80 protein-coding genes and 1 tRNA gene (1 of these 81 cut by a window edge) are annotated in these 85,000 nt (G+C 36.2%); 75 read left to right on the top strand and 6 right to left on the bottom strand.

What is annotated here, in order from left to right; genetic code table 11:
* Nucleotides 1-169 precede the first annotated feature (169 nt).
* Nucleotides 170-242: transfer RNA gene (locus ACSSV9_RS06440), tRNA-Met, on the bottom strand.
* 176 nt (nt 243-418) lie between these two features.
* On the opposite strand from ACSSV9_RS06440, the gene recN reads away from it, so the two are divergent.
* The 47 genes from recN to ACSSV9_RS06675 all read left to right on the top strand — a co-directional run bounded on the left by recN (nt 419) and on the right by ACSSV9_RS06675 (nt 51,892).
* Complete coding sequence (gene recN, locus ACSSV9_RS06445; RefSeq protein WP_437346425.1) at nt 419-2,125, top strand: DNA repair protein RecN; 1,707 nt, start codon at nt 419-421, stop codon at nt 2,123-2,125.
* A gap of 66 nt (nt 2,126-2,191) precedes the next feature.
* Nucleotides 2,192-3,259 carry a DUF6588 family protein gene (locus ACSSV9_RS06450; RefSeq protein WP_437346426.1) on the top strand — a complete coding sequence of 356 codons (1,068 nt, stop codon included), beginning with the start codon at nt 2,192-2,194 and terminating at the stop codon, nt 3,257-3,259.
* A 13-nt stretch (nt 3,260-3,272) separates the two neighbouring features.
* Nucleotides 3,273-4,406, top strand: coding sequence for a radical SAM family heme chaperone HemW (hemW, locus tag ACSSV9_RS06455; RefSeq protein WP_437346427.1), 1,134 nt, complete (start codon nt 3,273-3,275; stop codon nt 4,404-4,406).
* Between the two features lie 84 nt (nt 4,407-4,490).
* Nucleotides 4,491-4,955 carry a ribosome maturation factor RimP gene (gene rimP / locus ACSSV9_RS06460; RefSeq protein ID WP_437346428.1) on the top strand — a complete coding sequence of 155 codons (465 nt, stop codon included), beginning with the start codon at nt 4,491-4,493 and terminating at the stop codon, nt 4,953-4,955.
* A gap of 16 nt (nt 4,956-4,971) precedes the next feature.
* A complete protein-coding gene (nusA, locus tag ACSSV9_RS06465; protein ID WP_437346429.1) occupies nt 4,972-6,219 on the top strand; it encodes a transcription termination factor NusA in 1,248 nt (415 codons plus the stop codon).
* Nucleotides 6,220-6,236: 17 nt separating this feature from the next.
* Nucleotides 6,237-8,885 carry a translation initiation factor IF-2 gene (infB, locus tag ACSSV9_RS06470; protein WP_437346430.1) on the top strand — a complete coding sequence of 883 codons (2,649 nt, stop codon included), beginning with the start codon at nt 6,237-6,239 and terminating at the stop codon, nt 8,883-8,885.
* Nucleotide 8,886: 1 nt separating this feature from the next.
* Nucleotides 8,887-9,246, top strand: a complete 360-nt coding sequence (rbfA, locus tag ACSSV9_RS06475; RefSeq protein ID WP_437346431.1) for a 30S ribosome-binding factor RbfA — start codon at nt 8,887-8,889, stop codon at nt 9,244-9,246.
* The gene (gene truB / locus ACSSV9_RS06480) at nt 9,218-9,940 is read left to right on the top strand and encodes a tRNA pseudouridine(55) synthase TruB (RefSeq protein ID WP_437346432.1); all 723 of its coding nucleotides are present in this window, start codon (nt 9,218-9,220) and stop codon (nt 9,938-9,940) included. Before rbfA ends, truB begins: the two co-directional genes overlap by 29 nt.
* Nucleotides 9,927-10,892 (top strand): bifunctional riboflavin kinase/FAD synthetase, encoded by a 966-nt coding sequence (locus ACSSV9_RS06485; RefSeq protein ID WP_437346433.1) that lies wholly within the window; start codon nt 9,927-9,929, stop codon nt 10,890-10,892. Before truB ends, ACSSV9_RS06485 begins: the two co-directional genes overlap by 14 nt.
* 92 nt (nt 10,893-10,984) lie before the next feature.
* Nucleotides 10,985-11,254, top strand: coding sequence for a 30S ribosomal protein S15 (rpsO, locus tag ACSSV9_RS06490; protein WP_437346434.1), 270 nt, complete (start codon nt 10,985-10,987; stop codon nt 11,252-11,254).
* Nucleotides 11,255-11,264: 10 nt separating this feature from the next.
* On the top strand, nt 11,265-13,385 hold the full coding sequence (pnp, locus tag ACSSV9_RS06495; protein ID WP_437346435.1) for a polyribonucleotide nucleotidyltransferase: 2,121 nt from the start codon (nt 11,265-11,267) through the stop codon (nt 13,383-13,385).
* A gap of 54 nt (nt 13,386-13,439) precedes the next feature.
* Nucleotides 13,440-14,507 (top strand): tRNA dihydrouridine synthase, encoded by a 1,068-nt coding sequence (locus tag ACSSV9_RS06500; RefSeq protein ID WP_437346436.1) that lies wholly within the window; start codon nt 13,440-13,442, stop codon nt 14,505-14,507.
* A gap of 21 nt (nt 14,508-14,528) precedes the next feature.
* Nucleotides 14,529-16,082 carry an Rne/Rng family ribonuclease gene (locus ACSSV9_RS06505; RefSeq protein ID WP_437346437.1) on the top strand — a complete coding sequence of 518 codons (1,554 nt, stop codon included), beginning with the start codon at nt 14,529-14,531 and terminating at the stop codon, nt 16,080-16,082.
* Between the two features lie 43 nt (nt 16,083-16,125).
* Nucleotides 16,126-16,773: a fructose-6-phosphate aldolase gene (fsa, locus tag ACSSV9_RS06510; RefSeq protein ID WP_437346438.1), complete on the top strand. Its 648-nt coding sequence runs from the start codon at nt 16,126-16,128 to the stop codon at nt 16,771-16,773.
* A gap of 1 nt (nt 16,774) precedes the next feature.
* Nucleotides 16,775-17,857 (top strand): glycine cleavage system aminomethyltransferase GcvT, encoded by a 1,083-nt coding sequence (gene gcvT, locus ACSSV9_RS06515; RefSeq protein WP_437346439.1) that lies wholly within the window; start codon nt 16,775-16,777, stop codon nt 17,855-17,857.
* 1 nt (nt 17,858) lies between these two features.
* On the top strand, nt 17,859-18,578 hold the full coding sequence (locus ACSSV9_RS06520; RefSeq protein ID WP_437346440.1) for a 2-phosphosulfolactate phosphatase: 720 nt from the start codon (nt 17,859-17,861) through the stop codon (nt 18,576-18,578).
* Between the two features lie 23 nt (nt 18,579-18,601).
* On the top strand, nt 18,602-21,055 hold the full coding sequence (locus tag ACSSV9_RS06525; protein ID WP_437346441.1) for an FtsK/SpoIIIE family DNA translocase: 2,454 nt from the start codon (nt 18,602-18,604) through the stop codon (nt 21,053-21,055).
* Nucleotides 21,055-21,630: a LolA family protein gene (locus ACSSV9_RS06530; protein WP_437346442.1), complete on the top strand. Its 576-nt coding sequence runs from the start codon at nt 21,055-21,057 to the stop codon at nt 21,628-21,630. The genes ACSSV9_RS06525 and ACSSV9_RS06530 overlap by 1 nt, the downstream gene beginning before the upstream one ends.
* On the top strand, nt 21,617-22,672 hold the full coding sequence (locus ACSSV9_RS06535; protein ID WP_437346443.1) for a lysylphosphatidylglycerol synthase transmembrane domain-containing protein: 1,056 nt from the start codon (nt 21,617-21,619) through the stop codon (nt 22,670-22,672). The genes ACSSV9_RS06530 and ACSSV9_RS06535 overlap by 14 nt, the downstream gene beginning before the upstream one ends.
* Complete coding sequence (locus ACSSV9_RS06540; protein WP_437346444.1) at nt 22,665-23,312, top strand: hypothetical protein; 648 nt, start codon at nt 22,665-22,667, stop codon at nt 23,310-23,312. The genes ACSSV9_RS06535 and ACSSV9_RS06540 overlap by 8 nt, the downstream gene beginning before the upstream one ends.
* Before the next feature lie 8 nt (nt 23,313-23,320).
* The gene (gene uppP / locus ACSSV9_RS06545; protein WP_437346445.1) at nt 23,321-24,187 is read left to right on the top strand and encodes an undecaprenyl-diphosphatase UppP; all 867 of its coding nucleotides are present in this window, start codon (nt 23,321-23,323) and stop codon (nt 24,185-24,187) included.
* Between the two features lies 1 nt (nt 24,188).
* A complete protein-coding gene (locus ACSSV9_RS06550) occupies nt 24,189-24,800 on the top strand; it encodes a peptidylprolyl isomerase (protein ID WP_437346446.1) in 612 nt (203 codons plus the stop codon).
* Nucleotides 24,801-26,270 (top strand): sodium-dependent transporter, encoded by a 1,470-nt coding sequence (locus tag ACSSV9_RS06555; protein WP_437346447.1) that lies wholly within the window; start codon nt 24,801-24,803, stop codon nt 26,268-26,270.
* A 104-nt stretch (nt 26,271-26,374) separates the two neighbouring features.
* Nucleotides 26,375-27,385, top strand: a complete 1,011-nt coding sequence (holA, locus tag ACSSV9_RS06560) for a DNA polymerase III subunit delta (protein ID WP_437346448.1) — start codon at nt 26,375-26,377, stop codon at nt 27,383-27,385.
* Nucleotides 27,386-27,478: 93 nt separating this feature from the next.
* Nucleotides 27,479-28,069: a sigma-70 family RNA polymerase sigma factor gene (locus tag ACSSV9_RS06565; RefSeq protein ID WP_437346449.1), complete on the top strand. Its 591-nt coding sequence runs from the start codon at nt 27,479-27,481 to the stop codon at nt 28,067-28,069.
* Nucleotides 28,070-28,072: 3 nt separating this feature from the next.
* Nucleotides 28,073-28,726 (top strand): hypothetical protein, encoded by a 654-nt coding sequence (locus tag ACSSV9_RS06570; protein ID WP_437346450.1) that lies wholly within the window; start codon nt 28,073-28,075, stop codon nt 28,724-28,726.
* 67 nt (nt 28,727-28,793) lie between these two features.
* Nucleotides 28,794-29,000, top strand: a complete 207-nt coding sequence (gene rpmE / locus ACSSV9_RS06575; protein WP_437346451.1) for a 50S ribosomal protein L31 — start codon at nt 28,794-28,796, stop codon at nt 28,998-29,000.
* Between the two features lie 84 nt (nt 29,001-29,084).
* The gene (gene rsmB / locus ACSSV9_RS06580; protein ID WP_437346452.1) at nt 29,085-30,458 is read left to right on the top strand and encodes a 16S rRNA (cytosine(967)-C(5))-methyltransferase RsmB; all 1,374 of its coding nucleotides are present in this window, start codon (nt 29,085-29,087) and stop codon (nt 30,456-30,458) included.
* Nucleotides 30,459-30,467: 9 nt separating this feature from the next.
* The gene (locus tag ACSSV9_RS06585) at nt 30,468-31,316 is read left to right on the top strand and encodes a helix-turn-helix domain-containing protein (protein WP_437346453.1); all 849 of its coding nucleotides are present in this window, start codon (nt 30,468-30,470) and stop codon (nt 31,314-31,316) included.
* Nucleotides 31,288-33,297 carry an NAD-dependent DNA ligase LigA gene (gene ligA, locus ACSSV9_RS06590; protein ID WP_437346454.1) on the top strand — a complete coding sequence of 670 codons (2,010 nt, stop codon included), beginning with the start codon at nt 31,288-31,290 and terminating at the stop codon, nt 33,295-33,297. Before ACSSV9_RS06585 ends, ligA begins: the two co-directional genes overlap by 29 nt.
* A 5-nt stretch (nt 33,298-33,302) precedes the next feature.
* Nucleotides 33,303-33,827, top strand: a complete 525-nt coding sequence (locus tag ACSSV9_RS06595) for a hypothetical protein (protein ID WP_437346455.1) — start codon at nt 33,303-33,305, stop codon at nt 33,825-33,827.
* Nucleotides 33,828-33,891: 64 nt separating this feature from the next.
* Entirely contained in the window at nt 33,892-34,251 is a 360-nt protein-coding gene (locus ACSSV9_RS06600) for an STAS domain-containing protein (RefSeq protein ID WP_437346456.1), read from the top strand.
* A 95-nt stretch (nt 34,252-34,346) separates the two neighbouring features.
* Nucleotides 34,347-35,189: a Cof-type HAD-IIB family hydrolase gene (locus ACSSV9_RS06605; RefSeq protein WP_437346457.1), complete on the top strand. Its 843-nt coding sequence runs from the start codon at nt 34,347-34,349 to the stop codon at nt 35,187-35,189.
* Nucleotides 35,190-35,192: 3 nt separating this feature from the next.
* Complete coding sequence (locus tag ACSSV9_RS06610) at nt 35,193-37,376, top strand: HD family phosphohydrolase (RefSeq protein ID WP_437346458.1); 2,184 nt, start codon at nt 35,193-35,195, stop codon at nt 37,374-37,376.
* 3 nt (nt 37,377-37,379) lie between these two features.
* Nucleotides 37,380-38,270 carry a site-specific tyrosine recombinase XerD gene (gene xerD / locus ACSSV9_RS06615; protein ID WP_437346459.1) on the top strand — a complete coding sequence of 297 codons (891 nt, stop codon included), beginning with the start codon at nt 37,380-37,382 and terminating at the stop codon, nt 38,268-38,270.
* A gap of 3 nt (nt 38,271-38,273) precedes the next feature.
* Nucleotides 38,274-39,485, top strand: a complete 1,212-nt coding sequence (locus tag ACSSV9_RS06620) for a hypothetical protein (protein ID WP_437346460.1) — start codon at nt 38,274-38,276, stop codon at nt 39,483-39,485.
* Nucleotides 39,482-41,347, top strand: coding sequence for an ABC transporter ATP-binding protein (locus ACSSV9_RS06625; protein ID WP_437346461.1), 1,866 nt, complete (start codon nt 39,482-39,484; stop codon nt 41,345-41,347). Before ACSSV9_RS06620 ends, ACSSV9_RS06625 begins: the two co-directional genes overlap by 4 nt.
* A gap of 2 nt (nt 41,348-41,349) precedes the next feature.
* On the top strand, nt 41,350-42,105 hold the full coding sequence (locus tag ACSSV9_RS06630) for a glycosyltransferase family 2 protein (protein WP_437346462.1): 756 nt from the start codon (nt 41,350-41,352) through the stop codon (nt 42,103-42,105).
* The gene (locus ACSSV9_RS06635; protein WP_437346463.1) at nt 42,102-42,992 is read left to right on the top strand and encodes an NAD(+)/NADH kinase; all 891 of its coding nucleotides are present in this window, start codon (nt 42,102-42,104) and stop codon (nt 42,990-42,992) included. The genes ACSSV9_RS06630 and ACSSV9_RS06635 overlap by 4 nt, the downstream gene beginning before the upstream one ends.
* The gene (locus ACSSV9_RS06640) at nt 42,989-43,486 is read left to right on the top strand and encodes a thioredoxin domain-containing protein (RefSeq protein WP_437346464.1); all 498 of its coding nucleotides are present in this window, start codon (nt 42,989-42,991) and stop codon (nt 43,484-43,486) included. Before ACSSV9_RS06635 ends, ACSSV9_RS06640 begins: the two co-directional genes overlap by 4 nt.
* Before the next feature lie 808 nt (nt 43,487-44,294).
* The gene (locus tag ACSSV9_RS06645; protein WP_437346465.1) at nt 44,295-44,720 is read left to right on the top strand and encodes an RrF2 family transcriptional regulator; all 426 of its coding nucleotides are present in this window, start codon (nt 44,295-44,297) and stop codon (nt 44,718-44,720) included.
* Nucleotides 44,721-44,751: 31 nt separating this feature from the next.
* The gene (locus tag ACSSV9_RS06650) at nt 44,752-46,134 is read left to right on the top strand and encodes a cytochrome ubiquinol oxidase subunit I (RefSeq protein WP_437346466.1); all 1,383 of its coding nucleotides are present in this window, start codon (nt 44,752-44,754) and stop codon (nt 46,132-46,134) included.
* Nucleotides 46,135-46,143: 9 nt separating this feature from the next.
* Complete coding sequence (cydB, locus tag ACSSV9_RS06655; RefSeq protein ID WP_437346467.1) at nt 46,144-47,157, top strand: cytochrome d ubiquinol oxidase subunit II; 1,014 nt, start codon at nt 46,144-46,146, stop codon at nt 47,155-47,157.
* 233 nt (nt 47,158-47,390) lie between these two features.
* The gene (locus tag ACSSV9_RS06660; RefSeq protein WP_437346468.1) at nt 47,391-47,549 is read left to right on the top strand and encodes a hypothetical protein; all 159 of its coding nucleotides are present in this window, start codon (nt 47,391-47,393) and stop codon (nt 47,547-47,549) included.
* Between the two features lie 373 nt (nt 47,550-47,922).
* Complete coding sequence (cydD, locus tag ACSSV9_RS06665; protein ID WP_437346469.1) at nt 47,923-49,659, top strand: thiol reductant ABC exporter subunit CydD; 1,737 nt, start codon at nt 47,923-47,925, stop codon at nt 49,657-49,659.
* The gene (gene cydC / locus ACSSV9_RS06670; protein WP_437346470.1) at nt 49,656-51,410 is read left to right on the top strand and encodes a thiol reductant ABC exporter subunit CydC; all 1,755 of its coding nucleotides are present in this window, start codon (nt 49,656-49,658) and stop codon (nt 51,408-51,410) included. Before cydD ends, cydC begins: the two co-directional genes overlap by 4 nt.
* Before the next feature lie 53 nt (nt 51,411-51,463).
* Nucleotides 51,464-51,892, top strand: coding sequence for a NifB/NifX family molybdenum-iron cluster-binding protein (locus ACSSV9_RS06675; protein WP_437346471.1), 429 nt, complete (start codon nt 51,464-51,466; stop codon nt 51,890-51,892).
* 624 nt (nt 51,893-52,516) lie between these two features.
* Here the strand turns inward: ACSSV9_RS06675 and ACSSV9_RS06680 are convergent.
* Both ACSSV9_RS06680 and ACSSV9_RS06685 read right to left on the bottom strand, forming a co-directional pair.
* Nucleotides 52,517-54,250 carry a sigma-54 interaction domain-containing protein gene (locus tag ACSSV9_RS06680; protein WP_437346472.1) on the bottom strand — a complete coding sequence of 578 codons (1,734 nt, stop codon included), beginning with the start codon at nt 54,248-54,250 and terminating at the stop codon, nt 52,517-52,519.
* Between the two features lie 1,418 nt (nt 54,251-55,668).
* Nucleotides 55,669-56,043, bottom strand: a complete 375-nt coding sequence (locus ACSSV9_RS06685; protein WP_437346473.1) for a DUF6249 domain-containing protein — start codon at nt 56,041-56,043, stop codon at nt 55,669-55,671.
* A gap of 111 nt (nt 56,044-56,154) precedes the next feature.
* On the opposite strand from ACSSV9_RS06685, the gene ACSSV9_RS06690 reads away from it, so the two are divergent.
* The 22 genes from ACSSV9_RS06690 to ACSSV9_RS06795 all read left to right on the top strand — a co-directional run bounded on the left by ACSSV9_RS06690 (nt 56,155) and on the right by ACSSV9_RS06795 (nt 75,183).
* Nucleotides 56,155-56,736, top strand: a complete 582-nt coding sequence (locus tag ACSSV9_RS06690) for an RNA polymerase sigma factor (RefSeq protein ID WP_437346474.1) — start codon at nt 56,155-56,157, stop codon at nt 56,734-56,736.
* Nucleotides 56,733-57,233, top strand: a complete 501-nt coding sequence (locus ACSSV9_RS06695) for an anti-sigma factor family protein (RefSeq protein ID WP_437346475.1) — start codon at nt 56,733-56,735, stop codon at nt 57,231-57,233. The genes ACSSV9_RS06690 and ACSSV9_RS06695 overlap by 4 nt, the downstream gene beginning before the upstream one ends.
* Before the next feature lie 170 nt (nt 57,234-57,403).
* Nucleotides 57,404-58,315, top strand: a complete 912-nt coding sequence (era, locus tag ACSSV9_RS06700) for a GTPase Era (RefSeq protein ID WP_437346476.1) — start codon at nt 57,404-57,406, stop codon at nt 58,313-58,315.
* A complete protein-coding gene (locus ACSSV9_RS06705; RefSeq protein WP_437346477.1) occupies nt 58,305-59,234 on the top strand; it encodes a DMT family transporter in 930 nt (309 codons plus the stop codon). The genes era and ACSSV9_RS06705 overlap by 11 nt, the downstream gene beginning before the upstream one ends.
* Before the next feature lie 10 nt (nt 59,235-59,244).
* Nucleotides 59,245-59,517: an acylphosphatase gene (locus tag ACSSV9_RS06710; protein WP_437346478.1), complete on the top strand. Its 273-nt coding sequence runs from the start codon at nt 59,245-59,247 to the stop codon at nt 59,515-59,517.
* Entirely contained in the window at nt 59,517-60,005 is a 489-nt protein-coding gene (ispF, locus tag ACSSV9_RS06715) for a 2-C-methyl-D-erythritol 2,4-cyclodiphosphate synthase (RefSeq protein WP_437346479.1), read from the top strand. The genes ACSSV9_RS06710 and ispF overlap by 1 nt, the downstream gene beginning before the upstream one ends.
* Nucleotides 60,005-60,610, top strand: a complete 606-nt coding sequence (locus tag ACSSV9_RS06720) for a DedA family protein (protein ID WP_437346480.1) — start codon at nt 60,005-60,007, stop codon at nt 60,608-60,610. Before ispF ends, ACSSV9_RS06720 begins: the two co-directional genes overlap by 1 nt.
* 20 nt (nt 60,611-60,630) lie before the next feature.
* Nucleotides 60,631-62,271 carry an apolipoprotein N-acyltransferase gene (gene lnt, locus ACSSV9_RS06725; RefSeq protein WP_437346481.1) on the top strand — a complete coding sequence of 547 codons (1,641 nt, stop codon included), beginning with the start codon at nt 60,631-60,633 and terminating at the stop codon, nt 62,269-62,271.
* Nucleotides 62,255-63,286 (top strand): threonine aldolase family protein, encoded by a 1,032-nt coding sequence (locus ACSSV9_RS06730; RefSeq protein WP_437346482.1) that lies wholly within the window; start codon nt 62,255-62,257, stop codon nt 63,284-63,286. Before lnt ends, ACSSV9_RS06730 begins: the two co-directional genes overlap by 17 nt.
* Before the next feature lie 39 nt (nt 63,287-63,325).
* Nucleotides 63,326-64,018, top strand: coding sequence for a ribonuclease H-like domain-containing protein (locus ACSSV9_RS06735; RefSeq protein ID WP_437346483.1), 693 nt, complete (start codon nt 63,326-63,328; stop codon nt 64,016-64,018).
* Nucleotides 64,008-64,592: a hypothetical protein gene (locus ACSSV9_RS06740; protein WP_437346484.1), complete on the top strand. Its 585-nt coding sequence runs from the start codon at nt 64,008-64,010 to the stop codon at nt 64,590-64,592. The genes ACSSV9_RS06735 and ACSSV9_RS06740 overlap by 11 nt, the downstream gene beginning before the upstream one ends.
* 69 nt (nt 64,593-64,661) lie before the next feature.
* A complete protein-coding gene (locus tag ACSSV9_RS06745) occupies nt 64,662-65,228 on the top strand; it encodes a hypothetical protein (protein ID WP_437346485.1) in 567 nt (188 codons plus the stop codon).
* Nucleotides 65,229-65,275: 47 nt separating this feature from the next.
* Nucleotides 65,276-65,881 (top strand): NTP transferase domain-containing protein, encoded by a 606-nt coding sequence (locus tag ACSSV9_RS06750; protein ID WP_437346486.1) that lies wholly within the window; start codon nt 65,276-65,278, stop codon nt 65,879-65,881.
* Nucleotides 65,882-65,897: 16 nt separating this feature from the next.
* Complete coding sequence (locus ACSSV9_RS06755) at nt 65,898-66,281, top strand: QcrA and Rieske domain-containing protein (RefSeq protein ID WP_437346487.1); 384 nt, start codon at nt 65,898-65,900, stop codon at nt 66,279-66,281.
* Complete coding sequence (locus ACSSV9_RS06760; protein WP_437346488.1) at nt 66,274-68,958, top strand: hypothetical protein; 2,685 nt, start codon at nt 66,274-66,276, stop codon at nt 68,956-68,958. Before ACSSV9_RS06755 ends, ACSSV9_RS06760 begins: the two co-directional genes overlap by 8 nt.
* A 230-nt stretch (nt 68,959-69,188) precedes the next feature.
* Nucleotides 69,189-69,629, top strand: coding sequence for a MerR family transcriptional regulator (locus ACSSV9_RS06765; protein ID WP_437346489.1), 441 nt, complete (start codon nt 69,189-69,191; stop codon nt 69,627-69,629).
* A 3-nt stretch (nt 69,630-69,632) separates the two neighbouring features.
* On the top strand, nt 69,633-71,831 hold the full coding sequence (locus tag ACSSV9_RS06770; protein WP_437346490.1) for a molybdopterin-containing oxidoreductase family protein: 2,199 nt from the start codon (nt 69,633-69,635) through the stop codon (nt 71,829-71,831).
* A gap of 1 nt (nt 71,832) precedes the next feature.
* Nucleotides 71,833-72,372, top strand: coding sequence for a 4Fe-4S dicluster domain-containing protein (locus tag ACSSV9_RS06775; RefSeq protein ID WP_437346491.1), 540 nt, complete (start codon nt 71,833-71,835; stop codon nt 72,370-72,372).
* Between the two features lie 7 nt (nt 72,373-72,379).
* A complete protein-coding gene (nrfD, locus tag ACSSV9_RS06780; protein WP_437346492.1) occupies nt 72,380-73,327 on the top strand; it encodes an NrfD/PsrC family molybdoenzyme membrane anchor subunit in 948 nt (315 codons plus the stop codon).
* Nucleotides 73,328-73,349: 22 nt separating this feature from the next.
* Complete coding sequence (locus ACSSV9_RS06785; protein WP_437346493.1) at nt 73,350-73,922, top strand: YeeE/YedE thiosulfate transporter family protein; 573 nt, start codon at nt 73,350-73,352, stop codon at nt 73,920-73,922.
* Nucleotides 73,919-74,521 carry a YeeE/YedE thiosulfate transporter family protein gene (locus ACSSV9_RS06790; RefSeq protein ID WP_437346494.1) on the top strand — a complete coding sequence of 201 codons (603 nt, stop codon included), beginning with the start codon at nt 73,919-73,921 and terminating at the stop codon, nt 74,519-74,521. Before ACSSV9_RS06785 ends, ACSSV9_RS06790 begins: the two co-directional genes overlap by 4 nt.
* A complete protein-coding gene (locus tag ACSSV9_RS06795; protein ID WP_437346495.1) occupies nt 74,518-75,183 on the top strand; it encodes a rhodanese-like domain-containing protein in 666 nt (221 codons plus the stop codon). The genes ACSSV9_RS06790 and ACSSV9_RS06795 overlap by 4 nt, the downstream gene beginning before the upstream one ends.
* Before the next feature lie 48 nt (nt 75,184-75,231).
* Here the strand turns inward: ACSSV9_RS06795 and ACSSV9_RS06800 are convergent, their stop codons facing one another.
* Complete coding sequence (locus ACSSV9_RS06800; protein ID WP_437346496.1) at nt 75,232-76,509, bottom strand: DNA recombination protein RmuC; 1,278 nt, start codon at nt 76,507-76,509, stop codon at nt 75,232-75,234.
* Nucleotides 76,510-76,621: 112 nt separating this feature from the next.
* Here ACSSV9_RS06800 and ACSSV9_RS06805 point away from each other — a divergent pair, with 112 nt between their 5' ends.
* The 6 genes from ACSSV9_RS06805 to ACSSV9_RS06830 all read left to right on the top strand — a co-directional run bounded on the left by ACSSV9_RS06805 (nt 76,622) and on the right by ACSSV9_RS06830 (nt 83,788).
* Nucleotides 76,622-79,090: a penicillin acylase family protein gene (locus tag ACSSV9_RS06805; protein WP_437346497.1), complete on the top strand. Its 2,469-nt coding sequence runs from the start codon at nt 76,622-76,624 to the stop codon at nt 79,088-79,090.
* Nucleotides 79,091-79,147: 57 nt separating this feature from the next.
* Complete coding sequence (locus ACSSV9_RS06810) at nt 79,148-80,101, top strand: methylenetetrahydrofolate reductase (RefSeq protein ID WP_437346498.1); 954 nt, start codon at nt 79,148-79,150, stop codon at nt 80,099-80,101.
* A 1-nt stretch (nt 80,102) separates the two neighbouring features.
* Nucleotides 80,103-81,107: a Gfo/Idh/MocA family protein gene (locus tag ACSSV9_RS06815; RefSeq protein WP_437346499.1), complete on the top strand. Its 1,005-nt coding sequence runs from the start codon at nt 80,103-80,105 to the stop codon at nt 81,105-81,107.
* Nucleotides 81,108-81,208: 101 nt separating this feature from the next.
* Nucleotides 81,209-82,213: a D-alanine--D-alanine ligase family protein gene (locus ACSSV9_RS06820; protein WP_437346500.1), complete on the top strand. Its 1,005-nt coding sequence runs from the start codon at nt 81,209-81,211 to the stop codon at nt 82,211-82,213.
* Nucleotides 82,210-82,503 carry an FtsB family cell division protein gene (locus ACSSV9_RS06825; protein WP_437346501.1) on the top strand — a complete coding sequence of 98 codons (294 nt, stop codon included), beginning with the start codon at nt 82,210-82,212 and terminating at the stop codon, nt 82,501-82,503. The genes ACSSV9_RS06820 and ACSSV9_RS06825 overlap by 4 nt, the downstream gene beginning before the upstream one ends.
* Nucleotides 82,493-83,788 carry a replication-associated recombination protein A gene (locus ACSSV9_RS06830; RefSeq protein ID WP_437346502.1) on the top strand — a complete coding sequence of 432 codons (1,296 nt, stop codon included), beginning with the start codon at nt 82,493-82,495 and terminating at the stop codon, nt 83,786-83,788. The genes ACSSV9_RS06825 and ACSSV9_RS06830 overlap by 11 nt, the downstream gene beginning before the upstream one ends.
* Here the strand turns inward: ACSSV9_RS06830 and dprA are convergent.
* Nucleotides 83,785-84,906 carry a DNA-processing protein DprA gene (gene dprA, locus ACSSV9_RS06835; protein ID WP_437346503.1) on the bottom strand — a complete coding sequence of 374 codons (1,122 nt, stop codon included), beginning with the start codon at nt 84,904-84,906 and terminating at the stop codon, nt 83,785-83,787. The two genes, ACSSV9_RS06830 and dprA, sit on opposite strands and share 4 nt — an antisense overlap.
* 20 nt (nt 84,907-84,926) lie before the next feature.
* A protein-coding gene (locus ACSSV9_RS06840) for a EutN/CcmL family microcompartment protein (RefSeq protein ID WP_437346504.1) crosses the window boundary here: on the bottom strand, nt 84,927-85,000 show its final stretch. It continues 202 nt past the right edge of the window; the window shows 74 of its 276 coding nt (coding positions 203-276); its start codon lies beyond the right edge, outside the window — the gene reads right to left on this strand; the stop codon is at nt 84,927-84,929.

Here is an 85,000-nt window from a genome sequence, read left to right on the forward strand (position 1 = left end):
ACCTTCGTACAAAAAAAATTAAAAAAGAAAAAGCCTCAGTATTTACCGAGGCTTATTTTTGTTTGTAGCGGGGACAGTCCGTTAGCCAACGGATTGAACCTGCAACCTTCGTACAAAAAAAATTAAAAAAGAAAAAGCCTCAGTATTTACCGAGGCTTATTTTTGTTTGTAGCGGGGACAGGACTTGAACCTGCAACCTTCGGGTTATGAGCCCGACGAGCTACCAATTGCTCCACCCCGCGATGTAATCTTAGTATCGCTTCAAATTTTGGGCTTCTAATATAAGGAACTGCCAAATCGTTGTCAACTTCATCGGAAAAAAATAATCATTTTAGTCCTTTATTTCTTTAAAAACCTTGATACTTTTATTTATTGTAATAATTTTGGGTTGAAGTTTTGTTAAACAATAGAACAAGTTATGTTAAAGAGCCTTTACATAAAAGATTATGCACTTATTGAAGAGATTGAAATTGAATTTCACGGCGGTTTAAATATCATCACGGGTGAAACAGGTGCCGGCAAATCGATTCTTATTGATGCAATGGGTCTGCTCTTAGGTGACAGAGCCTCTTCGGAAGTCGTCCGAAAAGGTGCAATTAAATCAATTGTGGAAGGAATATTCGATGTCAAAGGGCATCAAAAAGTAATCAACCTGCTCTCTGAAAATGACATCGAAATTTATGACGATCTGATTGTTCGAAGAGAAATTTCTGTAAAGGGTACGAATAGATGTTTCTTAAATGATTCACCGGTATCGCTATCTCTAATTAAAGATATCGGAAATTACCTTGTCGATTTACACGGACAACACGAGCACCAGTCACTTCTCAGAATTTCAACTCACATTGAGTTGATCGACGAGTTTGCTAACAATGAATCCATGCTAAATAAATACAAACAAAATTTAACTCTACTCAAGAATGAAATTGCTAAATATGAAGAGCTCGTTTCGAAAGAAGATGCACTAAAAGAAAAATATGAACTCTATAGTTTCCAGTTAAAGGAGATAAATGAAGTAGATCCTCAACCGGGTGAAGAGGAAACTCTGGAAAAAGAATTGAATCTACTCGAAAACAGTGAACAATTAATTGAGCTTTCCGAAGAAATTTATCATCTCCTCTATGAAGAGGAAAATTCGGTTCACGACCGTATCAATTACATTAAAAACCGAATTGCTGAATTGACAAAAATTGATTCTTCCGTAAGCGATAAACTAAACGAAATTGAGTCAGCTTCCATTATTATTGCAGAAGTTTCGAACTTCTTTAGAAGCTACAAAGATAAAATTGATATAGATCCTGAACGGCTTGAAAATATACGGCAGCGCCTGAGCGCTTTTAAGTTATTGAAAAAAAAGTACGGCGGTTCTATTCATTCAGTTTTAGAATACAGAGACAAAATTGCAGCTGAAATTGAGACTACAGAAAATTTTTCTACCTGGAAAGAAGAGCTTCTGAAAAAAATTGAATCCCTCAGAAAAGAATGCGGCTTGTTGGCAATTACTTTATCGGAAGCTCGTAAAAAAGTTATTCCAAAGATTAAAAAGGAAATCGAACAAACTCTCAAAAATTTGGGCATTCCGAACAGCAATTTCCAGGTAAGGATCGAAAAAGAAAGGCTTGAAAATAATGATAACTACTTATTAATTGACCAAGAAAGAACTGGCTATAACGAAAGAGGCATCGATAAAATCGAATTTTATATTTCAACCAATTTGGGTGAGGACCCCAAACCCTTAACGAAAGTTGCATCGGGAGGTGAAATTTCTAGGATCATGCTTGCTCTTAAATCGATACTTGCTAAATCTGAACGACTTCCAATTCTAATATTTGATGAAATCGATACGGGCATCAGTGGTTCGGTTGCTCAAAAAGTAGGCTTTGCTCTGAAAGAACTTGCCTCTTCACACCAGATAATTGCCATAACTCACCTGCCCCAGATTGCAGGTCTGGCTGATTATCACTACGCTGTCGAAAAGAAAAAATCAAATGGTAGAATTATCAGTACAATTAGAATACTGAACGACGATGAAAAACTTAGAGAAGTAGCCAAATTAATCAGTGGTGAAGAAATTACCGAAGCTGCGCTTGACGGAGCTAGGGAGCTGATGAAAATTAAAAGTTGATTTGACTCACAGCAGTAAAAAACAAGTTTTGGTTAAATTGAATTATCAATTAAGAGGAGAAAATCAATGCGTCTCAATAAAAAATTTTTCGTATTTGTATGGTCGTTAATTTTGTTGTCGGTCCAGATTAAAGCGCAGTCTCTCTCAGAAACTCTTTCGAATTTATCGTCGACTGTTGGCGAAGCTTATGTGGCGCCTGTAATATCGGCATTCGGTTCTAATTTAAATTCTGGATGGATATCAGATATTCCCGAAGCTAAAATTCTTGGTTTTAGTCTTAATTTAAAAGTGGTGGGAATGGGCTCTTTGTTTTCTGACGATGTAAAACGATTCTCTGCAACTGGTGATTTTTATTTTAATGATGAACAAACAGAACAAATTCTTGCCAATTCTGGGATTGGACCATCTAATCCCGATTATGAAAATTTGAAGCAGGAAATTATGGGTAGAAAGTTCAATGTTAAATTCTCAGGTCCAACAATTGTCGGAAGTAAGGACGAATTCCTGAAAGTTAAATTTGAAGGTGGCAATTTTTACAACGGTCATTATAATCTCAAGCCGTATGAAATTGTCCTCGAAGAAGTAAAAGGATTCCTCGATGAATTACCGGCGTTTCCAACTGCAGCTGTTCAATTGAATGTTGGAACCATACTCGGTACTAATTTATCCGTAAGATATTTGCCTGCTGTTGATATTAAGGATCTAGGTAAATTTACATTCTGGGGATTGGGTGCAGTTCACAATCTAAATGTATTTTTCAACAATCCTTTGCCACTGGATTTATCCGTTGCTGCTTTTTATCAGCAATTGAAAGTAGGCGACATATTTGAAACTAAAGCAACACAGTTTGGAGTTTTTGCCAGTAAAAAATTCGGAATGTTAGTTTCGATTACACCTTTTGCAGGCTTGACGCTCGAATCTTCTAAAACGACGGTAAATTACGACTATCAATCGAATCAAACTGTCAATAGTGTTCCCGTGCCTCCTACAAAAGTTTCGTTCGAACTTGAAGGCGAAAATTCGAGTGCAATGACGGTTGGCTTTAATCTGAGCCTGATTATTTTTGACATTGTTGCCGATTATAAACTTGCTAAAACTAACACGGCAACACTGGGACTGGTAATCGGATTTTAAGAGATAATTTATTGTGGATAAATTAGCAATTTACATTCATATCCCTTTTTGCGACCATAAATGTATTTATTGCGATTTTTATTCAATTACGAATTATAAAAACAAAGAGACTTATTTAAAATGCTTAAAAAAAGAAGTTCTGCATTACGCAAATTTGTATTCTAACGAATACGAAGTTAATTCGATCTATTTCGGCGGGGGAACGCCTTCATTCGTCTCCCCCGAATATATTTCTGCAATACTCGACCAAATCAAAAATTCTTTCCAGATTTTGAACAATGTGGAAATTACGCTTGAAACAAACCCCGGTACAGTCGATTATGAAAAACTCGGTAAATTTCTTGATATCGGTATTAATCGTTTGAGTATTGGTATCCAATCGTTCGATGAAGACGATCTGAAGTTTTTAACCCGTATTCACGATTCCGAAACTGCAAGAGACTGTGTGTTGGCAGCCTCAAAAGCAGGCTTTGAAAATATTAGTATCGATTTGATTTTTAATCTTCCTGGACAGACAAAAGAAAAATGGCTGAAAAATCTGAAGCAGGCCATTGAACTACCGATCAATCATATTTCTGCTTATAGTCTTATTCTGGAAAAAGGAACTATCTTAAATAAAATGGTGCTCGATGGAAAAATAATACTTCAAGATGAGGATTACGACGCCGAACTGTACGAAACCACAATTGATTTTCTCAATTCGAAAGGTTTTCTCCAATACGAAGTATCCAACTTTGCTAAGCCAGGTTACGAATCGAGTCATAATAAGGCTTACTGGCATTATGACGATTATCTTGGTTTCGGAACCTCTTCGCATTCGTTCATAAAAAATAAAAGATGGTGGAATTATGCAAGTCTCGAATTTTATAACCGAGCCGTCAACGAAAAGGGACACGCCGTTGCAGGCAGCGAAGTTTTAACTCCGAGTATGATGCTCGAAGAATTTGTAATGCTGGCGCTCAGAAGTGACGGTATTGACATTGCAGCATTAAAAAATCGTTTCGGTAAGAAATGGCTTGATGATAATCAGCCAATTCTTGATAACCTTAAATCAAACGGCTTGCTGAATATTGAAAACGGATTAATCCGTCTTACGAAAAAAGGTTATCTACTCTGCGACGAGATTCTGTTAAATTTCAGTTACTAATTCAGAATTTGCTTATTGCATTAAATATTCATAGATTTGCGTACTCTCATTCGCCCCTTAGTGGGCGATTTTTATTTGTGTGTTATGGAAAAAGATATATTAAAACAGAAAATTGATAATATTGTCTCTCAAAAAGGTTTTTTCCTAATAGAATTAATATTGCGAGGAGATAAGAAACAAAGGATAATTGAAATCTTTATCGACGGAAAGGAGCCTGTAACTGCTTCCATTTGCGCTGAACTAAGTAGAGCTATTAAAGACAAGATCGAAGAAGAGAAATTGATTGATTCGAATTATCGTTTAGATGTTTCTTCTCCGGGAATTGAGCGTCCCCTTAAATTTCTTGAACAGTTTTATAAGCATATCAACAGAAATTTTGAAGTGCATTTTCAAGCAGGAGACGAAAAACTTAAGATTAATGGTAAGTTAATTCGGATTGACGACGACAAATTGACTTTTGAAGTTAAGTCGAAATCCGCAAAAGAAACTGATGAATACGTAATAAATTTTAAAGATATAAATAAAGCAAAAGTATTAATTAGCTTTTGATTTGGAGGAATATTAAATGAACCCAGAAATAGTCGAATCGTTTGCCCAAATGGTGCGGGAAAAAAGTCTCGATAAAGATGTTCTCGCAGGCATAATGGAAGAAATATTCGGTCTTCTCGTTAAAAAGAAATTCGGTAATGATGCCAGATACGATGTCGTGGTCAATATGGACAAAGGCGATATTGAAATTTTTCTGGAGCGTACAATCGTCGAAAAAGTTGAAAACCCTTCTACTGAAATCAGTATAGACGAAGTTAATGAGCGAGGTAACGAGGAGCAACTCGAAATAGGCGACGACTACGTCGAAAAAATAGAATTGTCCCAGTTCGGAAGGCGACTTATCAATCTTGCTCGTCAGAATCTCAATCAAAAGATCAGAGAAATTGAAAAAGATATTGTTTATAATGAATACAAAGAAATGATCGGTGAAATTGTTGTGGGGGATATTTATCAGGTTAGAAGAAATGACGTGCTTGTTAATCATAACAAGAACGAGTTGATACTTCCGAGGAGTGAACAAATTCCGCGAGAGAAATATAAAAAAGGCGAAACAATTCGCGCCGTTGTTAAAGAGGTCAAAAAGAATCAAAACGGCCCGGTCATTATCATATCTCGAGCTGATAATATGTTCCTGCGACGTTTATTTGAAATAGAGATACCTGAAATTTACGACGGTGTTATCGAAATTAAAGGTATTGCAAGAGAACCCGGCGAAAGAGCTAAAGTTGCCGTCGAATCGCAGGATTCCCGCATCGACGCCGTGGGCGCTTGCGTGGGTATGAAGGGAGTTCGCATTCATGCCATCGTGCGCGAATTGAATAATGAAAATATCGACGTAATAAACTATTCTGACGACCCCGTGGTATTTATTCAAAGATGTCTTGCCCCAGCTAAATTACGTCAGATTGAAATTGATGAGGAAAATAAAAAATGTACTGTAACAGCTGATGCCGACCAGATCTCTTTAATTGTCGGTAGAAACGGTGTTAATATTCGCCTCGCGATGAAACTAACGGGCTACGATATTGAAGTTCTCCGTCAGGAAAAACAACTCGACGAATACGAAGAAGATATTGAACTCCCAGAACTCAGAGAAGAACTCGGCAGCGACATTGTCGATATTCTTATCAGTAATCGCTTTGAAACTGCAGTCGAAGTTCTTAAAGCTGGCGTCGATAAACTAAAAAATATTGAAGGTATCGGCGAGGAAAAAGCAAAAGAGATAATCCAAATTCTCGAAAATCAATTTGAAGAAGAAGAATAAAAAATTTAGGTACTCAAATGCCGGAAGTAAAAAATAAAAAATTAAGGATCTACAAGTTCGCTTCTGAATATAATTTGCCCACAGACCAGATCATTGAATTTCTTCAGAAGAAGGGATACGATGTAAAAAACCATATGTCGATTCTAAGCGATGAAATGGAAAGCGACATACGCGACCATTTCAAAAAAGATATCGAAAAAGCAGAACAACATTATAAAAAGATATCGGAATTCCAGAAAAAACGAGGCGGTGGCGAAGAGCCTAAGGCTGAAGAGAAAACTGAGGCAGCCATAAAAGAAAAACCAAAAGCAGTCGAAGAGCCTACAAAAGAAGATATTCATGAAACAGTTCATATTGAAGAAATTCCGGAACCTCAGGCTAAAGAATCCGCTATTGCAGAAGAAGTGGCACTATCTGAACCAGTTGAAACTATAACTGAAGAAGAAACCCCGGCTGAAGGCGATAAATTTAAAACTCCGGCAGAAAGAGAACTAGAAAACAGAAATAAAGGCTTGAAGATAGTTGGTAAGATTGAACTTGAAAAGGAACAGAAAAAGAAAAAAGAGGAAAAATCAGAAGCCGAAAAACCGATAGAACCTCAGGTGGTTCTCGAAGATAAAAAGCCAAAGTTAGAGGAAGAAAAATCAGAAGAACCTGTTAAAAAGAAGAAGAAGAAAAAATTAAAAGCTAAGGGTAAAGGAAAAGAAGACAAAGTTGAAGAAGCAGTTTCCAAGAAAAAAAGAAAGCTTAAAAAATTCCAGGTAGACAAAAAAGAAGTTGAAGAAGCAATTAAGCGTACACTGATGAGTATGGACGATTCGTCCATTTCTGAACGCGCCTCGCTCAGAAAAAAGAAAAAGAAAGAAAAACAAGAACAACTTGAAAAAATCATAGAGCAAAAACAACAGGAAAAGAAGAAACTTAAAGTTGTTGAATATATCGCCGTTGGCGAACTTGCGAATTTAATGGGTGTTTCTGTTAACGAAGTAATACAAAAGTGTATCAGCCTTGGGCTGATGGTTTCGATTAATCAGCGACTTGATATCGAGACAATCGAATTGATTGCTTCCGATTTCGGATTCGAAGTGGAACTCGAAGAAGAATATTTGAGCGAGTTGGTCGAAGAAGAAGACGAACCAGAAGATTTCTTGAAGCCGCGTCCTCCAGTTGTTACTATAATGGGTCACGTTGATCATGGTAAGACATCGCTGCTCGATTTCATCAGAAGAACTAATGTGGTAGCAGGCGAAGCTGGCGGTATTACGCAACACATCGGTGCTTACAAAGTGGTCCTCGAAGACGGAAAAGAAATTACATTTCTCGATACTCCCGGTCACGAAGCATTTACTGCCATGCGCGCTAGAGGAGCTCAGGTTACCGATATCGTAGTTTTAGTTGTGGCAGCCGACGATGCTGTGATGCCCCAAACAGTTGAAGCAATTAATCATGCTCTGGCGGCTAATGTTTCGATAGTCGTGGCGATAAATAAAATTGATAAACCAAATGCCAATGCTGAAAAAATTAAACAGCAGCTGGCAGAACGAAACATTCTGGTAGAAGATTGGGGCGGTAAATATCAATGCGTGGAAATTTCAGCTAAAACAGGAAAAAACGTCGACTTATTACTCGAAAAAATATTGCTCGAAGCTGAAATGCTCGATTTAAAAGCTAATCCTGACAAACCAGCACGCGGTGCAGTAATCGAATCGCAGCTCGATAAAGGAAGAGGAATCACTGCAACAATCCTTGTTCAAAAAGGTACACTTAAAATAGGCGACCCCTTCATAGCAGGAACGGCTTATGGAAGAGTTCGTGCAATGTTCGACGAAAGAGGGAACAAAGTTAAAGAAGCTCTCCCTTCAACGCCCGTGCTTGTCCTCGGTTTCGAATCGACGCCGCAAGCGGGTGATACTTTCGTCGTGGTTGAATCGGAAAGAGAAGCGCGCGAAATTAGCATTAAAAGAATGCAAATTAAACGCGAACAAGAACACAGACAGGTACGACATATTACGCTTGAAGAAATTGCAAATCAGATATCTTCTGGCGGCTTAAAAGAGTTACCAATAATCGTCAAAGGCGACGTCGATGGTTCTGTGGAAGCCCTTTCGGATGCCCTTATGAAACTGTCGAATAATGAAGTCTCTGTAAGGGTTATTCACAAGGGTGTTGGAGCAATCTCGGAAGGAGATGTCTTATTGGCAGCAGCATCGGGTGCTATTATAATTGGTTTCCATGTGCGTCCGAATAATAATGCACGAAAATTAGCTGAATCCGAAAAAGTCGATATCAGACTCTATAATATCATCTACGATGCAATCAATGCTGTTAAATCAGCACTCGAAGGACTTCTTTCACCGGTTGTTTCTGAGGAATTGGTCGGTACCGCAGAAGTGCGTCAGATATTCAAAGTGCCTAAAGTCGGTACGGTTGCCGGTTGTTATGTGACGGATGGTAAAATTACCCGAAACGGAAAGGTAAGGCTTTACAGGGACGGTATAGTTATTTATGAAGGCCAACTCGAATCCCTCAAGCGTTTCAAAGATGATGTTAGAGAAGTTGAAAAAGGATTCGAGTGCGGTCTCAATATTGCAAACTTCAACGATATAAAAGTAGGCGATGTAATTGAAGTATATAAAATTGTCGAAACAAAGAAAACGTTGAATTGAGATGAGTTCATTCAGGATCGATAAAGTAGCCAGTATGATCAAGGAGGAACTGAGTCTTATCTTTTTACATAAGATTCAGGATCCGAGTCTCAGCTTGATAACCATTACAAGTGTAAAATTGAGTCCCGATCTCAAATTGTCGAAAGTCTATTTGTCAGTATACGAAAAAGAGAAACGAGAGGAAGTTCTTACTAAAGTGAATGAATTGAAAAGCTGGATTCGTACGCAACTGGCAGGTAGAATCAGAGTTCGATTTGTGCCCGAACTCGAGTTCTTTATCGACGATACACTCGATTATGTTGAAAAAATTGAGACGATATTAAAGAAGATTCATGAAAGTGATAACAAGGAAAATGTTTAATGATTATATTCCAGATTTTCTGAACGGGGAGGCTCTTCTTATCGATAAACCGATTCGCAAAACTTCTTTCGATATAGTTCATCGAGTTCGTAAAGCAGTAAATATTAAAAAAGTCGGACACGCCGGTACTCTCGACCCTCTGGCGACAGGCTTGCTGATTATTTGTACCGGCAGATTTACGAAAAAAATTCCCGAGTTTTCGAATTTAAATAAAGTTTATACAGGAATTATATCACTCGGCAAAACAACTCCGTCGTACGACCTCGAAACAGAATTCGACTCAGTCAAAGAGATTTCCGATATTGACGAGACGATTATTTATAAAACTGCCAAAGACTTTATTGGAAAATCTTTTCAACTGCCTCCGATGTACTCGGCAGTAAAAAAAAACGGACGTGCTTTATACAAATATGCGCGTAAAGGCATTGAAGTAGAACGTAAAGAAAGAGAAATAGAAGTTTTCCGGTTTGATATCAAAAAAATCGATATGCCCGATATCCATTTCGAAATTGAAGTTACACCCGGTACATATATTCGCGTAATTGCACACGAGTTTGGACAGAAAATTGGATGCGGAGCTTATCTTAAATCTTTGAGAAGAACAACAATCGGTCCTTATTCGGTCGAGGACGCTTTCGGGATCGAAGAATTTGAAAATTTCGTAACGAATTTAGCAGATAATGAACATATATAAAGAATCATTCTCGTTTGAAAAGGATAGAAAAACCGTAGTTACCGTAGGTAGTTTCGACGGCCTCCATCTGGGGCACTATAAAATATTGTCCCGATTGTTCGATATATCGGAACAGTGCAGTTGTGAATCGGTCCTTTTTACATTTGAACCACATCCGCGTCTTGTTATTTCAAAAGATTACGAAATTAAATTGCTTACAACATTGAATGAGAAAATTGATATTTTGAATAAAACAAAACTCGATAACCTTGTAATCCAGAAATTCAGCCGTGAATTTTCAGAAATGACGTCAGAAGAATTTATATATCAAATTCTTGTAAATCAGTTGAATCTATCGCATATTGTGATTGGACACGACCACAAATTTGGCAGGGATCGAATGGGTGATGCCGAAAAATTGAGACAGCTCGGCAAGCAATACGGCTTTGAAGTAACTGCCGTTGAAGCCGAAAAATGTAATGGCGAAGTTGTAAGCAGCACTAAAATAAGAAATGCCCTTGCCGAAGGAAATATTGATAAGGCTAATTTATTCCTCGGAAGAAATTACTCGTTTGAAGGAATCGTCGTTAAAGGCGCCCAAAGAGGAAGAAGATTGGGGTTCCCTACTGCAAACATTAAGCTCGACAATAACTATAAAGCGCTTCCTGCCAATGGAGTTTATGCGGTCAACGCTTTTCTAAATGGTAATTCTTTGATGGGAATTATGAATATCGGTTTAAGACCGACTTTCAATGAGAAACCAGAAATTACAATTGAAGTTCATTTGATAAACAAAGATTTCAGTAAATACGAAAAAAATATCTATGGAGAAAGACTCAAAGTGGAAGTGATTAAAAGAATAAGAAAAGAAATCAAATTCGACAGTGTGGATATGTTGATCAAACAAATAGAAGACGACAAAAAAACAGCGCTCCAAATATTAAGCAAATTTGAGGATAAATCGATAAATTAAACCTTATAATTTATTTATTTTATTGAAAATAACTAATTAATTCTGGTTGCGACTGGAATTACATTGTAAAACAAATTAAAAGGAGTAACAAAATGTCAATTTCAAACGAAAGGAAGCAGGAGCTAATTAAGAAATATGGTATGAACGAAAAAGACAGTGGCAGAACTGAAGTTCAGATCGCTATCTTAACAGAAAGAATCAATAATCTTACAGCCCACTTCGACCAACATAAAAAGGATCACGCTTCACGCAGAGGTCTAATGCAAATTGTAGGTAAAAGAAGAAGATTGCTCGATTATTTGATGAAAAAAGATATTGAAAGATATCGCGCAATAATTAAAGAGTTAAACATTAGAAAGTAGGAAAACAAAAATGGTTTTTACTAAAGAAGTTCAAATAGGTAAACATAAATTAAAATTTGAAACGGGAAAATTAGCCAAGCAGTCAAACGGCGCAGTAATGGTAAGTTATGGCGATACAATGGTATTGGTTACGGCTGTGGCGGGGGACTTGCGTGACGATGTCGATTTTTTCCCACTGAGTGTTGAATATCGCGAAAAATCGTTCGCTGCAGGTAAAATTCCCGGAGGCTTCATTAAACGCGAAGGCCGCCCAAGCGACAAAGAAATTCTCAGCGCACGATTAATTGATCGTCCGATAAGACCTCTTTTCCCGAAAAATTATTATAACGATACGCAGGTGGCTGCTTTTGTTTATTCATTCGACAATGAAAACGACCCCGATGTAATTGCTGCCTGTGGTGCCTCGGCTGCATTAGTCATTTCAGATATCCCTTTCCTTGAGCCTATTGGAGAGGTTAGAGTCGGCAGGATTAATGGTCAGTTCGTAATCAATCCATCCCTTCAGGAGATAGAAGAGAGCGATATCGAACTCGTGGTAGCTGGAACAGAATCGTCGATTATGATGGTTGAAGGCGAAGCAAAAGAAGTAAGCGAAGAAGATATGCTCAATGCATTGAAATTCGCTCATCAGGAAATCAAAAAGATTGTGGCAGTTCAAAATGAGCTACGTGAACTCTGTGGCAAACCCAAAATGGAAGTGCCTGAAGTTGAACTGGATCAAAATCTTGTAGACGAAGTCAATCGTCTGGCATACGATAATATGAAAACAATTGTGGCGTCTGTTCTTACGAAAGAAGAGCGCTCGCAAAAGAATAAAGAACTTGCAGAAGAAGTTATTAAACAACTCAGCGAAAAATTCCCCGAGCAGGAGAAAGCAATTAAAACAATCCTGCACGATATGGAAAAAGAATTGATGCGTCAGAGGATCCTTCAGGAAGGATTACGCCTCGATGGCAGGAAAACTACTGAAATTCGTCCAATTTCGATTGAAGTTGGGCTGCTGCCACGTCCACACGGTTCGGCACTTTTTACACGCGGCGAAACACAAAGTCTAACGACATTAACGCTCGGTACCAAACAAGACGAGCAAATAATTGATGGACTAATGACAGAATTCAGAAAGCGTTTTATACTACACTATAATTTCCCTCCCTTCAGCGTAGGTGAAGTTGGCAAGTATTCTGGAGTTGGCAGACGTGAAATTGGTCATGGTAATCTTGCAGAAAGAGCTCTGAAAAATCTAATTCCACCGGAAGACCAATTTCCATATATGATTAGACTTAATTCCGACATACTGGAATCGAACGGATCGTCTTCAATGGCTACGGTTTGTGCCGGTTCATTAGCTTTGATGGACGGAGGTGTGCCGATTAAAAAAGCAGTAGCCGGCATTGCTATGGGATTGATTAAAGAAGGTGACAGGTATGCAATTCTTTCAGATATTTTAGGCAACGAGGATCATCTGGGTGATATGGACTTCAAAGTGGCTGGAACAAAAGACGGCATCACAGCATTCCAGATGGATATTAAAATTCAGGGTATTTCGTATGAAATAATGGAAAAAGCTCTTGCTCAGGCAAAGGAAGGAAGAATCTATATCCTGGAGAAGATGAACGAAGTTATTGCAGAACCCCGTAGTACCATTTCCCCGTATGCACCTACACTTTTGACGACAAAGATACCGACCGACAAAATCGGCTCGGTTATTGGACCCGGAGGAAAAGTTATTCAGAAAATACAAAAGGACTATAATGTGGAAATTGCCATCGAAGAAGATGGAACTGTCAATATTTCGGGAAATGATTCAAAACTGGCTAAAGAAGCGCGTGAATATATAAAATGGCTCACGGCAGACCCAGAAGTTGGTAAGAATTATAACGGAAAAGTAGTTCGACTTGCCGACTTTGGTGCTTTCGTCGAAATATTGCCTGGTGTACAGGGATTATTGCATATATCTCAAATTGACAATAAGAGGATCGACAAAGTAAGTGACGTTCTAAAAGAAGGAGATATTGTTAGAGTAAAACTGCTGAGTATTGAAGGAAATAAATATTCTCTTTCGAGAAAAGCATTGTTAAAAGAAAAAGATGAAGAGGAAACTACAGACACTTCGGGATCCTCCGAAAAGTAATATTACGCCGGTGATAAACCGGCGTCGTTTTTTTAAATAAATATGAGTGATTAAATGGAAATCGGTAATCTCGATCTGGGAAATCGACTTTTTTTGGCTCCAATGGCAGAGATTACCGACTCACCGTTCAGAAGAATAGCCAGAAAACACGGCGCGGGAATTGTATTTACGCAGATGGTCAGTGCACTGGGTGTTGTCGAAGGCGACTTCAATACTCTGAGATATCTGGCATTTGACAGGGCAGAAAAACCAATTGGTGTTCAAATTCTGGGCAACGATCCTTCAATTGTTGGCGAGGCGGTCAAAGAAATTGTCCGTTATAAACCCGATATTATTGACCTCAACTGTGGTTGTCCTGTCGATAAAGTCACTTCGTGCAATATGGGTGCGCAACTTTTGAAAGATCCAAAAAGAATCGGTAAACTAATCGATTCGATGACTAAAAATTCGAACGGCATACCTGTTTCGGTTAAAATCCGACTCGGTTATGACGACAGGAATATCGATATCCTCGATATTGTTAGGGCAGTCGAAAACAACGGTGCTTCTTATATTACCGTTCATGCAAGAACGAAAAAACAAAGATACGACTCGGAAGTTGATTGGGGATGGATTCGAAAAATTAGAGAATCCACAAACTTGAAAGTAATAGGAAATGGATCTTTGTTCAGTCCAAATGACATAAAAAAAATGATGGAAATTACCGGTTGTTATTCGGCAATGATAGCCCGTGGTGCTCTCGGAAATCCATTTATTTTTGAGAGATATAACAAACTCTCTTCAGAAGGATTTGACCCTGGACATCCGGACATTACAACAGCTGTCAGCGTTTTGAAGGAACATTTAAAATTACTCGAAAATGAGTACGGTCCAGTAAATGCCCTTGACAAAGGGAAGAGGCAAATCCTTTGGTACTTCAGATTTTATCCAGAGCTGGAATTAATTCTCAAAAAAGTATTTAGCGTTTTAATTTATGATGAACTATACGAGGTGGTAGACCAGCACGCAGAGCACATTAAAAAAACGGGCGTAGATAGCTTTATTAATAGTGAAATCGATCATCGATTCAGAAAAAAAGTTTTGTACTGGCTCGAAACAGATGAATTCGAAGCTTTATTGTAACAACTAACAGAGTTTTTATAGATGAAAAAAGAAATTATTATCAGTAGCTCGACCACTCAAAATAGGGTGGCAATTACAGAAGACGGAAACCTTGTCGATTTTTTTGTCGATCATCCTGAAAAACAAAGAATGGTTGGCAATATCTATCTCGGTAAGGTAGCCAGAGTTTTACCCGGAATTCGCGCGGCTTTTATTGATATCGGATTAAAACACGATGCCTTTCTTCATTTTTCGGATATAGGAGAAAGGACAGAGGCTCTTCAAGGAATATTCGAAGACGACGACGAATTGGATGCCGACGAGAATGATAACGGCGAAGAAATTCAAAAACCTGAAAAGAAAGAAAAAACTTTCGTTCGCCTTCATAAAGGTCAGGAAATTTTAGTTCAGATATTGAAAGAACCTGTCAAAGATAAAGGCGTAAGAGTAACATCGTCGATTTCCATACCAGGTAGATTTTGCGTCCTTTTGCCAATGGACGATAAAATTGGCGTCTCTAAAAAAATTACAGATATCAAGGAAAGAAAACGGCTCCGTAGAATTGCACGTGAAATTCTTCCCGACAACTGCGGACTGATCATAAGAACCGCAGCAAAAGATCAGGACGAAGAAGCACTTTCGGCCGACCTGAAATATCTTGTAAAAATATGGAAAGATATCGAGGAAGAAGCAAAAAAACAGAAACCTCCAGCACTACTATATAAAGATTTGAGTACTACAATAAGCGTCATACGCGATCTATTTACCGCTGACGTTTCAAAAGTGTTTGTCGATTCGAAAAAACTATGGAAGGAAATTCGAAATTATGTCCAGTTTGTACAACCCTCGTTGGTTGATAGAATAGAATACTACAAAGGTGAGGAGCCAATATTTTCAACATTCAAAATCGACGAGCAGATAAAACTGCTGATGGGACGCCGTATTCCGCTGCCCAGCGGAGGGCATATCGTAATTGAGCATACTGAAGCAATGACAGTTATCGACGTAAACAGCGGCAGATATGCTGCTAAAAAAGAACAGGAACTCAATTCATTAAAAACTGACCTCGAAGCTGCCAGAGAAATTGTACGTCAGCTTAGACTGCGCGATATCGGAGGACTGATTGTCGTCGATTTTATTGACCTTGAAGATGAAAAAAACAGAAAGAAAATTTACGACGAACTTAAGAAAGAATTCCGCAAAGACCGGGCTAAAACAGCATTGTTACCAATGACTGAATTTGGTTTGGTGCAAATTACCCGCCAGCGCGTGCGCGAAAATATTGTTCAGTCGATGACCGAACCGTGTCCTTATTGTAATGGAACAGGATTATTGACTAAAACTTCGAGCGTTATTCATGAGATCGAAAAATGGTTGCAACGTTATCGACTCGAAGGAAAGAATAAATCTTTAGTTCTTCACGTTCACCCAATAACAGCAGAAAAAATGCGGGAAGGCTTCATTTCGCCTTTGACAAAAATTCAACTAAAATATTTTATCAGGCTTAAGATCAAAGAAGACGAAAAGATGAATCCTCAGATGTTCAAAATTTATTCTAAAAAAACGGGTGAGGATTTAACCGAAGAATTTGCTTAATTTTACGTCAGTAAAATTTTTCATTAAAAAATGAGAGGATGCAATGAAGTTTTTTATCGACTCTGCTAATATCGATCATATAAAGGAGGCCGCTTCCTACGGCTTGCTCGACGGCGTTACAACCAATCCATCGCTTGTTGCTAAAGAAGGAAGGGACTTTATCGAATTGCTAAATGAAATTGTCCAGATTGTAGATGGTCCTATCAGTGCCGAAGTGGTTTCTACAGACTATGAGGGAATTCTTAAAGAAGCTCGACAACTGGCAAAGATACATCATAATATCGTGGTTAAAGTTCCTCTTATCAAAGAAGGAATTAAAGCAGTTAAAACACTTTCCGAAGAAGGAATTAAAACAAATGTGACGCTTTGCTTTTCCCCCACGCAAGCACTTCTTGCTGCAAAAGCCGGCGCTACGTACATAAGCCCTTTTGTAGGAAGACTCGACGATATCAGTCATGTCGGTATGGATTTAATTGAACAGATAATTCAGATCTACAGAAATTATAATTTCAAAACACAGGTGCTGGTTGCGAGTATTCGTCATCCACTCCATGTAGTCGAAGCTGCTATGATGGGTGCAGACGTGGCTACGATGCCTTTCGATGTAATCGAAAAATTATTTAAACATCCTCTGACAGATATTGGTCTTGAAAAATTCTTAAATGACTGGAAAAAGCTAGAGAATAAATAACATGAAATCCACAAAATTCTATTCGATTCATCAAAAACTAAACGCTAAAATTGTCGATTTTGCCGGCTTTAAGATGCCTATTCAATATTCGTCAATTATTGAAGAACATAAAGCTGTAAGAAGCAATGTCGGTGTTTTTGACGTTTCTCATATGGGGGAGATTATAATTAAAGGCGATAATGCGCTTGATTTCGTTCAATTTGTTACAACTAACGACGCATCAGTTCTTACAAACGGACGTGTTCAGTATTCGTTAATGTGTTATGAAGATGGCGGTATAGTTGACGATCTGCTGGTTTATCGTATTAATCAAAATGAATACATGTTTGTGGTTAATGCTGCAAATAAAGATAAAGATTACGATTGGCTATTGAGAAATAATAAATACGATGTCGAAATTATAGATGAAAGCGATGAATACTCGCTAATGGCTGTACAAGGACCAAATTCAAAAACGGTGCTTCAGAAAATTTGTGATCGCGAACTGAATCTCGAATATTATCACTTTTTCAATGCAAAGATTGCTGGAATTGATACTCTAATATCGAGGACTGGATACACAGGCGAACTTGGATATGAAATCTATTTCAAAGGCGACGAAGAAGTAGCATTAAAAATTTGGGATTCAATTTTCGAAGCCGGCAGTGAATTCAATATCAAACCTGTGGGATTGGGTGCGAGAGATACACTGCGTCTTGAAATGGGATATTGTCTTTATGGCAATGATATTGACAGAACCACAAACCCACTTGAAGCGAGTCTTGGATGGGTAGTCAAATTAAAGAAGAATAATTTCATTGGTAGAGAAGCACTTCTTCAAATCAAAGAAAACGGTTTAAAAAGGAAACTGACGCCCATAGTCTCCCAGGAAAAAGCATTTCCACGTCACGGTTATGAAATTACAGCCAATGGAAATATTATCGGTAAAGTAACAAGTGGTACTGTCAGCCCGATAATCGAAAAAGCTATTGCGCTCGGATATGTTGACATCAACTACGCTACTGAAGGTACAAGAGTTAATTTTCTTATAAGAGGTAAAGAAGTACCAGCTATTGTAACTAAATTACCATTTATCAAAAACTGATATGAAAATTAATGTACTTTTTTCGAACTTGTTTTTAGATGAACTCTATTTTACCGGTAAAACAGTTGTGGTCATCGACGTGCTGCGGGCAACCACTGTAATTACAACTGCCCTGGCAAATGGAGCACGAGAAATTATTCCAGTAAGTACACTCGATTTTGCAATGAAAATCTCGGGTGACGCTTTTAGAAGCCAAACACTTCTTTGTGGTGAAAGAAATACCAAAATGGTGGAAGGCTTTAACCTGGGAAATTCGCCGCTTGAATACCGTCCCGAAGTAGTTGCTGGAAAGTCAATTATTTTTTATACTACGAATGGAAGCAAAACTATTGTAAAAGCTAAATTCAGTAAAAACCTGTTTGCATGTTCTTTTAATAATTTGCCTGCAATCGCACGTCATATGCTCCAGCTTAATGAAGATTTCGAAATAGTTTGTGCCGGAACTAACGGGATGTTTAATCTGGAAGATGCGGTTTGCGCCGGCGTCTTAATTAATGAACTTAAAAAACTAACAGAAAATCTCGAACTCTCGGATTCAGCAAGTGCAAGTTTGATTATAAGTAATAGCAATACCAAAAATCTTTTCAATTTCCTTTGTAACACTGAACACGGCAGGCTATTAATAGAAAATGGATTTGAAGACGATATTCTCGAATGTGCAAAAATTGGTTCTACCGATATTATTCCATACTATGTTTCTGGAACGATGAAAAGACTATGAAAACTCCGATAGCTAATTGAAAGATGAGTAAAAAGAAAACAAAAAAAAACAATAACGCCGAGAGAGAATATTTTATTATTACTCCCAGAAAAAAGAAAAAGCTACTGGGGCTAACCCTGATCGTATTTTCACTTTTTTTATTTTTAAGTATTCTGTCATACTCAAGAGCAGACGAAGCTGCTTTTTCATATACCTTCAAAGATCTTTATGAATTGTTAAGCCCAAGCGCAGAGCTAAGCAAGAATATTGCCAATGCTCATAACTGGCTGGGCATTATTGGTGCCTATCTCGCTTATTTCTTTATCCATTCTACTATCGGATATTTCTCGCTGATATTTCCAGTCGTAATTTTCCTCTGGGGCTATACTATCCTGAGTGGAGTAGAAGTTAAACTTTCGATCTATATTACAAATTTTCTTATCGCTACCGGTTTGATTCTTTCAACATTTTTCGGAGTGTTACAATCAGCACCTGAAATTGGTTTATTGCCCGACGTTTACGAACTATCGGGCAATATCGGAAAATTCCTCGGGATGGTTTTGAGCAGACTCATGGGAGGACTCGGAAGCATCATATTTTTATTTACGCTTTTGATTGCTACGCTAATAATTTCATTCGACATAAAACTAAGTACTTTATATAATAAATTGCTCCCGTATTTTGAAGATACAAAGGCTAATCGAGAAAACGATGTGGAAGTTAAAATAAATAAAGAAGTGGATACCAGCGATTCTAAAGAGAGTCCTCTGAAAAAATTATTACGAAAAAAAGAGAAAGAGCCTGAAGAAAAGCATCCTGAAGCAGATGATGAAGGTGTAACTGAAACCCGTATTAAAATTTTAAATAAAGAAAATCTTCCTATCGAAAGTGAATCTGATCAAAAAGCAGAATTGGTCGAGAAGAAAAAATCAAAAGAAGTTAAAGAGATTGAGTCGGAAGAAGCTCCGGATTTTAGTGATGAAGCCGATTTACCTGACCAGTGGGAAGAAAAAATTAATTATATTCCTCCTACACTCGAATTGCTAAAGAAACCGGAAGAAGAAGAGATAAAAGTTCACGAAAGCGAACTTAAACGTAATGCTCAACTTCTGAAAGATAAGCTGGCTCTTTTCGATATTCAAATTGAAGATATTACTGTAACTCCCGGACCTGTGGTTACGCTTTACGAAATTGTTCCCGCTCCTGGAGTTAAGATCAGCAGAATAGTTAGTCTCGAACACGATATTGCACTTGCATTGGCTGCGAGAGGAATTCGAATAATTGCTCCAATTCCAGGAAAGAGTGCTATCGGTGTTGAAATCCCGAATGCCGAAGCTTCGATAGTAAGAGCTTATTCGGTGCTCAGCAAACTAAACAACTCTAAAGCAGAATTGCCATTGGCATTGGGTAAAACTATTTCTGGCGACGTCTTCATATCAGACCTGGCAGCAATGCCTCACCTCCTCATTGCAGGTTCAACTGGTTCTGGAAAGAGCGTCGGCATTAATATGATTATTAATAGTCTTCTTTATTCAAAGCATCCTTCTGATATTAAATTTGTAATTATTGATCCGAAGAAGATAGAACTTTCATTCTACAAAAAATTATCGAAACATTTTCTTGCCGTATCGCCGGATCTAAATGAAGAAATAATTACGAATCCTTCCAATGCATTGCTCGCCTTGAAAGCGGTTGAATTTGAAATGGAAAAAAGATACGACAAACTTGCCAAAGCCGGTGTACGCAACATAATGGACTACAATAAAAAAGTATTGAATCCCCGGACCAAACCTAAAGATACCGAAGAAATGAAGCATCATAAACTTCCCTACATAATTGTCATTATCGATGAGTTAGCCGATCTTATGATAACATCTGGGAAAGAAGTTGAGGAGCCGATTGCGAGACTGGCACAGCTGGCACGGGCGGTGGGAATTCATCTCATCCTCGCGACACAAAGACCTTCAGTTAATGTTATTACCGGCGTAATCAAAGCTAATTTCAGCTCACGTATTGCGTATCAGGTGGCTTCAAAAATCGACTCACGAACAATTCTGGATATGAACGGTGCCGAACAATTATTGGGAAGAGGCGACATGCTCTTTTTGCCGACGGGTATGCCAAAACCAATAAGAATTCAAAATGCTTTCATATCGACAGAGGAAGTCGAAAAAGTAGTTAATCATATCTATATGCAGAAGGGCTATTCGAAAAGATACTTGTTGCCCTCGTTGCAGGAAAAACAAAAATCTGAAATGTACGACTCACTTTCTGATCTCGATCCGATGTTTGAAGAAGCGGCACGTGTAGTTGTGCGACATCAGCAGGGTTCAGTGTCGTTACTGCAAAGAAGATTAAAATTAGGCTACTCTCGCGCCGCCAGAATTATCGACCAGCTGGAACAAGTTGGCATTGTCGGTCCATCTGAAGGAAGTAAAGCCCGTGAGGTTATTGTCGAAAGTGAAGAACAACTTGAAACTATTCTAAGGTCACTCTAATGCTGCGCTCCGTTTTATTGCTCATACTTGTTTCGTTATTCGTTCAATCCGACCCCTTGTTAAAAAAATTACAGGAAAAATTTGATTCAATTGATAGTTTTACTGCGAACTTTCAATTTAGCTCACCTACCACTAATATTAACGGGAAAATTTACTACAAGAAACACAATAAATTTGTTATCGATTCAGACACACGTAAAATTATTTCAGATGCCAGATCACTCTGGAATTACGATATTAAAGGCAAAAGAGTAATTATCAGCGACATAAAAAGTGAGCCGTCGTCTTTTTCAATTGAAAAATATTTATTCGATTTGCCACAGAATTGTAAAGTGAGTAGCTTCAAAGATAAGTCGGGCAAAAGTTATCTCGTTTTAATACCAAAAATTGAAGAAGATTTCAAGAAAATTACAATCGAAACTTCGAATGATTTTTTTAAAAAAATCGAACTAACCGACATCAATGGAGAGACTCATATTATCGAGTTTAATAATATAAAGACCGACGTCAATATAAAAGAAGAAATCTTTACATTTGTGCCTCCAAAAGGGATACGGATTATTGATCTTCGATAAAAAAAATAGCAAATACAGCGGTTACGTAATATCTGCCGTTTTAACGGTTGCATTTCTCTATTTTGCATTTCGGGGAATCGATCTTCGGAAAGCATTTGGTTTAATAGCGGATACATCTTATTTCTGGCTTGCCATTTATATTTTGATTTTTGTGTTGTCTCATTATGTTCGGGCATTGAGATGGAAAATTATGATTCAACCCATAAAACATAATGCTTCTTCATTGAATATTTTTGGTGCTGTTATGGTGGGGTACGGAGTTAATTGCGTTTTGCCGCGATTGGGTGAACTCTATAGAGGATTATTCCTCGGGAAGTGGGAAAAAATATCGCGTAGTACGATGCTTGGATCTATTGTCGTCGAACGCGTTATCGATATTGCCGCATTTGGCATTGCTTCAATATTGAGTGTCTATTTTTATTCCGGCGATTTGTATACAAAAATACCTTGGCTAAGGCCGGCACTCAGTATCGGTTTCGTTTTTATTGTTGTTGCAGTATTACTGCTCTATGCACTTGTTAAATTCCAGTCTAGTTTTTCCGACAAATTATTCAAATTTCTCGACAGGATGAGCCCTGAATTTAAGCATAAAATCGACGAAGGCTTCCAGACGCTTATTGAAGGTTTTGCTACAATCAAAGGTAAAAAAAACATTATAAAAATAATCGGTTTTACTGTATTGATGTTTTATCTCTATGCTCTCAATACTCTGGTTGGTTTCTATATGCTGGGAATGGAATCCTACAGTATTGTCGATTTTAAAATGGCCTGGGTGTTTATGGCAATAAGCGCTTTCGGTACCTTGGTACCCACGCCTGGTGGCACTGGCTCTTACCACATGGTTTCCATTTTCGTTCTAACACAATTGTATAATTTCGATTTTGAAATAAGTGCTGCTTATGCTATTCTTACCCACTTTATACAGTACGTTGTGTTTATAGGCGGAACGGCTTTAATATTATTCTTGATAAATCAATTAAGAAAGCAAAGAGGGGAACCTAAAGAAAATTTTGTATCAGTTTTCAAAAGCAATCATGAATAAGTATAATCTGTTTTTAATTTTTATGATAGTTTCTGCAATTACTCTCAATGCACAATGGGATTTAGGCATTTCGATGGGAGTGGATTTTAAATCGGCTCCGGATTACAGAGACTACGTCAATGCAGTTTATGGCCCTTACGGGAAAAAATTATCCACATTTTCTTCCGCTGCTAACTTTTCAATTGAATTGGATTACGCTGGCTTGAAAGATTTTCAACCCGGGATTGAATACAGTTTGTTAATCGATTCATATACCGTCACACTGCTTGGTGGTGCAAACGAGCTATCGTACATGATACATCGCCCTTCCTTGCTGGGTTTTTATAAAATTGAAGGAGAGGGTTATAAATTTAAATTTGGTTTAGGGGGAGGAGTAAGATTCATAGAATTTACAGAAAAAATTATTACAGAAACCAGATATAATTCAAGCGGGTACGGTATCATAATTAAAACCGAAGGCGTTACAAAAATCGATAGAAATTTTTACGTATCCGTTGGTATCGACTTGAGATACGATTCATTTAATGAATTGTACAACGAGGAACTTGATAAAAAAATTATCAACTTTGCTACTGGCGATGCTGTGAATTTAAATTCTATTTCCGGAGGAATTAAATTGGGTATAGTTTATTCATTTTAAGGAGTTTTATGAACATTATAGAATCGATTTTATTGGGAATAATTCAAGGCTTATCCGAGTATTTGCCAATAAGCAGTACCGGACATTTAACTGTTGCTGGCAAATTAATGAATCTCATTTCGCTGGAAAATCCCGAGCGCTGGACTGCTTTTATTGCAGTAATTCAACTGGGCACTTTGCTGGCAGTTCTGGTTTATTTTTATAATGATATTAAGTTGATTGCCGTTGATTTTACGAAAGAAAATATTGCTGCATTCTTTAATAAAAAATCGAAAGTTAATTTAACTACTCAATCTCAAAATTCTCTGATGGGTTGGTACCTTATCCTGGCTACTGTTCCCGTTGCAGTTGTCGGATTATTATTCAAAGATTTTATTGAAGGAGTCTTTACAAAGAATCTTTATGTTATCGCTACTAACCTTATTGTGCTGGCAGTTATCCTTTTCATAGCTGATAAAACTGGTAAATACAAACGAGGTATGAAAGATTTAAAATGGTACGATGCGTTGATAATTGGATTGGCTCAGACAATTGCATTAATACCAGGTTCTTCGCGATCGGGCACTACAATAACTGCCGGACTTTTTCTTGGATTGGAAAGAGAAACAGCAGCTCGATTCTCATTCTTAATGAGCATCCCGGCTGTTTTAGCTAGTGGTCTTTATGAATTATATTCAGCGCTTGAGTACATCGATATGCGACAAATAATTAACATGGGTGTGGCAACTCTTTCCTCTGCAGTCGTGGGATATCTTTCAATCGAATTTTTGCTCCGCTATCTTAAAAAGAAAACCACACTCTTGTTTGTAGTCTATCGTATCTGCGCTGGAATAATAATTTTATTGTTATTGCAGCTTCAACTTATTAACGGGTGATATGAAAAAGACAGAAACCATCTTCTTAGTTTTATTTATAGTATTAATATTTATCGGATGCAGATCGCAAGAAAAATCAGATTTTGCCCAACCGGATAAAATTGATAGTCTTTTGACTCTAAATAATAATGAAAAATTGTATGCAATACTCGATACCGATTTCGGAATAATCGAAATAGAATTGTTCCCTTTTGCAGCACCCAGAACTGTTCGAAATTTTGTTAGCCTCTCCGAAGAGGGATATTATAACGGTGTGATTTTTCATCGCGTTATTAAAGGATTTATGATACAAACAGGTGATTCCACAGGAACCGGGATGGGAGGTAAAAGTATTTACGGAGAAGCATTTGAAGATGAATTCTCAGCGGATTTGAAGCACGATTCGCCTGGTACTGTTTCTATGGCTAATTCAGGTCCAAATACAAACAAAAGCCAGTTTTTTATAACTGTAGCAGCAACGCCATGGCTCAATTTAAAGCATACCGTTTTTGGGAAGGTTCGTAAAGGTCAGGATATTGTTGAAAAAATCAGCCTGGTACCTACAAATGAAAACGACAGACCCGTAATACCGGTGTCGATAAAAAACGTTACCGTCGAAAAAAGAAAGTATTAGATGAGTCAGAAAGAGTTTTTCTCTTCAAGGTGGGGTTTAATAATTTCTACGCTTGGAATTGCAGTTGGTACGGGAAACATCTGGCGATTCCCGCGAATAGTAGCCACAAACGGTGGTGGTTCATTTTTAATACCGTGGCTTATATTTTTATTCTTATGGTCTTTACCTCTTATAATATCTGAATTTGCATTTGGCAAAACTGCCAGAAAATCTCCTTTCTTTGCATTTCGGTACTTCGCAGGAGAAAAGAGCGGCTGGATGGGTGCCTTCGTTGCATTTGTATCAACTGCCATAATGTTCTATTATTCGGTAGTTACAGGCTGGGCTTTATATTATCTTTATTCCTCTTTAACCGGAGCGCTTTTTATTACTACTGACCACATGAATTACTGGAATAATTTTAGCTCTGGAATTCTACCTTTATTGTTTCATTTCATCGCTATTTTGCTTAGCTCCGCTATAATTTATAGAGGGATAACAGCAGGAATTGAAAAGGTAAACAGAGTACTTGTAACCTCGCTTGTGGTGGTGCTTTTCATACTCCTGGTCCGAGCTGTTACATTGCCTGGTGCTATTGAAGGCCTGAAATTCTTTTTCACTCCAGAAAAAAAATATCTATTCGATTACCGTGTCTGGTTAAATGCACTAACTCAAAATGCATGGGATACAGGAGCCGGATGGGGATTAATAATGACTTATGCTATCTACATGAAAAAGAGAGAAGACGTTACGCTTAACGGAGCTCTAATTGGTTTTGGTAATAATTCTATTTCATTATTGTCTGGAATGATTATTTTCTCGACTGTTTTTGCTCTAGGCGGTGATTCCCCGCTTTCGATAATTTCAGAATCTGGACCTGCAAATACCGGACTGACATTTATTTATTTACCATCATTGTTCAGTAAAATGTCCAATTATGTCTGGCTCAATAGAATCTTTGCGATTCTCTTTTTTATGGCTCTCTCTTTTGCAGCATTAACTTCCCTGATTTCTATGGTTGAACTGGCTGCTAAAAGTTTGAGCGATGTGGGAATGGAACGGAAAAAATCGATATTGGCTGCTGGTTCAGCGGGATTTATTTTTGGAATTCCGTCGGCATTAAATGTAGACTTTTTAATCAATCAGGATTGGGTCTGGGGTATTGCTCTTTTGATAAGCGGGGCTTTCATTGCCCTGGCTATAAATAAATACGGCGTAGATAGATTCCGAAGGGGGATACTCAATAACCCCGATAGCGACTTGAAAGTTGGTAGTTGGTTCAACGGATTGATTAAATTTGTTATACCTGCTGAAGTAATTGTTTTAATTTTCTGGTGGTTATTTTCATCAACTTCCTGGGATCCACAATGGTGGCATCCTTTCCATCGAGATAATCTGGGTACCTGTTTATTCCAATGGAGTAGTGTAATAATTTTACTTATTATTTTGAACGGCATATATAACAATTACAAAAAAGCTAAGGATTATTAAATTGTTAACAGTTATCTATGGAGCGTTTATAATTTTACTTTTGTGGGGTGGCTTTTTGTATTTTTTGTGGCAAGCAATTAAAAAAGAAAAAATGAAGAAAAGCAATGGCAATAAAATCGGTTAAATCCGTAAATCAAATAATTCAAGAGATTAAGAAGGGAATTTTTAAGCCAGTTTATTATTTATGCGGCAACGACCAGTATTCGCTCGAGTCGGCTGTCGATTATCTTCAGAAGCAACTGGCGCCACAAATAAATTCTGAATTTGATAAGGAGATAATAGCAGCAGAAAAGGGCGAAGATATAAACAGGATAATTGACCTCGCACTTGCTTTCCCTTTCGGAGGTGGTAAAAAATTACTAATCATAAAAAATTTTGAAAATATTAACAACAAAAAGGAATTAGTTAACTATCTAGATAATCCTCCCGATTTTACAGTATTAGTAATTCTTCAATATGCTGAAAAAACCGAACTCAACAAAGAACCATTTAAATTACTGAATGAGAAAGGCTACTTATACGAAGCAATGGAAGAAAGTGGCGAGGATCTTGTTAACTGGCTAACCAATCGTATGAGAAAATTGAATCTTAATTTTAACGAGGAACAAATACGCATTTTTATCGAAATAGTTGGTGAAAGTAAATCGCTTTTAAATTCTCAGCTCGACAAAATAGCCGATTATCTCATCTCTAAACCGGATGCAGAATTTGAAGACATTAAAAAATTAATTAATCCAACAAGAACTTATACCATTTTCGATTTGCAGGATGCAATTGGTGTGGGTAATATTGCCAGAGCGCTCGAGATTTCTTTCAATCTGCTCGACTCCAATATGGAAATTGCGATGTTGATTAATATGATGTCCAAATATGTACTGACAATTACTCAAACGCTGGAACTTATGCGGATGAACATAAATGACAGGGAAGCCTCTACTAAATTAGGGGTTAGCTGGTTTTACTATATAAATTGTAAAAAGGCGAAATTTCTATTAAATGAAAGTCGCTTGAGAAAAGCGGCAAGAGCTTTGTATGAAGCAGATCTTGCAGTTAAAACTACTCAAACAGAGCCGAAAGATATAGTAACACAACTTCTGGCTAAAATTATCGGTTGAAAAATTTTTACCTATTAACTAATATTATTTCATTATTTTTGAGCCAATTATCTAAATATTGTTTGAAACAAACTCAATAATGGACGAGTATAATTGCCTAACAATCGTATATTAAATGAACTTACTGACGAAGAATTAATTAAACGGTTTCAGGAAACAAATGATCTGGAAGCGTATCAAATTCTCGTTAAACGTTATAAGGACCCTTTAATGAACTTTGTATATCGGTTTGTCGGCGACCGGGATGTATGTAGTGATATAGTCCAGGATACAATGATAAAATTTTATTTAAATAAGGACTCATACAGAGAATTTGCCAAGTTTTCCACGTGGATTTATACGATTGCTGGAAATCTAGCAAAAAATGAACTAAAGAGAAGACGTCGTCGGTCAATTCTCTCGCTTACAAATTCGGATGAAGATAAACAAATCCAGGTAGAAGATAAATCCTTTCACCTCCCAGATCGCATAACCGACAGCAATATCAAGAATGACTATATTCAGAAAGCTTTGATGAAAATTAAACCGGTCTATCGACAAATGGTAATTCTTAGGGATATTCAAGGTCTCAGCTATGAAGAAATTGCTGAGATTACAAATGTTTCTCTGGGAACAGTAAAATCGAGAATTAATCGCGGAAGAAACCAATTACAAAAATTATTAAAAAACATATATAACGAGTAGCCTATGGAAGTAAACCGTTACAATGATGAAGAGCAAAAATATTCAAAACTAATTGAAGACCTCAGACAGCTTCCTCGCATCAAAGCCGATGATAATTTCGAATACGTTCTTATGACACGTATTGAAAACGGTAATTTCGGGAATGCTAACCAAAGCGAGAGAATGCAGTTCGGACTGATCCGTTTCCTTGCTCCTACGGTTGTTGTGGCTACGGTAATAGTGCTATTTGTTCTATTCCTTCCTGGTGAACAAAATTACGAAGATCCATTGATGTCCGAACCACAGGTTATTGTAAGCGAACTTAATCACCAGACCACTCCATCGACTCAAAAAAAGGAAAGTTCTAAAGAGAATATATTGCAATCCCGGGAAGATAATTTTACCGACAAAATCGAGGAGCAAAAGGGTAATGTACGTAATTATCCCATTTTGCCAGGAAAGTCGGTTGCACTGGATGATTATATTGCAGGTAAAAATTATAAACGTTCTTCTTTATTACAGGGAAGCGTTGTGAAAGCTGGTGAGGATATTCCCGAATTCGACGGATTTTTCGTGCGTCGGAATCCTGATCCGGAAATGATTAGAAAATACAGGAAAATGATCGATTCTCTTAAAAAAGCTGCCGATTCGTCTCAATTACAAAAGGAATTGAAATAGGTGAATTTGGTTTTTTCATTTTTCATAGTTAAATTTGTTGCCTAAAATTAAATTAATTGGTTCTGAGATGAAAAAAGGAATACATCCAACGTACAGAAAATGTGAAGTTACCTGTGTCTGTGGTAATTCGTTTATTACGCGCTCAACTGTAAGCAGTATAAAACTCGAAATTTGTTCTGAATGCCATCCATTTTTTACTGGTAAACAGAAAATTGTTGACTCTACAGGACGCGTAGAAAAGTTTAAGAAAAAATACGGCATTAAAGAAGCATAATTTTTTTCTGTATTTAAGTGGGCTGTAGGTTGGCAGCCCTTTTTAATTTTAAAAACCTTCCTGTTACAATTTACCATTAAAACTATGAATGAAACGACCACAATAAATCTAATGGGTTCCAACCTTTACGAAGGTGTAAGAGGAGAAGCTATAAAAATACTCAACCGTGTTGATAGAACCGATGCATACCTGGATAAATTACTCGAGATTGAATTAAAGAATTCCAATCTTAACAGTTTAGACAAAGCGCTTCTCTTCGAAATTGTACATGGTGTGATGAGATGGATGGAGCGACTCGATTGGATTTTAACAGGTTTTTTTAAAGGACAGTTTTCAAAGTGTGTTCCAAATGTAAAAAACGCATTGAGAGTAGCTCTCTATCAGATTCTTTTTCTGGATAAAGTTCCTGATTATGCTGCTGTCAACGAAGCTGTTGAATTCGTAAAAAAATTGCAGGGTCAGAAATATGCCGACCTTACAAACGCACTTTTGAGAAATATAATTAGAAACAAAGAATCCATCAGATATCCAGATCCAGAAGAAGACCTGGTTGCCTATTTAAGTACTTATTATTCCCATCCAACGTGGATGGTTAAAAGGTGGCTGGCACGATATGGCAGGGAAAATACAGAAAAATTGCTCGCTGCCAACAACAACAAACCGGTGCTGGCACTTCGTGTTAATAATCTCGTAACTACTAAAGATGAATTAAAGAAACTTCTAGATGAAGTTGAATTGAAATACACCGATAGCAGATTGTTACCTGAATTTATAAGATTAAATAATCTTGTAAATATTACTGACTGGAAATATTTCAAACTCGGATATTTTTCCGTTCAAGACGAAAGTACAGGACTGCCGGTTAAATTATTAAATCCTGAGCCGGGAATGCGAGTATTGGATTTGTGCGCTGCACCTGGTGGCAAATCTGCCTTTATCGCAGATTTGATGAAAAATGAAGGCGAAATTGTGGCGCTTGACCGTTTTGAAAGCAGATTGAAAATTTTGGAAAAGAATCTTTTAAGACTCAAAGTGACCAACGTTCAAACAAAGGCTATCGACGCGCTTGAATACGAAGACGAACAGCTATTTGACAGAGTGCTAGTCGATGCGCCGTGCTCAGGCCTGGGAACTCTAACCAAAAAACCCGACCTTAAGTGGAAGAAAGATTTGGGAGATATCAGAAAAATTGTTAATATTCAATACAATTTATTGACTAAAGGTGCATCGTTGCTCAAAGCAGGAGGCAGTCTTGTCTATAGCACTTGTACGATCGAACCTGAAGAAAATTATGAACTGATTAAAAAATTCTTAGACAATAATCCCGATTTTCAATTAATACCTGCGGGAGACATAATTGCAGAAGATTATCTAGACGAAAACGGTTGTGTCAGTACATTCCCGCATATTCATGGAGTCGATGGGTCGTTCGCGGCGAAATTAATAAAAATCAAATAGAGATTTAAAATGGCTATAGAAGCCGTCAAAAAATTTGCCGAAGAATTAAAATCCCTTCGTGAAGAAAAAGGATTTACGCTTCAACAAATTTCAAATCATACCCGCATCGATATTAATTTTTTAAAACAAATTGAAGAAGGCAATTTTGATGTCCTCCCTGAAATCTACATAAAAGCTTTTATTAAGGAATATGCCGAATTTATCGGATTGAATCCGGAAGACACTGTAAAAAAATATCAAACGGCAAAAAAAGGTATAAAAGAAGTAGAGGGAGCACTGATTAATTCTGAGGAAGAAAAAAAAGAATTACCCGGTTCCAGTGAACTATTTCCTGAATATAAAACTTCTTCTCCCAATCCATTGAATAAAAAATATGTCTATTTGGTAGCTGCGTTAGTGGCAGTAGTTTTTTTGATTTATTTTTTGTTCCTGCCTGATAAAAAATCCGAGCTCACGGTAATTGAACCGGAAACAACAGCAGAATCGAAAGAGGAACGATTCGAAATCGATTCATCGTCAATTCCAGTTGAAGAACAGTTATCTTCTCTTGCAGACGACAGTCTTCAATTACATTTAGAAACTACGGGTGCTGTCTGGATTAAAGTAGTATGCGATAGTGTGTTAGTAATTGAAAAAATTGTTTCGCCGAATACTGCATTAAATTTCAAAGCTGCTGATAGATTTTATGTGGCTGTGGGTAATGCGGCATATGTAAAAATGAATTTCAACGGCAAACCGATAGAATCTGTCGGAGGATATGCAGAAGTTAGAAATTATTATATTACACCCGATTCTATTCGTTCTTATTTAATTCCTGTAAAAGTGAAAAATGAAAACAAATCCTCAAAAAAGAATTGAAGAATTACGTCGTTTAATTAGGGAGCACGATTATAGATATTACGTGCTGGCTCAACCTGTTATTTCAGATTATGAATACGACAGATTATACAATGAACTTTTAGAACTCGAAAAGGCTTACCCTGAACTCATAACACCCGATTCCCCAACACAAAGAGTCGGTTCAGATATTACCAATAAATTCAACCCGGTTGTTCATCGTATTCCTATGCTTTCTCTTTCGAACACGTATAACGAAGAAGAACTTTATGATTTCAATCGCAGAGTTAAAGAAGGGCTACCCGAAGGTGAAAGTGTTGAATATGTATGCGAATTAAAAATTGATGGTGTATCTGTGTCGATAATTTATGAAAACGGAATTTTGCTACGAGCTGCAACGCGAGGTGACGGTACAACCGGCGAAGAAATTACAAATAATGTTAAGACCATTAGATCGCTTCCTCTTTCAATTAATACTGAAATTGAAGGTTATAAGCTGAATGACGTGGAAATACGTGGCGAAATTTATATGGAACTCCGTGACTTTGAAAAGATTAACTCTGAACGTGAATTAAACGGTGAAAAAACTTTTGCCAATCCACGCAATCTGGTTGCCGGGACAATTAAACTTCTCGATCCCAAAGAAGTTGCCCAAAGACCCCTCAAAATTTTTGTTTATTATCTCTATTCACAAAATGAAGAACTCAAAGAACATTTTCAGAACCTAAAGCTGCTCGAAAAAATGGGATTGCCTGTTAACCCAAATTACAGATTGTGCAGGTCGATAGAGGATGTAATTACGTTTTGCAGAGAATGGGAAGAAAAACGTTATACATTGCCTTATGAAATTGACGGAGCGGTAATAAAAGTAAATTCAATACGACAACAACAAATGCTTGGTAATATTGCCAAATCGCCACGATGGGCTGTCGCATTCAAATTCAAACCACCTCAGGAAAAAACAAAATTAAAAAAAATTGTTTGGCAGGTGGGAAGAACAGGTACACTTACTCCGGTAGCCGAATTGGAACCCGTCTTTCTGGCCGGCTCTACAATTAGCAGAGCAACTCTTCATAACATCGAAGAAATTAGAAGAAAAGATATAAGGGAAGGAGATGCTGTTATAATAGAAAAAGGCGGCGATGTAATTCCGAAAGTTGTCGAAGTCGACTTAAGTCTACGTCCAGAAAATTCAGTTAAAGTAAGTTTGCCAGATAAATGTCCTGTGTGCAATTCAAAACTTTTTAAACCAGAAGGGGAAGTTGCAATCTACTGCGAGAATCCTGCTTGTCCCGCTCAAATTAAAGGACGAATTGCCCATTTTGCTTCACGAGGTGCGATGGATATAAACGGACTGGGCGAATCGTTAATTAGTTTATTTGTCGATCTTGGTTACCTAAAAGATGTAGCAGACATTTATTCCTTAAAGGATAAACGCGACGAACTGATAAAAATTGAAAGATTGGGCGAAAAAAGCGTGGACAATTTACTCAAAGCCATCGAAGAGAGCAAAAAAAGAAACTTCGACAAAGTTCTTTTTGCACTTGGCATTCGTTACGTTGGTGCAGGGGCAGCCCAAAAATTGGCCGAACATTTCGGTACAATTGATGCTTTGATAAATGCCAGCCAAGAGGAGATTGAATCGATAGAAGATATTGGGCCCAGCGTCAGCAATAGCATTAAACGATTCTTTTCCGACTCGAAAAATCTCGATATTCTCGAGCGACTGCGCCGAGCCGGTATTCAATTTAAATTGGAGCAGAAAAAATTATCTAACAAACTCGCAGGAAAATCATTTGTTCTCACGGGTACCCTCTCATCGATGTCCCGCGATAAAGCTAAAGAATTAATCGTTGCCAACGGCGGCAAGGTATTATCGGCAATCAGCAAAAATACCGATTATCTTATAGCAGGAGAAAAAGCGGGTTCAAAGATCGACAAAGCACGCAAGCTCGGAGTTAAAATTATAAACGAAGATGAATTTTTAAATATGCTTAAATAACTTAAATGCTGGAAAAACTAAAATACAACATCGGCAAGTTTTTTCTTAAATTGAAATTCAAGAAAAATCCAAAAGAACAATCAGTATTCAACGGACTAATAAGAAAATCGAAGAAAATATTTATAATAATGCCTGAGAAACTTGCAGGATTCGACGAAGCGCTTGATGTAGTAAGATACTTTACGCTGCACGGGAAAGAAACAACTGTGTTTGTTAACAGGAAACTATCGGAAAAAATATCTGATAACGTTACAAAAATTGAATACGATGATAATGATATTACGAGATTGAATTTGCCATCAAAACAACTGATTGATAAACTTAATAAGATTGTTTGTGATCTTGTAATCGATTTAAATCGACCGGGTAAGCTTTTCTTCGCAGCTGTTTCTAATTCGATAAATAGCAAAATCCGCTTTGCTTCTGACAACGGCGAGTTAATGGAATTTTATAATTTCCACTATTATTCAAGGACAAAAGAACCAGCTGTGTTCTACAGAAGTTTATTAAGTTTTTTTAGTATGTTTTAACATATTTCTTTTTAATAATTGAATGAATTATTAGATTTGTAAAAGAGAAAAAAAAGATATAAGAATGAATGAAAATATTAATTACGAATTAAAAAAAATAGAAGATATAGCTATATTCAAGCTAAACGAAAAACGATTGGACACATCAATTGCTGGTTTTGTTAAAGGTGAATTTACAATTCTGCTACATACAGGTGATATCAATAAACTTATAATCGACCTTTCGGAAGTCGATTACTGCGATAGTTCTGGATTGAGTGCAATATTGCTGGCATATCGAATTCTTCAGGCAAATGGCGGCATACTTAAACTGGCATCCCCCACAAAAAACGTAAAGGCTTTAATTCAAATCTCTCAACTCGACAGAGTACTCTATATCCACGATACAGTCGAAGAAGCTTTGAAAGAACTTCAACAGGACTGATCCGTTCTCGAAAACTCGATCAAATAGAATTCAATAAATTTATTGATATATGTTTATCAAATTCCTATATATAAATATCAAATGTTCCAATTATTATGATTAATCCAGATATCTTAAGAAAAATCAAACTAGTAGTTTTCGATCTTGACGGTACAGTAATCGATAGTAATGATAGATTAAATGAAGATACAATTAAGCTCGTTAAGTTGCTCGAAGAAAAAGGGGTGATGTTTACAATTGCTACAGGGCGTCTGGCAAACACTGTTGTAACGCACATTTTGAATCTCGGTATCAAAATACCGATAATTGCACTGGACGGTACTCATATTGTAAATCCTCTTACAAACGAAATTATATATAAGTCGTGCATTAAAGACAAGCATGTTAAACGTGCGCTTTCGCTTGCGGCAAAATATTCTATGACTCACGTTCTGTGCAGCACCGATGCAGTTTATTACACTACAAGAAACTCTCTTGCAGTAGAATTACTGGAGAAATACGGCGCAATATTTAAGAAAGTTGACGATTATAATGATTATCTTTCGGACGTACTCGAAATAGTTATGATGAACGATTTCAAAGATAACATTGTAAAGATAGCTCATAAGATGAGTTTTCCTTACGTCTACGGTGTTCGTAGCAATTATTATAAATCGCACAACCACGGCGGAATTTACTATCTTGAAATCAGAAATATCGGGTCGAGTAAAGGCAAAGGCTTGCTCAAACTTTGCCGTAAATTAAAAATCAGCATAAAAGAAACGGCTGTAATAGGAGATTGGTACAATGATATTTCTCTGTTTGAAACGAGAGCAGTGAAAATTGCCATGGCAAATGCAATACCAGAATTAAAAAGATTGGCAGATATGGTTACAAAAAGTGACAATAATAATGGGGGTATCAATGAATTCCTTCATCTGCTCTTAAAAGTAAGGTAGTGAATGAATTTCATTAAAAACAGAAATTTTAAAACCGACTTCAAGATTAAGCTTTTAATAGCTTTTGTGATGGTATTGCTTATTGTCTTTATGTTTCCAACAGGGGAAACTATAGAATCGGAAGTTAATGTCGGCTCAATCTGGATTCAGGATGACCTTATCGCATCAAAGACTTTTGAAATTCTTAAAGATCCTGAAACTTACAGAAAAGAAAGGCAGGCTGCCGCATCTAAAGTATTACCAGTTTTCATCAGGGACGATTATGTTATCGAGGCGAGTCTTGACTCTTTAAAAAGGTATAATAAATTTCTTCAGCAAAAATTATCGAGGGAAGAATTTTTCGAACATATTCCTCTTAGCAATTCATCTGCTGAAATCTTTTATCGTTTGAAAAGAAATCCAGCATCATTCAGCAACTTGCAAACCCGATCTTTCAGAAGCCTGCTTAAATTAACAGAAGAGCTAATAATAAGAATTTATAATCGTGGATTAATTGACCAGCAATACAATGATATTAGCAGGGATAGCATAACTGTGCGACAGGGCAGATATGAACGGATATATCCAAAAACATTTTATTTCGACATCTCTTCTGTGAGTGAATTTATCGAAAGTTTTTTAAGGGCAAATGTGGGAAATGACGACAAACTAATTTCGGCTCTCACGGAGTATATACTCTATTTCTTAAAACCGAACATTAATTATAGCTACGACGAGACCCAGTTAGCAATACAGATTGCCATGGATCGCGTGCCAAGAGCTATTGGTATAGTAAATGAAAACGAAAGAATAGTTGCCAAGCACGATCGGATTACTCCTGAAATAAAACAAAAAATCGACTCTTACCGAATTGCTAAAGGTGAAGAGATAACTTTTCCAGGAAAGATTACACAAGGCATCGGAAAATTTTTACACATTGGAATTATATTGCTTCCGTTCATTTTGTATATCTATCTCTTCAGAAAAAAAATTTATAATGATAACGTCAGAATACTTCTAATCTCGATTATATTTCTTTTCATAAGCTTTTTTGCGTATCTGATTTATCAGCTTGATTTACCCGTAGAGGCTGAATTGCTTGTGCCGGTGGCAGTTGCATCGATGTTGTTAACGATAATTTTCGATTCTCGTGTGGGATTTTATGGGACAGTTGTGACTTCATTGATTGTGGCTGGCTTGAGAGGTAACGATTATATTTTTGCTGTGATAAATATAGTAGCAGGAGCCATCGCAGCTTATACAGTCAGGGATATCAAAAATCGAAACCAAATTTTTCGATCGTTCATTTTTATTCTATTCGGCTACTTTCTCAGCATAGTTGCATTCGGTCTCGAAAGGATCGATACTCTAAGTACAATAGGCTCCAGTTTGATTTATGCCGCTTCTAATGCATTGATAAGTCCAGTGTTAACATACGGACTAATAATTTTCATCGAAAAAATATTTTCAATTACAACTGACCTCACACTGCTGGAACTTACAGATTTTAATCATCCATTACTCAAGGAACTTGCCAGAAAAACTCCTGGTACCTTCAATCATTCGATGATAATTGGAACTATGGTTGAATCCGCAGCGGTGGAAATTTCTGCCAATCCAATACTTGCACGAGTGGGCGCTTATTATCACGATATCGGTAAACTAATAGAACCGACGGCATTTGTTGAAAATCAATCTGGTTCTGAAAATATTCACGATAAGTTGAAACCAGAAGAAAGTGTAAAAATTATTGTTGAGCACGTTACAAAAGGAATTGAGCTGGCAAAAGAATATAAGTTGCCTCAGGAAATAATCGATTTCATACCAATGCATCACGGAACAATTGTACTTAAATACTTTTTTGAAAAAGCTAAAGATTTATACGGCGAAGCAAATGTAAACATCGATGAATTTCGATATAAAGGTCCAAAACCAAACACGAAAGAAACTGCATTAGTTATGATTGCTGATGCGTGCGAATCGACAATTCGCGCCATTACTGAACCTACTCCGATTAAAATAGAAAATGTTATCGATAATATTATAGAAGATCGCATTAACGATGGTCAGTTAGATAATTCTTCTTTAACTTTCAGCGACATAAAAAAAATAAAAGAGTCATTTAAAAACATTCTTTTGGGTCAACATCATAAAAGAATCCGATACCCGAATCAGGACGAAATGGAAAACAACAAGAAAGAAGGTTAGAAGATGGAGTCTTTTCTTAAAGAATATCTGACTCTTCTTCTGTACGAAAAAAACCTTTCAGAAAATACCGTCAGTAGTTATCAATCCGATTTGAAAAAATTTTTCGATTTTTTATACAGAGAAAATGTTTCCGACCTCAACGATGTTACTTCTGAAGTTATTTCAAAATATCTTGAAGAAATGAGACAACTCGGGATCGATTCTTCTACTTCGGCAAGATATATGTCCGCATTAAGAGGTTTCTGGAGTTTTCTTGAAAATATGAATTATGTTTCGTCAAACCCTACAGAAAAACTTACAGGGATTCATATATCAAGAAAACTTCCTTCAGTTCTTTCCGTCGAAGAAATTGATCTAATATTACAAAGTGTTGATGTTTCAACGCCTGCAGGTTTACGTGACCGAGCCATTCTCGAATTGTTCTATTCTTCAGGTTTACGAGTATCGGAATTGATAAATTTGAGGATGACCGACCTCCTTTTTGATGATGAAGTGATTAGAGTTCTTGGCAAGGGTTCAAAAGAAAGATTTGTACCTGTAGGCAAAAGCGCAGTTTACTGGATTAACGAATATCTTAAAATGGGCAGACCTTTTTTAAAGAATCAAATTAGATCAGAAAATTTTGTTTTCCTGAGCAGACGCGGAACAAAATTATCGAGAATGTGGATATGGAAAATTTTTGAACGATATTCAAAACAAGCAGGAATAAATAAGGAAATTCATCCTCATACGTTCAGACATACATTTGCCACGCATCTAATTGAAGGAGGTGCCGATTTAAGAGCTGTGCAGGAGATGCTCGGTCATGCCGATATTTCCACAACCCAGATTTATACGCATGTCGATAGGGAATTTGTAAAACAAATGCACAGGGACCACCATCCACGCGGATAATTTATGTATGGAAAGCTAATCAAAATATCACTCTTGATATTTTCAATTATTGCTCTGGCAATAAGTTGCAGTACTGAAAATGAAATCAAAGTTAAAGATGGTTATTCCATTGCGCTGAAAGAATCCCCGGATTCTCTTAAGTTAATTCGATATGCTGAAAAACTCGGTGATTCTGTATTGGCAGATTATGTGGTGAAAAAAAAACTATCAGGCAGTTATCTTTTATTGGTAGGCAATTATCCAACAATATTCGAAGCCGGAGAAGCTGGATTTAACTTGTTCAGAAAGTTAAGGAACTATAACTACAGAATTTATTATAAAAATAGGTTCGTAAAAGATAGTTACCGTACAATATTATTTATCGGGTACTATCAGGGTAGGCAATCACTATACAAATACGATTTGGTAAAAAAGAAATCGACTCCTTACTGGAGTCGTTGGGGCAGAAAGGTTCTTTCTCTCAGTTATTCTGAAGACTGGAATTATGCGTTTATTCTTACCGCATTGAGCTGGGGTAGCAAAGGGGAGTTCCCTTACGTAAGAGATGCCAGGTTATATCACTATAAGAATCAGAGTGATGATCTAAATGAACTTTTTTATTTCGGCAGGGGAATGCAAATTTATTCATACTGGGAAAATAAAGACACATTCAAAGTTAATTTTACAAAACCAGATACTTTGAATGCTCAAATACTCATTCAGACTATCTATTCTTTTGACAAAACAGGTAATTCAGTGAAATTATCAGAAAGAAGATTTAACTTAACGAAGGACGGATTTCCAACGCCTTCGTCTTTAAGGACTGTTTCGATTTCCCCAAAAGTTAGATTCCACTTGAGATGCGTTTATGAGGATAGTACGAGTTTTATTTATCTGAAGAGCATCGATGAGAATAAAGAAATTCTCATTAAAGAATATAAAGGGAAATTGTTCCGAAATGTATGGACCCCAGATGATCGGTATCTCTTCCTGATATTTAAACCAGCTGAAAACAATAAAAAGTCGGAGTTGATTGTTATCGATAACTATGCGATGCGTATACAACAAACTTTTCATGGACCTTCTTTCATGAATTTATTAGTTCGTGGAAACTTATTATTTTTTGATGAAGAAAATAACGGTATATCTGGTGTCGGGATATACGATTATGTAAATGATGAAATATATGACCGCATTACTATTCCTGGTGGATGCGGGCTTAAGTTTATGTTATGAAAACATACTTTAGAATAGTAGGATATCTCAAACCGTACTGGAAACATCTTACGGCTTCGATAATATTTACGATTTTTTCGGCTCTACTGGACGGCGCTTCGATTTATTTGTCGATACCGTTGCTCGATACTCTTTTTCAACAAAAAGGCGTAAGCAATGCTTCATCGTCGTCTGCTTTAAAAAATAGCGGAGTTGATTCCGTTGGCGATATCTCACTTGTGCAGCAACTTAATCGACTTCTGAATGAAATTCAGATGTTTATTTTTACGGGCTCCATCTCGGAAGTATTGATTAAAATTTGTCTGCTTATAATTATAGCTTTCCTTGGAAAAAATTTATTCGGCTATCTCCAGGCTTATTTTCTGGCATTCGTCGAGCAAGGTGTAATTAAAGACTTACGCAATCAGGCTTATCGCCATCTGCATAAATTGCCAATGAGTTATTTCAAGAACGAAAAGACGGGAAACTTGATTTCAAGAATCATGAACGACGTCAACGCTGTCAATTCAAGTATCTCCGCCGTATTTCTGAACCTTATCAGAGAACCGTTAAAGATAATAGTTTTCCTGGGTATTGCTATTGCTATCAGCTGGAAACTAACTCTTTTTTCTCTTGTTGTTCTGCCTTTTTCACTGATTGTAATTAGTTATATCGGATTAATTATTAGAAAACAGAGCGGCTTGCTACAGCAGAAAATTGCAGATCTTACTAATCGTCTTCACGAAACCATTACTGGAATCAAAATTGTAAAAGCTTTTGGTATGGAAGAATATGAAAACAAAAAATTTGAAGACGAAACCGAAAGTTTTTTCAAGCTCTCTTTAAAAATTACACGTATAAGAAATATTTCGAGTCCCACTACAGAATTTCTAAGCGTTATTGTTGGCGTGGTAATTATTTATTTCGGTGCTCAACTGGTACTCGTCGATAAATCAATTACTGCAAGTCAATTTATTGGATTTCTATTTGCCATTTTTCAGCTAATGCCACCGGTCAAAGAACTGAGCAGTGTTAACAATAGAATTCAGGAGTCGAGTGCAGCTGCAGATAGGATTTTCGAGATAATTGATACCGAGCCGTCAATAAAAGACCCGGATAAACCTGTCCCGCTCAATGGATTCAATGATAAACTTGAATTTCGAAATGTATCCTTTCATTATGAAGACTCAAAATCGCTTGTGCTCGATGATATTAGTTTTACAGCTGATAAAGGAAAAATTATAGCAATTGTCGGAAGCAGTGGAGCTGGCAAAACTACACTTGTCGATTTGATTCCCAGATTTTTCGACCCTGTCGAAGGAGCAATATTACTCGACGGTGTTGATATCCGTTCTTTCAGAATTGAAGACCTGAGAAAACTGATGGGGATAGTTACACAGGAAACGGTACTCTTCAACGATACGGTGAGAAACAATATTGCGTATGGATTAACAGACTGCAGCGATCAAAAAATAATTGAAGCCGCTAAAGCAGCCAATGCACATAATTTTATAATGGAATTGCCTCATCAATACGATACGATTATAGGGGAAAAAGGGACAAAACTTTCTGGCGGTCAACGTCAGAGGATATCAATTGCCAGGGCAATCCTCAAAAATCCTCCTATCATGATTCTCGACGAAGCCACTTCATCTCTCGACAATGAATCGGAAGTTCTTGTACAGGAGGCTATTGAAAGATTACTTCAAAGCCGTACCGTATTTGTTATTGCGCATCGTCTCAGCACAATTCGAAATGCCGATAGAATTCTCGTACTCGAACATGGTAAAATTGTTCAGGACGGCAAACATGAAGATTTGATCAAGAACGAAAATGGTATTTATAAAAAATTATATGAACTTCAGTTCAGAGATATTGCCTGATTATGATTAATTTATCAGCCATTATAATTGCCTACAACGAAGAATATAATATTGGCAGATGTTTGAATAGTTTGACCGGTGTTATTGACGACATAGTTGTTCTAATCGATTCAAAAACAACGGACAGAACAGAGGAAATTGTGAAGTCTTTCCCCAATATTAATTATGAAATTGTCGAATGGCTGGGTTACGGACCAACTAAAAATTACGCGCTGTCCAGAGCAAAATTTGATTGGGTTCTCTGGATCGATGCCGATGAAGAGTTGACTCCTGAACTAAAAGAAGAATTAAAAAATTTCAAGACAAGTAATCCTCAATACGATGCGTATTACATTAAAAGAAGAGCTTTCTTTTTAGGAAAGTGGATTAAACATTGCGGCTGGTATCCCGGCTATGTTGTACGCCTTTTTGATAAAAACAAGACGCGTTTCGATACAAAAAATGTTCATGAAGGTTTGCAAATCGAAGGACAAAAAGGTTATCTTAAAAACGATTTGAATCACTACACCGACCCGAATGTCAGGCATTATTTCGATAAATTTAATAATTATACTTCGCTGGCAGCTGAAGAGTTATACAAAAAAGGCAAAAGAGCTGGAATTACGGATCTTTTACTGCGTCCACCATTTCTATTTTTCAAAATGTATATATTTCGTCTTGGATTTCTGGATGGTCTTAATGGTTTGATTCTATCTGTTTTTTCGTCGCTCTATGTATTTACAAAATATGTAAAATTATGGGAAATGAATCGAAAATGAGATTAGGTCTTATCCCGAACATATCAAAAGAGGACATTATTAAAACTATTGATTCGTTAGTTGCTCAAATCCGTGATGCAGGCGTAGAATATGCATTGTCGAATATAATGCTGGGCATGAACGATGAGTTCACAGATTCTATAAAGAATTCGAATTTTCTGCCTCTCGATGAATTAATTAAATTTTCTGATATGATTGTATCGATTGGAGGCGACGGCACAATTTTATCGACCGCTTATTCAATTAGGAATACTGAAACACCAATAATTGGTGTAAACCTTGGTAAGATGGGATTCCTTGCTGAGTTTGACGTCAATTCATTTAAAGAACTATTAAACGATTTGAAAAGAGGAAGTTACCTCGTCGAAAAAAGAATGACTTTGAGAGGCAAAATCCAAGGGTTAGATGAAGAATTATACGCAATTAACGACATTGTAATCGATAAAGGCTCATGGTCAAAATTGATTGAACTTACAATTAAAATTGATGACGATTATGTTTCTACCTTTTCTGCCGATGGTCTTATAGTTGCAACTCCAACCGGCAGTACTGGCTATTCTCTTGCTGCCGGTGGGCCGATTGTAAATCCAAAAGCCAAAGCAATTACATTGAGTCCTATTGCGCCTCATATACTTACAATGCGACCTCTCGTAATATCGGGCGAGCAGAAGATTACAATAGTAGCACGTTCTCTCTATGGAAAAGTAAACATTAACAGTGACGGTCAGCGTACTATTTCACGCAATACACCCGTAACTATTGAAATTACTAAAGGCAAAAATAGCTTTAATCTCGTCCATTCGAATAAATCTAACTATTTTGAGATTCTCAGGGATAAACTTTTCTGGGGACTCGATATCAGAAACATTAATATGGGATCAAAATGAAAGTTCTTCTATTTCTTTTGCTCCTTGCGAATGTTTTCTATTCACAGGAAAAATGTAACTTTACTTTCGACGAAAAATCCGGCAAGAAAATATTGATAGGAGAAATTAAAAGAGAAGAATTTAACGACACAGTTTATTCGGTATGGTTTAGCGATGAATATGAAAATTACTTGCCCGATAAACTTGTAATTGATACACTTAAAAATAAGCTAAGAGATTACGAAATAGAGATTATCTTTGGCACATGGTGCAGCGATAGCCGCAGGGAAGTACCGAGATTCTTAAAAATTCTCGATCTATGCAGCTTCCCTGAAGAAAATATCAGAATGATCGCAGTTGATAGAAATAAAACCGCAGGGAATTTCAACATCGGCGATAAAAAAATTTTACTAGTGCCCACTTTTATTGTATACAAAAGCGGCAAAGAAAAAGGAAGAATTATTGAAGTGCCTGATAAAACACTCGAAAGAGATTTGTTGAAAATTCTAAATTAGTTTGTTGTCAAAATTAACAAGTTAGTAATATTATAAATAAGGTCGAGACTCTGTGTTGGAATGCTGGAATTCATGATATGTTTGCAATATTAATTGTGAATTTAGTTATTTTATTTTTTGCGAACACTTAAAGTATTTGCTCTTTTAACGAATAAAAAATTGTTGAGCAACTAAAAAACATTCCTGCCCAAATAAACAAATTTCAGATTCTACTGTTTGTTGCCTGTAAATTTAATTGAAAAGATTGTACAGCAGTAAGTTTATTCCATCATAAGAATATTAAAATGGCAAATATTTATATGCCGACTCAAATTTAGGATAAAAAAACTCAAAATCCCGTCGAGAGTAAATTATAACGCTTCTTAAGTAGTCGTAGAATCAAAATATTTCCACTTAATTAACCCGATTTCTTATAAGAGTTTTTTAACAGAATAATGAGCTGATTTATGAATGATGGTCAAACTTAAACACGTAAATACAGTATAAAATTGCTCCAGAAATGCGGGTAACAGCTATGACTTCGGTAGAATGACTGAGATAAGCTTTATGTGAAAATCATTTGTTATTCCCAAAAATTGTGTAAGCCATTAATATATTATCGCTCTTTGAAAAAATGGATTGCTGAAATTCAACTAAAATTAACGTTATCAAAGTAGAGATTATCGATCTATTTATTCTAAATGATTAATTCAGGTGCAGTAATACAAATCAACTTTTATTATAGCTGGCAAAAAAGAATAAAAATATGTTTTGGAAATTCTAAAGGAAAAAATTATTTTAAACATTACCATATAGGTAATATTTAGAAATGAAAAGAAACAGCTTCATATCTCGTGAACAGGATTATGCGCTGAGGATGATTGCTTATTTAGCCGGGCTACCAAAAAACGAATACCTTTCTGTTAAAGAACTATCAAAAAGATTGTTTATCTCCCCAAAATTTGCAGCTCGGATTATTCATAAATTAAATAAAGCTAACATTACAGGTTCTATTCAAGGCAAATATGGTGGAATATTTCTTAAAGCCAATCCCAAAAAGCTTTCAATGTATGATGTATTAAATACTATAGGTTTCAAGGTAAAGTTTAATGATTGTTTGAATGAAAATTTTGTTTGTGAGTTAATGTTTGGTTGTAAGTTCCATTCGTTCTGGGTAAATGAAGAAAAACTATTGATAGAAAAATTAAAAAGCCAAAGAATATCAGACTATATTCTTAAAGAACAGAACATTTAGCTAACTATGTCTCATTAAAAATGAGGTAAAAATGGATGTATTAACATTATCAAGGTGGCAGTTTGCAATAACAACTGTCTATCATTATTTCTTTGTGCCAATTACCTTAGGGCTTTCAATTGCGGTAGCAATTATGCAAACAGCATATTACAGAACAGGAAATGAAGTATACAAGAAAATGACAAAGTTCTGGGGTAAACTGTTCTTAATCAATTTTGCAATTGGTGTTGTAACGGGCATTGTTCAGGAATTTCAATTTGGAATGAACTGGTCGCAATACTCAAGATTTATGGGGGATATTTTTGGAGCTCCGTTAGCTATTGAAGCCTTGCTTGCCTTTTTTATGGAGTCAACATTTATTGGTATCTGGATTTTTGGATGGGATCGAATTTCGAAGAAAGCTCATCTCGCATCAATCTGGCTTGTTGCAATTGGGTCAAATCTTTCTGCAATCTGGATACTCGCAGCAAATTCATTTATGCAACAGCCCGTTGGCTATGCAATAAGAAATGGTCGCGCAGAAATGACCGATTTCTTTGCAATCATTACTAATGGACATCTTTGGGTTCAATTTCCACACGTATTTTTTGGTGCTGTTGCAACTGCAGGATTTTTAATTCTCTCGATAAGTGCTTATCAATTGGTTAGAAAAGGTAAACACGAAGTATTTAAGAAGTCTTTTAAATTTGGTGCTGTCTATGCTTTAATTGGTACCTTGCTCGTAATTTTAGTTGGGCATACTCAAGCTCAGTATATGGTTAAAATACAACCTATGAAAATGGCAGCAGCTGAAGCTCTTTGGGAAAGTGAGAATCCAGCAGCTATGTCTTTATTTACTTTTGGCGACGAGAAGAATCGGAGAGATGTTTTTGCAATTAAAATTCCTGGTGCTCTAAGTTTTCTCGCATATAACAAATTTGAAGGAGAAGTTAAAGGAATTAAAAATCTGCAGAAAGAAGCAGAACAAAAATACGGTCCGGGCGATTATGTTCCACCAGTAGCGGTTTCCTACTGGACTTTTAGAATAATGGTTGGCGCGGGTTTTTTAATGTTGTTGATCGCAATATTATCGGTAATTAAAGCTTATAAAGATAGATTAGATTTTAGTTCTTTGGGTTATAAAATTACTTTCTGGTCTTTCCTTTTGCCTGTAATTGCGAATACAACAGGATGGCTATTTACTGAGATTGCCAGACAACCGTGGACAGTTTTTGGATTGTTCCAAACTGCTGACTCAGTCTCTAACACTGTCTCCGCTGGTGAAGTTTTGTTTTCTTTAATAGCGTATACAGTTTTATATGCTGTGTTAATGATAATTATGATTTCATTATTTAGAAAATATGCTTCAAGGGATATTAATGAAATAGAAAAAGAAGAAGCAGAAATTGATAATTCAGTTTTAAGTAAGGCATAGGAGGATAAAATGGATCTTAACACTATCTGGTTTATACTTATAGCCGTTTTATTTATTGGATTTTTCTTTTTAGAGGGATTCGACTACGGCGTTGGAATTCTCTTACCATTTCTTGGCAAAGATGACCGCCAAAGACGAGCAATTATCAATTCAATTGGAACTTTTTGGGATGGCAATGAAGTATGGATGATAACAGCTGGTGGAGCTATGTTTGCTGCATTTCCAAACTGGTACGCTACGTTATTTAGTGGTTTTTATCTTGCATTGGTTATTATGCTACTTGCTTTAATTGCACGTGGTGTTGCTTTTGAATATAGAAGTAAAAAAGATGACCCCGTTTGGCGTAATAGGTGGGATTGGGTAATCTTTATCGGAAGTTTCGTACCTGCATTACTTTGGGGAGTGGCTATCTCAAATATAATTCGTGGTGTTCCAATTGATCAGAATATGAATTTTACAGGGAACTTCTTTACATTATTGAATCCTTATTCTTTATTGGGTGGATTAACTTCACTAACTATATTCACATTGCACGGTTCAGTCTTCCTTTCATTAAAATTGACGGATGAACTTCTCGAAGGTGCTCGAAAAATTGCAAAAAAACTTTGGCTGCCTTCTGTTATTCTTCTTTTTAGCTATGTAATCTTTGGTTATTATGATACCGATATGTTCAGTAAACTTGGAGTAAATCCTGGAGTTATACCAATACTTGCTGGTCTGGCTATTCTATCTGTTCGTTATTTTCTTAACTTAAGAAGAGAAGGATGGGCATTTGTAATGACTGGAATAACAATAGTTTTCTCAACTATTACTGTATTTATGGGATTATTCCCTCGTGTAATGGTTTCAAGCACAAATCCAGATTGGAGTTTGACAATTTACAATGCTTCTTCGAGCCCATATACATTAAAAGTAATGACGATAGTTGCAGTAATTTTCGTACCGATTGTATTAGTATACCAGGCATGGAGTTATTGGATATTTAGAAAAAGAGTTTCAACTAAGCAAAAACTTGAATATTAAAAAAGTAACTTCGATTGTCATCCTTTTTTTCGAAGGATGACAATCTTTTATTTTTTAAAAGAGACGTTATGAAACAAAAAATTCTAAGATCTCTGTCATTTACTGAAAATAAACTAACTGTTTGAGTTATCATATTTTTGGAATTTTTGGTAAACAAAACTAACCAGATGATAAAATACCTCATACAGTAAAAAACAGAGTTTTTTGGTTGAAATTGTGTTGAAATAAATTATTTGGAAGTACTTTTTGTCGAAAGCGGAGACTTTGCAACCGAATACTTTATATATCTTATTCTAAATGAAAATGATGTTTCATTGAGCTCTATAAGAGACGATTTTATAGAAATGCCTGAGATAAATCAGAAAAGTGTTTATGAACTTGAAAAAATTTGACAAACTTTGAATTTCTTTGAAAAGTAAAATTCACTGCTTAAAGCTAAAGGAAAACGACTTGTCGTTTTTTAAGAAGAGAAGTTATGCAATGAAATTTTTGATTGTAACGTTTATTGTGCTGGAGCTACAATAGCTGAGAATTTCTTCAGAACACTCTTTGTTGAGTATGATTGCACAATTACAAGGTTAAAGGAAAACTACGATACTACAGTGAAATGTTTAATAGGTGATTTATTAGCAGCAATTAATGGAGGCTATATTAACTTTACTCATAATTCTGTCAAGCAAGAAATCAAAAATATTTCTCTCTAATCTTTGGATTGTATAATAAATGTGTAATTTTGTACAATATTAACTTTTCAATAAATATTTGATGCATTTTAATAAAACTCTTTATTCCTTCATTAAAGGAATCCGAATTAATTTTCTTGCAATAATTATTTTAGGATTATTCGTATCAATATCAACCATTGGTCAAGCCTTTCTTTTAAGCAGAACAATCAATAATGTTTTCCTTATACATAAAACTCTCTATGATGTAAGAATATTTCTAATCATTTTTTTAATTGTTTCGCTTCTTAAATCAATTTTCCTCTGGCTGCAAAATTTATTTTCGTCAAAAGTTATAGCTTTTATAAAAAAATTATTTCGGGAAAAAATAATATCAGCCATCGAAGAAATTGGACCACTTGAATTAAAATCCGAGAGAACCGGTGAAATAACTAACACACTAATCCAGGGAGTTGATAAATTAGAAGAGTACTTTTCTAAATTTTTACCACAAATATTTCTATCGGTTTTTATTCCGCTCTTAATCTTAATTCTTGTATTTCCTCTTGATATTTTGACAGGAGTAATTTTTTTACTAACCGCCCCAATAATTCCTTTGTTTATGTATTTAATCGGTTCTATCGCAGAAAAGATGAATAAAAAACAATGGCAAACATTAAGCCGTATGAGTGCATATTTTTTTGATGTACTGCAAGGATTGCCAACATTAAAACTTTTCAACAAAACAAACGACATCCTGAAACGAATTGAAGAGATATCCAATATATTCAGAATCAAAACGCTGAAAGTTTTACGCATTGCATTTTTATCTGCGCTTGTACTTGAAATGACTGCAACCATTAGTGTGGCAGTAATTGCCGTTGCAATAGGTTTGCGACTGTTAAACGGCAACTTCAATTTTGCAGATGCTCTTTTCATTTTGATTATTGCACCTGAGTTTTATATGCCGCTTAGACAACTTGGTGTTAGCTATCACGCTGGAATGGAAGGTGTTTCAGCCTTTGAGAGGATATATGAAATTATAAAATCACAAGAAAGACAGCAGAAATCATATCCGCTTCGGAATCAGTTTTATTATGATAGTAAATTGCCAATCGTATTTCAAAGCGTATCATTTAATTACTCCGACAGAAGCGTAAACGCCATTGATAATATTTCGTTTGCAATAGAACCAACTAAAGTAACAGCATTAGTCGGATATTCCGGAGCTGGTAAATCAACAATAATTAATCTTCTTTTAAAATTTATTTCACCAACAAAAGGAAGCATTAAAATTGGAAACTTCGATCTTTCTGAAATTGATCCAAAAGAATGGAGGAAAAATTTAACCTTTCTGCCACAAAGTCCTCATCTGTTTAATAAATCAATTTATGAAAACATAAGTCTATCGAAGCAAAATGCGACTTACGAAGAGGTAATTGCTTCGGCTAAGAAAGCAAGGATCGATGAATTAATTTCTTCATTACCAGACGGTTATAATTCAAGAATTGGAGAAGATGCTTCAAAATTAAGTGGTGGAGAAGCTCAACGAATCGCACTTGCAAGAGCATATCTAAGAAATTCACCACTTGTTTTAATCGATGAACCGACCGCGAATCTTGATCCAATTGTTGAAGAGGAAATTATGAATGATATGTACAAATTGTTTGAAGGTAGAACTGTAATAATTATTGCTCACAGGTTGAATACAATTTTAAAGGCAGACAAAATTGTTTTGTTGGAAAATGGGAAAATTGTAGGAATCGGTACACATAATGAGTTATTAGATAATCATTCTTACTATAAAAATCTTTTTAATTCTCATAATACTAAGATATGATCAAAACATTACTGAAAATATTATCCTTATCTAATCAATATAAATACTGGATGATTCTCGCAGCGTTGATGGGATTTTTTACGGTCGGAAGTGGAATTGGGTTAATGATGACTTCTTCATTTATAATTGCAAGTGCCGCAATTCAAACGCCAATCTATCAATTACAAGTCGCAATAGTTGGAGTAAGATTTTTTGGTATTTCACGCGGAGTTTTTCGTTACCTCGAAAGATACATCTCACACGAAGTTACCTTCAAACTTCTTGCAAAATTACGAGTATGGTTTTTCAAATCATTAGAGCCGATTGTTCCATCAAAGAAATTCGATTTTACAACAGGTAACTTGCTTTCACGTTCAATTGAAGATATTGAAAATCTTGAACACATTTTTGTCAGGGTAATTTCACCCCCATTTATTTTTGTTGCTACTGCAATCTTAATGTTCACCTTACTCAGCATTTTTCAAATAAGATATTCGATTATTTTTTTATCGATGTTTATTGGCAGTGCAATTGGAATACCTTTATTAACCTATTTATTGAGTAAAAACTTAGGAGAAAAAATTGTTTCACTAAAATCTCAGCTAAAGGATATTTCGGTTGATAGCTTGCAGGGCTTACCAGAACTTCTTGTTTACGATAAGCAGGAAAGCTGGAAGAAAGAATTCAACGAAATTCAGAATAAATTATTGAGCACAGAATATAAAATGAATTTGATACAAGGCCTCCACGAAAGTTTAACAGGATTGTCAATGAACTTAACGGTTCTCGCCTTACTTTATGCATCAATTCCTGATGTAACAGCAGGAAATTTAAATGGCGTATATTTATCTGTAATCACAATTGGCATTATGGCTTCTTTTGAAATTGTATTTCAAATTCCACTTGCCTTCCAGTTTTTAAATAAAAGCGTTGAATCGGCAAAAAGGTTGTTTGAGATTACAGAGCAAAAAATAACTGAAGGGCAAATTGCTTTCAATTATGTTGATGATTTTAAGAATTATGATTTAACAGTTGATAACATCTCATTTTCTTATGATGGAAAAAAAGATGTTATCAAAAATGTTACTTTTGAATTAAAGCAAAATCAAATGATTGCAATTGTAGGTTCAAGTGGAGCCGGTAAATCAACAATTGTAAATTTATTAACAAAACTCTGGGAATACGATAGCGGTGAGATTTACCTTGGTAATGTATCTTATCAGAATATTTCTGCAGAAAAAGTCAGAGAGATAATTGCTGTCGTTCCACAAAAAGTACATCTCTTTACTGGTACAATTAAAGAAAATCTTTTGATATCAAAAGATAATGCAACAGATGAAGAGTTATACAGCGTCTTAAAGCAGGCTCAACTTTTAGATTTCGTTGAAAGTCTCCCTGATACGCTCAACACAAATATTGGTGAACTTGGCAAAAAGTTAAGTGGTGGAGAAAGCAAAAGACTGATTTTAGCAAGGGCACTGCTACGTAATTCTAAAATATTAGTTCTTGATGAGATCACTTCGCAAGTTGATAATATTACTGAAAGAAAAATTCTTGAAACAATGAAACAACTTCGGAGCAGATATGGAATTATTTTAATTACTCATCGACTTGTTCAAATGGAAATGTTTGATCAAATCCTGGTATTCTCAGAAGGAAAAATTGTGGAGAAGGGTTCTCACAAGGAATTATTAGACAAAAAAGGTCTTTATGAAAAACTGTATTTAATGCAAAATCAAATGTTGGTTAAAGAGAAACTTTACAGCATCTAAAATCTATTCTTTGCATCTCATGGTTATACTAAAATTAAAATATGGGTTTTAATATGTTAATATTACTTGGTGCTGACGGAAATAACCTGGATAGCCAAATTGCAAAAAGGTTTGGGCACGCTAATTATTTTATACTTTACAACACTGATACAAAAACTTCCGAAGCTTTCGAAAATGTTGATGAGGGGCACAAACACGAAAACCTTCAGGAGTTTTTAGATAAAGGTGTAGAAGCATTTATCGTTGGGAATATTGGACCGCATGCATTTGAAATTATAAATACTCCCAAAAGCAAAGTATATCTTGCAAGAAAAATGTCCGTTCAGGATGCGATTGAAAAATTCCTCAAAGGTGAATTACAACAATTGACTGAACCGACTGCAAAAAGAAGTATTGGACACGGTAAAGATAGAGAAGAACACGGCAGACACCATCACGATGGCGAGCATCAAGGGAGAGGACGTCATAATCACAATGAATGAAGTTGGATAATATTTGTATTTATCGGGCACGCATTCTGGCTTTCGTTAGCTAAGACCTTTACTGATAAGAACTCTGTGCTGCCCAGTCTGATTTTGTTTGCAGGTGGAAGTCAAATGGATATTGGAACTTTGACAGCTATTATGATTGGAGTTCCACTGATTTCCCAAATTATTTACCCTCGCTGCTTCTTAAATAATCTTGTAAGAAAAAATATTTAGTTGCCGGGATATAATTAAGGGTAGCCGCTTTTTTAGTAGTTGAAATATCATTTATTTTTTAGATGAATTTACACCACGTCTTTTTATTTTGATTGTATTTCTAAAGAAAAAGTTAGTTGGATTTTCATAACCGGATAATTATAAACATGCATTTATATTAGGAGGTATTTTATTCATTGGCTCATGAAGTATTATTATGTGAAAGAACGCTCTAAGTCTATTAATTAGAATGAAATTAGTTTATAAAAATTATCAAGTGTATTTCAACTCAACTTGCATAGGATTGAAATCCAAAATTGTCTGTTATAGTATTAAATCTTATTGAACTAACTATGAGATAATTTTAGTTGAATAACAAGCTCCTCAGTAATTAGAAGTTATGTCAAATAACTGAATTAAAAGTTATTATCCTTTGATCCCCAGCTTCTTCATTTTTCGCCAGAGTGTTGAGGGGTTAATGTTCAAATCTTTGGCGGTATTAGTTTTATTATAGTTATTCTTCTCCAGAGTGGAAATAATCAATTCCCTTTCGGCATCTTTAAATCCTTTCTGGTAGTTTTGTAAATAAGTATTTGACTTTTTAGATCTTTGTTCTCTCAATCTTTTAGGCAATTGCTCGACTTGAATTATATCACCACTGCAAAGGATGAAGCAGTGCTCTATAACATTTTCCAACTCTCTTATATTGCCAGGCCAATTGTATTCCATCAAAATATCAAATGCAGATGATGAAAATTGCTTTATGTTTTTTTTGAACTTTTTATTAAAAGATTCAATAAAGTGATTTATTAATAGAGGCAAATCATCCATCCTTTCACGTAAAGGAGGAAGATGAATGTTAATAACATTTATACGGTAAAATAAATCTTCACGAAATCTTCCGGCATTGATTTCTTCCAAAAGATTTTTATTTGTTGCTGCAATTATTCTTGCATCCATCTTAATTAATTTATTACCGCCCACTCTTTCAAATTCTCGTGTTTCTAAAACTCTTAAAAGTTTTGTTTGAACTGGAATTGATAGATCGCCAATTTCATCAAGGAATAGAGTACCGCCTTGCGCAAGTTCAAATTTTCCTATTTTTGTTTTAATTGCACCGGTGAAGGCACCTTTCTCGTGTCCAAATAATTCACTTTCAATAAGTGATTCAACAAATGCGCTGCAATTGACAGCAATAAAGGGTCCTGTTCTTCTTAAGCTATTAATATGTATGGCACGTGCAGCTAATTCTTTTCCAGTACCACTTTCACCCGTAATTAAAACAGTAGAATCTGTCTGAGAGACACTTTCAAGTACAGAAATAATTTGTTTAATCTCTTTATTTCTTCCGACAATGTTTTCGAATTTAAAAAAGTCATTTAAGTGTGCGGATAAATTTTTAAGTTCTGAAATGTCAATAAAAGTTTCAATAGCACCGATTTTTTCATTTCTGCTATTTATTAAGATATTGGAATTAACTCTTATTGGAATTTTTCTTCCATTTTTATGAACAATTTCTAATTCATTCCCAACCATTGCTCTACCTTTTTTGACTGTCTGTTCCATGTGGCATCCATTGCGGCAGATTGATGAATTAAAAATATCCCAACATTTTTTACCTAATGCTTCTGATTTTTTATACCCGGTTATTTTTTCAGCAGATCTATTGAATGAGGTTATAGTCCAATCATTATCAATTGTAAATGTACCTTCAATACTGCTGTTAAAAATCGCGTCCAGTTTATTCTTTTGATCAATTAATTCAAAGGTTTTTTTATTTATTTCTTCTGCTAAGGATAGCATTTCTTTTGTATCTCTGAAAACAAAAACGACACTTAAAACAATTCCATCAACTTTAATAGGAGAGATAGATGCCAAGACATTTTTAATATTTCCCTTTATGTCGGTTATATTAATTGAAAGATTATTGATTGATAAATCTTCTTCAAGTGCATTGATTATAAATTTTTTTTCATCAGTATTTTTTTTGAATAAAAATTCAAAGTTTTTTCCAATTACTTTTTCTTCAGAAAATCCGGTTATACGTGATGCTGCCTCATTAAAAACAATAATATTTTTGTCCCTACCAATTACAATTATTCCGTCGGGGATAATTAATGTCTCTTTATTCCTGTCAATTATTTGTTGGACATCTGACATTCTACTACCTTTAAATGTTATTGCAATTATAATTATTAATATGCAATAGAGCAATGAGTGTGCAATAATTAATACAATATTGCAAACGTAATTATCATCTCGCTCTGCATTCTATCCAAAAAAAATGAATCTATGTTATATTACATCGGAGATATATATAATGAAAAGATGCAAAATGAAAGATTAAGAAGAATTAATAACTGAGAAAAAATTCGAAATATCTGAGGACAAGCTGAAGAATAACCATTTTAAGAAACAAAAGAATGCAGACTATCCATTACACTTAAGAAAACTTAGACTGGGCATGAAGGCCAATTATGTTAATGCGAGCATTGCTTCTGGTAGGTGAGAAAATGCATATTACTGTATTTGATGCACTAATGAAAATGGGATTCCTGAGTTAAAAAAAAGAGAAAATTCAAAATAATCACAAGCAGTGAAATTCTACGAAACAAAAATGAAAAATCAAAAACCTAAGAAATATTAACAAAATTAAAGTTAAAAGACTGTGATGGAGCTATGGCAATTTATTCTGAGGGATAAAATAATGAACTATAGATAGGGGTATATTAACTATAAATTGTAAGAACCGAATAGAGGAGATTTATTAAATGAGTTTATTAAAGCAATTATCACCAAAGCAAATATTTAACTAAAGAATACATGCTATGATAAGAATTGAAAGCAACGATTATTAATTGAATCAGAATAATCTAAAAAGATAATCACAACGATAAATACTGATGAAACATTGGCCTTTTACCAAATTAAAGGAAGGATATTATACTACGAATAAAATATGGACCAGAAAGATCTCGGTTTTTTTAACTTATATGATAATCGACACGAATTTAGTAACTGTAAATCTGTCAACGATATTCGAGAATTAAAACCACACAGATTGCTCAGCTAATTGAATTGAACGCAATTAGAGAGCTACTGATGAAAAGTGTCTTATAAATAAATCTTTAATAAACTCAAAAGTTGTTACAGATTATTATTAATACAATACTAAAACTCAGTTGCTCTTTTTTTTTTTACGATAGAAGGTTTTATTCCTCAAGAGGGTAAATACAACCAAAGCGAAGGTGAACGATATTTAGAGAAATTAAAACAGAATTAATGCTGTATTTGAAACTTAATTTTCTATCGTTAAATTCGTGATAATTTCTTTTCCGTTATACCAATAGTTTCCAGACTAAAATCGAAATTATCTACTAATAAAATTTCATGTTCATTTTATAAAACTGCAAAGCCCACAACGAAACTTAGTGAATTTTAGAGACCTTCTTAAAATATTGGGTTATGTTCTTCGTATCATAAATGAAATATGGAATTTCGGAAATTGTTATCTAATAATACTTTGAGTAAAAAACTCTCCAATACGCTTTCAGGCAGTCATTAAAAATGACTTTATTTTAACTTCCTGTGCTACCATTCTCGTTGTCCTTATCAGCCTTTTCATATTTCCTTCCAATTATATATGCTACCACAAAACCCAACCCTGTCATTACGAAAATCATAAATGGTATCCATTCCTTTGTATTGGTTGCATTTTCTGAAAGCATTCCTGAGCCTAATCCGATTCCGAAAAATATCAGTATAATTCCGGCTTTTAATAAACCGTATCCGTGTTTTTGATAGCGCATTAATTCTATCATCTGTTCGTATGAAAGTCCTTTTTCTATCATTAATTGCTTTTCCCTAGAACGGAAATAGAAATACATTATTATTACCAATCCTGTTACTATAACAGTTATTATCGGTATAAATAAAGCAATTGTACCTTCCATTTTATCCTCCGTATTTAAAGTTTTTTATTTCTACCCCTTTTGACATATATTAATAATTAAAAGGTTACAAAAAATTATTGTAATAAATTGTAACCTCTCAGCAGACAGTTTATGTCTAAATACGTGATGAAAAATCTAAGCGACATAGAAATAATTGAATCGGTAAAAAGGGGTAACACTGCCGATTATACAATGATTGTCGATAGATACAAAGACAGGGCTTTTAATTTGCTCAAGCGGATGCTGAAGAACGATATGGACGCCGAGGAAGCGCTTCAGGACGCTTTTCTTAAAGCATTTAAATACTTAAAGCAGTTCAGAGAAGAAGCCAGTTTCTCGACATGGTTTTATAAAATTGTCTATAATACAGCACTTACCGTTATTGCCTCCAGAAAAAGAAAGATCGAAAAGGAGATGACTTCGCTCGAAGATATGCCAGAACTTATCAGTTACGACTGCGAAATCTATGCAACAGCAGAAAATCCGAAGGACTATTTATTGAGACTAATCGACAAATTGCCTGTTAAGAACGCTTTGGTGCTCATTCTTTATTATATAGACGGATTATCGCTCAACGAAATTAGCCTTGTAATGGATATTTCGCTTGTTAATGCTAAAGTTTTGCTTCACCGTTCCAGAAATATTCTCAGAGATTTACTTTTAAAGCATAATTATCAGGAGGAAATTTTATGAACATAGATGAATTACTCAACGATTATATCGACGGAACAGCCGATGCAAATAAAATAAAAGAATTGAATGATTTACTGGAAAAAGACGAAGTGACGGCTAAAAAACTGAAAGCTCTTAAAGCTATTGATATACTTTTGCGTCAGGTCGATTACGAAAAAGCTCCTCGTGATTTCACTGAAAAATTTGCCATTTTAATCGCTAAGAACAAAACTATTAAAAAAGTTCGGAAAGATTTTATTACCCCGTCAGTATTATCTCTTTTTTTGATATTTATATTGTGCGTGCTCGCAGTCTCTTTTTATTATAGTTACTTGTCGATTAATAATACCGAGATGCTCTCAGGAGTATTACTGGACATATTCAACGGAGTGAGTTTTATTGCCAGCAATAAATTATTCCATCTTCTGGGTGCTTCGATTTCATTGATTGCCCTTACTATTCTATATATTATGAATGAAACTCACCGACGCTTCCGAAAAAAATTAAAAGACCTATGATTCACAACTGCCGATTATCCAAATACTTACATACTGAGTTATTATAATTTCTGCTTACAGTCCCTTTGTAAGTGTATAATTGTTATTGAATGACTCACTTATGTTATTGTTAATAAGCCATCCGGGCGTCGTTAAATTTTATTATCTTTGCAAGAAAAAATAGGAGTACTATGAGCGTAAAAGCAGGATTCGTTTCGATTATCGGGAAACCGAATGTAGGAAAATCGACTTTAATGAATGCATTAATAGGCGAAAAACTGTCGATTACAACAAATAAACCCCAAACAACCCGGAAAAAAATTATTGGCATTTTGTCTACCGAAAATTACCAGATAATCTTTCAGGATACACCGGGAATTCTGAATCCCGAATATTTACTGCAGGAAAGAATGTATGACTACATCATCGAAGCAGTCAAAGATGCAGATTTGTTGTTGTTTATGATCGATATTTCTACTGATCCTACGGGACAACGTACACTTTCGGATGAAAGGGTGTATGAACTTTTGAAAGATAAATCGATTAAAAAACTCTTACTTATTAATAAAATTGATCTTGTTTCCCAAAATGAAGTTGAAGCTCTTATAAGGCAGCTGGAAAAAAATGATATGTTCGAAAAAATAATACCGATTTCAGCTACGGCAAATTATAATCTTCAAACGGTTATCGATTCAATCCTTGAATATTTACCTGAACATCCAAAGTATTTTCCAGACGACCAGCTGAGCGATGCCAGCGAAAGATTTTTCGTTTCCGAAATTATCAGAGAGAAAATTTTTGAAATGTATCAGGAGGAAATTCCTTATAGTACGGAAGTTGTTATTGAAGAATTCAAAGAACGTGAGAATGCCAAAGATTACATAAGAGCAGTGATAGTTGTTGAAAAAGAGACTCAAAAACCGATAATAATCGGTGCGAAAGGCGAGATGATAAAAAAACTTGGCAAAAAAGCCCGAGAGGCTATCGAAGCTTTCCTCGGCAGGGAAGTTTATCTCGAACTCTACGTAAAAGTGAGAGAAAAATGGCGTTCCAATCCTCAAATGCTCAAATTATTCGGTTATAACAAGCCAGATGAAAAATAAATTTACCCCGGCTCATTTTTTAGGCGAAGGTGCGCTCTTGTTGATGACAATTATATGGGGTGGTACATTTGTCATTGTAAAAGAAGCTATAAACGATATCAACCCAATGCTTTTCATTGCTTTGAGATTCTCCATAGCATCCTTATTGGTAATTACTCTACTTCTCTACAAACGTTACAAATTTAGCAGTTCAGCATTTCGTTCTGGTTTTGTGCTTGGGATTTTTCTCTTTCTCGGATTTACTTTTCAGACAGTCGGACTTAAATATACTACCGCTACCAAATCGGGATTTATTACCGGTTCGCTAGTTGTAATGATACCTCCTTTGCAATTATTAATTGAAAAGAAGAAACCGACAAAAGGAGCATTGATAGGCACACTACTGGTTTTCTTCGGAATTATTCTTCTGTCAAGTGGAAGCTCTACTCCGTCAAGTTTTCTGGAAAATTTTGGACAGGATTTTAATTTGGGCGACTACTTAACATTAATCTGTGCTCTATTTTTTGCGCTCCATGTAGTTTATATGGACATCATTTCGCCTGGCCACGATTTCTGGCTTCTTTTTCTTTCGCAGTTGATTACAGTTGCTCTCCTTGCCTGGTTAGCTGCTATCTCTTTTCACACCGTTAGTTTTGAAACTTTCTATTTAAATATTAACGGCAATTTGATTAACGGAATTCTGTATACGTCGGTGCTGGCTACGTTTGTAAATTTCGGATTGCAAACAAGATTTCAGAAAGAAGTAAGCCCTACGAAAGCAGGGATTATTTATTCATTTGAACCGATATTTGCGGCTCTATTTGCTTACTTTATACTCAATGAAAAAATCACTAATTTTGGAATCGCTGGCGGTATTTTTATATTCAGCGGATTGATAATATCTGAAGTCTACGATTATTATTTTAACACAGGAAAATAATAGTAAAAAAATGAAGCGAGCCGAAATTATTGTTAAAGGACTCGTACAGGGCGTTGGTTTTCGGTATTTTGTATTGCGCCATGCACAAAAACTTGGACTGAAAGGATACGTAAAAAATCTCTATACAGGCGAGGTACTCACAGTTGTAGAAGGGGAGGAATATAAAATAGAAGAATTGTTCAATTCACTTAAGATTGGACCACCAATGTCGGATGTTAAAAGTGCTGCAATCAAATGGTTAGAACCTAATAATGAATTCACAAAATTCGAGATAAGATATTAGTGCAAGACTACAGAATTGGATTTGGTTTTGACGTGCACCGTTTCTCGAGAGACCGATTATTGGTGCTGGGGGGAGTTGTCATTCCTTACGAATTTGGTCTGGAAGGGCATTCGGATGCGGATGTTCTACTACACGCAATCTGCGATGCCATGCTGGGAGCACTTGCGCTGGGAGATATCGGAAAGCATTTCCCAAATACAAGTAATGATTATAAAAATATTGACAGCAAAATTTTACTGGATAAAACAAACGTATTGATTAGAAATAAAGGTTACGTTGTGAATAATATCGATTCGACACTTGTATTAGAACTACCCAGGCTATCACCTTATATTTCGCTTATGCAAAACGAAATTGCGTCGGTACTGAAAATTGATGCAGACCGTATATCGATTAAAGCAACAACCTCCGAGCGACTCGGTTTTACAGGCAGACGAGAAGGTATTGCCGCGTATGCCACTGTTCTTCTTACAAGGAAAGAATCTTAATGCTCGAAGAATTTATTTCATACATTGCCGCGCTCGACCCCACTTTGATTTATCTTTTCATGTTTTTATTCGGATTTATAGAGAATATATTTCCTCCATCTCCAAGTGATTTCGCCGTTGTGTTTGCTGCTACTCTGATCGTAAACAATACAATAGATTTTCTGCCGCTCGTAGTTATTACAAGCTTCGGCAGTGGCATCGGATATATTACTATGTATTACATCGGCAGAAAACTGGGCGACAGTGTTATTCGTAATGGTAGATTTAAGTTTATAAAAAAAGAATCACTCGATAAAGCCGACAGGTGGTTCGATAAATACGGTTATAAGTTAATTTTAATAAACCGCTTTTTACCGGGTACTCGCGCTGTTATCAGCTTTTTTACAGGACTGCATAAACTAAAACCCCTGAAAACAATCCTCTATGCTTTCGTAAGTTCTTTGTTGTGGAATATTTTTCTTGCCATACTGGGATATACAATAGGAAATAATGTCGAACTTATCGATCGAATATTAAACACATATTCAAATGTTGGATTAATAATAACGTTTATAATTGTCGCTACAGCCTTAGTGGTTTATTTTAATAGAAAAAAGAAAAACTAACCCAACAGGATTAGTGACTTATGAAATTTTTTCCGAAGTATAGAAAAGCTCTTATTCCTCAAGAAAAATCTACACTGAAAAAAGAACGACTTCTGGCAATTCTTGCTGGATTATTGCTTGGATTGTCTTTTCCACCCTTGCCGGCGCCTGTATTTGTTTTCTTTGCATTTATACCGTACTTCAAAGTAATCGAAAATCGGTATACTCTCGGTGGAATTAATCGAATAAGTTATTTAATGAATTTCATTTTCAGCTTAATAACATTATACTGGGTAGGTAGCTGGACAAAAGAAGCCGACCCCTTTCTGATGATTTCTGGGCTACTACTGCTTTTTGTCAATCCTGCGCTCTATCTTATCCCTTCCACACTTTATTATTTTTCAAGAAAGGTATTCAGTAAAAAAACATCTCTTCTATTGTTTCCTTTGTTCTGGTTGGAGTTCGAGTTTCTCTATTCGATTACCGATCTCAGATTTCCCTGGCTTTCACTTGGAAATAGTGTTGTAAAATTCAATTACTTTATTCAGATTGCAGATATTGTAGGATCATACGGATTGACATTAATCATATTATTTATAAATGTTTTTCTTTATCTGTCGATTCAGGAAAGAGAAAGAAATAAAAAATTATTTATCTACTATTCCACAGCAGCGTCGCTCATTTTTATTTTTGTAATTATTTATGGCACCTTGAAAGTTAAAACTTACCAGCCTTCCAGTAAGAAAATAAGAGTTGGATTAATCCAGCCAGACCTCAATCCGTGGAAAAAATGGGAAGCCGGCAATCTCGATGAGCAATTGCAAATCTATCTAAAATTATCGGAAAAGGCTGTTCAGGATAATGCAAAACTAATCATCTGGCCGGAATCTGCACTGCCGGTTTATCTTTTATCGGGAAACTATGAAAAGGAGGTCAGTAAAATACACGAATTTTGCGACATGAATAATGTCTATTTAATGACAGGTATGCCGGATATAAATTTCTTTTTGACAAAGAATAATATACCCGAAGATGCAAAACAAACTGCAAGCGGACTTAAATACACTTCCTATAATTCGATTTTGTTTTTTGCCCCTTTTACCAATCATACAGAAAAATATGCTAAGATTATGCTCGTGCCCTTTGGAGAAAGAGTTCCGTTTCTCGAGGAATTACCACTACTCGGTAAATTTGTTACATGGCAGGTCGGTATATCGAGCTGGAATGTAGGTAAAGAAATTAAAATTTTCGAAGCCAATAAATTTTTGAAAGTTGCAGGTGTAATCTGTATCGAATCGATTTATCCTTACTTTGTTTCAAAATTTGTCAACAGAGGTGCAGAATTGCTCGTAGTTGTTACGAATGACAGCTGGTACGGTTATTCAAGCGGTCCTTTTCAGCACAAAGAATTTGCACAACTTCGAGCTGTTGAGAACAGACGTACATTGGTAAGAGCTGCTAACGGCGGAATAAGTTGTATTATCGACCCGCTTGGAAGAACAGTATCTCAAACCAACCTTTTTGAAAGGACATATTTAACGGGCAATGCCGAACTACGTAACGATGTAACTTTCTTTACACGATATCCACTTTTGTTTCCTACGATTGCATCATTAATCTCGGGATTTACATTTATATTGTTTATCATAAAAAAGGTAATCAAAAATGAAAAAAGTAATTGATTTAAGAAGCGATACAGTCACAAAACCCTCTGAAGAAATGCGAAAAGCTATGTGCAGCGCCGAAGTGGGCGACGATGTTTACAAAGAAGATCCTACGGTTAATTCATTAGAAGAATATGCGGCAGAATTACTGGGTAAAGAAGCCGCTCTATTTGTGCCGAGTGGTGTGATGGGGAATCAAATTTGTTTGAATGTATTAACTAATCCAGGCGACGAGGTAATTTGTGAAAAGGATTCCCACATATTTCAGTACGAATCGGGTTCGCCTGCGGCTCTTAGTGGATTACAACTATCTCTTGTTGAAGGTGATAAACGGGGAATTTTTACTGCTACCCAAATTGAACCTCTGATACGTCCGGAAAGTGCCTATTATATGGCTCGCACCAGAGTTATCGAAATTGAAAACACGCATAACAGAGCTGGTGGAACAATTAACCCGATTGAAAATATTAGATCAATTTCCGAACTTGCGCGTAAATATAATCTGTCAATGCATCTTGACGGTGCACGAATATGGAATGCTTACGTGGAAACAGGTATAAAACCATCGGAATATGCAGCGTATTTCGACACCGTTTCTGTATGCCTCTCCAAAGGTCTGGGCGCTCCTGTTGGGTCAATTATAGCAGGTAGAAAAGATACGATCCAGAAAGCTTTCCGGATTCGCAAAGCCTGGGGCGGGGGAATGCGGCAGGTCGGAATTTTAGCAGCAGCAGGAATTTATGCCTTGAAAAATAATATCGAAAGATTAAAAGAAGACCATCTCAAAGCCAAAAAATTTGCAGAACTTTTAGCGCAAAATAAATTTATAGAAATCGATACTTCGCTTGTTGAAACAAATATTGTTATGTTTTCTCCACTTAGATTATCTGCTGAAGATTTTATTTTAAAATGTAAAGAAAAAGGTCTGTTACTTGGAACTGGGAAGGTCGGAATAATTAGAGCCGTAACGCATATGGATGTTGATGGCGAAGAAATTTTAGAAGCCGCAAAAATTATTGAGCAGATTGCCTGATATTTTGTTAGTTTAACGTCGAAATTATGAGGTCGAAATATGAACCTCGTATTCGATATCGAAACTACCGCTTACGATTTTGAAAGCCTCGGCGAATCACAACAGGAATTTCTTCTAAGATATGCTGAGCAGGAAAAAGATGAAATTTTAAGATCGGAAAAAATCGAGGAAGCTAAGCGTTACCTGAATCTTTATCCATTCACAGCAAAAGTTATTGTTATCGGTATGTTGAATACCGTATCGGAGCATTCTCAAATTTTATTTGAATCGGAAAAAAATGAAGAATGGCATAATGAAGATGGAACAGTTAATTATAAAGGTATGACCGAAAATGAAATGCTCAGAACTTTCTGGAATTATGTTCATAAAGTTGACGGCGTTATTACTTTTAATGGAAGGTCATTCGATATCCCTTTCTTAATGCTTCGGTCAGCAATGCTCGGAATAAAACCCACCAGAAATTTTATTTCACGCCGCTACGATACTAAATTGCACGTCGATCTCCTGGAACAATTTACGTTTTATGGACTAACAAAAAAATTCAACCTCGATTTTTACTGCCATTCATTTGGGATAAATTCTCCGAAAGATGGAGGAATTACAGGGATGGAAATAAACGAATTATATCGTGCTGGTAAAATAAAAGAAATTGCTTCTTACTGTAGCAGGGATGTACGAGCAACGTTCGAGCTTTATAAAATATGGAAAAATTTTTTAGCCGATGAACTATAAACATTTGACAAAAGAGTATTCAAAAAACTTTAAGATTGCACTCTCTATCAGTTTACTTATAACTATTATTATTTTTATTTCAGTCCCTTCTTTTAAGAAGAAGAAAACTGCTGTAATTTTTACTGACAATAGTATTATAAATTTGATTTCAATTCCGCATACTGTGCAGTGGAAAGACGTTTCTCTATTTAGACCTGCTAAAGTAAATTTGAGTGTTGGGATAATAAATGAAGAATTAGAATTGCTGGAGGATATTGAGATGTCGCAATACGACAATGCTGCTAATGAAAAAAGGGATGAGAAAACTTCCAATTATAATCCATATAATGTTTCTCCAATCCAGATAAGCGAAATTGTGCCTTCTGATAATATCAAAGTTGAAGGTAGATTGATGCTAAAGCTTTGGATTGATTATAAAGGCAAACCAATTAAAACCGAAATCATAAGTTCGACGCTGTCACCTTCTGAGGTAACGAAAGATTTAATTGAGATGGCAATGAGATCTGAGTGGCTTATTCAAAATCCTGTTCCAGATTCTCTTTATATTGTCTACAAGGAATACAATTTCAATTGATCATTAAGCCGTGTCTGTTGACCTCCTAAATTAAAACAATTATATTGAAGCAAAAATTAGGAGGGGAATATGAATTTTGCGAATATAATCGATTTTATTCGAGCAAATCTTCAACAGATTTCACATGCCTATTATGAACAGATAAAGAAAACTGAGCTGATGAAAAACTACCAAAGACTTTCTGAAAAGGAAGTAATAGCGCGTGAAGAACGGGTATTCGAAAATTTAATCGAATGGCTTCAGACTGGTGCTTCTAACGACAAAGCCGAAAAATATTTCGAAAAGGTAGGTGCCGAAAGATTTAAAGAAGGTTTTCCTCTTACCGAAGTAAATTATGCGCTTTATATTACTAAAAAAGTTTTCTGGAGTTTTATTGCCTGGAAAAAAGAGCTTTTTGGTTTAAGTGATGAAGAGGGTGAATTCGACTTCTCCCAGATTATGGAATACGTAACAATATTAAACAACTTTTTCGATCTGGGTAATTTCTATATTATTCGGGGTTATATTGGAGAACTATTTGAACAACTGGAAGACTCGGCAAGCATGAGCAAAGAAGAAATTAAAAAAATTCTGATGCACGGAGCTTTCGACAATAACGATTTCAATAAAGACGAAATTATCTGGCATCATATTTAACGGCGCAGAATGCATGCTGAGGTCTTGCCTTTTTATATTTGTTTTTTATGAACATTAAAAATGCCTTTATTTACATACCCGACGTTGAGATACATAAAAAATCGATTAGTCTTAAAATTGGCGAAAGCACTTTGTTGGATCTAATTCACGCACGCCTCGAATCGCATTTCGAAAAAGTTGATATTATTGCTTCAAAAACACCGGTGGAGATATATAATGACTATTCCGTAATAAAAAACAAAGCCGAAGCACTCGGGATGGTATCGGCAATCTACACTGCCTTGAATCAAGTCGACGCTAACGAGATTTTTTTGACAAGTTGTTTGCTTCCCTTTATTACTGATGGTTTTATTAAATTCATGAAGTCAAAAAAGGGTAATCTGTTGGTCTCATCGGGAGATAAAATTTGTTATCAAACAGGAATTTATTCAAGATCCATTTTACCTTTGTTGAATCTAATCGTAGAAGATAATATTAATGCCATGAAATTATACGATGGGAAAAAAGAATTTACGTTTCACTTTGAAAATTTTATCGACAGAATTGCAGCGGAGATAGTCGACATCAGTTTCGAAAAATTTTATTTCCGCGACCTATTATTTGAAATAGAAAAAGAGACGGACCTCGATTACGTCCGCGAAAATTTATTTTGAATCATACGAGATCAAAATGACAAGAAGAAAATTCTTTAAAATGTTAAATAAAATCTTCGGCCTTTTCCTAATACTTTTGACTGCTCTAGTAGTGGATGATAAACGGAAACGGTATGCTGTCAATAAGATATTTATTCCTGATGAATTGAACGAAGGTGTCAATTTCATTGGAAATGTTATCGTAATTAAACAGAGTAAAAGTATTAATGCATTTGAAGCAAGGTGTACACATCTTGGTTGTTTATTAAATAGAAATATCGACAATAAAATTGTATGCAATTGTCACGGTTCCGAATATAACTTTGGTGGAGAGGTAGTTAAAGGACCGGCTGTCAAATCATTAAATAAACTCGTAATTCACTCTGATAAAAACACGAAGAAACTCTACGTTTATGTCTGAACAAAAACAATATTTGAGAGTTTTTGGAATTACATTCGGTCAGCTTGCTTTTGGCATGTTTTTGATAGCAGTAGTAAGTGGTATACTGCTTGCTATACCTTACGATGTTATGAATCCGTACGAATCGGTAACTCAAATATTATTGTTGCCCCGCTTTAATTTTTTACGAAGTCTCCATTACTGGAGTTCACAATTTTTTCTTGTCTTAACCATAATTCATTTTTGGGACCATTTGAGATTGTCGACTGAATACAGAGTGCCAAAAAATGTGTGGCTCAGGCTTACGCTTAGTATAATTCTCGTGATATATCTAATGTTGAGCGGTTTTATACTCAAGGCCGACGCAGACGGTCTTCAAGCTCATAACATATTTAAAACCCTACTCGAGAATATACCAATAGTTGGTACCCAAATATCATTCCTATTTATGGGCAGTTTCGACGACCTGCAACTACTCTATATTAACCATGCAGCTACTGCAACAGTATTTATGCTGTTGTTTATAATAGAACATGTAAAAAGTTTTTGGCCTCAGTCAAAATCAATTTTTTTTAGTCTCATATCTGTTATTATAATCGCATTAATCTTACCGCCTGTAATACACGATGGATTTAACCCTGTTGTTAAAGGACCATGGTACCTGGTGGGAGTTCAGGAGTTTTTGCACTGGCTAAATTATCCAGTAATTTTTCTGGTTTTCGTTGTGTCTTTCCTGCTGATAATTTACCTGCAGCGGATATTTCATAAGAAAATCAATCTCTTTTTTAAAAAAACGCTGGCGTTTTTTTTCGTCGTTTATATAATACTTTCGATAATTGGATTTTATTTTAGAGGGGAAAATTGGCGTTTCGAATACGCCTTGAACGATAAATATAATTTCACTTATAATAATCCTATTTCATTAACAGATTTATTTTCGGTAACTGATACGATATACCAAAAGCTCAGCAAAGTCGGGAATAGATATGAAAGTTGTATCTCATGTCATTCCGAAGTCGAAGGATTTTCCGAAGCGCACAGCATTACCGCACTGGGTTGTTATTCATGCCATCGCGGCAATCCATTTAGTTTAAAGAAAGAAGATGCCCACGAAAATATAATTTTAATACCAGGCAATCTTTCAAACGCCGGGATTACTTGCGGCTCTCCACAATGCCATCCGGACATTGTACGACGTGTAAATAGTTCGATAATGACTACATTAAGCGGGATGGTAAGTGTAAATAAATTTGTTTTTAATGAATCGACCTCGCCTGATTCTCTAAGCCATATTTCGGAAATCGGATTTTCGCCAGCAGAAAGTCACCTCCGCAATTTATGCGCTTCGTGTCACCTGGGCAACGAAAAAACAGAATTTGGAGAAATAGACGAAGAATCGAGAGGAGGCGGATGCCTGGCTTGCCATCTGAGTTATACGAAGAATTCTGCCGAAGAATTAAAATTGTTTACTAAAAATAAAGTCGGATTCATAAATAAATTTCATCCGACACTTAAACTTCCAAATAGCAACAAAAATTGTTTTGGGTGCCATTCAAGGTCGGGGAGAATTTCTACGAATTATGAAGGCTGGGCAGAAATAAACGAAACAACATTAAATGAACCTATCGAACTGCGTCAATTGAAAGATGGAAGGGTCTTTAAAAAAATGTTGCCAGACGTCCATTTTGAAAAAGGTCTTTTATGCATCGATTGTCATCTTTCTGCAGAAGTAATGGGAGACGGAAATTATTACACTCATAAAGAACTTCAAACCGAAATACAATGCCTTGACTGTCATAACAATGGTGAGCGCAAAACAGTTACGGTAGACAACTTTGATTACGAATCTCAAAAAATTTCTGAACTGAGAAATTTTGACAATTCGAAAAACTATCTTCTTACGGGGAAAAATAGTTTACCAATCCCGAATGTTTATATGGAAAACGGTAAAGTAATGTTGATTAAGAAAGCAAATGGTAACATTGCGGAAGCTTTGCCACCATTAAAACAATGCATCAAGGATAAGGCTCACAAGAACCTCGATTGTCAAACATGCCACACATCATGGGCTACGCAATGTATTGGATGTCACACCGAATACGATAAAAGCTCAAGCGCCTATGACCACCTCGAAAAGAAGTTTTCCTCAGGAGAATGGATCGAACATGCAGGTGAATATTTGTCTGAACCTCCAGTTTTAGGTGTTGCCGAATTGAAGAATGGTAAGAAGATAACGACATTTGTGCCTGGAATGATTATAAGCATTGACAGGGATAACAAAAGTCAAAAAGATGAAATTATTTTTAAGCGATTATATGCACCTGCCTTTTCACATACCATACGTAAAGAATCCAGAAGTTGTGAATCGTGCCATCTCAATCCGCTATCTATTGGTTACGGCAGGGGAAAATTAGAACTTAGCAAGTCGGGTAAATGGAAATTTTCTCCTTTGTATGCCTCCTCTGTTTATGATAATTTACCGCAGGACGCCTGGATTGCATTCTTAGCCGAGCCGAAGTTAGTTGCTACGACTAGGAAAAATTATCGTCCATTTAATCTCGAAGAGCAAAAGAAAATATTAAAAGTCGGGGCATGTTTGACTTGCCATTCATCCGATTCCCAAATAATGAAAAAATCTCTTGAAGATTTCGATGCCCTGCTCAAGCAGATCTCGCCGAAATGCATAATACCCAATTAACTGAAAGCTTTGTGATAATTTAGAACTCGAAGAAATTATGCGCATTATCAATTCGGGTGCTACTCAAATAGAATAAAAAGAGCAAAGGTCTTTTATTTCTCAAACTCAGAATTCCTTAATATCAAAAATTCTTAATTACGGCAAAAGCTATATCTAAAAATCTAACTACAGCATATTTATAAATGGCAAGATTATTGATATTTATAAATATAGATTATTTAGAAAAAAAAATGATTGAGCAAATAGACAGGTACGAACCAATTTTTCCGATAGGTACAGCTGCCAAAATAATTGGCATTTCGGTTCACACATTGAGAATGTACGAAAGAGAAGGTTTGATTATTCCATATAAAAAAGAATCGAAACAACGCCTCTTTTCAAAAGCTGATATCGAAAGAATTGAATGTATTCGAAAAGCAATCAACGATTCTAAAATTAGTATTAACGGAATTAAGAGCATTTATTCTTTAATTCCTTGCTGGGAAATTGTCAATTGTTCTGAAGAAGATAGACAGAACTGCAAGTCATATAAATCACATGGGGAACCTTGCTGGAATATAACGCATCCACGTACAATGTGCGCAGAAAAGGATTGCAGAAAATGTGATGTATATAATAAGTACACCCAGTGCGGTGAAATAAAAGAATTGATTAAATCGATATCGAGGTAACAAATGAATTCGATTTCAAGAAGACGCTTTCTTAAAATAACGGGATTTAGCGTTGGTGCTGTTGCGGCGGCAAGCACTTTGAATCCCGTGATTAAAGGAGCCGCAAAAGTTGACGAAAAAAAATTGAAAGGCGTTAAAAAAATTCCGACTTATTGTGATATCTGTTTCTGGAAATGCGCCGCAATTGCTTACGTTAAAGACGGTAAACTCTGGAAAATTGAAGGTAACCCAAAAGACCCGTTGAGCAATGGCAGATTATGTCCCAGGGGCACTGGCGGTATAGGTGCTCATTACGATCCCGACAGGCTTAGGGCGCCTTTGATCAGAACGCGCGAACGTGGAGAGGAAAAATGGAAAGAAGTAACCTGGGATGAAGCGCTCGATTTCATCGCTTCAAGAATGAAAAATATTAAAGAAAAATACGGACCAGAATCAGTTGCAATGTTTTCTCACGGAATTGGTGGTACATTCCTGAAGCATACTTTACAAGCTTACGGTGCAATTAATTTCGGAGCGCCTTCGTTTGCTCAATGCCGGGGTCCGCGCGATGTCGGTTTCGAATTAACTTTCGGCGATGCAATTGGTTCGCCCGAAAAAACTGATATCGAAAATGCACAATGTCTTGTTCTGATCGGTTCTCATCTGGGTGAAAACATGCACAACACTCAGGCACAGGAATTTGCAAGAGCAGTTGAGAAAAATGCTACAATTATTGTCGTTGATCCCCGTTTTTCTGTAGCTGCTTCGAAAGCTAAATACTACTTACCAATAAAACCTGGAACAGATACGGCACTTTTACTGGCATGGATGAATGTTATTGTTTCGGAAAATTTATACGACAAAGAATTCGTCGATAAATATGGATTTGGTTTCGAACAGTTCAGAGAAGAAATAAATCAATACACTCCCGAATGGGCTTATCCTGAAACTGGAATTGAGCCTGAATTAATAAGAAAAACTGCCCGTACTATGGCAATGTTCAAACCGGCATCGTTAGTCCATCCAGGACGCCATGTAACCTGGTATGGAAATGATACCCAGAGGATGAGAGCAGTAGCATTATTAAATGCTTTGCTCGGCAACTGGGGCAGAAAAGGAGGCTTTTATTTCCCGGCAAAATTCCCGATTCCTCCCTATCCCTATCCTCCATATCCGAAACCCACTAAAGAGAAACTCGATAATCCGAATAATAAATTCCCATTTGCCTCAGAAGAGATCACAACAGGAATTCGAGAAGCTACAATAACTGGCAAACCGTATCCAGTAAAAGGCTGGTTTGTTTATGCCACCAATCTAATCGATGCATTACCGAATCAAGAAGAAACTATTAAAGCAATTCAAAATCTCGATCTTTTAGTGGTTGTAGATGTGATACCGAGTGAAATTGCTGGCTGGGCTGATGTTGTTTTGCCCGAATCGATCTATTTAGAACGATACGATGATCTTCATACGTCGCCGTTTAAAGTACCTTTTGTTTCGTTAAGACAGCCGGTTGTCGATCCTCCAGCAGATCAAAAACCGAATTGGTGGATTGCAAAAAAACTGGCTGAAAAATTGGGACTTAATGAATATTATCCATGGAAAAACATTGAAGAATATCTCGATTATAGACTTAAAAATGTTGGGCTCAGTCTCGATCTGCTAAAAAAAGAAGGTGTTATTACAGCCGACGATCAGCCGATTTATATCGAGGAGGGTATACAGCCAGAATTCTACACACCCTCAGGAAAAGTGGAATTTTATTCTGTTCAATTATTGCAAGCAGGGTTTGATCCGGTTCCAAGATACGAAAAACCAGAAGATCCGCCTCCGGGATATTATCGACTGTTATTTGGCAGATCGCCTGTCCATTCGTTCTCCAGAACTCAATCAAATCCAATTTTAATGGATATGATGGAAGAAAATGAAATCTGGATCAATAGCGATGTTGCAAACAAATGGGGTCTTAAAAATGGTCAGTACATTCGCCTTAAAAACCAGGACGGTGTTTTGAGCAATAAAATAAAAGTAAAAGCCACCGAAAGGATAAGACCGGACTCCGTCTACATGGTTCACGGATTTGGTCATAATTCACGAATGCTTAAAAGAGCATATCTGAAAGGAGCCAGCGATTCGGAACTTATTACTCGCTATAAAACCGACCCCTTGATGGGTGGTACCGGAATGAATGTCAATTTTGTAACTTTTGTGACGGAGGTTTAATATGGCTCGTTATGCGATGGTGATTGATACAAAAAAATGCGTTGGATGCATGGACTGTGTAGTAGCTTGTAAAACTGAGAACAACGTACCCGAAGGATATAACAGGGATTGGATTGTACAGGTAACAACTGGCAAATTTCCGGATGTTCATTTAGAGATTCAATCGCAGCGCTGTAATCACTGCGATAATACACCGTGTGTTTCTTGCTGTCCAACTGGTGCAAGCCATGTCCATGATGTCGGCAACGTTGTACTCGTCGACCACGATATGTGTATCGGCTGTAAAGCCTGTCTGGCTGCCTGCCCTTACGATGCTCGTTTTATCCATCCGGATGGGTACGCCGACAAATGCACATTTTGCATACACAGAGTCGAAAAAGGAGAAGATCCAGCGTGCGTTTCGGTTTGTCCTACTCATTGCATGTATTTTGGCGATCTTGACGATCCTGAAAGCGAAGTAAGTAAATTACTTGCTTCAAGACAATATCATACTCTCTTGCCAGAGGCAGGTACGAAACCTCGTATTTTTTATTTAATCTGAGGAGTTTATGCAGGAATTAACTACTACCCGTCATAATTTTCAAATCGACCCATATACGCATGTATGGGGGTGGGAAATACCAGTCTATCTATTCCTCGGCGGTCTTGTCGCAGGAATGATGATTATATCTGGCTACTTTTTATTCAGTAAAAGATATAAAGAAACAAACTGTTCATGTTACACATTACCTTTAATAAGTTTATTACTTCTGAGTCTCGGCATGTTTGCTCTCTTTTTAGATTTGGAACATAAGTTATATGTATGGAGACTTTATACTACTTTCCGAATTACTTCGCCAATGTCGTGGGGAGCGTGGATCTTAATTCTGGTCTACCCCGTTATTATTGCAAATTTGTTGATGGGACCGCCTAAATTTTTTGTCGATAAGTTCCCGGCTCTCAATAAAATTACAACATATATCAACTCCCATTCACGATTGATACAAAACATAGGAGTGGCAAATATGCTACTCGGCGGGATGCTCGGAATTTATACCGGCGTTTTGTTGAGCACTATGGGTTCACGGCCGCTGTGGAATACTTCGATCTTGTCGGTATTGTTTCTTGTATCGGGACTTTCAACTGCTGCTGCATTTGTGCATATGATTGCAAAAAATGTTTATGAAAGGGAACTACTGGCAAAAGCAGATAACGGTTTTCTTACGATGGAACTATTTGTAATTTCACTGATGCTTATTGGTCTTTCTACATCTTCGGCCGTTCACATTGAAGCTGCTAAACTGTTAATCGACGGAATTTATGCACCTGCATTTTGGGTATTCATCATCGGCATTGGAATTGTTATCCCGCTTATTATACAATTGATGGCTGTTAATCATAAAGTTAAACATACGCCTGTTGCTCCTATTCTGGTAATTATTGGAGGACTTATTCTTCGGTTCATTATTGTTTATGCTGGTCAATACAGCCATTATTTAAATGCACACTTTAAGTAAGACATTGTAAAGGAGAAACTAAATGGAGACTGTAACAGGAATATCCCCAAAATTAAGTGAACAAACCGCCGAAAGAACCTTTAAATCAAAACCGTATTCGAATCCATATTTAGTAGGATTCGGATTGGGACTGGTGCTTCTATCAGCATTTGTAATAATGGGAAGAGGATTAGGAGCTTCAGGTGCAGCTTCAACTCTTGTTGCTGTTGGAGTTGCAAAAGTTGCCCCCGAACATGCATCCCAGAACGAATTCTATAAAAATTATCTGGGGGACAGCAATACAAATCCGCTCAAGGATTGGTTAGTCTTCGAAGTAATAGGTGTGGCTATTGGTGGATTTCTATCGGGTACTCTGGCACATCGTGTCAAAAAAACAATTGAAAAAGGTCCGAATGTAAGTAACAGGACACGATTGATATATGCTTTTGTTGGAGGTGCAATTATGGGTTTCGGAGCTAAACTGGCACGCGGATGCACCAGTGGTCAGGCGCTTACAGGTGGAGCTCTATTAAGTCTCGGAAGCTGGGTCTTTATGCTGGCAGTTTTTGCCGGTGGATATTTAACTGCATACTTTGTAAGGAGACAATGGTTATGATGCCCTTTTATAAATTCGATTATTTCGGATTCGATTTCAGCCTCGTTGTCGCTTTTGTAATCGGAATCGGCTTCGGATTTGCCCTCGAACGAGGCGGATTCGGAAATGCAAGAATTCTTGCCGCTCAATTTTACCTTTATAATATGCGTGTCCTCAAAGTTATGTTTACAGCCATTGTGACTGCTATGCTCGGATTATTTTATCTTGCATGGATCGGCTGGCTTGACCTTTCACTTGTCTATATTACCGATACTTATCTAATCCCTCAATTGGTAGGTGGTTTGCTGCTCGGTATCGGATTCGTTATTGGCGGCTATTGCCCCGGCACTTCGATTGTATCCTCGTCAACTGGTAGAATTGACGGGATGATTTATTTACTCGGAATGTTATTTGGCATTTTCATCTTCGGCGAAATTTATCCGTTTATAGCAGACTTTTATAATTCAACTGCGATGGGGAGTGTTACCCTCTTTGATTTTCTGGGACTTTCGCACGGAATGGTTGTCTTCTTGGTTGTTGTTATTGCAATTGCCGCTTTCCTTCTAGCAGAGTGGACCGAAAAAATAATGAAAACTAAATCCGGGAGAGAAATAGAATGAAATCTTGGTTGAATAAAATTTCGACTCCACAGAAACTTGCTTTTATAGCATTTATGCTAGGATTCTTTGCCATGATTATCGGTAATCCTTCGGATAACAGACACGTGAAAATAAATGCAAAGGAGCTTTCACTCGAACTGAGAAAAGAAAAAAATATTGTCAAACCAGTTGAACTTGCAGATTGGATTATTAAAGGAAAAGTCGATTTTACTCTTATTGATGTCAGAAACGAAGATAAATTTAATGAATACCATATTCCCGGTGCTATGAATGTTTCATCAGAATCGATACTGGAAGCCGGCTTAATGAAAAACGAAAAAATATTAATTTATGGCGATGATGATATCCTTACGGCAGAAACCTGGTTCTTACTTAAGAGCGCCGGTTATAGAAAAGTTTATATCTTGAAGGATGGAATGCGGGGCTGGCAAAATAATGTTCTTTATCCCACTTTAAGAGCCGACGCCTCCGATCAAGAGAAAAGTGAATTCGAGAAACTAAAACAGGTAAGTTTTTATTTCGGGGGCGAACCAAGAATTGCCTCAGGCGAAAATGGAACTGTGTCTGTCACCAGGCCAACAGAGCAGAAGTCGTTACCTAAGCTAACCCTGCCTGCGGCAAGTATGAATAAAGCTGGCGGAAAGAAAAGAGAGGGCTGCTAAAATTCTGAAAGAGTTAAAATTAGAATCCCACGCTACTGTGGGATTCTTTTATTCCAGTAGTTTAATTCCTTCCTCAGGCGGCAATTCTTGTACGTCCTTTAATTTGCGCTCGATTTTACGCGTCGAACGCGCAGCTTCTTCGATTTTATTGGAAGCTTCTTGTAGCTTTTTCTGAGTAGCTTCTAAAACTGTTCCGAATTTTCCAAATTCTGTTTTCACGGCTGCAAGAATTGACCAGACCTCGCTTGAACGTTTTTCAATTGCCAGCGTTCTAAAACCCATTTGCAAACTGTTCAACAATGCAGCAAGTGTAGTCGGTCCAGCTATGGTAACTCTGAATTCTCGCTGAAGACTTTCTGCAAGTCCTGGTCTTCTTAAAACTTCGGCATAAAGCCCTTCAATAGGTAAGAACATAATTGCAAAATCCGTTGTGTGAGGCGGGTCGAGATATTTGTCAGCTATCTTTTTTGCTTCATTCTTTATGGTATTTTCAATTCTCCTGGATGCGTCATTTATGCCTTCGATATCTGCCGATTCCTGAGCTTCGAGTAATCTTTGGTAATCTTCTATAGGAAATTTAGCGTCGATGGGAAGCCATACGATCTCATCTTTTATACTGTTTTTTCCAGGCAATTTTATGGCAAATTCGACTTTTTCGTTGCTCCCTTTTTTTGTCGAAACGTTTTTTTCATATTGTTCTCTGGTGAGTATCTGGTCGATTAAATTCTCGAGCTGAATTTCTCCCCACGTTCCTCTGGTTTTAATATTTGTGAGCACGTTCTTAAGATCGCCAACGCCTCGAGCTAATTCCTGCATATCTCCCAGACCTTTATAAACCTGCTCAAGTCGTTCGCTTACTAATTTAAAAGATTCGCTGAGCCTTTTTTCGAGTGTGCTTTGCAGCTTTTCATCTACGGTTAATCTCATCTCTTCGAGTTTTTTTTCATTGTTTTGAATTATCTCCTTCAACTTTTCGTCCACTCTGGATTGCAGTGTATCAAATTTTTGTTCGTTTGTCTGTGTTAACTGGTAAAGTTGTTTTGCAAAGAGATCGAGTTGATCTTTTTGCATCTTTGCGATCTCAAAAAATCTTTCGGATAAATCTCTGCTAAAACTTTTAATCGAAGAACTTATCTCCTCCCGTTGCATTTTAAGACTTTTTGAAACTTCGTCTCGGTTGCGAGCAATTTCGTCCCTGAACGATCGATCGATTCTGTCGAGCTCCTCCTTTATTGGTTCTTCTTTTGTTCCTGATAATTTTTTTAGTATCAATAAGAATAAAACTACAACTGCCAAACCAAATAGTATAAGTGTAATTTCGCCCATCTTTATTCCGCTGTTTTATATTATGCAACATAAAAAAAATGTCGTTAATATTAAATTTGACGATAACAGACTTGTTATTTTTTTATTTTTTGGATTGTTATTTTGAGGCGCAATGATGAAAAAATTGAAAAAACATTTAATTGGTTGGACAATTTTTTTGATCCTTACTCTCGTGGTAATTTCTCTTGTGTCATTTTTTATGATTAAGAGAACTCTGCCTCGATATGACGGAACTGTAGAAAATAATCGGATCGAATCAGACGTGATTGTATATACTGATTCGATGGCAGTGCCAATGATTATTGCCAGAAGTCAAGAGGATGCCGCTTATACACTTGGATATCTACATGCTCAAGAAAGATTATTCCAGATGGATATCGGACGCAGAGCAGGAGAAGGCAGACTTAGCGAAATATTCGGCGAAAAAACCGCAGCCTTTGACTTGATGTTTCGCACCGTCGGAATTGCCAGGAACGCATACGAATCTTATAAACGAATTGATCCGACTACGAAAAAAATATTGATTTCTTACTCAAACGGCGTCAATAAATATATCGAAGAATATAGAGGCAAATACCCGGTAGAATTTGGTTTACTCGGTTACGAACCGTATAGATGGAGACCTGAACATTGCTTGATAATGGCAAAGATGATGGCATGGGAATTAAATCTCAGCTGGTGGTCAGACGTGGCTTTTGCACACATAGTACAAAAATTAGGTAAAGAGAAGGCAACGGAGCTATTGCCTAACTACCCTGAAAATGCTCCTTTCATAATTGATGACCGACTTAATAGATACTCTGAAGTACCTCTTGCATTAATTAAAACCGATAGGGAATTTAGAAATTTTATTGGCTTTAACGGTACTCACATTGGCTCTAATAGCTGGGTAATTTCGGCAAAAAGGTCTGCAACGGGAAAACCAATTATTGCAAACGATCCACATCTGGCTTTTTCCGCTCCTGGTAAATGGTACTTTGCATTGATTAGATCGAATGAATGGAATGCCGAAGGATTTACCCTGCCGGGCTTGCCTTCTGTCGTTATCGGAAAAAATCGGAATATTGCATGGGCAATGACTAATGTAATGGCAGACGATTCCGATTTTTATATCGAACAAGTCGATACACTTAACAATCGTTATCTGGTCGACGGAAAGTGGCAGGAACTCGATACCCAAACGGATTCCATCTACATCAAAGATAAAGGCTTCTATAAATTCGTTATAAGAAGAACACATCGTGGACCGATTATTTCTGATATTCATCCATACCGTCTCATAAACAAAAAAAATACAAATCTCAAAATTAGTATGAGATGGACAGGTAACGATTTTACCAACGAAATGCTCTCTTCCATTTTAATTAACCGGGCAAAAAATCGAGAAGAGTTTGTCGCGGCTCTGAAATATTTTAATGTGCCAGGACAAAATTTTATTTATGCTGATAAAGACGGCAATATCGGTTACATCTGTGCAGTATTGTTACCGCTACGCAAGAATACAAGTCCGACATTGATATACGACGGAACAGTTGGAGACTCGGATTGGAGTGGTTTTGTTTCTTACGATTTTATGCCCCGACTTATTAATCCTGAAAATGGATTTATTGCATCGGCAAACAATAAAACAATTCGATCTTTCCCTTATCATATTTCGAATATCTGGGAACCATCGTCCCGTATTGAACGGATAACACAGCTGCTCGATTCCAAAAGATTGCATACTCCCGACGACTTCCGAAATTATCAAATGGATTTTGTTTCGCCCTATGCTAAGTTTGTTACAGAAAATTTATTGAAAGCCTTTCAAAAAGTAAAAGTAAAGGATGCTAATCTTATGCTTGCACTCGATCTATTGCAAAACTGGGATTATAATATGCATCCAGGCAGTCAAACTCCAGCAATTTATTCTACTTTTCTCTATTTTCTTATTAAGAATACTTTCGAAGACGAATTAGGAACAGAGCTGATTAAAGAATATGTTATGCTTGCAAATGTACCTTACAGAAAAATTTACGAATTACTTGAAAAGGGTGATAGTTTTTTATTCGACGACCTTAAAACTTCCCGCATCGAAAATAAAGACGATATATTACGAAAAAGTTTGGTCGATGCTCTAAGCTATCTTGAAACTAATTACGGAAAAAATCCTGTGAATTGGCAATGGGGAAAAATGCACACCGTTACGTTCAAGCATCTGTTCCATGGAGTTTCATCGTTAATAGACAAGTTAATTGACATAGGGCCATATTCAATAGGTGGTGATGGCACTACAGTTTTTAATACTGAATATTCTTTTGTAACATTGTTTGATAATGGACAAACAGAATTAATTAAGAAAGATAAGCCGTTCGAAAATATTTTAGGCCCATCGATGAGATATATCTACGATTTTGCAAATCCGGACTATATTAAATTTATAATGCCGACGGGTCAATCGGGAAATTTTATAAGTCCTCATTATAAAGATATGACTGAGAAGTGGTTAAAGGGAAAGTATCATATCGTTCCAATAAATGAAAAAGAATTTGAGATGAAATCAGTTCATAAGTTAATATTGAAAGCAGGTCAATCTGATTAGCGTATATAATTAATTCTAAAAATAGTAAATTTGTTAGAACAAATTAAGCAGGATAAGATGAAAGTAATAGAACATCTTGAAAAATCAAAAGACACATTGATTAGCTTTGAAATTATTCCTCCCAAAAGAGGAGGGGATATTAAAGAGTTATTAAATGTTCTGGATGATATAGTCAAATACAATCCCCCGTTTATAGACATCACAAGTCATCCGGCAGAAGTTATTTATGAAGAGACTCCGAGCGGCGAAATTAAAATGAAAGTAAAAAGGAAAAGACCTGGAACGCTTGGAATTTGTGCTCTAATCCAGAATAAGTACAACATCGACGCCGTGCCTCACGTGCTGTGTACCGGATTTACTAAAGAAGAAACTGAGGATTTTTTAATTGAGTTACATTATCTCCAGATTGATAATGTGCTCGCAATTCGAGGAGACGATAATGGTTTTAGAAAACCATTGAAGTTTGGTCGAAGTGTTAATGAATATGCGATCGATTTAATTAAACAGATAAACGATTTAAATAAAGGGAAATATCTCGAAGAAGGATTACTAAATGCCGAGCCGATGGATTTTTGCATTGGTACAAGCGGCTATCCCGAAAAACATTATGAGGCTCCAAATCTCATTTCAGATATTAAATATACAAAAGCCAAAATTGAAGCAGGCGCTTCGTATATTGTAACTCAAATGTTCTTTGATAATAAGTATTATTTCGACTATGTAAAACTTTGTAGACAGGAGGGTATCAACGTTCCGATTATCCCAGGATTGAAAATCATTACATCCAAAAAACACGCTTATTCTTTGCCAAAGAACTTTTTCATCGACATCCCCAAAGAATTGTCAGAGGAACTTGAAGCTGCCAAACCGGAACATGCACTTGAAATAGGTATTAATTGGGTATACAAACAAGTAGAAGAATTGCTTAATAATAATGTTCCGGCAATCCATTTCTATATAATGCAAAATTCAGAACCGATTAAATTATTAATGAAGAAATTAGGTTTCTGAAATGCCTACGCCAAGAAATATTAATCTAAAGGTACCTTTACCCCGTAAACTGAGATGGGGGGTAGCAGGGTGTGGTTCTTTTTTGGAAAATGTTTTTTTGCCTTCCCTTCAAATTGTAAAAAGAAGTCGATTAATCTCGGTTTACAGCCATAGTTTAGATAGAGCTCACGAAATCGCCTTGAAGTTCGGTGCTCCGAATTTTTTTGACGATTATCAAAAATTCTTAAATTCAAACATCGATGCTGTTTATATATCCAGTAGAAATAGCGACCATTATTATCAAGTGATCGAAGCTGCGAAAGCAGGCAAGCATGTATTCTGCGAAAGACCAATTGCTCTTAATTCTACTCAAGCTGAAGAAATGGTCAGGGTTTGTAAAGAAAATAATGTTCAGTTTGCTATAAATCATATTCATCGTTTTCATCCATTGATATTAAAAGTTAGAGAATTAATCGATAAAAATATTTTAGGTAAACTTGTCTCAATAAATGCTTCGTATCATATCGATATGCCACCGGCAGATAATTTCAGATTTAAAAAAGACCTGAGTGGAGGAGGAGTACTGAGGGATACTGGCGCGGTCGTTATCGATTTAATGCGTTATTTTGGTGGTGAAGTATCCGATATAAAAGGGATTATTGATAATGTTATATATAAAAGCGAAGTGGACGATTTTGCGGCAGCAATTTTTAGATTTGTAAACGGGGGATATGGAATTTTTAACGTGTCTTACGATACAAAAAAACCGTTTATTCGTCTCGATATTATTGGACTAAATGGTATAATAAATGTTGAAAGTAATATTGATAAACGAAATCTTGTTACTAAAATTACGATCGATCTGAAGGGACAGGCTAAAATGGTATTCAGAAAAAAATTCAATAAGATTGCTTTCGTCATCAGGTCGGTGCAAAAATCTTTCTTGAACAATAAAATTCCCTTAGTAAGCGGTGAAGACGGTATGAGTAATATTCGTATAATCGAAAAAATCGAAAGTCGACCTTAATGCGTAGTCACCTCTATGCTAAAATCAAAAAACGTTCAGTTAAAATTAATAAGTATGCATAGAAACTCCATAGAATTAATGATATAAAATGGTATACACTTATGCAAAATTCCGAAATTAAAATTGTACTACTTGTCGGTGGTGTATCGACTGAAAGAAAAGTTTCAAAGGCAAGCGGTAAATCAATTTATTCTGCTCTTAAGAATCTCAATTATAATGTAAGTCTAATTGATCCCGCTTACGGTTTGACTCAGCCAGCAGAGGAAGAATTATTTTTCGCAGATGAAGACGTGGCTCCTTTATCCGTCCAAAATTACATTGACATTGTTAATTCTGAAGCATTTGATAATATCGATGTAGCTTTCCTTGCATTGCACGGCAAATGGGGAGAAGACGGTCGTATACAATCTTTGCTTGAAATGAGAAATATTAAGTATACCGGCTCGGGAGTGCTGTCCAGCTCGCTTGCTATGAATAAGTACATGGCAAAAATTATGTTTCAACATTACGACGTAAAAACTCCACGATGGTTTATAGTATCACGAAAAGACAACAACGTAGAATTAATTAAGAAGAAAATTGAAAAATTTTTCGGTCTGCCATGCGTAGTAAAACCTAACGACGAGGGATCTACTGTAGGAATTTCAATCTGTCGTGAATACGTTTCGCTGGAAGGCGCAATTAATAGGGCTTTCGAATATTCCGACAACGTTTTAATAGAAGAGTTTATTCCGGGTAGAGAACTTACAGTAGGAATTTTTGAAAACAGGGCATTGCCTGTACTCGAAATAATTCCACGCTCAGGATTTTATGATTATGAATCAAAATATACATCAGGCAAAAGCGACTATATAGTGCCGGCCAATATTCCTGAAAATGTTGCACGACATATTCAATCTCAAGCTTTGCTTGCTTATAATTCTGTCGGATGTAGACAATACGCCAGAGTCGATTTCAGAATGACTGAAGATTTCAAAGCCTACTGCCTTGAAATCAATACACTTCCCGGAATGACTTCGACAAGTTTATTCCCTAAGATGGCAAATGCAATTGGTATATCGTTCGAAGAGTTGATCGATAGAATTGTTAAATCTGCGCTGACATGAATAAATATAAAAGTAAGCTGATAAATTTTCTCGTCCTTTTGCTTTTTGTGCTGTTGCTTCTTTATTTATTGTTAAATGAAAATGGTATCATTAAGTATCTTAAACTGAGAGGTGAGATAACTGAGCTGGACAATAAAATTTACCAAGCAGAAAAAACCTTATATGATTTACAGAAAGAAATTGATTCACTGAAGTATAGCCTCCGAACTATTGAAAAAGTCGCTCGCGAAAAATACCATATGCACAAACCATACGAACAGGAAATATTAATCGAAGAAGATGAAAAATAAAACAGAGATACCAAGAATTCCGTTAGCTGAAAGGATGCGCCCACATAGTTTGGATGAGTTTATTGGACAAGAACATCTAGTTGGAAAAGATAAGCCGATAAGAGTAATGATCGAGAACAAAATTCCTGCTTCGTTAATTTTGTGGGGGCCTCCAGGATCAGGTAAAACGACGCTTGCGATAATTCTTGCCGAAACTACAAATTCCGATTTTTTCCAGCTCAATGCAATATCTTCGGGAGTTAAGGATTTACGTCAGGTAATTGAAAAGGCAAAAGATAATTTTCTCTATAACAAAAACACCTTGTTGTTTATTGATGAAATTCACAGATACAACAAATCACAACAGGATGCATTACTTTCATCCGTTGAAAAAGGCGAGATAGTCCTGATAGGTGCAACTACTGAAAATCCTTCGTTCGAAATCATACCGCCTTTAAGATCACGCTTGAGAATTTTCGTATTGAATGAATTGAGCAAAGACGATCTAATTAAAATTCTAAACAGGGCGCTGGAAAAAGATGAATTTTTGTCGTCACTGAGAATCAAGATAGAAAATCCCGACTATTTAATTATCGCATCAGGTGGCGACGCCAGGATGATGCTTAATATTTTGGAGGCAGCAGTACTGCACGAAATAGACAAGGAAGAAATATTAATTACCAGAAAAGTTGTTGAAAACGTTTTACAGAAGAAAAATATTTTATACGATAAATCGGGCGAGGAGCATTACAATCTAATATCGGCTTTTATAAAAAGTATACGTGGCTCCGACCCGGACGCAGCAGTTTATTGGCTTGCTCGTATGCTCGAGGGCGGAGAAGATCCAATGTTTATTGCCAGAAGAATGGTTATTCTGGCGGCTGAAGATATAGGCAACGCAATGCCAAATGCCCTTATATTAGCAGAAGCTGCATTTGAAGCTTGCCATAAAATTGGAATGCCAGAAGCCAGAATTATTCTTTCCCAGTGTGCTACTTATTTGGCTTCGGCTCCTAAGAGTAATGCAGCTTATTTAGCTATTCAGGAAGCACAAAATGACGTTAGAAATCTACCTCTTTATCCTGTCCCTTTTCATCTTAGAAATGCCCCAACAAAATTAATGAAAAATCTCGGTTACGGAAAAGAATATAAGTATCCGCACGATTTCCCCGCTCATTTTTTAGAAGAAAATTATCTACCTGAAGAATTGAAGGGCAAACAATATTATCATCCTACTGAAAACGGTCTGGAAAAAAACATTAAAGAAAGACTAAGTTTGATCTGGAAAAAACTGAAAAAATACTAAACACTCATAAATATTTTGCCGGGTAATTGCTTAACCAATCCTTTGAATTCCAGCGACAAGAGATGAATTAGGCATTCAGAAGTATTCATTGAAGCCCTGTTTGCTATTATATCGATTTGAAGAGCCTCGTTGCCGAGTGCCTCAAGTATTTTTTGTTCAAACAGGGATAATGAAATATGCGAAGTTTTTTCACTTGTCTTTTTTTGTAAACCAAGCTTATTGCTTAATTCTTCAATTATGTCTTCTCCAGATAAAACTAATTTTGCTTCACCTTTTTGAATTAATAAGTTAGGTCCTTCGGATTGAGGAGAATTGACGTTCCCAGGCAGAGCGAAAATTTCTCTGTTTTGGTCGAGTGCATATGCAGCGGTTTGCATTGCTCCTCCATTTGTCCTTGTCTCAATTACCAGGACTCCCAAACTTAATCCGGATATAATTCTGTTGCGCCTAGGAAAATTTTGTGCATCTGGTTTGGTTCCAGGTTCAAATTCAGTTATAATTAAACCATTTTCAGAAATCGACCTGAATAAACGTGCGTTTTCAGGTGGATAAATAACATCAATACCGCTACCAATGACGGCAATTGTTTTGCCTTTGTTGTTAATTGCAGAACGATGTGCATATGAATCGATTCCGCGTGCAAGTCCGCTTATTATGGTTAATCCTTTTTTGACCAATTCTGCAGCAAATTTTTCTGCCTGCTGAATACCGTAGTGAGTTGGCTTGCGTGTTCCAACTATTGCTATTCCATTTTGATTTATATTTTCGAGATTACCGACTATGTATAAAATTAAAGGTGGATAGTAGATATTTCTTAATAATTCGGGGTACTCTTCATCCCAATAAGTAATTATTTTGCCATTTATTTTTTCTAACAAATTTAGCTCTCTGTTAACTCTGGATTCGATTGAGTCGATATTCATTGAAGATTTTACTATTCTTTCGGCTAATTTTTTATTTACACCTTCGGTACGTGTGAGATCTGATAAATCAGCCGAAAAAATATCTCGAAAAGTTTTGAATCGATTAAGTAGCGAAAAAACCTTGTAAGGACCTATACCTTCTATTGAAAGGAGGGTTTTTAAGAAGACTAAGTTATTATATTTTTCGTCTTGCAAACTAGTGTTTATAAAAATTCTTATTCTGCTATATCGATATTATCAACCACTGCAATAATCATAGTATTTACAGGAGCATTCTTATGTCCTAATA

Origin of the sequence: Melioribacter sulfuriphilus, from assembly GCF_051488685.1 — a bacterium.
GTDB lineage: Bacteria > Bacteroidota > Ignavibacteria > Ignavibacteriales > Melioribacteraceae > Melioribacter.

Coding starts and splice junctions, on each gene's coding strand:
- recN (WP_437346425.1), top strand. CDS start 419: ATGTTAAAGAGCCTTTACATAAAAGATTATGCACTTATTGAAGAGATT.
- ACSSV9_RS06450 (WP_437346426.1), top strand. CDS start 2,192: ATGCGTCTCAATAAAAAATTTTTCGTATTTGTATGGTCGTTAATTTTG.
- rimP (WP_437346428.1), top strand. CDS start 4,491: ATGGAAAAAGATATATTAAAACAGAAAATTGATAATATTGTCTCTCAA.
- nusA (WP_437346429.1), top strand. CDS start 4,972: ATGAACCCAGAAATAGTCGAATCGTTTGCCCAAATGGTGCGGGAAAAA.
- infB (WP_437346430.1), top strand. CDS start 6,237: ATGCCGGAAGTAAAAAATAAAAAATTAAGGATCTACAAGTTCGCTTCT.
- rbfA (WP_437346431.1), top strand. CDS start 8,887: ATGAGTTCATTCAGGATCGATAAAGTAGCCAGTATGATCAAGGAGGAA.
- truB (WP_437346432.1), top strand. CDS start 9,218: ATGAAAGTGATAACAAGGAAAATGTTTAATGATTATATTCCAGATTTT.
- ACSSV9_RS06485 (WP_437346433.1), top strand. CDS start 9,927: ATGAACATATATAAAGAATCATTCTCGTTTGAAAAGGATAGAAAAACC.
- rpsO (WP_437346434.1), top strand. CDS start 10,985: ATGTCAATTTCAAACGAAAGGAAGCAGGAGCTAATTAAGAAATATGGT.
- pnp (WP_437346435.1), top strand. CDS start 11,265: ATGGTTTTTACTAAAGAAGTTCAAATAGGTAAACATAAATTAAAATTT.
- ACSSV9_RS06500 (WP_437346436.1), top strand. CDS start 13,440: ATGGAAATCGGTAATCTCGATCTGGGAAATCGACTTTTTTTGGCTCCA.
- ACSSV9_RS06505 (WP_437346437.1), top strand. CDS start 14,529: ATGAAAAAAGAAATTATTATCAGTAGCTCGACCACTCAAAATAGGGTG.
- fsa (WP_437346438.1), top strand. CDS start 16,126: ATGAAGTTTTTTATCGACTCTGCTAATATCGATCATATAAAGGAGGCC.
- gcvT (WP_437346439.1), top strand. CDS start 16,775: ATGAAATCCACAAAATTCTATTCGATTCATCAAAAACTAAACGCTAAA.
- ACSSV9_RS06520 (WP_437346440.1), top strand. CDS start 17,859: ATGAAAATTAATGTACTTTTTTCGAACTTGTTTTTAGATGAACTCTAT.
- ACSSV9_RS06525 (WP_437346441.1), top strand. CDS start 18,602: ATGAGTAAAAAGAAAACAAAAAAAAACAATAACGCCGAGAGAGAATAT.
- ACSSV9_RS06530 (WP_437346442.1), top strand. CDS start 21,055: ATGCTGCGCTCCGTTTTATTGCTCATACTTGTTTCGTTATTCGTTCAA.
- ACSSV9_RS06540 (WP_437346444.1), top strand. CDS start 22,665: ATGAATAAGTATAATCTGTTTTTAATTTTTATGATAGTTTCTGCAATT.
- uppP (WP_437346445.1), top strand. CDS start 23,321: ATGAACATTATAGAATCGATTTTATTGGGAATAATTCAAGGCTTATCC.
- ACSSV9_RS06550 (WP_437346446.1), top strand. CDS start 24,189: ATGAAAAAGACAGAAACCATCTTCTTAGTTTTATTTATAGTATTAATA.
- ACSSV9_RS06555 (WP_437346447.1), top strand. CDS start 24,801: ATGAGTCAGAAAGAGTTTTTCTCTTCAAGGTGGGGTTTAATAATTTCT.
- holA (WP_437346448.1), top strand. CDS start 26,375: ATGGCAATAAAATCGGTTAAATCCGTAAATCAAATAATTCAAGAGATT.
- ACSSV9_RS06570 (WP_437346450.1), top strand. CDS start 28,073: ATGGAAGTAAACCGTTACAATGATGAAGAGCAAAAATATTCAAAACTA.
- rpmE (WP_437346451.1), top strand. CDS start 28,794: ATGAAAAAAGGAATACATCCAACGTACAGAAAATGTGAAGTTACCTGT.
- rsmB (WP_437346452.1), top strand. CDS start 29,085: ATGAATGAAACGACCACAATAAATCTAATGGGTTCCAACCTTTACGAA.
- ACSSV9_RS06585 (WP_437346453.1), top strand. CDS start 30,468: ATGGCTATAGAAGCCGTCAAAAAATTTGCCGAAGAATTAAAATCCCTT.
- ligA (WP_437346454.1), top strand. CDS start 31,288: ATGAAAACAAATCCTCAAAAAAGAATTGAAGAATTACGTCGTTTAATT.
- ACSSV9_RS06595 (WP_437346455.1), top strand. CDS start 33,303: ATGCTGGAAAAACTAAAATACAACATCGGCAAGTTTTTTCTTAAATTG.
- ACSSV9_RS06600 (WP_437346456.1), top strand. CDS start 33,892: ATGAATGAAAATATTAATTACGAATTAAAAAAAATAGAAGATATAGCT.
- ACSSV9_RS06605 (WP_437346457.1), top strand. CDS start 34,347: ATGATTAATCCAGATATCTTAAGAAAAATCAAACTAGTAGTTTTCGAT.
- ACSSV9_RS06610 (WP_437346458.1), top strand. CDS start 35,193: ATGAATTTCATTAAAAACAGAAATTTTAAAACCGACTTCAAGATTAAG.
- xerD (WP_437346459.1), top strand. CDS start 37,380: ATGGAGTCTTTTCTTAAAGAATATCTGACTCTTCTTCTGTACGAAAAA.
- ACSSV9_RS06620 (WP_437346460.1), top strand. CDS start 38,274: ATGTATGGAAAGCTAATCAAAATATCACTCTTGATATTTTCAATTATT.
- ACSSV9_RS06625 (WP_437346461.1), top strand. CDS start 39,482: ATGAAAACATACTTTAGAATAGTAGGATATCTCAAACCGTACTGGAAA.
- ACSSV9_RS06630 (WP_437346462.1), top strand. CDS start 41,350: ATGATTAATTTATCAGCCATTATAATTGCCTACAACGAAGAATATAAT.
- ACSSV9_RS06635 (WP_437346463.1), top strand. CDS start 42,102: ATGAGATTAGGTCTTATCCCGAACATATCAAAAGAGGACATTATTAAA.
- ACSSV9_RS06640 (WP_437346464.1), top strand. CDS start 42,989: ATGAAAGTTCTTCTATTTCTTTTGCTCCTTGCGAATGTTTTCTATTCA.
- ACSSV9_RS06645 (WP_437346465.1), top strand. CDS start 44,295: ATGAAAAGAAACAGCTTCATATCTCGTGAACAGGATTATGCGCTGAGG.
- ACSSV9_RS06650 (WP_437346466.1), top strand. CDS start 44,752: ATGGATGTATTAACATTATCAAGGTGGCAGTTTGCAATAACAACTGTC.
- cydB (WP_437346467.1), top strand. CDS start 46,144: ATGGATCTTAACACTATCTGGTTTATACTTATAGCCGTTTTATTTATT.
- cydD (WP_437346469.1), top strand. CDS start 47,923: ATGCATTTTAATAAAACTCTTTATTCCTTCATTAAAGGAATCCGAATT.
- cydC (WP_437346470.1), top strand. CDS start 49,656: ATGATCAAAACATTACTGAAAATATTATCCTTATCTAATCAATATAAA.
- ACSSV9_RS06675 (WP_437346471.1), top strand. CDS start 51,464: ATGTTAATATTACTTGGTGCTGACGGAAATAACCTGGATAGCCAAATT.
- ACSSV9_RS06680 (WP_437346472.1), bottom strand. CDS start 54,250: ATGTCAGATGTCCAACAAATAATTGACAGGAATAAAGAGACATTAATT.
- ACSSV9_RS06685 (WP_437346473.1), bottom strand. CDS start 56,043: ATGGAAGGTACAATTGCTTTATTTATACCGATAATAACTGTTATAGTA.
- ACSSV9_RS06690 (WP_437346474.1), top strand. CDS start 56,155: ATGTCTAAATACGTGATGAAAAATCTAAGCGACATAGAAATAATTGAA.
- ACSSV9_RS06695 (WP_437346475.1), top strand. CDS start 56,733: ATGAACATAGATGAATTACTCAACGATTATATCGACGGAACAGCCGAT.
- era (WP_437346476.1), top strand. CDS start 57,404: ATGAGCGTAAAAGCAGGATTCGTTTCGATTATCGGGAAACCGAATGTA.
- ACSSV9_RS06705 (WP_437346477.1), top strand. CDS start 58,305: ATGAAAAATAAATTTACCCCGGCTCATTTTTTAGGCGAAGGTGCGCTC.
- ACSSV9_RS06710 (WP_437346478.1), top strand. CDS start 59,245: ATGAAGCGAGCCGAAATTATTGTTAAAGGACTCGTACAGGGCGTTGGT.
- ACSSV9_RS06720 (WP_437346480.1), top strand. CDS start 60,005: ATGCTCGAAGAATTTATTTCATACATTGCCGCGCTCGACCCCACTTTG.
- lnt (WP_437346481.1), top strand. CDS start 60,631: ATGAAATTTTTTCCGAAGTATAGAAAAGCTCTTATTCCTCAAGAAAAA.
- ACSSV9_RS06730 (WP_437346482.1), top strand. CDS start 62,255: ATGAAAAAAGTAATTGATTTAAGAAGCGATACAGTCACAAAACCCTCT.
- ACSSV9_RS06735 (WP_437346483.1), top strand. CDS start 63,326: ATGAACCTCGTATTCGATATCGAAACTACCGCTTACGATTTTGAAAGC.
- ACSSV9_RS06740 (WP_437346484.1), top strand. CDS start 64,008: ATGAACTATAAACATTTGACAAAAGAGTATTCAAAAAACTTTAAGATT.
- ACSSV9_RS06745 (WP_437346485.1), top strand. CDS start 64,662: ATGAATTTTGCGAATATAATCGATTTTATTCGAGCAAATCTTCAACAG.
- ACSSV9_RS06750 (WP_437346486.1), top strand. CDS start 65,276: ATGAACATTAAAAATGCCTTTATTTACATACCCGACGTTGAGATACAT.
- ACSSV9_RS06755 (WP_437346487.1), top strand. CDS start 65,898: ATGACAAGAAGAAAATTCTTTAAAATGTTAAATAAAATCTTCGGCCTT.
- ACSSV9_RS06760 (WP_437346488.1), top strand. CDS start 66,274: ATGTCTGAACAAAAACAATATTTGAGAGTTTTTGGAATTACATTCGGT.
- ACSSV9_RS06765 (WP_437346489.1), top strand. CDS start 69,189: ATGATTGAGCAAATAGACAGGTACGAACCAATTTTTCCGATAGGTACA.
- ACSSV9_RS06770 (WP_437346490.1), top strand. CDS start 69,633: ATGAATTCGATTTCAAGAAGACGCTTTCTTAAAATAACGGGATTTAGC.
- ACSSV9_RS06775 (WP_437346491.1), top strand. CDS start 71,833: ATGGCTCGTTATGCGATGGTGATTGATACAAAAAAATGCGTTGGATGC.
- nrfD (WP_437346492.1), top strand. CDS start 72,380: ATGCAGGAATTAACTACTACCCGTCATAATTTTCAAATCGACCCATAT.
- ACSSV9_RS06785 (WP_437346493.1), top strand. CDS start 73,350: ATGGAGACTGTAACAGGAATATCCCCAAAATTAAGTGAACAAACCGCC.
- ACSSV9_RS06790 (WP_437346494.1), top strand. CDS start 73,919: ATGATGCCCTTTTATAAATTCGATTATTTCGGATTCGATTTCAGCCTC.
- ACSSV9_RS06795 (WP_437346495.1), top strand. CDS start 74,518: ATGAAATCTTGGTTGAATAAAATTTCGACTCCACAGAAACTTGCTTTT.
- ACSSV9_RS06800 (WP_437346496.1), bottom strand. CDS start 76,509: ATGGGCGAAATTACACTTATACTATTTGGTTTGGCAGTTGTAGTTTTA.
- ACSSV9_RS06805 (WP_437346497.1), top strand. CDS start 76,622: ATGATGAAAAAATTGAAAAAACATTTAATTGGTTGGACAATTTTTTTG.
- ACSSV9_RS06810 (WP_437346498.1), top strand. CDS start 79,148: ATGAAAGTAATAGAACATCTTGAAAAATCAAAAGACACATTGATTAGC.
- ACSSV9_RS06815 (WP_437346499.1), top strand. CDS start 80,103: ATGCCTACGCCAAGAAATATTAATCTAAAGGTACCTTTACCCCGTAAA.
- ACSSV9_RS06820 (WP_437346500.1), top strand. CDS start 81,209: ATGCAAAATTCCGAAATTAAAATTGTACTACTTGTCGGTGGTGTATCG.
- ACSSV9_RS06825 (WP_437346501.1), top strand. CDS start 82,210: ATGAATAAATATAAAAGTAAGCTGATAAATTTTCTCGTCCTTTTGCTT.
- ACSSV9_RS06830 (WP_437346502.1), top strand. CDS start 82,493: ATGAAAAATAAAACAGAGATACCAAGAATTCCGTTAGCTGAAAGGATG.